113 protein-coding genes, 1 tRNA gene and 1 pseudogene (1 of these 115 running past the window's edge) are annotated in these 112406 nt (G+C 64.7%); 75 read left to right on the forward strand and 40 right to left on the reverse strand.

Annotated features, from left to right (window positions below):
* The 4 genes from EJC47_RS08595 to EJC47_RS08610 all read right to left on the reverse strand — a co-directional run.
* A partial coding sequence (locus EJC47_RS08595; protein ID WP_221885165.1) for a hypothetical protein occupies positions 1-188 on the reverse strand: 188 nt, incomplete at its 3' end.
* A gap of 132 nt (positions 189-320) precedes the next feature.
* Positions 321-397 (reverse strand) — tRNA-Trp (locus tag EJC47_RS08600).
* Between the two features lie 46 nt (positions 398-443).
* Entirely contained in the window at positions 444-2801 is a 2358-nt protein-coding gene (locus EJC47_RS08605) for a putative bifunctional diguanylate cyclase/phosphodiesterase (RefSeq protein WP_126846872.1), read from the reverse strand.
* 65 nt (positions 2802-2866) lie between these two features.
* Positions 2867-4657, reverse strand: a complete 1791-nt coding sequence (locus EJC47_RS08610; RefSeq protein WP_126846874.1) for a fatty acyl-AMP ligase — start codon at positions 4655-4657, stop codon at positions 2867-2869.
* A gap of 121 nt (positions 4658-4778) precedes the next feature.
* On the opposite strand from EJC47_RS08610, the gene EJC47_RS08615 reads away from it, so the two are divergent.
* The 5 genes and pseudogenes from EJC47_RS08615 to EJC47_RS08635 all read left to right on the forward strand — a co-directional run.
* Positions 4779-5339: a regulatory protein RecX gene (locus tag EJC47_RS08615; RefSeq protein ID WP_249340845.1), complete on the forward strand. Its 561-nt coding sequence runs from the start codon at positions 4779-4781 to the stop codon at positions 5337-5339.
* A gap of 95 nt (positions 5340-5434) precedes the next feature.
* On the forward strand, positions 5435-6028 hold the full coding sequence (locus EJC47_RS08620; RefSeq protein ID WP_126847149.1) for a cold-shock protein: 594 nt from the start codon (positions 5435-5437) through the stop codon (positions 6026-6028).
* Positions 6029-6038: 10 nt separating this feature from the next.
* Positions 6039-6536, forward strand: a complete 498-nt coding sequence (locus EJC47_RS08625; protein ID WP_126846876.1) for a DUF192 domain-containing protein — start codon at positions 6039-6041, stop codon at positions 6534-6536.
* A 41-nt stretch (positions 6537-6577) separates the two neighbouring features.
* The gene (locus tag EJC47_RS08630; RefSeq protein WP_126846878.1) at positions 6578-6970 is read left to right on the forward strand and encodes an NADH:ubiquinone oxidoreductase subunit NDUFA12; all 393 of its coding nucleotides are present in this window, start codon (positions 6578-6580) and stop codon (positions 6968-6970) included.
* 188 nt (positions 6971-7158) lie between these two features.
* Positions 7159-7392 (forward strand): annotated as a pseudogene (locus EJC47_RS08635) (DUF2155 domain-containing protein); the annotation flags it as partial.
* 35 nt (positions 7393-7427) lie between these two features.
* On the opposite strand, the gene aat reads toward EJC47_RS08635, so the two are convergent.
* From aat to EJC47_RS08650, 3 genes are all read right to left on the reverse strand, one after another.
* Positions 7428-8099 (reverse strand): leucyl/phenylalanyl-tRNA--protein transferase, encoded by a 672-nt coding sequence (aat, locus tag EJC47_RS08640; protein WP_409574482.1) that lies wholly within the window; start codon positions 8097-8099, stop codon positions 7428-7430.
* An 86-nt stretch (positions 8100-8185) separates the two neighbouring features.
* On the reverse strand, positions 8186-8911 hold the full coding sequence (locus tag EJC47_RS08645; RefSeq protein ID WP_010404029.1) for a ParA family protein: 726 nt from the start codon (positions 8909-8911) through the stop codon (positions 8186-8188).
* A 72-nt stretch (positions 8912-8983) separates the two neighbouring features.
* Positions 8984-9358, reverse strand: a complete 375-nt coding sequence (locus EJC47_RS08650; RefSeq protein WP_126846883.1) for a hypothetical protein — start codon at positions 9356-9358, stop codon at positions 8984-8986.
* Between the two features lie 239 nt (positions 9359-9597).
* On the opposite strand from EJC47_RS08650, the gene EJC47_RS08655 reads away from it, so the two are divergent.
* The 20 genes from EJC47_RS08655 to EJC47_RS08750 all read left to right on the forward strand — a co-directional run bounded on the left by EJC47_RS08655 (position 9598) and on the right by EJC47_RS08750 (position 33668).
* A complete protein-coding gene (locus tag EJC47_RS08655; RefSeq protein ID WP_126846885.1) occupies positions 9598-10587 on the forward strand; it encodes a cysteine synthase A in 990 nt (329 codons plus the stop codon).
* Between the two features lie 87 nt (positions 10588-10674).
* On the forward strand, positions 10675-10950 hold the full coding sequence (locus EJC47_RS08660; RefSeq protein ID WP_126846888.1) for a hypothetical protein: 276 nt from the start codon (positions 10675-10677) through the stop codon (positions 10948-10950).
* Positions 10951-11283: 333 nt separating this feature from the next.
* Positions 11284-11784, forward strand: coding sequence for a division/cell wall cluster transcriptional repressor MraZ (locus EJC47_RS08665; RefSeq protein WP_126846890.1), 501 nt, complete (start codon positions 11284-11286; stop codon positions 11782-11784).
* On the forward strand, positions 11745-12740 hold the full coding sequence (gene rsmH, locus EJC47_RS08670; protein WP_409574480.1) for a 16S rRNA (cytosine(1402)-N(4))-methyltransferase RsmH: 996 nt from the start codon (positions 11745-11747) through the stop codon (positions 12738-12740). Before EJC47_RS08665 ends, rsmH begins: the two co-directional genes overlap by 40 nt.
* A complete protein-coding gene (locus tag EJC47_RS08675) occupies positions 12740-13345 on the forward strand; it encodes a hypothetical protein (RefSeq protein ID WP_126846894.1) in 606 nt (201 codons plus the stop codon). The genes rsmH and EJC47_RS08675 overlap by 1 nt, the downstream gene beginning before the upstream one ends.
* On the forward strand, positions 13342-15081 hold the full coding sequence (locus tag EJC47_RS08680) for a peptidoglycan D,D-transpeptidase FtsI family protein (RefSeq protein ID WP_126846896.1): 1740 nt from the start codon (positions 13342-13344) through the stop codon (positions 15079-15081). Before EJC47_RS08675 ends, EJC47_RS08680 begins: the two co-directional genes overlap by 4 nt.
* Positions 15078-16493, forward strand: a complete 1416-nt coding sequence (locus EJC47_RS08685) for a UDP-N-acetylmuramoyl-L-alanyl-D-glutamate--2,6-diaminopimelate ligase (RefSeq protein ID WP_126846899.1) — start codon at positions 15078-15080, stop codon at positions 16491-16493. Before EJC47_RS08680 ends, EJC47_RS08685 begins: the two co-directional genes overlap by 4 nt.
* A gap of 115 nt (positions 16494-16608) precedes the next feature.
* Positions 16609-17988: a UDP-N-acetylmuramoyl-tripeptide--D-alanyl-D-alanine ligase gene (locus EJC47_RS08690; protein WP_126846901.1), complete on the forward strand. Its 1380-nt coding sequence runs from the start codon at positions 16609-16611 to the stop codon at positions 17986-17988.
* Complete coding sequence (gene mraY, locus EJC47_RS08695) at positions 17988-19058, forward strand: phospho-N-acetylmuramoyl-pentapeptide-transferase (RefSeq protein WP_126846903.1); 1071 nt, start codon at positions 17988-17990, stop codon at positions 19056-19058. The genes EJC47_RS08690 and mraY overlap by 1 nt, the downstream gene beginning before the upstream one ends.
* Positions 19055-20446, forward strand: a complete 1392-nt coding sequence (gene murD, locus EJC47_RS08700) for a UDP-N-acetylmuramoyl-L-alanine--D-glutamate ligase (RefSeq protein WP_260591521.1) — start codon at positions 19055-19057, stop codon at positions 20444-20446. The genes mraY and murD overlap by 4 nt, the downstream gene beginning before the upstream one ends.
* A gap of 38 nt (positions 20447-20484) precedes the next feature.
* Positions 20485-21681, forward strand: coding sequence for an FtsW/RodA/SpoVE family cell cycle protein (locus EJC47_RS08705; RefSeq protein WP_260591522.1), 1197 nt, complete (start codon positions 20485-20487; stop codon positions 21679-21681).
* Positions 21678-22838 carry an undecaprenyldiphospho-muramoylpentapeptide beta-N-acetylglucosaminyltransferase gene (gene murG / locus EJC47_RS08710; protein WP_126846907.1) on the forward strand — a complete coding sequence of 387 codons (1161 nt, stop codon included), beginning with the start codon at positions 21678-21680 and terminating at the stop codon, positions 22836-22838. The genes EJC47_RS08705 and murG overlap by 4 nt, the downstream gene beginning before the upstream one ends.
* Positions 22835-24238: a UDP-N-acetylmuramate--L-alanine ligase gene (gene murC, locus EJC47_RS08715; protein WP_126846909.1), complete on the forward strand. Its 1404-nt coding sequence runs from the start codon at positions 22835-22837 to the stop codon at positions 24236-24238. The genes murG and murC overlap by 4 nt, the downstream gene beginning before the upstream one ends.
* A gap of 149 nt (positions 24239-24387) precedes the next feature.
* A complete protein-coding gene (gene murB, locus EJC47_RS08720) occupies positions 24388-25293 on the forward strand; it encodes a UDP-N-acetylmuramate dehydrogenase (RefSeq protein ID WP_126846911.1) in 906 nt (301 codons plus the stop codon).
* A 166-nt stretch (positions 25294-25459) separates the two neighbouring features.
* Positions 25460-26389: a D-alanine--D-alanine ligase gene (locus tag EJC47_RS08725; protein WP_126846913.1), complete on the forward strand. Its 930-nt coding sequence runs from the start codon at positions 25460-25462 to the stop codon at positions 26387-26389.
* The gene (locus tag EJC47_RS08730) at positions 26386-27348 is read left to right on the forward strand and encodes a cell division protein FtsQ/DivIB (protein ID WP_126846915.1); all 963 of its coding nucleotides are present in this window, start codon (positions 26386-26388) and stop codon (positions 27346-27348) included. The genes EJC47_RS08725 and EJC47_RS08730 overlap by 4 nt, the downstream gene beginning before the upstream one ends.
* Positions 27349-27381: 33 nt before the next feature.
* Positions 27382-28644: a cell division protein FtsA gene (gene ftsA, locus EJC47_RS08735; RefSeq protein WP_126846917.1), complete on the forward strand. Its 1263-nt coding sequence runs from the start codon at positions 27382-27384 to the stop codon at positions 28642-28644.
* Between the two features lie 112 nt (positions 28645-28756).
* Complete coding sequence (ftsZ, locus tag EJC47_RS08740; protein WP_033966105.1) at positions 28757-30223, forward strand: cell division protein FtsZ; 1467 nt, start codon at positions 28757-28759, stop codon at positions 30221-30223.
* A 249-nt stretch (positions 30224-30472) separates the two neighbouring features.
* Entirely contained in the window at positions 30473-32482 is a 2010-nt protein-coding gene (locus EJC47_RS08745; RefSeq protein WP_126846919.1) for an SPOR domain-containing protein, read from the forward strand.
* A 16-nt stretch (positions 32483-32498) separates the two neighbouring features.
* Positions 32499-33668, forward strand: a complete 1170-nt coding sequence (locus EJC47_RS08750; RefSeq protein ID WP_126846922.1) for a deoxyguanosinetriphosphate triphosphohydrolase — start codon at positions 32499-32501, stop codon at positions 33666-33668.
* A 68-nt stretch (positions 33669-33736) separates the two neighbouring features.
* Here EJC47_RS08750 and EJC47_RS08755 read toward each other — a convergent pair whose 3' ends face one another.
* A complete protein-coding gene (locus EJC47_RS08755) occupies positions 33737-34024 on the reverse strand; it encodes a hypothetical protein (protein WP_033967042.1) in 288 nt (95 codons plus the stop codon).
* 213 nt (positions 34025-34237) lie between these two features.
* Between EJC47_RS08755 and EJC47_RS08760 the strand changes: the two genes are divergently transcribed.
* The 4 genes from EJC47_RS08760 to EJC47_RS08775 all read left to right on the forward strand — a co-directional run bounded on the left by EJC47_RS08760 (position 34238) and on the right by EJC47_RS08775 (position 38599).
* Complete coding sequence (locus EJC47_RS08760) at positions 34238-35776, forward strand: DUF1800 domain-containing protein (RefSeq protein WP_126846924.1); 1539 nt, start codon at positions 34238-34240, stop codon at positions 35774-35776.
* A gap of 4 nt (positions 35777-35780) precedes the next feature.
* Positions 35781-36929 (forward strand): DUF1501 domain-containing protein, encoded by a 1149-nt coding sequence (locus EJC47_RS08765; protein ID WP_126846926.1) that lies wholly within the window; start codon positions 35781-35783, stop codon positions 36927-36929.
* A 61-nt stretch (positions 36930-36990) separates the two neighbouring features.
* The gene (ubiM, locus tag EJC47_RS08770; RefSeq protein WP_126846928.1) at positions 36991-38172 is read left to right on the forward strand and encodes a 5-demethoxyubiquinol-8 5-hydroxylase UbiM; all 1182 of its coding nucleotides are present in this window, start codon (positions 36991-36993) and stop codon (positions 38170-38172) included.
* 28 nt (positions 38173-38200) lie between these two features.
* Entirely contained in the window at positions 38201-38599 is a 399-nt protein-coding gene (locus EJC47_RS08775; protein ID WP_126846931.1) for a group II truncated hemoglobin, read from the forward strand.
* A gap of 14 nt (positions 38600-38613) precedes the next feature.
* Here EJC47_RS08775 and EJC47_RS08780 read toward each other — a convergent pair whose 3' ends face one another.
* The gene (locus tag EJC47_RS08780) at positions 38614-40368 is read right to left on the reverse strand and encodes an aspartyl protease family protein (RefSeq protein ID WP_126846933.1); all 1755 of its coding nucleotides are present in this window, start codon (positions 40366-40368) and stop codon (positions 38614-38616) included.
* A gap of 228 nt (positions 40369-40596) precedes the next feature.
* Here EJC47_RS08780 and argS point away from each other — a divergent pair, with 228 nt between their 5' ends.
* The 8 genes from argS (at position 40597) to tatC (ending at position 46892) form a co-directional block, all read left to right on the forward strand.
* Positions 40597-42321, forward strand: a complete 1725-nt coding sequence (argS, locus tag EJC47_RS08785) for an arginine--tRNA ligase (protein ID WP_033965028.1) — start codon at positions 40597-40599, stop codon at positions 42319-42321.
* Entirely contained in the window at positions 42321-42998 is a 678-nt protein-coding gene (locus EJC47_RS08790) for an SPOR domain-containing protein (protein WP_033965030.1), read from the forward strand. Before argS ends, EJC47_RS08790 begins: the two co-directional genes overlap by 1 nt.
* A 78-nt stretch (positions 42999-43076) precedes the next feature.
* Positions 43077-44084, forward strand: a complete 1008-nt coding sequence (locus EJC47_RS08795; protein ID WP_033965032.1) for a glycoside hydrolase family 3 N-terminal domain-containing protein — start codon at positions 43077-43079, stop codon at positions 44082-44084.
* A 40-nt stretch (positions 44085-44124) separates the two neighbouring features.
* Positions 44125-44856 (forward strand): segregation and condensation protein A, encoded by a 732-nt coding sequence (locus EJC47_RS08800; protein WP_033965033.1) that lies wholly within the window; start codon positions 44125-44127, stop codon positions 44854-44856.
* Positions 44853-45440, forward strand: coding sequence for an SMC-Scp complex subunit ScpB (gene scpB, locus EJC47_RS08805; protein ID WP_033965035.1), 588 nt, complete (start codon positions 44853-44855; stop codon positions 45438-45440). The genes EJC47_RS08800 and scpB overlap by 4 nt, the downstream gene beginning before the upstream one ends.
* A 26-nt stretch (positions 45441-45466) precedes the next feature.
* Complete coding sequence (locus EJC47_RS08810) at positions 45467-45703, forward strand: twin-arginine translocase TatA/TatE family subunit (RefSeq protein ID WP_033965037.1); 237 nt, start codon at positions 45467-45469, stop codon at positions 45701-45703.
* A gap of 17 nt (positions 45704-45720) precedes the next feature.
* Positions 45721-46116, forward strand: a complete 396-nt coding sequence (tatB, locus tag EJC47_RS08815) for a Sec-independent protein translocase protein TatB (protein ID WP_126846935.1) — start codon at positions 45721-45723, stop codon at positions 46114-46116.
* Complete coding sequence (gene tatC, locus EJC47_RS08820) at positions 46113-46892, forward strand: twin-arginine translocase subunit TatC (RefSeq protein WP_126846937.1); 780 nt, start codon at positions 46113-46115, stop codon at positions 46890-46892. The genes tatB and tatC overlap by 4 nt, the downstream gene beginning before the upstream one ends.
* A 55-nt stretch (positions 46893-46947) precedes the next feature.
* On the opposite strand, the gene EJC47_RS08825 is transcribed toward tatC, so the two are convergent.
* The 3 genes from EJC47_RS08825 to EJC47_RS08835 form a co-directional block, all read right to left on the reverse strand.
* On the reverse strand, positions 46948-47082 hold the full coding sequence (locus EJC47_RS08825; RefSeq protein WP_010403958.1) for an entericidin A/B family lipoprotein: 135 nt from the start codon (positions 47080-47082) through the stop codon (positions 46948-46950).
* Positions 47083-47365: 283 nt separating this feature from the next.
* On the reverse strand, positions 47366-48952 hold the full coding sequence (locus EJC47_RS08830; RefSeq protein ID WP_126846939.1) for a sensor histidine kinase: 1587 nt from the start codon (positions 48950-48952) through the stop codon (positions 47366-47368).
* A 7-nt stretch (positions 48953-48959) separates the two neighbouring features.
* A complete protein-coding gene (locus tag EJC47_RS08835) occupies positions 48960-49316 on the reverse strand; it encodes a hypothetical protein (RefSeq protein WP_126846941.1) in 357 nt (118 codons plus the stop codon).
* Between the two features lie 82 nt (positions 49317-49398).
* Here EJC47_RS08835 and EJC47_RS08840 point away from each other — a divergent pair, with 82 nt between their 5' ends.
* The 10 genes from EJC47_RS08840 (at position 49399) to EJC47_RS08880 (ending at position 58452) form a co-directional block, all read left to right on the forward strand.
* The gene (locus EJC47_RS08840) at positions 49399-50205 is read left to right on the forward strand and encodes a response regulator (RefSeq protein ID WP_126846943.1); all 807 of its coding nucleotides are present in this window, start codon (positions 49399-49401) and stop codon (positions 50203-50205) included.
* 69 nt (positions 50206-50274) lie between these two features.
* Positions 50275-50415, forward strand: a complete 141-nt coding sequence (locus EJC47_RS21005; RefSeq protein WP_185867612.1) for a hypothetical protein — start codon at positions 50275-50277, stop codon at positions 50413-50415.
* A gap of 78 nt (positions 50416-50493) precedes the next feature.
* Positions 50494-51138 (forward strand): sigma-70 family RNA polymerase sigma factor, encoded by a 645-nt coding sequence (locus EJC47_RS08845; RefSeq protein ID WP_126846945.1) that lies wholly within the window; start codon positions 50494-50496, stop codon positions 51136-51138.
* A gap of 279 nt (positions 51139-51417) precedes the next feature.
* Positions 51418-54087 (forward strand): glutamine-synthetase adenylyltransferase, encoded by a 2670-nt coding sequence (locus tag EJC47_RS08850; protein WP_126846947.1) that lies wholly within the window; start codon positions 51418-51420, stop codon positions 54085-54087.
* Complete coding sequence (locus EJC47_RS08855; protein ID WP_126846949.1) at positions 54084-54554, forward strand: peroxiredoxin; 471 nt, start codon at positions 54084-54086, stop codon at positions 54552-54554. Before EJC47_RS08850 ends, EJC47_RS08855 begins: the two co-directional genes overlap by 4 nt.
* Positions 54555-54777: 223 nt before the next feature.
* Entirely contained in the window at positions 54778-55971 is a 1194-nt protein-coding gene (locus tag EJC47_RS08860) for a M23 family metallopeptidase (protein ID WP_010403942.1), read from the forward strand.
* Positions 55972-56030: 59 nt separating this feature from the next.
* Positions 56031-56372: an iron-sulfur cluster insertion protein ErpA gene (gene erpA / locus EJC47_RS08865; RefSeq protein WP_126846951.1), complete on the forward strand. Its 342-nt coding sequence runs from the start codon at positions 56031-56033 to the stop codon at positions 56370-56372.
* Between the two features lie 30 nt (positions 56373-56402).
* Positions 56403-57173 (forward strand): exodeoxyribonuclease III, encoded by a 771-nt coding sequence (gene xth, locus EJC47_RS08870; protein WP_010403940.1) that lies wholly within the window; start codon positions 56403-56405, stop codon positions 57171-57173.
* 41 nt (positions 57174-57214) lie between these two features.
* Positions 57215-58015, forward strand: a complete 801-nt coding sequence (locus tag EJC47_RS08875; protein ID WP_126846953.1) for a transporter — start codon at positions 57215-57217, stop codon at positions 58013-58015.
* 182 nt (positions 58016-58197) lie between these two features.
* A complete protein-coding gene (locus EJC47_RS08880; protein WP_033965045.1) occupies positions 58198-58452 on the forward strand; it encodes a hypothetical protein in 255 nt (84 codons plus the stop codon).
* A 63-nt stretch (positions 58453-58515) separates the two neighbouring features.
* Here EJC47_RS08880 and EJC47_RS08885 read toward each other — a convergent pair whose 3' ends face one another.
* A complete protein-coding gene (locus tag EJC47_RS08885; RefSeq protein ID WP_126846955.1) occupies positions 58516-59673 on the reverse strand; it encodes an N-acetyltransferase in 1158 nt (385 codons plus the stop codon).
* A 122-nt stretch (positions 59674-59795) separates the two neighbouring features.
* On the opposite strand from EJC47_RS08885, the gene EJC47_RS08890 reads away from it, so the two are divergent.
* Entirely contained in the window at positions 59796-60896 is a 1101-nt protein-coding gene (locus EJC47_RS08890) for a fatty acid desaturase family protein (RefSeq protein ID WP_126846957.1), read from the forward strand.
* A gap of 83 nt (positions 60897-60979) precedes the next feature.
* Here the strand turns inward: EJC47_RS08890 and EJC47_RS08895 are convergent, their stop codons facing one another.
* From EJC47_RS08895 to EJC47_RS08940, 10 genes are all read right to left on the reverse strand, one after another.
* Positions 60980-63064 carry a catalase gene (locus tag EJC47_RS08895; RefSeq protein WP_185867613.1) on the reverse strand — a complete coding sequence of 695 codons (2085 nt, stop codon included), beginning with the start codon at positions 63062-63064 and terminating at the stop codon, positions 60980-60982.
* A 90-nt stretch (positions 63065-63154) separates the two neighbouring features.
* The gene (gene lptG / locus EJC47_RS08900; RefSeq protein ID WP_126846961.1) at positions 63155-64252 is read right to left on the reverse strand and encodes an LPS export ABC transporter permease LptG; all 1098 of its coding nucleotides are present in this window, start codon (positions 64250-64252) and stop codon (positions 63155-63157) included.
* Entirely contained in the window at positions 64249-65460 is a 1212-nt protein-coding gene (gene lptF, locus EJC47_RS08905) for an LPS export ABC transporter permease LptF (protein ID WP_185867614.1), read from the reverse strand. The genes lptG and lptF overlap by 4 nt, the downstream gene beginning before the upstream one ends.
* Positions 65461-65550: 90 nt before the next feature.
* Positions 65551-67506 (reverse strand): ATP-binding protein, encoded by a 1956-nt coding sequence (locus EJC47_RS08910; protein ID WP_126846963.1) that lies wholly within the window; start codon positions 67504-67506, stop codon positions 65551-65553.
* A 51-nt stretch (positions 67507-67557) separates the two neighbouring features.
* A complete protein-coding gene (gene spt / locus EJC47_RS08915) occupies positions 67558-68820 on the reverse strand; it encodes a serine palmitoyltransferase (RefSeq protein WP_126846965.1) in 1263 nt (420 codons plus the stop codon).
* 4 nt (positions 68821-68824) lie between these two features.
* On the reverse strand, positions 68825-69067 hold the full coding sequence (locus EJC47_RS08920; protein ID WP_010185174.1) for an acyl carrier protein: 243 nt from the start codon (positions 69065-69067) through the stop codon (positions 68825-68827).
* A gap of 60 nt (positions 69068-69127) precedes the next feature.
* Positions 69128-70033 (reverse strand): NAD-dependent epimerase/dehydratase family protein, encoded by a 906-nt coding sequence (locus EJC47_RS08925; protein ID WP_126846967.1) that lies wholly within the window; start codon positions 70031-70033, stop codon positions 69128-69130.
* Positions 70034-70097: 64 nt separating this feature from the next.
* On the reverse strand, positions 70098-71210 hold the full coding sequence (gene proB, locus EJC47_RS08930) for a glutamate 5-kinase (protein WP_033965051.1): 1113 nt from the start codon (positions 71208-71210) through the stop codon (positions 70098-70100).
* 9 nt (positions 71211-71219) lie between these two features.
* Positions 71220-72263 carry a GTPase ObgE gene (obgE, locus tag EJC47_RS08935; protein WP_126846969.1) on the reverse strand — a complete coding sequence of 348 codons (1044 nt, stop codon included), beginning with the start codon at positions 72261-72263 and terminating at the stop codon, positions 71220-71222.
* A gap of 35 nt (positions 72264-72298) precedes the next feature.
* Positions 72299-72880 carry a TetR/AcrR family transcriptional regulator gene (locus EJC47_RS08940; protein ID WP_033965053.1) on the reverse strand — a complete coding sequence of 194 codons (582 nt, stop codon included), beginning with the start codon at positions 72878-72880 and terminating at the stop codon, positions 72299-72301.
* A gap of 56 nt (positions 72881-72936) precedes the next feature.
* Between EJC47_RS08940 and EJC47_RS08945 the strand changes: the two genes are divergently transcribed.
* A complete protein-coding gene (locus EJC47_RS08945) occupies positions 72937-73797 on the forward strand; it encodes a metal-dependent hydrolase (RefSeq protein ID WP_126846971.1) in 861 nt (286 codons plus the stop codon).
* Between the two features lie 214 nt (positions 73798-74011).
* Complete coding sequence (locus EJC47_RS08950; RefSeq protein WP_126846973.1) at positions 74012-74434, forward strand: lysozyme inhibitor LprI family protein; 423 nt, start codon at positions 74012-74014, stop codon at positions 74432-74434.
* Between the two features lie 144 nt (positions 74435-74578).
* Here the strand turns inward: EJC47_RS08950 and EJC47_RS08955 are convergent, their stop codons facing one another.
* The 8 genes from EJC47_RS08955 to EJC47_RS08990 form a co-directional block, all read right to left on the reverse strand.
* The gene (locus EJC47_RS08955; RefSeq protein WP_126846975.1) at positions 74579-75334 is read right to left on the reverse strand and encodes a phosphoadenylyl-sulfate reductase; all 756 of its coding nucleotides are present in this window, start codon (positions 75332-75334) and stop codon (positions 74579-74581) included.
* A complete protein-coding gene (locus EJC47_RS08960) occupies positions 75327-75824 on the reverse strand; it encodes a DUF934 domain-containing protein (protein WP_260591525.1) in 498 nt (165 codons plus the stop codon). The genes EJC47_RS08955 and EJC47_RS08960 overlap by 8 nt, the downstream gene beginning before the upstream one ends.
* Complete coding sequence (locus EJC47_RS08965) at positions 75817-77448, reverse strand: nitrite/sulfite reductase (RefSeq protein WP_126846977.1); 1632 nt, start codon at positions 77446-77448, stop codon at positions 75817-75819. Before EJC47_RS08965 ends, EJC47_RS08960 begins: the two co-directional genes overlap by 8 nt.
* Before the next feature lies 1 nt (position 77449).
* The gene (locus EJC47_RS08970; RefSeq protein ID WP_126846979.1) at positions 77450-77746 is read right to left on the reverse strand and encodes a DUF2849 domain-containing protein; all 297 of its coding nucleotides are present in this window, start codon (positions 77744-77746) and stop codon (positions 77450-77452) included.
* Positions 77743-78531 (reverse strand): uroporphyrinogen-III C-methyltransferase, encoded by a 789-nt coding sequence (gene cobA, locus EJC47_RS08975; RefSeq protein ID WP_126846981.1) that lies wholly within the window; start codon positions 78529-78531, stop codon positions 77743-77745. Before cobA ends, EJC47_RS08970 begins: the two co-directional genes overlap by 4 nt.
* Before the next feature lie 92 nt (positions 78532-78623).
* Positions 78624-78800 (reverse strand): hypothetical protein, encoded by a 177-nt coding sequence (locus tag EJC47_RS08980; RefSeq protein WP_231564988.1) that lies wholly within the window; start codon positions 78798-78800, stop codon positions 78624-78626.
* Positions 78801-78887: 87 nt separating this feature from the next.
* Positions 78888-80300, reverse strand: a complete 1413-nt coding sequence (gene astD, locus EJC47_RS08985) for a succinylglutamate-semialdehyde dehydrogenase (RefSeq protein WP_126846983.1) — start codon at positions 80298-80300, stop codon at positions 78888-78890.
* Positions 80301-80368: 68 nt separating this feature from the next.
* Positions 80369-81727: a protein adenylyltransferase SelO family protein gene (locus EJC47_RS08990; RefSeq protein ID WP_126846985.1), complete on the reverse strand. Its 1359-nt coding sequence runs from the start codon at positions 81725-81727 to the stop codon at positions 80369-80371.
* A gap of 50 nt (positions 81728-81777) precedes the next feature.
* Between EJC47_RS08990 and EJC47_RS08995 the strand changes: the two genes are divergently transcribed.
* Genes EJC47_RS08995 through EJC47_RS09005 form a run of 3 tightly spaced genes read left to right on the forward strand, consistent with a single transcriptional unit; the run spans position 81778 to position 84557 of the window.
* Positions 81778-82653: an alpha/beta fold hydrolase gene (locus EJC47_RS08995; protein ID WP_126846987.1), complete on the forward strand. Its 876-nt coding sequence runs from the start codon at positions 81778-81780 to the stop codon at positions 82651-82653.
* Between the two features lie 33 nt (positions 82654-82686).
* The gene (locus EJC47_RS09000; protein ID WP_126846990.1) at positions 82687-83445 is read left to right on the forward strand and encodes an SDR family oxidoreductase; all 759 of its coding nucleotides are present in this window, start codon (positions 82687-82689) and stop codon (positions 83443-83445) included.
* Entirely contained in the window at positions 83442-84557 is a 1116-nt protein-coding gene (locus EJC47_RS09005; RefSeq protein WP_126846992.1) for a glycosidase, read from the forward strand. The genes EJC47_RS09000 and EJC47_RS09005 overlap by 4 nt, the downstream gene beginning before the upstream one ends.
* Positions 84558-84595: 38 nt before the next feature.
* Here EJC47_RS09005 and EJC47_RS09010 read toward each other — a convergent pair whose 3' ends face one another.
* Positions 84596-85234 carry a Bax inhibitor-1/YccA family protein gene (locus tag EJC47_RS09010; protein ID WP_126847167.1) on the reverse strand — a complete coding sequence of 213 codons (639 nt, stop codon included), beginning with the start codon at positions 85232-85234 and terminating at the stop codon, positions 84596-84598.
* 82 nt (positions 85235-85316) lie between these two features.
* Positions 85317-85496, reverse strand: coding sequence for a YdcH family protein (locus EJC47_RS09015; protein WP_126846994.1), 180 nt, complete (start codon positions 85494-85496; stop codon positions 85317-85319).
* Between the two features lie 241 nt (positions 85497-85737).
* Here EJC47_RS09015 and EJC47_RS09020 point away from each other — a divergent pair, with 241 nt between their 5' ends.
* The 8 genes from EJC47_RS09020 to EJC47_RS09055 all read left to right on the forward strand — a co-directional run bounded on the left by EJC47_RS09020 (position 85738) and on the right by EJC47_RS09055 (position 93714).
* Positions 85738-86877, forward strand: coding sequence for a glycosyltransferase (locus tag EJC47_RS09020; protein WP_126846996.1), 1140 nt, complete (start codon positions 85738-85740; stop codon positions 86875-86877).
* 67 nt (positions 86878-86944) lie between these two features.
* Positions 86945-88348, forward strand: coding sequence for an NAD(P)H-dependent flavin oxidoreductase (locus EJC47_RS09025; RefSeq protein WP_126846998.1), 1404 nt, complete (start codon positions 86945-86947; stop codon positions 88346-88348).
* Positions 88349-88418: 70 nt separating this feature from the next.
* On the forward strand, positions 88419-89375 hold the full coding sequence (locus tag EJC47_RS09030; protein ID WP_126847000.1) for a polysaccharide deacetylase family protein: 957 nt from the start codon (positions 88419-88421) through the stop codon (positions 89373-89375).
* Positions 89372-90286, forward strand: a complete 915-nt coding sequence (locus EJC47_RS09035) for a GNAT family N-acetyltransferase (protein ID WP_185867616.1) — start codon at positions 89372-89374, stop codon at positions 90284-90286. Before EJC47_RS09030 ends, EJC47_RS09035 begins: the two co-directional genes overlap by 4 nt.
* A gap of 176 nt (positions 90287-90462) precedes the next feature.
* Positions 90463-90792 carry a hypothetical protein gene (locus EJC47_RS09040; protein WP_126847004.1) on the forward strand — a complete coding sequence of 110 codons (330 nt, stop codon included), beginning with the start codon at positions 90463-90465 and terminating at the stop codon, positions 90790-90792.
* Between the two features lie 98 nt (positions 90793-90890).
* On the forward strand, positions 90891-91517 hold the full coding sequence (recO, locus tag EJC47_RS09045) for a DNA repair protein RecO (RefSeq protein WP_033964315.1): 627 nt from the start codon (positions 90891-90893) through the stop codon (positions 91515-91517).
* 47 nt (positions 91518-91564) lie between these two features.
* Positions 91565-92617 carry a 3-isopropylmalate dehydrogenase gene (gene leuB / locus EJC47_RS09050; RefSeq protein ID WP_033964316.1) on the forward strand — a complete coding sequence of 351 codons (1053 nt, stop codon included), beginning with the start codon at positions 91565-91567 and terminating at the stop codon, positions 92615-92617.
* A complete protein-coding gene (locus tag EJC47_RS09055; RefSeq protein WP_126847006.1) occupies positions 92614-93714 on the forward strand; it encodes a glycosyltransferase in 1101 nt (366 codons plus the stop codon). The genes leuB and EJC47_RS09055 overlap by 4 nt, the downstream gene beginning before the upstream one ends.
* A 135-nt stretch (positions 93715-93849) precedes the next feature.
* On the opposite strand, the gene EJC47_RS09060 is transcribed toward EJC47_RS09055, so the two are convergent.
* Positions 93850-95145: a phospholipid carrier-dependent glycosyltransferase gene (locus tag EJC47_RS09060; protein WP_260591526.1), complete on the reverse strand. Its 1296-nt coding sequence runs from the start codon at positions 95143-95145 to the stop codon at positions 93850-93852.
* Between the two features lie 107 nt (positions 95146-95252).
* On the opposite strand from EJC47_RS09060, the gene EJC47_RS09065 reads away from it, so the two are divergent.
* From EJC47_RS09065 to EJC47_RS09085, 5 genes are read left to right on the forward strand one after another with little or no spacing between them, the layout of a single operon-like run.
* Positions 95253-96458: a trans-sulfuration enzyme family protein gene (locus EJC47_RS09065; RefSeq protein WP_126847010.1), complete on the forward strand. Its 1206-nt coding sequence runs from the start codon at positions 95253-95255 to the stop codon at positions 96456-96458.
* A 13-nt stretch (positions 96459-96471) separates the two neighbouring features.
* Positions 96472-96870, forward strand: a complete 399-nt coding sequence (gene apaG, locus EJC47_RS09070; protein WP_126847012.1) for a Co2+/Mg2+ efflux protein ApaG — start codon at positions 96472-96474, stop codon at positions 96868-96870.
* Positions 96867-97673: a LysR family transcriptional regulator gene (locus EJC47_RS09075; RefSeq protein ID WP_126847014.1), complete on the forward strand. Its 807-nt coding sequence runs from the start codon at positions 96867-96869 to the stop codon at positions 97671-97673. Before apaG ends, EJC47_RS09075 begins: the two co-directional genes overlap by 4 nt.
* Positions 97670-98197, forward strand: a complete 528-nt coding sequence (locus tag EJC47_RS09080; RefSeq protein WP_126847016.1) for a GNAT family N-acetyltransferase — start codon at positions 97670-97672, stop codon at positions 98195-98197. Before EJC47_RS09075 ends, EJC47_RS09080 begins: the two co-directional genes overlap by 4 nt.
* Positions 98194-98460: a hypothetical protein gene (locus tag EJC47_RS09085; protein ID WP_185867617.1), complete on the forward strand. Its 267-nt coding sequence runs from the start codon at positions 98194-98196 to the stop codon at positions 98458-98460. The genes EJC47_RS09080 and EJC47_RS09085 overlap by 4 nt, the downstream gene beginning before the upstream one ends.
* Before the next feature lie 4 nt (positions 98461-98464).
* Here the strand turns inward: EJC47_RS09085 and EJC47_RS09090 are convergent, their stop codons facing one another.
* From EJC47_RS09090 to EJC47_RS09100, 3 genes are all read right to left on the reverse strand, one after another.
* Positions 98465-99268 (reverse strand): tetratricopeptide repeat protein, encoded by an 804-nt coding sequence (locus EJC47_RS09090; protein WP_126847018.1) that lies wholly within the window; start codon positions 99266-99268, stop codon positions 98465-98467.
* Between the two features lie 428 nt (positions 99269-99696).
* Positions 99697-101676 (reverse strand): DNA topoisomerase IV subunit B, encoded by a 1980-nt coding sequence (parE, locus tag EJC47_RS09095; protein ID WP_126847020.1) that lies wholly within the window; start codon positions 101674-101676, stop codon positions 99697-99699.
* 255 nt (positions 101677-101931) lie between these two features.
* Positions 101932-102642, reverse strand: coding sequence for a GcrA family cell cycle regulator (locus EJC47_RS09100; RefSeq protein ID WP_126847022.1), 711 nt, complete (start codon positions 102640-102642; stop codon positions 101932-101934).
* Positions 102643-102719: 77 nt separating this feature from the next.
* Between EJC47_RS09100 and EJC47_RS09105 the strand changes: the two genes are divergently transcribed.
* The 8 genes from EJC47_RS09105 to queE all read left to right on the forward strand — a co-directional run bounded on the left by EJC47_RS09105 (position 102720) and on the right by queE (position 109610).
* Positions 102720-103568 carry an ABC transporter permease gene (locus tag EJC47_RS09105; RefSeq protein WP_126847024.1) on the forward strand — a complete coding sequence of 283 codons (849 nt, stop codon included), beginning with the start codon at positions 102720-102722 and terminating at the stop codon, positions 103566-103568.
* Complete coding sequence (locus EJC47_RS09110; RefSeq protein WP_033964452.1) at positions 103565-104263, forward strand: efflux RND transporter periplasmic adaptor subunit; 699 nt, start codon at positions 103565-103567, stop codon at positions 104261-104263. Before EJC47_RS09105 ends, EJC47_RS09110 begins: the two co-directional genes overlap by 4 nt.
* 109 nt (positions 104264-104372) lie before the next feature.
* A complete protein-coding gene (locus EJC47_RS09115; protein WP_126847026.1) occupies positions 104373-105566 on the forward strand; it encodes an aspartate aminotransferase family protein in 1194 nt (397 codons plus the stop codon).
* 48 nt (positions 105567-105614) lie between these two features.
* Entirely contained in the window at positions 105615-106532 is a 918-nt protein-coding gene (gene argF / locus EJC47_RS09120) for an ornithine carbamoyltransferase (RefSeq protein WP_126847028.1), read from the forward strand.
* 137 nt (positions 106533-106669) lie between these two features.
* Entirely contained in the window at positions 106670-107593 is a 924-nt protein-coding gene (locus EJC47_RS09125; protein ID WP_126847030.1) for an Hsp33 family molecular chaperone HslO, read from the forward strand.
* A 92-nt stretch (positions 107594-107685) separates the two neighbouring features.
* Positions 107686-108114, forward strand: a complete 429-nt coding sequence (locus EJC47_RS09130) for a DUF3617 domain-containing protein (RefSeq protein WP_033964457.1) — start codon at positions 107686-107688, stop codon at positions 108112-108114.
* 160 nt (positions 108115-108274) lie between these two features.
* On the forward strand, positions 108275-108973 hold the full coding sequence (queC, locus tag EJC47_RS09135) for a 7-cyano-7-deazaguanine synthase QueC (protein WP_033964458.1): 699 nt from the start codon (positions 108275-108277) through the stop codon (positions 108971-108973).
* 4 nt (positions 108974-108977) lie between these two features.
* Entirely contained in the window at positions 108978-109610 is a 633-nt protein-coding gene (gene queE / locus EJC47_RS09140; RefSeq protein ID WP_126847032.1) for a 7-carboxy-7-deazaguanine synthase, read from the forward strand.
* A gap of 19 nt (positions 109611-109629) precedes the next feature.
* Here the strand turns inward: queE and EJC47_RS09145 are convergent, their stop codons facing one another.
* From EJC47_RS09145 to lipB, 3 genes are all read right to left on the reverse strand, one after another.
* Positions 109630-110304, reverse strand: coding sequence for a hypothetical protein (locus EJC47_RS09145; protein WP_126847034.1), 675 nt, complete (start codon positions 110302-110304; stop codon positions 109630-109632).
* Between the two features lie 177 nt (positions 110305-110481).
* Positions 110482-110739, reverse strand: a complete 258-nt coding sequence (locus EJC47_RS09150) for a hypothetical protein (protein WP_126847036.1) — start codon at positions 110737-110739, stop codon at positions 110482-110484.
* An 89-nt stretch (positions 110740-110828) separates the two neighbouring features.
* The gene (gene lipB / locus EJC47_RS09155; protein WP_409574481.1) at positions 110829-111455 is read right to left on the reverse strand and encodes a lipoyl(octanoyl) transferase LipB; all 627 of its coding nucleotides are present in this window, start codon (positions 111453-111455) and stop codon (positions 110829-110831) included.
* A 188-nt stretch (positions 111456-111643) separates the two neighbouring features.
* Here lipB and EJC47_RS09160 point away from each other — a divergent pair, with 188 nt between their 5' ends.
* On the forward strand, positions 111644-112406 hold the 5' portion of the coding sequence (locus EJC47_RS09160; RefSeq protein WP_171010582.1) for a hypothetical protein. Its footprint extends 77 nt past the window's final position; only the first 763 of its 840 coding nucleotides appear in the window; the start codon lies at positions 111644-111646; its stop codon lies off the right edge, out of view.

Genomic DNA, 112406 nt, shown 5'->3' on the forward strand with positions numbered 1-112406 from the left:
CAATTTTCATCAAATTCGCTGTCTTTCTGATGGACGGCGTGACCCGATACGCCAAGATACAGTTGGCTGGCCTTTACATAGGCGAAATGGACCGTAACCGGTGCGTCCGGTTTCATCACCACATCCCATGAAACCTTGCCGTTCCAGTGGGAAACGTCAATTCCGAAAGTCCGGATGCCCGATGCCATAAGAACCTCCCCCGAAGTTGTGGGAGGCATAACACGATTCTATTGTAAAACCGAATCGCGATATCAGTCGCTTACCGCGCCGAAATTTCCAGGGATGTTGGGAATTGTCCAAAGCCGCGATGGCATGGACGGTGGCAGGGGAGCTCGGACTCGAACCGAGGGCCTTCGGTTTTGGAGACCGACGCTCTAACCAACTGAGCTACACCCCTATCAGACGGGCCGTTTAGCGAGCGGTTGCGTAGTCCGCAAGATGCCTCATGCAACGGCGCGTTCGTGGCCGTCACGATGGGCGAGCGCGCGGGCTTCGGCGACGGGCAGGGGGCGGCTGAAATAATAGCCCTGCACCTTGGTACAGCCCAGATCTTGAACCATGCGATGCTGGTCGGCCGTTTCTACGCCTTCCGCGGTGGTCGTCATGCCCAGGCTCTGCGCAAGCACCACGACCGCACGGATAATCGCGATCGGCTCGGCCACACCCTTGGCTGCACCGATAACAAAGCTCCGGTCGATCTTGATGGTCGAGAAGCGCGTGCGGCTGAGGTAACCGAGCGACGAATAGCCTGTCCCGAAATCGTCGAGGCTGAGCCGCACGCCGAGCGCCAAAATCCGTTCCAGCACCTTCACGGCACCGGTGTCGTCGCGCATGAAGACGCTTTCGGTGACTTCGAGTTCGAGGCGGTGGGCAGGCAGGCCGCTATTGGCCAAAGCCGAGGCGACAATCGACACGAAGCCGGGGTTGTGCAGTTGCTCGGGCGACACGTTGACCGCGACCCGCGTCTCGCCTGGCCAACCGGCGGCTTCGGCACAGGCGGTGCGCAAGACCCATTCCCCAATCGGGGCGATCAGGCGCGCATCTTCGGCGAGCGGGATGAATTTTGCGGGGGAAATGACGCCCAGTTCCGGGTGCGTCCAGCGTACGAGAGCTTCGAAGCCGGTCAGGAGCCCGGTGTCGGAGTTTACCACCGGCTGGTAGTTGAGATGGAGCTCGTTATTGCTCAGCGCCTTGCGCAACGCCTGTTCGAGCAAGCGGCGCTCTTCGGCCGCGACGTGCAATTGCGGTTCATAGCTGGTGAACTTGCCTCCGCCCGCGTCCTTGGAACGATACAGCGCCAGATCGGCGGAGCGGATCAACATTTCAGCGGTCCGCCCGTCGCGTGGTCCGGTCGCCAAGCCGACACTGGCCCCGGTGTAGAGCGTGTGCTGATCGATCTCATACGGGCGCGACAGCGTGTCCACGATCATCTGGGCAAGGCGTTCGAGGCGCAACGTGTCGCTGGCGTCGCGGACGACGACGGCGAATTCGTCGCCGCCCAGGCGGCCGATAATTTCGTTGTCGCTCATCAAACTTGCGAGTCGTTCCGAAACGCGACTGAGCAACCGGTCTCCGACCGGGTGGCCGAGCGTGTCGTTGACCGCCTTGAAGCGATCGAGATCGATCATCATGAAGGCGCAGCGGCTGCCCCATTTTTCCGCATCCGCCATGGCACGCACCAACGCTTCGTTGATGAGCAAGCGGTTGGGGAGGCCAGTCAAGGTGTCGAGCCGTGCCATCCGGTTGATCTTGTCGGCCGATGCCCGCTGTTCGGTGACGTCCGATCCAACGCCACGAAAGCCGATAAACGCCCCGCGTTCGTCATGGCGCGGATTGGCGGCGATCTCGAACCAGCGTTCGGTGTCGCCGACCAACACCGGCAGCAAAACGCCGCGAAACGGCTCACGTCCCTTCAGGTTGTCGGACAGTTGGCGCAGCCCAGCCGAGAAATTTCCTGCTTCCCAAGTCGGCCCGGCGAGCACCTGCAGCAGCGACTTGCCGTTGATAGAGACCGGATCGAGCCCGACCGAATGCGCAAAGCGGGACGATGCGCGGACCACCCGGCGACCGGCATCGGTTTCCCAAAGCCAGTCTGCGCCATGGTCTTCCGCTTCCCGCAGCAACAGGCTGACGGTTTCATCACGCTCCGCCAGCGAAATTTCGCCCGCGCGGATCAGCACCAGGGCGCGCGCGCGACTGAAACAGCCGATCATCAGCAAAGCGGTAAACAGCAGCACCGCTGCGGCAAAGAGCGGCCCCCCGACAAAAAACAGCATCGCCGCAATCGCCGAACCCAAAATACCGAGAAAGCTGAGCGTCGCCAGCGGCAGCGCAGCCATTGCGGTGGCGGACGCGGTCATCAACAGCGATAGAACGATCCACAATCCAAGCGCTGTCCCGGCATCGGCCCGCATGCCGAGTGCGAGTGGCGGCACCGACCAGACTGCGGCGAGCGCGATGCCTTCCAGCACGGTATCGCGTACATCGCGCAATCCCGCCGCGTTGCCCGCCCGCTGGCGCGCGGCGAGACGGCGAAAGGTAACCGCCACCGACACGGCGGCGACCACCGTCGCCCAACTTGCCAGTGCCCATAACGGGGCGATATCGGCGAGGATCAGCGTGACGAGCGCTGCACCGACGACATTCGCCCCAAGCAGGAACAGCGCCAATTGCCCACCGGCATGAAGCTGGGCCGCGCGAATCGGGCCCCAGTCGGTGGTGTCCGCCGGGTCGTAAAGGCCGAGCAATGCCCGGCCGTCGATCCGCGGCGTTGCGAATTGAGAGGTGCTGTCGGTGCTCACGACACCGACACTACCGCAAGCAGCGTTAGCGGATCGTTATAGCCGCCCGACTTTTTTGCGGGCCGTTACGCCGCCAGATCGTAGGGCTTGATATCGCCGTTCAGATACAGGTTGCGTGCCTTCGCCCGGCTGAGCTTGCCCGAGCTGGTGCGCGGCAATGTGCGCGGCGGGATCAGTTCGATCACGCAGTTCATCCCGGTAACCGAACGCACCCGTTCGCGGATCTCATCGCGCAGGCGCAGGCGCTCGGCATCGTCCGAGCTGCGGCACTGTACAAGAACGGCGGGGGTTTCTTCCCCACCGGGGGTGGTGATGGCGAAGGCCGCGATGTCGCCCGCCTTGAATCCGGGCAATTGCTCGACCGCCCATTCAATATCCTGCGGCCAGTGGTTGCGGCCGTTGATGATGATCATGTCCTTGGCGCGGCCGACGATGTAGACATAACCGTCGCTGAGATAGCCCATATCGCCGGTGTCGAGCCAGCCATCGACCAGGCAGGCATTGGTCGACGCCTCGTCGCGGAAATAGCCGACCATCACCGATGGGCCCGAGCACCACACCTTGCCAATCGCGCGTTCGGGCAGCGGCGTGCCGTCTTCTTCGCGAATCTCGACCTTCATGTCGCGCACGGGCTTGCCGCAATTGACGATCGCGCGGAAGCGCTGTGGTCGGTCCTGCCCGACGGGCACGCCCGACAATTGGGTTTCCTCGACCAGTTCGACGCGAATGCCCTCGGTCGGCGGCATGATCGACACGGCCAGCGTCGCCTCCGCCAAACCATAGCTCGGCAGGAAGGCGCTGGCCTTGAACCCGGCGTCGCTGAACGAATCGACGAAGCTCTGCATCACGTCGGGCCGGATCATGTCGGCACCATTGCCCGCGATGCGCCAGCGCGACAGGTCGAAGCGGTCGGACGCCTTGGTCTGGCTCGACATGCGGCGGGCGCAAATGTCGTAGCCGAAGGTTGGCGAATAGCTGACCGAAGTGCCGGGGTTACGGCTGATCATGTCCAGCCACGCGAGCGGACGGCGCGCGAAGTCCTCGGTCTTCAGATAATCGGTCGAAACCTGGTTGGCGACGGGCGACAGGAAACAGCCGACCAGGCCCATGTCGTGATACCAGGGCAGCCACGACACGCAGCGGTCACTCTCGATCAGCTGCATGCCATGGGCGTGCGCTGCGAGGTTGTTGAGCAGGGCGCGGTGCGTAATCGCCACGCCATGCGGGAAGCGTGTCGACCCGCTTGAATATTGCAGATAGGCGATGTCGTCGCCGCGCGGCTGGGGCAGGGCCACATCAGGCGCTGCACGGGTGGCAAAGGTGGACCAATCCATGCCTGCGACCCCGGCCAATCCCGCTGCATCGCCCGCCATTTGAGATAGTTCCGGGGGATAGATGAGCATCACCGGATCGCAGCTCGTCAATTGAACGCGCAGCTGCTCGATATAGGAATCGCGCCCGCCGAACGATGTCGGCAGCGGCAAAGGCACGGGCCAGGCCCCTGCATAGATAACGCCGAAGAACAGGGCGGCGAATTCCGGGCTGGTCTCGGCGACGATCGCGATCCGCTGGGCGGGCTCGATCCCTGCTGCGATCAGTCGGCGCGCCATCGCCAGCGCATCGTCGCGCAGCTCGGCGAACCGGTAGGGCCGCGTCAGCGACCCCCGCGCATCGTGAAAATTCAGCCCGCGTTGCCCGCTTGCCGCATAATCGAGCGCTTCGCCCAGCGTGTCGAAATCGGCGAACCGTCGCGCCAGTGTGTCCTCGGTCGGTGTCGCGATCGCCTTGGGTGTTTCCACTGCGGCGGTTCGCACTTCTGCATCGCCCAAAAGATCGCCCGAAACATCGATAGTCATGTGTCTTTGTGCCCTTGATCGCAACGGCACGCGGCCGCTGCGCCTCTAATTCCTTCGGCATGCACCCCTGCTTATGCCAAGCGTTCAAAATCCGGTTCGACTGTGGCACAATGATGGCGTCATGCGCGATCCCATCCGTAACCCGTCAAATCCCAAAGAGATACGCATTGCGCCCGCATTGGATGCAGCGGCATTGGAGCGCCTTGCGCTGCGCTATGTCGAACGTTTCGCGACGACGCGGGGCCGGTTGACCGCCTACCTTTTGCGGAAGGTTCGTGAGCGTGGATGGGAAGGCGAAGACGCTGACCCTGCCGCGCTGGCCCAAAAGCTGGCCGATCTTGGCTATATTGACGACCGTGCCTTTGGGGAGGCGCGGGCGGCGGCGATGGGGCGGCGCGGGCTGGGCATGCGCCGCGTGACGGGCGCGCTGCGCGAGGCTGGCCTCGCCGAGGAGGACCGCGCGGCGATTGTGCCGGACGTTGCCACGCGGGCAGTAGAGACCGCGCTGGCCTTTGCCCGCCGCCGTCGAATCGGGCCTTTCGCGCGCGTACAGGCGGATCGAACGGAGCGCGAAAAGCACATTGCGGCGATGATTCGCGGCGGCCACGATTTCACGCTCGCGCGTCGTATTGCCATGATGGCACCCGATGAGGATTGCGATCGATTGTTCGAAAACCGATAGATTCCGCTTCCTGTCTGTGGAGTTTCGCACAGAACTTGTCTGATTTTTCTCTAGCCTGCGGTCGGTGCTACGCCAGCGAGTGGGGGGGTATCGGCATGCTGAACGAAACGATTTTGTTGCCCGATAGATCGAAAAGCGCGGAACAGGCCAAGGCGGAGACGACTACGACCGGCGCGTTGACCCGCGTCTATTCGGGTGTTCTAAAATGGTTCGACATCACGCGCGGGTTCGGCTTCCTGGTCGCCGACGATCCGACCGTGGGCGATATCCTCATTCATTTTTCGGTGTTGCGCCCGCACGGGCGGCGCAGCCTTCCCGAAGGCGCGCGTCTGGAATGCGTGGCGGCTTTGCGAGATCGTGGACTGCAGGCCATCGAGATTCTTTCGATCGATTTGACCGATGCCGCCGAACCGCTCGACCGCCTGCGGCTGTCTGCCCCCATCGCGCAGGATCGCGACTGCGGTCTTGATAAAGCGGGCCCGTTCGAACCGGTGACGGTCAAGTGGTTCAATCGACTGAAAGGCTATGGCTTTCTGGTGCGCAATGACGATTCGGCGGATGTTTTTGTCCATGTCGAGACGTTGCGTCGGTCTGGACTGGCCGATGTGGAGCCGGGGCAGCTATTGCTTGCGCGGATGGTTGCAGGGGATAAAGGCCCCCTTGCAGTGGTCGTGCAACAGGAAGGCTGAATCCCGTATCATGCGCGTTCGATGGGTAACGCTGTTGGCCGTTGCGGCGCTGGGCGTGGCAAGTGGCTGCAGCGGCACGACTGCGGCATCCGATCCGGTCGAGGCATCGGCGCAGACGGTCACGGTGACCATCAAGAGCGCCAACGGCCAACATACCTTCCTCGTCGAGACGGCCCGCACCAAGGATGAGCAGGAGCGGGGGCTGATGTTCCGCACCGACATTCCGCAAAATGGCGGGATGCTGTTCGCCCCTTATCCGCCAGAGGGTGGCCCCCCGCGCGAGGCGAATTTCTGGATGAAGAACACGCCGAGCCCGCTCGACATTATTTTCATCCGTGCAGACGGCACGATCGCGCGGATCGCCGAAAATACCGCGCCGCAATCAGAAACGCAGATCCCCTCGGGCGAACCGGTCAGCGCGGTGCTGGAACTTCGCGGGGGCCGCGCGCTCGACCTTGGCATCGCCGAAGGCGATCCTGTTGCCTGGGCGGGGCAGAAGAGCCAGTGATCGCAGTTGAAGGCAGCACGGCGTCGCGCTAAGCGCATTTCATGGGCATCAATCTCAATCCTTTCACCTGGTGGACCGGCGCGAGCTGGGGCACTGCCTTTGGTCTGCGCGGCAAAGCGCGCGTAGGCGAAGACGCGCTTGGCAACGTCTATTATGAGGGCGGGCGCGATACCGCGGGCAACCCGCGCCGCTGGGTGATCTACAACGGCCCCAATGATTCGAGCCGAGTCGCGCCGGAGTGGTTCAGTTGGCTCCACCATCAAGTCGATGACGTGCCGTCGCGCGCGCTGCCTGCGCCGCGCGCCTGGCAAAAGCCGGCCGAGCCGAATTTGACTGGCACGGTAGCCGCCTATCGCCCGAGCGGCGCGCTGGAAAAGGGCGGTGTGCGTGCCCCCGCGACCGGCGATTACGAAGCGTGGACGCCCGACGCGTGATTCGTCTCGCGCCGGGCGGCGTGACGCTGGTACTTGCCGCAGTGCTGGCCGGGTGCGGCCCGTCGAAAACGGTTGCGCCGGAACCCAAGGAAACCCCTGAAACCGCGCTCGACGCCGACACCAGCGCCAGCAACATCGTCACGGTGGATGTCGGGGACGGAGTCGATCCGAGCTATGGTGCGACCCCGATGGCGGAACGCGTCGCGACCTTGGGACTGTTGAACAAGCGTAACGGCGTGTCGCGCGATATCGTGCTGAAACCCGGAAAGGCGGCGCGGATCGGCGATGTCGTCGTGCGGTTGCGCGCGTGCGAGCAAACCGCGCCGTGGGAGCAGGAACATTATACCGGGGCATTCGTCCAGGTTGATGTCGCGGGCAGCGACAAGAACTGGCGGCGCGTTTTTTCGGGGTGGCTGTTCAAGGAGCGACCCGCGCTCAACGTCGTGCAGCACCCGATTTATGATGTGTGGGTCAAGAGTTGCGCGATGACCTTCCCCGAAGGCGGGCCGAACTCCGTGGCGGGAACCGGTTTGTCCAACACCGGCGAGGCCGTTCGATCCAGCGCGAAGAAGTCGCCCACCCCCGACGCCGAGGCCCCCGAGCCGACCGCTCCCGCGATCGCGGCCGACAACGCCACCAGATAGTCGCTACGGCTGATCTCGATCGCGCCAAGCGAGGCGAGGTGATCGGTCATGAACTGGCAATCCAGCAGCGTGAAGCCGCCAACGCGCAGCCGCGCCACCAGCCAGGCTATCGCCACTTTCGACGCATCGCGGGCGCGGCTGACCATGCTTTCGCCGAAAAAGGCGCGCCCCAGTGCCAATCCGTAAAGCCCGCCAACCAGTGTCGCCCCGTCCCAGACCTCGACCGAATGTGCAAAGCCCATCGCGTGAAGCTGGATGAACACGCGTTCGATCCCGGGGTTGATCCAGGTGTCTGGCCGGTTCGGGACCGATTCCGCGCACAACCGCAGCGTTTGCGCAAAGGCGGTGTCCGCAGTGACGCGATAACGATCCGCGGCGAGGGTCTTGCGCAGCGAGTGCGAGAGATGAAAGCCATCGAGCGGCAGGATCGCGCGCTCTTGCGGTTCGACCCAGTAGACCTCTTCGGCGTCGCGACTGTCGGCCATCGGAAAGACGCCGACCGAATAGGCCCCCAGCACCAGTTGCGGGTCGAGCGTTTGGCGAGGGGAGGGCGAGTCGTCCGTGGCGCGGGTCACGCAGCCAAGCGGCGCTCGATCGCCTGCCACAAGTGCGCAAACGCCTGTGCTCCGGCTGATCGCGCGGCGAAGCTGCCGACGGGGGCCCGCCTGGCGGTGACTTGCTCGATGAGGCTGGCCATTGGCACGACGGGCCAATCGGGATGGCGGGCGAGTGCCTCGGCATGAAGTTTACGGCGACGATCGACCATCGAATGGACCGGCATGATCTGCGCCTTGGTGCCAAGGTGCTTGATGACCTCCGCCAGCGCCCGTTCGGACAGTGGCGACGGGATGACCGGGACGACGATCAGATCGGCCGCGCGCATCACCTGGTCGCTCGTCTCGGTCAGTCCTGGCGGACAGTCGAGCAGGATGCGGTCATAATCCTTGCGCAACCCGACCAGCAGTTTTTGCAGGCGCTTCTTCTTGTCGAGTTCGTGAAACAGCAGATCGAGCCCGCGCAACGAGGCATCGGCCCCGATCAGATCGAGCCGGGGCGTCGCGGTCTTTTCAATCAGTTTGTCGGGTTCGACATCCTTGGCGAAGACCGATTGCGCCTGATCCTTGAGCTTGCCGTTCTCGGCGCGTTGCGACAGCAAAAAGGTGCTGGCCGCTTGCGGATCGAGATCCCACAACAACGTGCGACGCGAGGACAATGTCGCCGACGCCCAGGAAAGGTTGACGGCGAGCGTGGTTTTGCCAACGCCACCCTTCAAACTGTAGATCGCAATCGTCGACACTGTTTTAAGCCCCTCGCTCAGGAACGGCCTATCGTGGCGAATGCCGACGATACGTGCAACCGGTGCCGAGGATCAGATATCGCAAAGCTGCTTGGGCTTGCCGGGCTGAGTCAGCGTGACCGCCTTTTCATTGCCGGTCATTTCATAGCCATCGGCCTTGAGGGGATCGCCCGGCTTTTCGGCGGTGAGCTTGGTCGGCGTGCCCTTCTCGGTCGCCTTGACCAGCGCCTGCTTGTCGCCCTGGAAGAAGGTGACGTAAACTAGGCTGTTATCCTTGCACCGGAAGGTCACTTCCTTCTTGATCGCCGGCGGCAGTTCCACCGGGGCCTTGTTGGCCAGCACCGCTGCCATCGGGTCGGGCGCGACGGTCGACACTTCGGTCGGCTTGTTTTCGCAAGCCGAGAGCATCAGGAAAAGGGCGGCGGCGGGGAGGATGCGCTTGGTCATGGCATTTTTCTTCGCGCACGCAGCACGGGGCGTCAAGAGTGGTGTTTCCCGTAAGGACCATCATTTTTGCGCTGCAATAATTGTGTAACGCAAGCTCCACATTTTCGCCGGTTTTCGGCCGGGATTTGGTGCCGATTGGGGTAATGGGCACCGCATCCCGTTCCGCTAAACGGCCAGGCTTGTGCGCGGCCAAGCAACGCTCGCTTGCCCCCGCAGCCAACACGCGGCATTTCGGGAGCATGCACACGACCCCAAATACGCTCGCCCTCATCGGCAATACCCCGCTTGTCTTGCTCAAAGGGCCAAGCGAGGCGGCTGGGGGCGAGATTTACGGCAAATGCGAATTTGCCAATCCCGGTGCCTCGGTAAAGGATCGTGCGGCGCTGGGTATCGTGGAGGATGCGGAGGCGCGCGGGCTGATCGAGCCCGGCGGGTGCTTTGTCGAGGGGACCGCCGGCAATACCGGCATTGGGCTGGCGCTGGTCGCCAATGCCAAAGGCTATCGCACGATCATCGTGATGCCCGAGACGCAAAGCCGCGAGAAAATGGACACGTTGCGCGCGCTCGGGGCCGAGCTCGTGCTGGTGCCGGCCGCGCCCTATTCGAACCCGGCACATTTCGTCCACACGTCGCGGCGGATCGCGGAGGAAACCGCGAACGCGGTTTGGGCCAACCAGTTCGACAACATCGCCAATCGCCGAGCGCATATCGTTGGCACCGCCGAGGAGATCTGGGCGCAGATGGACGGGCGAATCGATGGATTCACCTGCGCGGCTGGCACCGGCGGCACGATCGCTGGAGTCGGGATGGGGCTGAAGGCAAAGGACGAGGCTGTCTGTATCGCGCTCAGCGACCCGCACGGTGCTGCCCTCTATGAATATTATGCGCATGGCGAGTTGAAGGCCGAGGGCTCTTCGGTCGCCGAGGGAATCGGGCAAGGGCGAATCACCGCCAATCTGGAGGGCGCGCCGATCGATACGCAATTTCGCATTTCGGATGCGGAGGGAATGGAATGGGTGACGCGGCTGCTGGCGGAAGAAGGGCTGTGTCTTGGCCTGTCGTCGGGGATAAACGTGGCAGGGGCGGTACGACTGGCGCGGCAGCTTGGACCTGGCAGCCGCGTGGTGACGATCCTGTGCGACACCGGTTTTCGCTATCTCTCAACGCTCTACAATCGCGCCTGGCTGGAGGAGAAGGGCTTGGCGGTTCCGCCCTGGCTTAGGGGCTGAGAATCGTCGGCATCGACAAGCACGCGTTAACGCGTTACATTTATGCCACAGCCTATGAAAATTCTTGCTCAAGACCCAGCGCAGACGATGCAGCGTGCGAAAGTCGGGATGATCGGCCTCGCCGCGGTCCTGCTGCTCATCGGCCTCGCTGCCGCGATCTTCGCGACGGTCAGTCGCGATCGGCAAGTTGCCGCTATCGGTAGTGCGCGTCCCGACGTTGTCGCGACGATGGTTTCCGGAAATACCGCCGATTCGGCGAAGGAGCCGCTGGCCGAGCTCGGCGTCGCGCCCAGTGCCGTTACCCCCGCCAGCAATCAGAGCGATGCTGCTTCGTCAAAGGCTGCTGCTGCACCCGTTCGGTGACGCCCCCTTCACCGGGGATTTTCGGGGAAAACGCCCCGCCGGGACCGGTTTTGCCGGTTAATCCCCCGATTGTAACCCCTCGATCTGCGAACGCACCAAGAACAAGCTGATATGGCACGCCTAAAATCCCCGAAGAAACGCGACGATTGAGGCTCTCTCCCCTCAAATCCCCGTGTTTCCCCTTGTATCCCCGGCTCGCCCCGTGTTACTTCTGATCCATCAGGGGCAGACTCATCTCGCCTGCGCATCATGCGCTGACCATGCGGGCACCTAGCGTCGCGATCCCGCGATTCTGGGCACGGGAGGGGCTTGCCCGACGGGTGCGGGGTAAGCGTGGACGATCGGAGCGAATATCAGGGAGACGGCCTCGGTCTTGTCGATGACAAGGGCCGGGTCGCGATTCCTGCATCGCTGCGACAAGCGCTGGCGACCAACAGCCCGCGTGCCGACGGCAAGGATGGCGGCACCGTCATCGTCGGCGTCCATCCGCAACAAAAATGCCTGCGCGCCTATGACCCGGCCTATGTCAAAATCCTGAAGGCCGAGATCGAGGCGATCCAGGCGCGCCAGCTCAATGAACTGGGTGAGCCAAACTACAATTTGAAGCGCCGCGGCGCGAGCGGCGAGCCCGTGCCGTTTGATGGATCGGGCCGCTTCATCATGCCCGGCTTCCCGCGCGATTACGCCAATATCGGGGAAAACGCCTTCTTCTGGGGCACGTTCGATTGGATCGAAATTTGGGACCCGAAGACGTTGATCGACGCGGTCGATGTCGATCCGGCGATGCAGGCGGCATGCCGCTATCACTGCAAGGTGAAGGGGATCGCGTTGTGAGCGATGCCCCGCACATTCCGGTGCTGCTCGACGAAGTGGTCGACGCGCTCGCCATCGAAGCGGGCGAGGTGCATGTCGACGCGACGTTCGGCGCGGGCGGCTATACCCGCGCGATGCTGGCGCGCGGTGCCCGCGTATTCGCTTTCGATCGCGACCCGGATGCGATTGCCGCAGGCGAGGCGCTGGTGCGCGACGCCGATGGCGCGCTGACGCTGGTCCCTGCCACCTTCTCCGCGCTGGATGCCGAATTGACCGCGCGCGACGTCGTGCCGGTGCAGGGCGTGACGATGGACATCGGCGTGTCGTCGATGCAGCTCGATCAGGCCGAGCGCGGGTTCAGTTTCCAGTCGGACGGTCCGCTCGATATGCGGATGAGCCAGGAGGGCGAAAGTGCAGCCGACTTCGTCAACGAGGCTGACGAAGGCCGGATTGCCGATGTGCTCAAGACTTACGGCGAGGAGCCGCGCGCCAAGCGGGTCGCGCGCGCGATCGTCGCGGCGCGCCCGATCACGCGGACCAGCGAGCTGGCGCATGTCGTGCGACGTGCGCTTGGCTACAAACCGCATGACAAGAAGGACCCGGCGACGCGGACCTTTCAGGCGATCCGCATCCACATCAACCGCGAATTGGGCGAGCTGGCCGACGGGTTGGCGGCGGCCGAGCGTGTACTGGCTCCTGGCGGTCGCTTGGCGGTCGTGACCTTTCACAGCCTCGAAGACCGCATGGTCAAGCGCTTCCTGCGCGAGCGCTCGGGCGGGTTGCCATCGGGATCGCGGCATTTGCCCGAAGTGGCGGCGAAGCACGCGCCGAGCTTCGAACAGGTCGGGCGCGGCGTTCGCGCCACCGAAGACGAGATTGCGCGCAACCCGCGTGCGCGGTCGGCCACTTTGCGCACCGCACGGCGTACCGGTGCGGCGGCGTGGCCGGAAACACCTGGGACAGAGGGATTGCTATAATGCTGGGGCTGGCGTGGAAGAGTCTCGGATGGTTTCTGGCTGGCGTCGCGGTGGCGCTTGGCTTCCTGCTCGTGCCGCTACAGGTCGCGGCGGAGCGCAAGAAGCTCGACCGTACCGCGAGCGAGATCGAACGCGCGCGGCGGGATATCCGTGCGCTGGAAACCGAATTCGACACCCGCGCGAACCTCGCGCAGCTCGACAAATGGAATGCCGAGACGCTCGGGCTGGTCGCGCCGGCCGAGGGGCAGTTCGTTCAGGATGAGGCCGCGCTCGCGTCGATCGAACCGGGCAGCGCCCCCGCGCCCGGCACGCCCGCCGTGCAGATGGCCTCGTTCGTGCCTGCAGCACCCGTTACTGCGATGACCACCGAGCGGTCTCCGGCGACGCAACCTGTCCTGCACGCGGCCACTGCGGTGACACCTGCTCCGCGAGTCGAAGGGCCAGCGGTCCAGCGTGCCGCACCGCCTCCACGCACGGCGATGGCCGCGGCCGCGCCGCCCAGGCCGCGTGCTGCGGTCGCGATGCTCGACCGGGCCTTGCTCGACGATAGCATGATCGGGGATTTGCGCAGCGGCGCTCGAGCGGAAAGCCGGTCGGCGCGATGAGCACCCTCGTCGCGCGCCCCCTCCCAGCCAGGCGATCGAGCGATCAGCGCCATGCGCTGGTCGCGGTTGCGCATGTGCGGTTGATGATGCTGATGCTGCTGATCGGCGCGGGTTTCCTGCTGGTGATAGTGCGGATTGCGCTGCTGGGGCTGCTCGGCTCCCCCGCCGGGGCGGCGACGCTGACGGTCAATCCGGTGGTGCGCGCCGACATTCTGGATCGCAACGGCCAGCCGCTGGCGCGCACGATCGAAGCCTGGACGATCGGCGTGCGTCCGGCGGAATTGCTGGGCGATCGTCAAGGTCTGGCCGATCGCTTGGCGGCGGCGATGCCCGAGCATGACTCGGCCTGGTATCTGCAACGCCTGACGATGAAGGCCAAATTCACCTATCTCGACAAGCACGCCTCGCCCGCGATGGTGAACGAGATCCACGCGCTCGGCGAACCCGGTATCGTCTTTGCGCGCGAGCCCGAGCGTTTGTATCCACAATCGACGATGGCGGCGCATGCGCTTGGCTATATCGGGCCGACCGCGACCGACCCCAACATCATGGGCCGCGCCGGGATCGAGCGCGCCTTCGATACGCGGCTGACCGACCCGCGCCACCGTGGCGAGCCGATCGCGCTGTCGATCGACGCGCGCGTGCAGACGGCGATGGAAAGCGAACTCGGCCGGGCGATGGTCACCTTCCAGGCCAAGGCGGCGACCGGGCTGGTGTTGGACGTGCACACCGGGGAAGTGCTCGCGATGGTGTCGCTGCCGGTTTACAATCCCAACAAACTGACCGGCACGACCAGCGACGCGCTGCGCAACAACGTGACGCAATCGGTGTACGAACTCGGCTCGACCTTCAAGCCGATCACCATGGCGACCGCGATCCAGAGCGGCACGATCACCTCAATGGCGCGCCGCTTCGATGCGACCGCGCCGCTCAAGGTCGGTGGCTTCACGATTCACGACGAACGCGGCGACCCGAAGCGTTGGCTCAACATTCCCGAGACGCTGATCTATTCGTCCAACGTGGCGACCGCCCGGATCGCCGACGAGCTCGGCAAGGACAAGCTGTCCGCGATGTTCACCGGCATGGGCTTTGGCGAGCGCCCGTCGATCGAACTGCGCGAACGCGCCGGCCCGATCTGGCCGCGCTATTGGGGCCGCACCACGGTGATGACGACAGCTTACGGTCACGGCATCGCAGTGACCCCGCTGCACCTCGCCAATGCTTATGCGACGATGGTCAATGGTGGCATCTGGCGGCCCACGACCCTGCTCAAGGTCGCGCCCGGCCAGGCACCGGCCGGGCGGCGCGTGCTGTCCGAGGCGACCAGCGCGCGGATGCGCCAGCTCCTGCGGCTCGTCTGCCTTTACGGCACCGGGCGTAAGGGCGATGCGCCGGGCTACCGCGTCGGCGGCAAGACCGGCACCGCCGAAGCGGCGTCGAACGGCGGCTATGATCATCACCGCAACGTCGCGACCTTCGTTGCCGCTTTCCCGATGGACGCGCCGCGCTATGTCGTGTTGGCCATGCTCGATTCGCCCGGAGGTACCAGGGAAACATTCGGTTTGAAGACGGCGGCGTGGAACGCTGCGCCGGTGGTCGGGCGGGTGATCTCGCGGACCGGGGCGATCCTGGGCGTGATGCCCGACGCCCGGCGCGACGTCGACATTAGTGATCTCCGGCCGATGCTGACTCTCGTCGCCGGGGCAACGCCGCCGAGCGGCGCGGAGGAACAGTGAAGCTTTCAACGCTGGTCGGCGGTGCGCCGGATGCGACGGTCACGGGTTTTGCAATCGACCATCGCAAGGTTGCGCCAGGCGTCGTGTTCGGCGCGTTTCAGGGCGCGGTCGTCAATGGCGAGGACTATATCGCAGCCGCCGTCGCGGGTGGCGCGATTGCGGTGGTGGCGCGCCCCGAGGCGCACGTAGTCGGCGCGCTCCACATTGCGGATGCCAACCCGCGCCGCCGCTTCGCCCAACTCGCCGCGCAGTTCTTCGCGCCCTTCCCGGAGGTTGCGGTCGCGGTCACCGGCACAAACGGCAAGACCTCGACGGTCGAAATGGTGCGGCAGTTGTGGCGGATGGCGGGGTTTCACGCCGCCTCGATTGGCACGCTGGGCGTCACCACCGCCGATGACCGCGTCTCGACCGGGCTGACCACGCCCGACATCGTAACCTTCCTGTCCAACGTTGCCGGTTTGAAACGCGAAGGCGTCAGCCATGTCGCGTTCGAGGCATCGAGCCACGGCCTGTCGCAATATCGCACCGAAGGGCTGGCGGTGCGCGCGGCCGCCTTCACCAATCTCAGTCGCGATCATCTCGATTATCACGGCACGATGGAGGCGTATCTCGACGCCAAGCTGCGCCTGTTCAGTGAAGTGCTGGAAGCCGATGGTACGGCGGTGCTGTGGGCGGACGATCCCGCCTCGGCCCGCGTCGCTGAGGTCGCGCGCGCGCGCGGCATTCGCGTGCTCTCGGTCGGCACCACGGGCGAAACGCTCAAGCTGGTCGGGCGCGATCCGACCTTGCTGGGGCAGGGGCTGGTAATCGAGGCGGAGGGCAAGACCTATAAGGTCACGCTGCCGCTGATCGGTGCCTATCAGGCGGCCAATGCACTGACTTCGGCGGGCTTGGTGATGGCGTGCGGCGGCGATGTCGCCACGACGATCGCCGCGCTCGGCCGGTTGCAGCCGGTGCGCGGGCGGCTGGAGCGCGCGGTGATCGCGGCGCAGGGTGCGCCCGTTTATGTCGATTACGCGCATACCCCCGACGCGCTCGAAGCGGCGATTTCGGCGCTCAAGCCGCATGCGGCGGGGCGGCTGATCGTGGTGATCGGCGCGGGCGGCGATCGTGACCAGGGCAAGCGCATCGAAATGGGGCGCATCGCCGCGGCGATGGCCGACCATGTCATCGTCACCGACGACAATCCCCGCTCGGAAGACCCCGCCTCGATCCGCGCGATGGTGCTGGCAGGCGCGCCCGGTGCCACCGAAATCGGATCGCGCCGCGAGGCGATCGGCGCGGCGATCGCCATGGCCGGGCCACAGGACATCGTCCTGATCGCGGGCAAGGGGCATGAGCAGGGGCAGATCGTCGGCGATCTGGTGCTGCCGTTCGACGATGTCAGCGTCGCGCGGGAGATGGCGGCATGAGCGGGCATTTCTTATTCCCCTCCCGCTCGCGGGAGGGGTTAGGGGAGGGGACAGGCGCAAGCTGTCCCGCCCTTGCTTCCCTCCCCCAACCCCTCCCGCGAGCGGGAGGGGAGTTATGAGCCTGTGGACTTCCGCTGCGATCGCGGCTGCCACCGGCGGCACGGCATCGGGCGATTTCACCACCACCGGCGTGACCTTCGATTCGCGCGAAGTCGGCCCCGGCGACTTGTTCGTGGCGATGACCGGTGCTGCGACCGATGGCCATCGCTTCCTCGACCAGGCGTTTGCGCGCGGCGCGGCGGGGGCACTGGTGTCGCAGCCGAGCGTGCACCCGCATGTCCTCGTCCCCGATACGATGGCCGCGCTGGAGAACCTTGCCCGCGCCGCCCGCGCGCGCACGGCGGCAAAGATCATCGGCGTCACCGGGTCGGTCGGCAAGACCGGGACCAAGGAAGCTTTGTACGCTGCGCTGGAGCGGAGTGCGCGGGCGCGGGCGCGGGCGCACCGCTCGGTCAAGAGCTACAACAACCATACCGGCGTGCCGCTCAGTCTCGCCCGGATGCCCGCCGAAACGCGCTTCGGCGTGTTCGAAATGGGCATGAACCATGCGGGCGAACTGGCGCATTTGACCACGTTGGTGCGCCCGCATGTCGCGATCATCACCACGATTGCCCCGGCGCACACTGAATTCTTCCGCGACGAAGCGGCCATCGCCGATGCCAAGGGTGAAATTTTCCGGGGGCTTGAGCCGGGCGGCGTGGCGATCGTCCCTTATGACAGCCCGCATCGCGACCGCCTGATCGCCGCAGCCATGCCTTATGCGGCTCGGATTGTCACCTTTGGCCTCGACAAAGCGGCAGACGTCCGTGCGATCGAAACGATGCGCACCGAAAGCGGCGGCACCTTCGTTACCGCTGTGGTGGGCACGCGCGAGCTGAGCTTCACGATCAGTCAGCCGGGGCAGCATTGGGTGTCCAACAGCCTGGCCGTGCTGGCGGCGGTGGATGCGGTTGGCGGAGATTTGGCGCTGGCGGGGCTCGCGCTGGCCGAACTGGGCGGCCTGGCCGGGCGCGGCGCGCGTTTTACCGTCGCGGTCGGCGACGGGCAGGCGCTGGTGATCGACGAGAGCTACAATGCCAATCCGTCGTCGATGCGCGCGACGCTCGCGGTGCTTGCAGCGGAGCCTGCCGCACGCAAAATCGTCGTGCTGGGCGAAATGCGCGAGCTGGGTGCGGGCAGCGATGCTTATCATGCGGGCCTCGCCGAACCGGTGCTGGCCGCTGGCGTCGAAGCGGGCATTCTCGTCGGTGAACGGGCCCGCCCGCTGCTGAACGCGCTTGAGGGCAAGGGCGATTTCGTCCATGTCGCCGACGCCGCTGCGGCGCGCGCCAGCCTGTCCACGATGCTGGCACCGGGCGATGCGGTGCTCATCAAGGGATCGAACGGCGTGGGGTTGGCGGCACTTGTCGCTGGCCTGCGGAGCGGGGAACACTAATGCTCTATTTCATCGCCGCCTATCTCGGCTTCCCAAGCGTGTTGAACCTGTTTCGCTATCTGTCGTTCAGGACTGGCGGCGCGGTGGCGACGTCGCTGTTCCTGGGGCTGTTGATCGGCCCGCGCTTCATCGGCTGGTTGCGTGTACGCCAGGGCAAGGGCCAGCCGATCCGCACCGACGGGCCGCAATCCCACCTCGCCAAGCGTGGCACGCCGACCATGGGCGGGCTGATGATCCTGACCTCGATGGTGTTTTCGATCCTGTTGTGGATGGATTTGTCCAACCCGTTCGTCTGGGCGTGCACCTTCGTGACGCTGGGCTTTGGCGCGATCGGTTTTCTCGATGATTATGACAAGGTGCGCAAGGCGAGCACGGCGGGCGTTTCCGGGCGGCTGCGGCTGGTCTGCGAATTCGCCATCGCCGGGATCGCCGCGACGATGATCGTGCATGAAAACGGCACGCATCTGTATTTGCCGTTTTACAGCGGGCCGGTGATCGAGCTTGGCTATTTCTACATCGTGTTCGCTGCCTTCACCATCGTGGCGTTCGGCAATGCCGTGAATTTGACCGATGGGCTGGACGGTTTGGCGACGATGCCGGTGATCATCGCGGCGGTCGCGTTCATGCTGATCGTGTATCTGGCGGGCAACGCCAAGTTCGCGGCCTATCTCGGCATTCCGCATGTGCCGCACGCTGGCGACCTGGCCATCTTCTGCGGCGCGATCGTCGGGGCGGGGCTGGCGTTCCTGTGGTTCAACGCGCCGCCCGCTGCCGTGTTCATGGGCGATACCGGCAGTCTCGCGCTCGGCGGCGCGCTCGGCGCGATCGCGGTGGTGGCGCATCATGAAATCGTGCTGGGCATCATCGGCGGGCTGTTCGTGATCGAAGCGATGAGCGTGATCATCCAGGTGTTCTTCTACAAGCGCACTGGCCGCCGCGTGTTCAAGATGGCACCGATTCACCACCATTTCGAGCAACTCGGCTGGAGCGAGCCAACGGTCGTGATCCGGTTTTGGATCATCGCGCTGGTGCTCGCGCTGGCGGGGTTGGCAACGTTGAAGCTCCGGTGATCGTATCGCCCCTCTGGCGCGGCAAAAGCTACGCTGTGCTGGGGCTTGCGCGCTCTGGTGCCGCGACCGTGCGCGCGCTGCTGGCGGGCGGCGCGGCGGTGACGGCATGGGATTCGGATGCGGCTAAGCGTGAAGCGCTTTCTTCTCCCTCTCCCCGCTTACGGGGAGAGGGGGAGTCTGCAACAGGCGGCACGTTCGGCACTCCAGGACAGCCCCTCTCCCCGACCCTCTCCCCTAAAGGGGAGAGGGAGACTCTGGTGTTTGCCGACCCCGAAACGATCGATCTTTCCGGTTTCGACGCGCTTGTCGTGTCGCCGGGCGTGCCACTCAACCGCCATCCGGTCGCGGCCAAGGCGCGAGCGGCAGGGGTGCCGATCATCGGCGATATCGAGCTGTTCGCGCAGGCGCGGCCCGCTTTGCCGCCGCACAAGGTGGTGGGCGTCACCGGCACCAACGGTAAATCGACCACGGTCTCGTTGATCGATCACATCCTGCAAACGGCCGGCGTTCCGTCGCGCTTGGGCGGTAATATCGGTTTGCCGATCCTGGAGCAGGAGCCGTTGCTGGAAGGGGGCGTCTATGTGCTCGAGCTTTCCAGCTATCAGATCGACCTGACGCAAAGCCTCGACTGCGATATCGCGGTGCTGCTCAACATCACCCCCGACCATCTCGATCGCTATGACGGGTTCGATGCTTATGCCGCATCCAAGGCCCGCTTGTTCGCGATGCAGTCCCCAGCGCACGAAGCGATCATCGGCATTGGCGATACCCCCTCGGCGCTGATCGCGCGCAGCCTGTCGGCGCGGGCTGAGCATCTCACCAAGATCGCGCCCGGCGTGTGCATGGACCAATCGCGCTGGCCATCGTTGCAGGGGCCGCACAATGCCCAGAACGCGTTGGCCGCGATTGCGGTGGCGCAGGCGCTCGGCGTGCCCGAGGCTGCGATCGATGCCGCCCTGCAAAGCTTTGTCGGATTGGCCCACCGCATGGAACGCGTCCGCGTCCTGCGCGGCGTGACCTATATCAACGACAGCAAGGCGACCAATCCCGAATCGACCGCCCCCGCACTGGCCGCGTTCGGGCGGGTTCACTGGATTGTGGGCGGCAAGGCCAAGGCCGACGATCTCGATGCGTGCGCTCCGCACTTCGGGCATGTCGTGCGCGCGTACACCATCGGGCAGGCCGGCCCGCGCTTCGCCGAAATCCTGCAAGGCAGGGTGCCGGTCGAGCAAAGCGGCGATCTCGCCACCGCCGTTGCCGCCGCCGCGCGCAACGCACAGTCCGGCGACACCGTATTGCTGTCGCCCGCCTGCGCCTCCTTCGACCAGTTTCGCGATTTTGAGGATCGCGGCGAGCAGTTCCGCCGCGCCGTGGCGGCGCTGGCATGAGCGAGGGGCGTCAACCTACCCCGAAATTGTGGCGGAGCATGAAGGGGCGCGGCGGACGTGGCGACCGCTCGGCGCTGGGCATGTGGTTCTGGGATATCGACCGGATGCTGCTGTTGCTGACGCTGCTGCTGATCGCGGTCGGGCTGGTCGCGGTTGGCGCAGCCTCGCCAGCGGCGGCGACGCGCTATTCGGACGACAAGCACCATGTCCCGCCGCTTTATTATCTGTGGTGGCAGCTGGCCTGGGTTGGCGTGTCGTTGCCGGTGCTGCTGGTCGTCTCGATGCTGCCGGTGGCGATCGCCCGGCGGATGGCGTTGATCGGGACGATCGCCTGTCTGGTGCTGCTGATGCTGGTGCCGGTGGTCGGGGTGGAAAAAAATGGCGCGACGCGCTGGCTCAATTTTGGCGTATCGCTGCTCCAGCCATCGGAATTTCTGAAGCCGTTCTTCATCGTGACGGTCGCGTGGATCCTGTCGATGCGCGCGCAGGATGAAGCCTTGCCCGTCGTGTTCATCACCGGAGCGATGACCGCTTTGGTCGCGGTGCTGCTGATGCTGCAGCCCGATTTCGGGCAGACCGTGGTGTTCTGCGTGGTGTGGATGGCGCTGCTGATGATTTCGGGCACATCGCCCAAAGTGATCGTTGGATTGATCGCAGCGGTACCCGCCGGGCTGGTCGCCGCTTATCTGTTCTATGGTACGGCGCGCGCGCGCATCAACGCCTTCCTGTTCCCGGGGACGGAGGGGGTGGGGGCAGCCGACCATTTTCAGACCAATGCCGCGCATGACACGATCACCGCCGGCGGCTGGCGCGGCACCGGGCCGGGCGGCGGATCGATGAAGTTCCGTCTGCCCGAGGGGCATACCGATTACATCTTCTCGGTGATCGGCGAGGAGTTCGGGCTGCTCGCGTGCATGGTGATCGCTTTGCTGTTTCTGGCGATCGTGGTGCGGGTGTTCGTGAAGCTGCTCGACGAGGAAGATGAATTCCGCCTGTTCGCGGCCGCGGGGCTTGCTACGCAATTTGGTGTTCAGTCGCTGATTTCGATGGCGGTCAATACCGGCCTTGCGCCATCCAAGGGCATGACCTTGCCCTTTATCAGTTATGGCGGATCCTCGCTGATCGCTTTGTCGATCGGGATGGGCTTGCTGCTGGCGTTCACCCGGCGCAATCCCTTCGTAACGCGATCAAAATACATCGCCCAGCGGGGCAGCGGGCATCGGAGCGGGGTATGAGCACGGCACGGCATTTCGTTTTGGCGGCGGGCGGCACTGGCGGGCATATGGTCCCGGCGGCAGCACTGGCGGCGGAACTGATCAAGCGCGGGCATTATGTCGCGCTGATCAGCGATGAGCGCGGGGTGCGCTTTCCCGGCCTGTTCGAGGGCATTCAGACGCACATCCTGCCCGCCGGGCGACTGAGCGGCGGGCCGATCGGCTATATCAAGGCGGCGTCGGCAATGCTGAAGGGCCGCGCGATGGCGATCGAGCTCTACAAGAGCTTCCGGCCGGATGCGGTGATCGGTTTTGGTGGTTATCCGGCGTTGCCTGCGCTCCTGGCGGCGTTCAATCAGGGCATCCCGACGGCGGTGCATGAGCAGAATGCCGTGCTCGGTCGCGTCAACCGGCTGGTCGCGAACAAGGTGGATGCGATCGCCACCTCTTACGAAGACGTCGCGCGATTGGCCCCCAAGGTGCGCGCGAAGACGCATCTGGTCGGCAACCCGGTGCGCGATGCGGTGCTGGCGCTGCGTTCCAAGCCCTATCCGTTGTTGGAGGAAGACGGCATTTTCCGGGTGCTCGTCACCGGCGGCAGCCAGGGCGCGAGTGTGCTGAGCCAGGTGGTGCCCGATGGGCTGTCGCTGTTGCCCGTCGCGTTTCGTCGTCGCTTGCAAGTGACGCATCAGGCGCGGATCGAGGATATCGATGCGTGCCGCGCGAAATATGCCGAACTGTCGATTGCGGCGGATCTCGCGACCTATTTGCCCGACCTGCCCGAACAACTTGCCTGGGCGCATGTGGTGATTGCGCGCGCGGGGGCCTCGACGCTGGCGGAACTGACCTGTGCGGGCCGCCCGGCGATCCTGGTGCCGCTGCCGACGGCCACTGACGATCACCAGACCGCCAATGCGCGCGAAATGACGCAAGCGGGCGGCGCGCGCACGATCGACCAGCGCAATTTCACGCCCATTGAGCTGGCCAAGCAGATGCAGCGGCTCGGGCTCGACCCCGCAGCGTTGCAAAATGCGGCGGGGCGGGCGTGGTCGTGCGGGCGGCCCGATGCGGTGCGCGATCTCGCCGATCTGGTCGAAAGCCTGGGCGACACGCCCGGCGACATGCCGATTGGCGCGCCGCGCGCGGCTAGTCTGGGAAAACGGGAGGCTTTTGCGTGAAGGGTGTCGCAACCGACATCGGGACAATCCACTTCGTCGGCATCGGCGGCATCGGCATGTCGGGCATTGCCGAAGTGATGAAGAATCTCGGTTATGCCGTGCAGGGCTCCGACGTGGCCGAGGGCTATGTCGTGGAGGGCTTGCGCGCCAAGGGCATTCCCGTCGCGATCGGGCACAGCGCCGACAATCTGGGCGATGCGGCGGTGATCGTCACCTCGACCGCGATTAAGCGCGGCAATCCCGAAGTCGAAGCGGCGCTGGAGCGGCGCATTCCGGTCGTGCGCCGCGCGGAGATGCTCGCCGAGCTGATGCGCCTGAAATCGACCGTCGCGGTCGCGGGCACGCATGGCAAGACCACGACGACCAGCATGGTTGCGGCCTTGCTCGATGCGGGCGGGGTCGATCCCACCGTTATCAATGGCGGTATCATCAACAGCTATGGCTCCAACGCGCGTTTGGGCGCGAGCGACTGGATGGTGGTCGAAGCCGATGAAAGCGACGGCAGCTTCCTCCGGCTCGACGGCACGATCGCGGTCGTCACCAATATCGATCCCGAACATCTCGACCATTATGGCTCGTTCGATGCGGTGAAGGATGCGTTCGTCGAGTTCGTCGAGAATGTGCCTTTTTATGGCGCGGCGTTGCTCTGTCTCGATCACCCCGAGGTGCAGAACATCATCCCGCGCGTGCGCGACCGGCGCGTGGTGACCTATGGTTTCTCGGCGCAGTCGGACGTGCGCGGCGTCAACGTCACGCCCACGCCCGGCGGCAACCGCTTCGAGGTGATCATCCGCCACCGCGACGGCACGACGCGCTCGATCGAAGGCATCGATTTGCCGATGCCGGGCCGTCACAATGTCCAGAACGCGCTCGCCGCGATCGGCGTGGCGCTCGAACTCGGTATCGATGATGCGACGATCCAGCAGGGCTTCGCCAAGTTCGGCGGCGTGAAGCGGCGTTTTACCAAGGTTGGCGAAACCAATGGCGTGACGATCATCGACGATTACGGCCATCACCCGGTCGAGATCCGCGCCGTGTTGTCGGCGGCGCGCGAAGGCGTGCAGAACCGTGTGATCGCGGTGGTCCAGCCGCATCGCTATTCGCGGCTGGGCGATTTGATGGAGGAATTCCAGGGCGCGTTCAACGATGCCGACATGGTGTTCGTGGCGCCGGTTTATGCGGCCGGCGAGGCCCCGGTCGAGGGCGTCGATGCAGAGGCGCTGGTCGAGGGGCTGAAGCGGCGCGGACATCGCTCGGCCGCGACGATTGCCGATGCGGCAGCGCTGGCGGAGGCGCTGGCGAAGGTGGTGCAGCCCGGCGATATGGTGGTGTGCCTGGGGGCGGGCGATATTACGAAGTGGGCGGCTGGCTTGGCGGCTGGCATCGAGGCGGCGCGATGAGCAGCCTTGCCCCTTCTTCCCCCCTCCCGCTTGCGGGAGGGGCTGGGGGAGGGCCTGTCGGAGGCGTTCCGCACGCGTCCAGGTCATTCCCTCCCCTAACCCAGTCCGAGGTGAACGATGCCCCGCATCGTTCAGGTCATGCCGGGGGCATGGCCGACCTCGGACTCGCAAGCGGGAGGGGAATTGAGGGCCGCGTGACCGAAAACGCCCCGCTAGCACCCCTAGTCTGGTTCAAGTCCGGCGGCTCCGCGCAGTGGCTGTTCGAACCGAAGGATGTCGCCGACCTCAGCGCCTTCCTCGCAGCACTCGACCCGGCAACGCCGGTGATGGCGCTCGGCCTCGGCTCCAACATGATCGTGCGCGATGGCGGCGTTCCCGGCGTGGTCATCCGTCTCGGCAAACCCTTCGCCAAGGTCGAGCTGCTCGATGCCACCACGCTGCGCTGCGGCGGCGGGGCGAGCGGCATCCTCGTCTCCTCCACCGCGCGCGATGCTGGGATTGGCGGTGTGGAATTCCTGCGCTCGATCCCCGGCACTGTCGGCGGCTTTGTCCGCATGAATGGCGGCGCTTATGGCCGCGAGACCAAGGATATCCTCGTCGAATGCGAGGTCGTGCTGCGCTCGGGTGCGCGGCAGGTGCTGGCGGTAGAGCAGCTTGGCTATACCTATCGCCATTCGACCTTGCCGGAGGGTTGTGTCGTCGTCAGCGCCACGTTCCGGGGCCATGCCGAGGACCCCGCCGTCATCCAGGCCGAAATGGACCGCATCGCCGCCGCGCGCGAGGAATCGCAGCCGCTGCGCTCGAAGACCGGCGGATCGACCTTCAAGAACCCGCCCGGCGAAAAGGCATGGGCGCTGATCGATGCCGCCGGGTGCCGGGGCTTGCGCATCGGCGACGCGCAGGTCAGCGAGAAGCATTGCAATTTCCTGTTGAACCTCGGTTCGGCGACCAGCGCCGAGATCGAGGCGCTGGGCGAAGAAGTCCGCGCGCGCGTCAAGGCGCAGTCGGGCGTGACCCTGGAGTGGGAAATTCAGCGAGTAGGGGAAGTAAAGTGAAGGGCGTTTCTGCAATCCTCCCCGGCACGGGGAGGGGGACCATTCGCGTTCTTCACGCGAATGGTGGAGGGGGCTCTCCGCGAGCGCTCCGCCCGTTGCACGCCCCCTCCACCATTTTGCCGGAAGGGGCAAAACGGTCCCCCTCCCCGTGCCGGGGAGGATTCCAATGAGCCTCCACGTCGCAGTCCTGATGGGCGGCTGGTCGGCCGAGCGCGCAGTGTCGCTGATGACCGGCGCCGACGTCGCAAAGGCGCTGGAAACGCTCGGCCACCGCGTCACCGCGATCGACATGGGGCGTGACGTCGCCATCAAGCTCGCCGAAGCGAAGCCCGACATCGTGTTCAACGCTTTGCACGGCACGCCGGGCGAAGACGGATCGGTGCAGGGGATGCTCGACCTGATGGGGTTGCCCTACACCCATTCCGGCCTCGCCACCTCGGTCATCGCGATCGACAAGCAACTGACCAAGCTGCTGCTGGTCCCCGGCGGCATTCCGATGCCGGGCGGGCGGATCGTGAAGAGCGAGACGCTCTACGCGGGCGACCCGCTGTCGCGTCCTTATGTGCTCAAGCCCGTCAATGAAGGCTCCTCGGTCGGCGTGGCGATCGTCACTGATGAAGGCAATTACGGCAACCCGATCGCGCGCAGCACGCCGGGGCCATGGGCCGAGTTCGAGGAATTGCTCGCCGAGCCCTATATTCGCGGGCGCGAACTGACCACGGCGGTGCTGGGTGCGGAAGCGCTGGGCGTCACCGAACTGAAGCCCAAGAATGGCTGGTACGATTACGACGCCAAATATACCGACGGCCTGACCGAACATGTCTTCCCGGCGGACGTGCCCGATGAAATTGCGGCGGCGTGCAAGCGCATCGCGCTCGATGCGCATCGCTTGCTCGGCTGCAAGGGCGCGTCGCGCTCGGATTTCCGCTGGGATGACGAACAGGGTGTCGACGGGCTGTTCCTGCTCGAGGTCAACACCCAGCCGGGCATGACGCCGCTCAGCCTGCTGCCCGAACAGGCACGGCATTGTGGCATTTCCTATCCGGCGCTGGTGCAGACGCTGCTCGACGAAGCGGTGAAGGCGGTGGCGGCATGAGCGCCACGATCAAGCGCGGCACCGCGCGCCGCCCGGTGCAGCCCAAGCGGCGTCCGCCGCCCAAGGTCTCGACGATCGACCGGGTGATCGCGATGCTGCCGGTGAGCGAGGCGACGCTGCGCCGCATCGCGACCTGGACGATCATGGGCGTGGTCGGTGCAGGGGCACTGGCGACGGCCTCCTATTTTGGGGTGCCGGGTGCAGTTGGCTCGGCGCTGGGCGAGGCGATTGGCGAAGCGGGTTTCCGCGTCACCAATATCCAGATCACCGGGCTCAACCGGATGGACCATAATGTCATCTATAAGATTGCGGCCAACCAGCCGTCCATGGCGATGCCGTTGGTCAGTCTGGAGAAGATCCGCCAGGATCTGGTCGCGCATAGCGGCTGGATCGAGGATGCGCACGTCTCGCGGCGCTTGCCCGATACGCTGATCGTGCATGTCGTCGAGCGTGAACCGAGCGCGATCTGGCAAAAGGATGGCCAACTTGCGCTGATTGCGGCGAACGGCACCTGGCTGGAGCCGGTCGACCCGCAGGCGATGCCCGATTTGCCGCTCGTCATCGGCGCGCATGCCAATGAACAGGAAGCGGCCTATCGCCAGTTGCTCGACGTGGCACCGGCGCTGCGCGGGCAAGTGAAGGCGGCGACCTGGGTCGGCAACCGGCGCTGGACGCTGACCTTTGAGACCGGCGAAACGCTGGCGCTGCCCGAGGGCGATGTCGCGGCGGGCAAGGCTTTGGTCAAATTTGCCGAGCTTGACGGCGTCAAGCCGCTGCTCGGCAAGGGCTGGCTCGGCTTCGACATGCGCGACCCGACACGGCTGGTCGCGCGCAAGCCGGGGACGGTAACGAACCGCGCGATCACCGATCCCGCAGCGCCGCTTGCGGGGGCAACCGGGGCTGCAACGCAGCCAGTGCGAATCGAAGCGAAACAATCGGGGCCAGCCGGTGAGGGATAGGGTATCGAAGCCCGGCAATAGGGGTATGGCGTAATGGCGAAGACAGCACCGGAAGGTTTGATCACCGCACTCGACATCGGCTCCTCCAAGGTGTCGGCGATGATCGCGCAGAAGGGCGATGGCGGCGAGCTGATCGTGCTCGGCACCGGCCAGCGCGAGAGCAAGGGCGTCAAGCGCGGCTATATCGCCGATGCCGCCGCGACCGAAGTCGCGGTGCGCGAAGCGGTCGAACAGGCCGAACGCATCGCCGGCACCAATATCGAGAATGTCTGGGTCAGCTTTTCGGCGGGCGGGCTGGTGTCCGATGTCGCCTCGATCGAGTTTGAGCTAGGCGGCCACCGCGTCGAGCAATCCGATATCGACGCGCTGTTGCAGGCGGGGCGCGATTCGATCGATCCGGCGGGCCGCATGGTGCTGCATGCGCAGCCAGCGCTCTATACGCTCGATGGGCTGACGGGCGTGAAGCGACCGCTCGGGCTCCATGCCGACCGGCTCGGCGTGCATATCCACGTCGTCGCCGCCGATGGGTCGCCGGTGCGCAATCTCGGGCTGTGCGTCGCGAACGCGCATCTCGAAGTGAAGTCGATCATCGCCTCGCCAGTGGCGACGGGCATGGCGTGCCTGAGCGACGAAGAGCGTGAGCTTGGCGTGGCCCTGGTCGAACTGGGGGCAGGGATCACCAACGTTTCGCTGTTCGCGGGCGGAATGCTGGTCGGGCTGATGTCGATCCCGATCGGCGCGCAGGACATTACCGACGACATCGCGTCTGCTTTCGGCACGCGCCGCGCGCAGGCCGAGCGGATGAAGTGCGTTCACGGCTCCGCCAATGCAAGCCCACGCGACAATCACGAGATGATCGACGTCGCGCCGATATCGGCGGAGGAAGATGCCAGCGACGGCACGCGCATCACCAAGGCGCAATTGATCGCGGTCATTCGCCAGCGGCTCGACCATTTGATCGGTGAAGTCGGCAAGGCGCTGGCCGAGCTGAAATTCGAAGGGCCGGTCGGACGGCAAGTCGTGCTCACCGGCGGTGGTGCCGAACTGAAGGGCATCGCCGATTACGCACAGCAGGCGCTGGGGCGTTCGGTCAGGATCGGGCGGCCGCGCGGCCTCACCGGCCTGCCGGAAGCGCACGCGACGCCTGCGTTTACCACGCTTGCTGGGCTGGCGTTCTACGCGGCGGCGGACCCCGTCGACCTGCGGGCCTTGTCGAGCAAGCAGCAGTTGGTGCATCGCCCGAAGGGATTCGCGCTGTTCCGCCGTTTGCTGGCGGCGGCCCGGGCAAATTATTAAAGAATTACGACAGGATTTAGCTGTTCGCGCTGGAACGACCGCAAGCGATGGTGCAGAACAGGTTTAAGCAGATTTTTCGCGCCGGGGTGTGGGCGCACGGTGGAGACGAACTATGAGCATCGAATTTTTGCCACCCGAAGTTGACGAACTCAGCCCGCGCATCGCCGTGATCGGTGTCGGTGGTGCCGGCGGCAACGCCATCGCCAACATGATGCGCGCCGATGTGCAGGGCGTCGACTTCCTTGTCGCGAACACAGACTCGCAGGCGCTGAAGCAATCGACCGCCAGCCATAAGATCCAGCTTGGCGCGAAGATCACGCAAGGGCTCGGCGCAGGCAGTCGTCCCGAAATCGGCCGCGCGGCGGCAGAGGAAACGATCGAGCAAGTCACCAAGATGCTCGAGGGCGCGCATATGTGCTTCATCGCGGCTGGCATGGGCGGCGGCACCGGCACCGGTGCGGCACCGGTCATCGCCAAGGCGGCGCGCGACATGGGCATTCTGACCGTTGGCGTCGTCACCAAGCCGTTCGCCTTCGAAGGCACGCGCCGCGCGAAGAGCGCCGAAGCGGGCATCGAGGAACTGCAGAAGTATGTCGATACGCTGATCGTCATCCCCAACCAGAACCTGTTTCTGGTCGCGAACGCGAACACGACCTTCAAGGAAGCGTTCCAGATGGCGGACGAAGTCCTCCAGCAGGGCGTGCGCGGCATCACCGATCTGATGGTCATGCCCGGCCTCATCAACCTCGATTTCGCCGACGTGCGTTCGGTGATGCAGGAAATGGGCAAGGCGATGATGGGCACGGGCGAAGCCTCGGGCGACAATCGCGCGATCGAGGCGGCGTCGAAGGCGATCGCCAACCCGCTGCTCGACGGTGTGTCGATGAAGGGGGCCAAGGGCGTCATCGTCTCGATCACCGGTGGCGACGATATGCGCCTGCTCGAAGTCGATGAAGCCGCGAACCACATTCGCGAACTGGTCGATGAAGACGCGAACATCATCTGGGGTTCGGCGTTCAACCCCGAACTCGAGGGCAAGATCCGCGTCTCGGTCGTCGCGACCGGGATCGAGGCCGAGGCGCGCCCGGCGGTTGCTCCGGCCCCAACGTCGCGCGCGTTCAGCTTCACGGCTGCGAAAAAGACGGAGGAACCGGCACCCCTGGCGGCTCCCGAGGCCGACATCGCCCCGGCGGCACCTACGGTCTCGGCACCCGAGCCTGCTGCGACGCACGATGATGAACTGGTGCTCGGCAGCGAAGCTGCCGTCGCGCCGGAGCCGGTGGCGGCACCGGTCCGGACCTTCGGGGAAGACTTTGATGTCCCCGCAGCGGCGGCGGACGATACGCCGACCGAAGCTCCGACGCGTCGCCGTTGGCTGTCGCCGGGTGCCGCCGCGGTGGAGGACGCTCCCGCCCTCCCGCCCGAGCCAGTCGTGCCAGCCCCGCGCGTGAAATTGGGGGGCACGTTGTTCGAGCGGATGTCGAGCGTATCGCGCGGGGTCGCGCGCGACGACGAGCCTACCCCGGACAAGGATGCGCTGGACATTCCACGGTTCCTGCATCGCCAGAACAACCAGTAACCGATGCCCGCGCGGTGCCCGCCATGGCGGGCACCGCTTGCCGACGATGCGGGTCGGCCCGTCGCAGCCGATGGCTTGCCACATTGCCGGTTGCATCCCGAGCGGGTCTAGAGCGCAGCATGTTCGGGTTGATTCTTCCGGCGCGGGCAAGTCGGCGTCCGCAGGACATTTTGCGGCGCTCTTGTGGGTTCCTTCGTTTCACTCGAAAAGAACGGGTGGCGGTAGAGCCATCGTGATCTAGGAAACGGGATGCGCATTCGTCTTGCCAGTTCGATCATCGCACTGGCCACTTGCGGAACGGCTGCGCAGGCACAGACCGGGATCGCATCGCCTTATCCGCCCGCGCCCTATCCCTCGACCGTTCAGCCGTTGTCAGATGCCGATTTGCTTGCGAGCGAAATTCGCGCATTGGCGGTCGACCCCAACAATCTGTCGGCATTGGTCCGCGCGGGAGAATTGGCGCTAAAGCTGGATGACGATACCGCCGCCGCCGCTTTTTTTGCGCGCGCCGAGCGGATCGACCCCCGCAACGCGCGAGTCAAAGCCGGAGAGGGGTCGTTGCTGGTCGCGGCCGAGCGTCCTGGCGATGCGTTGCGGCATTTTGCCGAGGCGGAGACGCTCGGCGGTGACCCGCGAACCTTCGCGGCCGATCGCGGGCTGGCCTATGATCTCGTCGGCGAACAGGAACGCGCGCAACGGGAATATCGACTGGCGCTGAGGGCCGGGGCCAATGACGAAACCCAGCGACGCTACGCTTTGTCGCTTGGTATTTCCGGCAAGCGCGAGTTGGCGCTGGCCCAAATCGAACCGCTGTTGCGCAAAAGTGATCGTGGCGCGTGGCGTGCGCGGGCCTTCATCCTTGCGATGGCGGGCGACAAGGCGGGTGCGGAGAAGATCGCAACGAGCATGATGCCCGCCGGCATGGCGCAGGGGCTGCAGCCGTTCTTCGAAATTCTGCCGGCGCTGCGCGCGCCGGATCGCGCTTTTGCGGTGCATTTTGGCGAAGTCCGTCCCAGCCCGGAACGGTTGGCGGACGCGCGGATGGTGCCCCCGCTGGCTGCGCTCGGCCCCGACCCGACCGCGCCGGTCGCGGTCGCGGCGGTGGCGAAGCCGACCGTCGCCGTTGACGCCCGCGAAGAGCGCCGCAAGGCGCGCAAGACCCGGAAAGATCAGGAGCATGCCCAGGCGACAGCAGTGGCGGCGGTGGCAGCGCCGACGCCACAGCCGCAACTGGTTCCTCCGACCTATGCCGCCCCGCCCGCGTCTTCTGCCGTGGTTCTGGCGTCAAACTCGGTGCGCGTGCCCGTAACGCCGCCCGCGACCCCGCTTCCGCACGCAACGTTCAACGCTCCCGCCACAGTTGTCCCGCAAACCGGTGTGCCGGTCCGAACCGTCCCGCTGCAGCCGCAATCGCCGATGTCGAAAACGGGGGCATCGCCGGCCGTGTCGGCCAATCCGGTCGCCCCGGGCAATACACCCCCCATGCCGACGGCGTCGCTAGCGGGTGTGACGCGCTTCAGCGCGCCTCCAGCCGCGGTGCCGCAACGACCATCGCCTGCGGTGGTCGCGCCGGTCGTCGTACAGGCCCCGACGCAGACGATTACGCCAGCACCGGCCCGTCCGGCACCGACCCCGGTGCGCAGCGAGGAATCGATCCTCGCGGCGATCATTTCGGACATCAAGGTGCCCGGAGCGGAGACTCAGAGCGAGGCACCTGCACCGGCCGCCCAGCCAGTGGCTGTTCGTCAAGCGCCGGTTTCGCAACCCGTGGTCGAGGCGCAGCCCGCAGCCGACCGCGAACGGGAAATTGCCGCCGACAAACAGGCCGCCGACCGGCGGGCCGCCGATAAGAAAGCGGCCGCGGAGAAGAAGGCGCTTGCCGACAAGAAAGCCGCTGCGGACAAGAAAATCGCCGACGCAAAGAAGGCTGCCGCTGACAAAAAGGCGGCGGAAGAGAAGAAGAAAAAGGACCCCAAATTCCTGGAGCCGTCACGCGTCTGGGTGCAGGTGGCAGGGGGTGCGAATGTTGGGGATTTGCCCAAGCAATGGACCAAGATCCGGGCCAAGGCGACCAAGGCGTTTGGCGGCAAAAGTGCCTGGACCACGCCACTCCGCGCGACCAACCGGTTGTTGACCGGGCCCTTCAAATCGGAGGACGAGGCGCAGCGCTTCGTCAACGATCTTGCCAAGGACGATATTTCGGGCTTCGTCTTTGTGAGCGAAGCGGGCCAGAAGATCTCCAAACTTCCCGCGAAATGAGAAGGTGTTGGGTAGCATGACGATGCTTGCGCCATGGGCCTCGCACCCGGAGCGCAGTCGCGGTCGGCTCCACCCCGAGCCGAGCGGCGAGGGGCGGAGCGCGCGCGGCCCGCGCGACGCGTTCCAGCGCGATCGCGACCGGATCATCCATTCGATCAGCTTTCGGCGCTTGCGGCACAAGACGCAGGTGTTCCTGGCCCCCGATGGCGACCATTTCCGAGTCCGTCTGACCCATAGCCTGGAGGTCGCGCAGATAGCCCGCACGATTGCGCGCGCACTTGGGCTGAACGAAGACCTCACCGAAGCGCTCGCGCTGGCGCATGATATCGGCCACCCGCCGTTCGGCCATGCCGGGGAGGATGCGCTGCAAGCCGCGCTGGCAGGGCAGGGCGGGTTTGACCATAACGGCAATACGTTGCGCGCATTGATGACGATCGACAGCCCGTATCCGTGCTGGAACGGGCTTAACCTGACGTGGGAAACGCTGGAGGGGCTGGCCAAACACAATGGACCGATCGCCAATCCGGGTTGGGCGCTGGCCGAGTGCGATGCCGCCTTTCCGCTGGAGCTGACGCGCTGGCCGAGCCTGGAGGCGCAGGTCGCCGCGATCGCCGACGATATCGCCTACGACAATCACGATATCGATGACGGGTTGCGTGCCGGTCTGCTGACGCTTGAGCAATTGCTGGAGGTGCCGGTGGTGGCGCGCGGCTGGGCCGATGTCTGCGCCCGCTTTCCCGGCATTGCTCCGGCGCGGCTGGTGGGGGAATTGATCCGCTCGCAGATCGGCGCGATGGTCAACGATCTGATCGCGGAAACCCGATCGCGATTGACCGGGATTGGCGACCTTGCCGATGTGCGCGCGGCGGGGCGGTGTCTGGTCGGCTTCTCAGCCGAAATGCGCGAAGATGAGCGCGCGCTAAAGCGCTTCATGTACGCCAATCTCTACCACCATCCGCGCCAATTGGAGGCGGCGCGGGCGGCGGAGGGGATCGTGACGGGGCTGTTCGCCGCCTATCGCCTGGACCCGACGCAGATGCCGGGCGATTGGAGTGCGCGGATGCCGCAGGACGAACCGGGGCGCAGTCGGCATATCGCCGATTTCATCGCAGGCATGACCGACCGCTACGCGGTTGCCCGCTATCGTGCGGCAGTGGGGCCGATCGACTTGCCGGAGGTCTTTTAGCGCCCGCTGACAAGCGAAGCGCGTCCCCGGCCGATACCGGCGACGCGCCTCGCTATGCGATCCACCGCTTAGCGGAAGGCGATGTCGGTCTTGGTCAGCTTCGCCTGAGCGTTGGGAATGGTGAAGGACACCGGAACGCCGCGCGAATAGCCGGTGATATGGTCGCCGCGAACCTGGAGCTGGAACGTGCCGCCTGAGGCAGCGCGACCGCTGATTACGACATATTTGCCCTTGTTTACGGTGGTGTAGGTGTAGGTGTCACCATCGCGCGTAAAGGTGCGCTGCGCGGCATCGTTGGCAAAGGCAGGCGAAGCGGCGGCGAGCAAAGCCGTGGCGGCGAAGAGAGTCTTGAACATGATCGTTCCTTTCCTGGGGAGTTAAGGCCGATCGCGCATCCCCTCCCGGTGGATGTCCTGCTGTCGCGTGAATTTATATTGCAGTGCAGCAAAGTGCCCAAGCGCAAACGACGCGCGTGCAGTTGCAACAAACGAACGCCACGGCCGTTTCGGGCACAATTCTGCGACATATGCGGCCCATAGATTACGGGCCGATTCGCAAGGACGACGTTGATGACCAAGGCGAGTATTGCCCTAAACCGCTTCGGCCTGGGTGCGCGGGGTGACCAACCGGTGCCTGCTGACCCGCTTGGCTGGCTGACGGGCCAATTTGCGAAATATGATCCCGTACCGGATGTGATTGCCAGCGCGCCGACCAGCGCGGGGGTCTCCGCCGAACTGGCCGACTATTTTCGACAGCAACGCGCGCTGCGGGCGCAACAGGCGACCAAGCTCGGCGGCCCGGCCGCTCCGCCGCCCGTCGCCGCCATCGCGATGGCGGGTGCAGCCCCGGCCGGTCTCCAGATGGGGGCGCAGCCGGTGCAGCCGCGAACTCTGTCGCAAGGGGCCGTCCCGTCGCCGGGCAAGGACGATGCGATGCGCCAGGCGCGGCAATTTGCGCAGCGGACTGGCCGGGGCGACTATGCCGGGGCAGTGGGCGCGCGCGCGACCAATGCCCTGGTTACGGAAACGCCGTTTGTCGAACGGCTGGTGCATTTCTGGGCGAATCATTTCGCGGTCTCGGCCGATAAGCTCGAAGTGATCGGTCTATCGGGAACCTTGGAATTCGAGGCGATCCGGCCGCATGTGCTGGGCACCTTCCGGGATATGCTGATCGCGGTGGAGCAGCATCCGGCGATGTTGCTGTATCTCGATCAGGCGGTATCGGTCGGCCCGACATCGCCGCTTGGGTTGAAGATCGCCGCTCGTGGCAACCGCAAGGTTGGCCTGAACGAAAATCTCGCACGCGAAATTCTCGAACTGCACACACTTGGCGTGCGCACTGGCTATACGCAGGCCGACGTCACCGAATTCGCACGCGCGATGACCGGTTGGACGGTCGCCGGGATCGGGCGCGGGCCTGGGTCTGCGGCCGCCGGAACGGACGGGCTGCCCGGTGATTTCGTCTTTGTCGCCCCGCTGCACGAGCCGGGCGATCGCATGATCATGGGCAAGCGCTATCCGGCTGGCGGGGTGGAGCAGGCGCGGGCTGTGCTGTCCGACGTGGCCGTCGCCCCGGCGACCGCCACCCACATCGCGACCAAGCTCGCGCGGCACTTTGCGGGCGACACACCGCCGCCCGCGATGGTCGAGCGTTTGCAAGCGGCTTTCCTCACCTCCGGGGGGGATTTGCCCACGCTATACCGCGCACTGATCGCTTCGCCCGAGGCTTGGGTCGAACAACCGGTAAAGTTCAAGACGCCGTGGGAGTGGACGATCTCGTCCATGCGCGCGTTGAATGTGAAGACGGCGGACCCGCAAGCGGTGGTCGGGCTGCTCAATCAACTTGGGCAACCGACGTGGAAGCCGGGCCAGCCGATCGGCTTTGACGATATTGCGGGAAGCTGGGCTGGACCCGATGCCGTGTTGCGCAGGGTCGAAGCCGCCGAGCGCTTCGCCGCGCGGGCGGGCAATATCGATGCCCGCGCGCTGGCACCGAAAGTGTTGCCGGGCTCCGTCAGTGCAGCCACGCAAACCGCGCTCGCGAATTGCGAAAGTCCGGCACAGGCGGTGGCGTTGCTGCTCGTCGCCCCCGAATTCATGCGGAGATAAGAGCATGTACGATCGTCGTTCGTTTATCGGCGCGAGTGTCGCAGGCGCTTTGACGCTCGCCTTGTCGCCGCGCATGGCGTTTGCCAAGGCCGAGACCGACAAGCGTTTTGTCTTCATCATCCAGCGCGGTGCTGCCGATGGCCTTGGGATCGTTGCCCCGGTCGGCGATCCAGCCTTCGTCGGCGCACGCGGCGATCTCGCGGCGGATTTCGCGACGGCTGCCAAGCTCGATTCGATGTTTGCGCTGCATCCAGAATTGTCTGTGCTCGGGGGGCTTTATACCAAGAAGCAGGCGCTGTTCGCGCACGCGGTCGCCTCGCCCTATCGGGACCGGTCGCATTTCGACGGGCAGAACGTGCTCGAGAGCGGCGGGACCAGCGCCTACCAAGTCAAGGACGGCTGGCTTAACCGACTGCTCGGCGTGCTGCCGCCGACCGAGGCCAAGGCGATTGCGGTGTCGGCGACGGTGCCGCTGGCGCTGCGCGGACGCCATGACGTGTCCTCATATGCGCCATCCGGCCTGCCACAGGCCTCGGACGACCTGATGCAGCGCGTGACGATGTTGTATCAGGGCGACAGCCAGCTCCACGCTTTGTGGAGCGAAGCGATGAACACGCGGCAATTGACCAGCGATCTCGCAGGTGGCGGCGGGGCCAATGCCGCGGCGACGGGGGCGCTGGCCGCGCGCTTGCTCGCCCCCGCCGACGGCGCGCGCATCGCGATGATCGAAACTGGGGGGTGGGATACCCATACCCAGCAGCGCCAGCGCCTGGCGGGGCAGCTCAAGGGCCTCGACGCGATGATCGCCGCCCTGCAAACCGGGCTGGGGCCGCTGTGGAACGACACGATGGTGCTGGTGGCGACCGAATTCGGCCGGACGGTGGCGGTCAACGGCACTGGCGGCACCGATCACGGGACGGGCACCGCAGCAATGCTGATCGGCGGCGGGGTGCGCGGTGGCCGGGTGCTGGCGGATTGGCCGGGGCTGAGCCCCGCTGCCCTGTTCGAAGCGCGCGACTTGAAGCCGACGATGCAGCTCGACGCGTTTATCGGTGGCGCAGTCGCGGGGCATTTCGGGGTCGACCCGGCGCGGACGATGGCCGCGCTGTTCCCGGAAACCAAGCGGGTTGCGGCGGTGCGCGGGCTGGTGTGATTTTCGCGCGCGCTTGATCTCGCGCAAGGCGCGTCGGCTGCTGCCGGGCGAAAGCCGCACAATGACCATTCCGCAGCCTTATGATATCCTCATTGTCGGTGCCGGCCCTGCCGGGCTTGCGCTCGTGCGTGCACTGGCCGGTTCGCGCCTGCGGATCGGCATCCTTGATCAGGCTCCGGTCGCGACGCTGTCCGCTCCGCCGTGCGACGGCCGCGAGATTGCGTTGACCCACCGGTCGGTGGCGACGTTGCAGCGGCTCGGTGCATGGCAGCGCCTGGATCCGGCGCAAATCTCCCCGCTATGCGAGGCGCGGGTGCTCAACGGCGGGCGCTCCTTTGCTTTGTCCTTTGCGGGACCGAATGTCGGCGACCGGCTCGGCTCGCTCGTGTCCAACCATCATATCCGGCGCGCGCTTTATGACGCGATCGAAGGGCAGGACGGCCTGACCTTGCTGGCGGGTGCGTCGATCCGCAGCGTCCGGACCGACATGAATTGCGCGTCGGTGACGCTGGACGACGGGCGCACGCTGTCGGCGCAGTTGGTGGTCGGCGCGGATTCGCGATTTTCGTTCGTGCGGCGGCAATTGGAAATTGGCGCGCAGATCAATCCGCTCGGTCGATCGATGCTGGTCGCGCGTGTCGCCCACGCAGCGGTGCATCGCGGCGTCGCCACCGAATGGTTCGGGCATGGCCAGACGATCGCCATGCTGCCGCTTTCCGACGGTGGCTTGTCGTCGGCGGTGCTGACCCTGCCTTCGCCTGAGATCGATGTGCTGGCGGCGCTGGATCGTCCCGCGCTGAGTGCGGAATTGACGCGGCGTTTCTGGGCGCGGCTGGGGCCGATGCAGGTGCTTGACGGGCCGCATGTCTATCCGTTGACGACAACCTATGCGCACCGCTTCGTCACCCGACGTGCCGCCTTGGTCGGGGATGCGGCGGTCGGGATGCATCCGGTCACCGCGCATGGCTTCAATCTCGGGTTGCAGGGTGCTGCGAAACTCGCCGAGTTGATCGCGCAGGCCGCGCAGGGCGGACATGACATCGCCGGAAACATGCTGCTGCGGCGCTATGAGGCGGCCCATCGGCTGGCGAGCGCACCGCTCTATGCCTCTACCAACCTGTTGGTACGCCTCTATACGGACGATCGGCCGATCGCCCGGATGGCGCGTCCGCTTGCGCTGCGTGCGGCCGCACGGTTGCCGATGGTGCGGACGGCGATCACGCGGCGGCTGATGCAGCAGTGATACCCAAATGCCGACCGGAGACGCTAAGATGACCGCCACTGCCGAAACGACCGCCCCCTCGTTGTTCGCGCGGATTGGCGGGACCGAGGGCGTGCGCGCGGTCGTCGAGCGCTTCTACGATCTGATGCAGGACGATCCGCGCTACGCCGCCTTGCGGGCGATGCATGCAGAGGATCTGTTCCCGGTACGCGTGTCGCTGACACAGTTTCTCTCCGCCTGGCTTGGCGGGCCGCGCGACTGGTTCGAGGCGCGGCCGGGCACCTGCATCATGTCGATGCACCGCGCGATGGGAATCACCTCCGAAACCGCGGCGCAATGGGTGGAGGCGATGAGCCGGGCGATGGCGGAGGCCCGCGTCGAAAAAGCGCTCGGCACCCAGATGCAGCAAGCCTTCCTGCGTATGGCAGGCGCGATGATGCAGGTGTAGCGCGGGCGCTCCGCTTATTCCTCGAAGCCGATCTTGCGCGCCCGCTCTGCAACCTTCGGATTGATGTTGAGCGCGGCCGCGCGATCTGCTGCTGCCTGGGCGGCGTTGCCCATCCGCTTATGGGTCACCCCGCGCATGTAGAGCGACCAGGCGGTGCGTGGTGCGAGCGCCAGGGCTGCGTCATAATCCGCCAAGGCCTGACCCAGCTCGCCACGCCGCAGCCGCACCAGAGCGCGGCTGTCGAGAAAGGTCGAGCGCTTCGGATCGGCCTTGATCGCCGCATTGCAGTCGGACAGCGCCTTGTCGAGCTCGCGGTTGAGCAGTCCGCGGGCCCAGCAGCGGCCGTTGAAGGCGCTGCTGCGGGCGCTGTCTTCCGGATGGCTCTTTAGCCACAGATCGTAATTGCGCAGCGCGTCCTCAGGACGATCGAGATCGTTAGACAGACTGGCCACGGTGAGCCGTTTCTCCGACGATGGTGGAAGCGCAGCATCGGCGGCCTGGACATCGTCGGCGGCACCCGCGCGGTTGCCGCGCCGTATCCGCAGCGAAGCGCGTGTCAGACGGGCGTCTGCCATCGCCGGGTCGAGCGCGATCGTTTTGTCGAGATCGGCCATCCCCAGGTCGAAGTGCTGGCTCGCAAGATGCGCCAGCGCGCGCTGGTAAAAATACCGGGGCTCGGTCGGTGCCAATGCGCAGGCCTTGTCGAAATCCGCCAGCGCCTCGGGCAAATGTCGATTGGACGCGTAGACCGCACCGCGTCGACTATATCCTTCGGCGGTGGTCGGTTCGGCGGCCTTGTTGGTCAAGTCGAGGGCGGTGCCATCGGCGGAAAAGACGGTCTTGGGCGAGAGCCCGAAAACGGGGCCACCCTCATAGGTGATGAAGAGCTGACGCAGCGCGTTGGAAACGAACATGCGGTGGGTAAGGAAGAAGTCGACACCGATCAGCATGTCGGCATTGCCAAGCTCCAGTTGACCGATCCGGATTTGGGGATGACGGATCGCTTCGCCGCCAATATCGATCGTGTCGAACGTCGCCCGCCAGGTCGGAACGCGGTGTTGGCCGAGGCCGTGACTGGGCCCCACCGACACCACGCCGGGCGTTTCGGGGGTAATGCCGAGACGTTTCGCCATCGCGAGCGACAACATCGAACTTTGCGCACCGCTGTCGAACATCGCGCGCACTTTCACCCCATTGAGCAAAACGGTGCCGACCGTATGCGGCTTGAATCTGGTGTCTTGCCCTGCTTCCAGCGACACGATCGTTACCGGCTTGGTACCTGCCCAATAAGCGAGATTGCTGGCGCGGCATCCCTGCGTCTTGATCAGGCGGACCACGCCATGCGGCAAATCGTATTCGACATCGGCGAGGCCAAGAATGTTCTGCCCGATCAAGCCTGCCGTGCCGGTGTCGCTGCCGCCGACGACGAAGTCGATTTTTGGGATCGCGACGCCGGCAAGCGAAAAGTCCTTGGTGACGGCGACGCCGACCGAGGCATCCCCGCCAATGCCCTTGAGACGGAACCACGGGGGGGCGGGGGTGACGCGCAGACCGAACTCCGCCGCGCTGGCTGCGGAAATGGTGCTGTAGAAGGCTCCGCTGTCGAGAATGAAGCGCGCTTCTTTGCTACCGAACTTGGCCGCCAGTTGCGGCTCTGCCCCCGTCATGGTGACGGGGAATTCGACGATTTTGCTGGCCTGGCACTCCGCCATGGCGGGAACCGGCACCAACAACGCCAGCACCGGCGGGAGCAATCGGAACACTCGCATGGCAGGCCTCGGGGCAGAACTCGGGGGCGCTTATCATCGCGGAAATTGGAAGAAAAACACAACACCATTCCAAGACGAAAGCCAGCATAACGCCATGTGCTGCCTTGGGAAATCGAAATCACGAGGGTTGCCTTGCGCCGCGCGAATGCAGAGCGCCCGCCAGCCATGTTTTGCCCAGTGGGGCGAACTCGGCTAAGGGCCGCGCTCGCTTACATGACCGGACCTGCCATGACCCTGTACACCCGTTTCGCCGCGCATATCGATGCGGTGCTCGATGCCCTTGAAGCCAGCGGTGATCTGCCGAGCGGGCTCAGCCGCGCCAACGTGACGGTAGAGCCGCCGCGCGATGTTTCGCATGGCGATCTTGCGACCAACGCCGCGATGGTGCTGGCCAAGCCCGCCGCCACCAATCCGCGCGCGCTGGCCGAGAAGATCGCCGCGAAACTGGAGGGGCTCGACGAAGTGGCGAGCGTCGCCGTGGCGGGCCCTGGCTTCATCAACATGACGCTGACCGACGATACGTGGCGCGCCGAATTGTCCGCGATCCGCGATGCGGGCGACGATTACGGGCGTTCCTCGCGCGGTGCTGGCATCACGGTGAACGTCGAATATGTCTCGGCCAACCCAACCGGGCCAATGCATATGGGGCATTGCCGTGGCGCGGTGGTGGGCGATGCGCTGGCCAATCTGCTCGAATTTTCCGGGCACAAGGTAATCCGCGAATATTATGTCAACGATGCCGGTGGGCAGGTCGATGTGCTCGCGCGCTCGGTCCATATGCGGTATCTGGAGGCACTGGGCGAGACGATCGAGATCCCCGAGGGCCTGTATCCGGGCGATTATTTGATTCCGGTGGGGCAAGCGCTGGCTGCCGAATTTGGCGATGCGTATGTCGGCAAGCCCGAGGGCGAATGGCTGGTGCTGTTCCGCACGCGCGCCGTCGCGGCGATGCTGGAACTGATAAAGGCCGATCTGGCGCTGCTCGGCATCCATCACGACCTATTTTCGTCCGAGGCGGAATTGCAGGCCGAGGGCAAGCCCGAGGCGGCCGAGCACGATTTGCGCGCGCGTGGGTTGATCTATGACGGCCTGCTCGAAGCGCCCAAGGGCCAGGAATTGGAAGATTGGGAGCCGGTCGTGCTGCCGCTGTTCCGCTCGACGCAATTTGGCGACGATCAGGACCGGCCGATCAAGAAATCGAATGGGCAATGGACCTATTTCGGTGCCGATCTCGCTTACCATTATCAAAAGGCGCAGACCGCCGACGCGCTGATCGACATTTGGGGTGCCGACCATGCCGGTACGGTCAAGCGCATCGTCGCGGCCGTGCAGGCGCTGACCGGGGGCAAGACGCGCTTCGACGTCAAGCTCGTCCAGATGGTGCGACTGATGCGGAATGGCGAGCCGATCAAAATGTCCAAGCGCGCGGGCAATTTCGTCACGCTGGCCGATGTCGTGCGCGAAGTCGGCAAGGATGTCGTCCGCTTCACCATGCTGACGCGCAAGGCCGATGCGCAGATGGACTTCGATTTCGCCAAGGTGGTCGAGGCGTCGAAGGACAATCCGGTGTTCTACGTCAATTATGCGCACGCCCGTGTCGCGTCGCTGCACCGGCGGGCGGCGGAAGCAGGGATCGTGTGCGATTCGGTCGATCTGTCCCAACTTGATACGGAAGACCTGGCGCTGGTGAAGTTCGCCGCCCAGTTCCCGCGCATCGTCGACACCGCAGCGGCGGCGCGCGAACCGCACCGAATTGCCTTCTATCTCTATGACTTGGCGGCATCGCTTCACGCTTTGTGGAATGTCGGAAACGACCGGCCCGACCGCCGTTTCCTGTTGCCGGACAATCCCGCCATGACATGTGCACGGCTTTTCTTGGCCGACGCGATCGGGCAGATTATCCGCAATGGGTTGGGGATCATGGGGGTCCAGGCGGTCCAGGAGATGAACTGATGGCGACCGGCGAATTCGATGTCCGCGATGAGGATCGGCTCCCGTGGCTGGAGACGGTTGAAGACGCTTATGACGATGGTCCGTCGATCGGACGGATCATCGTGCTGGTCGTGATCGCGCTGGCGATCGTTGCGGCGGCCATCCTGGGCTACCAATATTACAAGAAGCACCAGAGCGTGGACGGCAATGGCGCGCTGATCACCGCCCAGGCGGGAGACTATAAGGTCAAGCCGGACGATCCCGGTGGCCTTAAGGTCGAAGGCGAGGGCGATACCGCGATCGCCACCAGCAATGGTGCCGGGACCGCCAATGCGTCGATCGACATGAAGGCGCTGCCGGAGAAGCCGGTCGAGGGCAAGAAGGTCGCGCCGACCCCGGTTGCTACCGGATCGGACAAGGCCGTGACGGCGATTCCAGGTGCCAAGGGCGCGCCATCGGGCGGCGCGCTGGTCCAGCTCGGCTCCTTCCCGGACGAAGCCGAGGCAAATTCGGCCTGGACCAAGATCTCCAAGACCTACGGCTATCTCGCGCCGCTTGGGAAATCGGTGCAGGCGGCACAGGTGAACGGCAAGACGGTGTACCGCTTGCGCGTGAATGCGGGCAGCGCGGGGCAGGCCAGCAGCCTGTGCGGCAAGCTGGCTGCGGCGGGACAGGCGTGCTTCGTACCGCACGATTGAGGCGCGCCGTTCGGCTTTTTGGTCGGTCGTCGGCGGTATAGACTACTCAGGCTGGCGTCGGGCTTGTAGGCAGCGGGTATGAAGCCCGTCATCTTCGGCCTTTCCGGCCTTGCCCTGACCCCCGCCGAGCGCGCCTTCTTCGCGAGTGCTAACCCCGCCGGGTATATTCTGTTCAAACGCAATATCGAGAGTCGCGCGCAAGTGCGGGCGCTGACCGATAGTCTGCGCGACCTGTCGGGGCGCGACGACGTACCGATCCTGATCGATCAGGAGGGCGGCCGCGTCGCACGGATGGGGCCGCCCGAATGGCCGAGCTTCCCGGCGGGCCCCGCGTTCGATGCGCTGTACGACATTGCGCCCATCTCCGCGATCGAGGCGGCAAGCGCCAATGCCGAGGCGATCGCTTTGATGCTGGCTGAAGTTGGCATCAACGTCGATTGCCTGCCGCTGCTCGACGTGGTGCAGCCCGACACGACCGAGGCGATCACGATCCGTGCGCTTGGGTCGGAACCGATGCGCGTTGCCGCTTTGGGCCGGGCGATCCTGCAGGGGTTGCAGCGTGGCGGCGTGGTCGGGGTGGTCAAGCATATGCCCGGGCATGGCCGCGCGAAGCTCGATACGCATTACCATCTGCCGACCGTCACCGCCTCCGATGCCGAATTGGAGGTCGATCTGGAGCCGTTCGCACGGCTCAACGACGCGCCGATGGGGATGACCTCGCATATCGTGTTCGAAGCCTGGGACGCCGCCCACCCGGCGACGCTTTCCCCGGTGGTGGTCGAGCAGATCATCCGGCAGCGGATCGGTTTTGACGGACTGTTGATGACCGATGACATCGATATGAAGGCGCTATCGGGCACGGCGGCCGACAAAGCGGCGGGGGCGATTGCCGCCGGGTGTGATCTGGTGCTCGATTGTTGGGGGCGGATGGACGAAATGGAGGCGATCGTCGACCGGCTGGACGAGATGTCGCCAGTGTCGAGCGCGCGGCTCGATCGCGCGATGGCGACGGTGGCGGGTGTGCGTGCCGAGGGCGATGTGGCAGCGTTGATCGCCAAACGCGACGCCCTCTTAGCGCTCACTTAAAATCCTCCCCGGCATGGGGAGGATTTGCTAGGCTTCGTTTGTGACCGACGAACCAGAAACGCTCACGCTGGATTTGGAGGGGTGGGAAGGCCCGCTCGACCTGCTGCTGGCGCTTGCGCGCAATCAGAAGGTGGATCTGAAGGCGATTTCGATCCTGGCGCTGGTCGACCAATATCTGCGCTTCGTCGAGGAGGCGCGCGCGATCAAGTTGGAGCTCGCCGCCGACTATCTGGTGATGGCGGCGTGGCTTGCCTATCTGAAATCGGGCCTGCTGCTGCCACGCGACCCCGAAATCGAGCCGTCGCCCGAGGAACTGGCGCTGCGGTTGCACCTGCGGCTCGAGCGCCTGAGCGCAATGCGCGAGGCCGGCGCTCGGCTGGTGGCGCGCGATCGGGTCGGGCGCGACGTGTTTTTGCGGGGCGCGCCGGAGGGCTTGCGGACGCAGCGCAAGGCGCTGTGGCAGGCCGAAATCTACGATCTGATCGCGGCGTATGGCGTCATCAGCGCGCGCACACGCCCGGTGCTGCATGTCGTGGCGCATCGCGCGGTGATGACGTTGGAGACGGCGCTGGAGCGGGTGTCGGCGCTGGTCGGCACGCAAATCGATTGGGCGACGATCGAAAGCTTTCTACCCGAGCAAGCGAATGGTGCCTTTCGCAAATCGGCGCTCGCCTCCAGCTTTCTCGCCGCGCTGGAACTGGCCAAGCAGGGCAGGATTGAACTGCGCCAGCAATCGCCCTTTGCGCCGCTCTACATCCGGGCCTTGGCATGAGCGCGCCCGATCCGCTGGTCCGCGCGGTGGAGGCGGTGCTGTTCGCAGCGACCGAGCCGATGACCGTCGATGCGATCCGTACGCATCTGGAGGGTGTGGAGGTGCGCGCCGCGCTCCGCACCCTTCAAGCTGATTATGCCGGGCGCGGCATCGAACTGGTGCAGCGCGGCGACCGCTGGCATTTCCAGACCGCCGCCGACATGGCGCATTTGCTGCGCCGCACGCATGAGGAACCGCGCAAGCTCAGCCGCGCGGGGATCGAGACGCTGGCGATCATCGCCTATCACGAGCCGACGACTCGCGCCGAGATCGAGGCCATTCGCGGGGTCGCGATTTCCAAGGGTACGCTGGACGTGTTGATGGAGGCGGGCTGGATTCGGCCCGCCGGGCGGCGCGAGGTGCCGGGGCGACCGTTGCTGTACGCAACCACACCGGGCTTCCTGGCGCATTTCGGTCTCGCCAGCAGGCGCGACTTGCCTGGGATCGACGATTTGCGCGCGGCGGGCCTGCTCGATCCGGTCGATCTCGCCTTCGAACGGGTCGATACCATGGGAGAGGTGGAAGTTTCCGACGAGGAGGACTAGATAGGAGGGAATTCAGGAGATCGATCATGGGTGGTTTGAGTTTTGTACACTGGCTAATCTTCGGCGGGATCGCGATCCTCGTCCTGGGTGGTGGCCGGTTCTCGAACATGATGGGCGACGTCGCCAAGGGCATCAAGTCGTTCAAGAAGGGTATGGCTGAAGACGACGAGCCTGTGCGCGAACCAAGCCGGATCGAAGCCAAGAAGGCGGCGGAACCGGTGTTCGACCGCGATGGCAATCGCATTCGCGAAACCGAAATCTGATTTAGCGCTCCGCTGCCATGTTCGATGTCGCATCCTCCGAGGTGATCCTGCTCGGGGTCGTGGCCTTGCTCGTCATCCCGCCCAAGGATTTGCCCAAGGCGATGCGGATTGCCGGGCAATGGGTCGGGCGTGTGCGCGGCGTCGCCAATCAGTTTCGCTCAGGCTTCGACAACATGGTGCGCGAGGCCGAGTTGCAGGAAATGGAAAAGAAATGGGCGGCCGAAAACGCGCGGATCATGCGCGAGCACCCGCCCGAGCCCGTCCAGATGCTACCGATGGCCGATACGCCCGCCGCCTTGCCGCACGACGCCCATGACGAAGATGCGCCGCCGGTGATGGTAGAGCCGCCAAATGTGCATGGTGCCCCGCCGGTCGCATTGCCGGGCGATGCCGAGCCCAAGGCGCATCCGTGAACGCTCCGATCGATGACCTCGAAGCGAGCCGGGCACCGCTGCTCGATCATTTGATCGAGCTGCGCCGTCGGCTGTTCTTCTGCATTGTATCGGTGCTGGTCGCGTTGATCGGCACCTATATCTACTCGCGCGAAATATTCACGGTGCTGGTGCATCCGCTGCTCGCGGCCGGGCAGAAACGGATCGTGACGATCGGCGTGTTCGACGGCTTTTTTGTGCAGTTGAAGGTGGCATTGTTCGCCGCGATCATGATCTCGTTCCCGGTCATTGCGAACCAACTGTGGGGTTTTGTCGCGCCGGGGCTCTACCGCAAGGAAAAGCGTGCGCTCCTGCCGTTTCTGTTCGCCACGCCGGTGCTGTTTATCATTGGTGCGTCGATGGCGTATTTTGTTGCCATCCCCTCGGCGCTGCATTTTTTCCTGAGCTTCCAGGGCAATCTGGGTGGCGTCGAGCAGGAGGCGCTGACCTCGGTTGCGTCCTATCTCGATTTCGTGATGCAGTTTCTGTTTGCCTTCGGGCTGGCTTTCCTGTTGCCGATCCTGCTGATGCTGGTCGAGCGCGCCGGGCTGGTGACGCGCAAGCAATTGGTCAGTGGGCGGCGCTACGCGATCGTCGGCTGCTTCGCGGTGGCGCTGGTGTTGGCCCCGCCCGATGCCGGTTCGATGATCATCCTCGCGATCCCGCTGGTCGCACTGTACGAGCTCGCGCTGATCGCGATCTGGTTTACCGAGCGGCGGCGCGGCAAAGAGGCGGCGACGGAATTGGTCGAAAGCTGACAAGCAAAAGGCCGCCCCGCATCATCGGGACGGCCTTCGATCGGTCGGTAAAGGCTTATTTGGCGCTGTCGGCCGTTTTGGCGACGGTGTCGCCTGCCGATTTCACATCCTTGCCGACGCCTTCGACGGTGTTGCACGCGCCCAGCAGCAACGCGGTAGCGGCGATAGCGATCGTGGTGATCTTGCGCATGATACTCTCCTGAAGACTGTCCGGGATAGCCCGGATGCCTCGCTCCCAATGTTTGGCGATACGCTTGGTTCCGCCTCGTCGAGATAACGCGCGCGGTCAGGCGCAACGGATGAAAAAGCTTGGGCCTGGACGCGCTACCGGGGGGGGAGGGGAAGCGCGGCCAGGCCCGTGTCTTGGATAGCGAGAGCGGGGGGGCATAAAGTCGCTATCCGAACCTGAAAACGGGCCTCGCGCGCTTCGGTTCCGAAAAAATTTGACCTCGGCGTTTTTTATGGCGCGAAATTCAATCGCGCCCGGTTACTGCAACGGCGATCTCATAAGCGCCGACCAGTGGATCGTAGTGAAGCTTCGACCGCAATTGGCGCGCGAGCCCTTCGATCACCCGGCCGTAACGTTCGGCGACCAATGCCCGCATTCTGTCATCGTCGACCAGAGCTGGAGAGTTGACCCTCAATATGGCGCGATCGTCGGTGGGGGCGGCACCGATGGAAATGCGAACTTGTGCCGTCGGGCTGACCGTCATCGCCAATTCGACGATCTCGGTCAGCAGGAAAGCGATCGCAATCGCGACATCCTGATTCGCCAGATAGGGCGCAATGTCGAGCGTAACGCCGATCGGCGAATCGTCCGGCGCGGTCGCGCGGATATTGGAGGCGAGTTCGCCAATGACCGAGCGTAGCGAAAGTCCGCGATTTTCCTCAAGCTCGGCAAAATGGTTGCGGTGGACCACGGCGAGCGCATCTACTCGACGCTGGATCGATGCGTAAGCCTGCGTTGCCTCTGCGCTCCGTGCTGCCCGGGCGTGGAAGTTTATCAGGCTGGAAATGACCTGAAGATTGTTTTTGACGCGATGATGGACTTCGCGGGTCAGCTTTGTCTGGCGCACCAGCCCTTCGGCCAGCCCGGCTTCATGTTCGGCAACCGTCCGGCTGATCGCCCGAAAGGTTTCCCCCAATTCACGAATTTCCTGTGCCGGGAGCGCGTGCATTGCGCCCGGATCGATTTCTTCGCCTGGCACAAAATTGGCTACGCGGGAACGCAACTGTCGCAGCGACCGGATCAGCAGGCGATCGACCACAAACCAGCCAATGCCGGCTGCGGCCGCCCACATGATGATGGGCAGGATGAGCGAGACCAGAACGGGCGAAGTGATCGGGGCGCTGCGCATGCGCGTGGTAAGCGCGATTTCTCCAAGCCCAATCCCCATGCTCAGGCCCGCGCGGCGTTCCAGGGGGGCTTGTCGTGGCAGGTCGGAGAGTATGAGCGCATCGGTGCCGAGCACCAGACGCGCTTCATAAGGCATGGCATAGCCGCTCGGGGCGGCGGTTGCCGCGAGAACATCGACGGGAAAAAAGGCGGCGGCGCGGGTTCGTCCTGACGCGCTCGTTGTGGCAAGCGTCAGCCCCCGACCCGGGTATATCCGTGCCGCGATGGTCTTTTCGGCACCGGCTGCGGTAGGCCAGGGTGCCACCGGCAGTTGCTCGCCGCAGATCAGGCGACTGCGGGCATCCATAATCATGAAACGCGTGCCCGCAGCGATTTGCGGCGCGAATACGCCCTGCGCCCGGGCGCAACTCGGAGCGTCTCCCGGATCTGCCTCCAATGCGTTGAGGGACACACGCAGCGCGGTCATATCCCCGACCAACTCGATGGCGAGCTTGCGGGCGCTTTCGGTTGTCGTGACGCGCAGCTGGGCCTGCGTTGCCTCATCGGCGAGTTCCGCCGTGCGCAATGTTGCAAAGAAGGCGATGATCGCCAGTGGCAGAAGCGCGGCGCTGAGAATCAGAAAAATTTTCGCACCTGTCGGGATGCGATCGACCAGACCGCTTCCCGGACGCGCGGGGGCGGGGTCCCCGGCGATATCCGTCATCGGGAAATCAGTCCAATTTTCCTAAAAGATCCAGCATTTCGGGCGGAATCGCTTCCTCCACCGTGCGCTGATAGACGGTGCGCAAGGCCGCGCCCATATCGCGGTCCTTGCTTTGAACCTTCGCGCCGGTATCGGCCGCGCGTGCCGCACCCGGCTTCTTTGAAGATTCGTCGCCCGAACGCAATGCCGTCCCCCTGAAAACCCGGACATGCCGGATAGTGTTAAAATGCGGCCGTAACAATCCGGCTTGAACCATATGATACGGTGAACCCGTAAAAACAGATTGCATCGCTCCGAGTTCCCCCATGAAACCAAATTGCGCGTCGTTGGTTCCATGCCCAACGCGAATTAACTCCGATGCCATCGGAGCAACAAAACGCGTTGCATATGCGGGGGGCCGCTTCCACAAGGCCCTTCGAGATTATCTCAGGGAGACTCCGACAGTCATGTCGCTAGGACAGCAACTTGCCCCCCATCTTCCGTTCCTGCGCCGCTACGCGCGCGCCCTGACGGGCAGCCAATCGCACGGCGATCGTTATGTGCGCGCCACGCTTGAGGCGATCGTCGCCGCACCCGAAGAGTTCCCGCGTGAGGTTGACCCGCGGCTGGGCCTGTATCGGATGTTCCACGCCATCTGGAACTCGACCAATTACGACGAGAGCCCCGAAAATATGAGCGCGGCGGACGGTGACGGTCAGGAAGCGATCGCGCGGGCACGCCTCGCCCGGATGACCCCGCTATCGCGCCAGGCCCTGTTGCTCACCGCGATGGAGGGCTTCACGCCCGAGGATGCAGCCTATCTGATCGATGTCGACACCAGCGAGGTTGAAGCGCTGGTCGCCGAGGCGCTGAGCGAGATCGAAAAGCAGACGCGCGCGCGGGTGCTGATCATCGAAGATGAGCCGATCATTGCGATGGATATCGAAACGATCGTTCGCGATCTCGGCCATGAAGTGACCGGTGTCGCAGTCACGCGCGACGAGGCCGTTGCACTGGCGATGGAGGACCGTCCCGGCTTGGTGCTGGCCGACATCCAGTTGGCCGACGACAGTTCCGGCATCGACGCGGTCAAGGATATCCTTGCCGAATTCGAAGTGCCGGTCATCTTCATCACGGCTTTCCCGGAACGGTTGTTGACGGGCGAGCGCCCCGAGCCGACCTTCCTGATCACCAAGCCCTTCCAGCGCTCGACCGTGAAAGCGGCGATTGCGCAAGCTCTGTTCTTCGACCAGGCAACCGTTCCCGCCGCTTAAGGGAACCGATTCGTGCCCCCGTGGGTTGGGTTCCATACGATACGGAGCCACAACGACACGGGGGCGCTTATGGCGGACGACGAGAAAATCGAACTGAGTGGCCAAGATGCACGTGCCGGGGCGACTCCGCACGTTACGCGCTACGTCCTCGCGATCTCGTTGACGCTGGTTGTGGTGGCGTTTGCTGCGCTGCTGTTTCTCTACCGCTGAATTTTTCGATGCCGCAGGCGTGATGGACTTCGGCGTCCGTCGGGCCCATCTGTGTTCCGCTACGCGAGACTATATTTCATGACCGACGCGATTGACCAGGAAGAAGACGAGGCAGCGCCCGAGGTCGTCGAGCACGTTTCGCTTTCCGACGCCGAGTTCAAAACTCAGTTGGCGCAGGTCATACCTCATCTGCGTGCTTTCGGGCGCTCGCTTTCCGGCAATCGCGATCTGGCAGATGATCTCGTCCAGGAAACGTTGATGAAGGCGTGGGCGGCGCGGTTGCGCTTTCAGGCCGGTACCAACATGCGGGCGTGGACCTTCATCATCCTGCGCAATCTTTATCTCAGCCAGATGCGCCGCGCGCGCTTCAAAGGCGAGTGGGACGATTTGGTGGCGGATCGTATCCTTGCCGCGCCGGCGAGCCAGGATAAGCATGTCGAGTTGGGCGATATGCAGCGTGCATTGCTGCATTTGCCGCAGCCACAGCGGGAAGCGCTGATTCTGGTTGGTGCGGGTGGCTTTGCCTATGAGGAGGCCGCCGAGATTTGCGGGGTCGCCGTCGGGACGATCAAGAGCCGCGTCGCGCGAGGCCGGGTCGCGCTGGAAGCCGTCATGAACGACAATACGCTGGCATCGCGCCGCACACACTCCAATGAGCCCGGCATGTCCGCCCTGGACACCATTATGGGCGAAGTCGACGATCTCAGCCGCGATCGCGGCTGAGATCGTTATCTCGCGATTTGCCTGGTAATCGGCACACGATCCAGCGCCTGTAGCAAGTCCGCAAAGGAGTCGTCTGCATCAGGCGTGGTGTATGCGGTGTGGAGGGTTACCCTCAGCGCGTCGGAGCGCGATGGTGCTGCAACGACGTAAAGCATATCGCTCGAGTTCCGCGTATAAGGGGCATCGCACATTGACATATGTCAATAACGGACGAAGACGCCTTTTGTTGCTCGCCCATTGTGCCATATCGGCCTGAAATCATCGCGATACGGGAAAGACATGCTTTTCGACCCGCGTATCATCGATGCCGTTGCCCGCGCGCGACAATGGTCGTCGTTTTTGAGCATGCTGTTGCAGCGCGAGCCGGAGATGGCGGCGATGCTGGAAAATGGCGTCCTGCCCGAGCTTCATCGCCTGGCGCGCGATCTCGCCGACATGCCGACGCCACGACGCCTACGGCTCGAGCGACGGCGGCTCGCGCTGCGCGTGGCGATCGGCGATCTCGCCGGATGCGACGATTTGACGGCGGTGACACACGCCCTGTCCGATTTTGCCGATCGAGCGCTCGATTCCGCGATCGTCACCGCGATTGCGGAGCGCACGCCGGACGCCCCCGTGCAGGGCTTCACCGCGATCGCATTGGGCAAGCAGGGCAGCCGGGAACTGAATTATTCGTCCGACATCGATCCGATCCTGCTGTTCGACCCGGCAACGCTGCCGTGCCGGCCCCGCGAAGCGCCGGAAGAAGCGGCCGTTCGGATCGGCAAGCGGGTGGTCGAGATCCTTCAGGCGCGGGACGGCGATGGCTATGTCCTGCGCGTCGATTTGCGCCTGCGCCCGTCGCCGGAGGTGACGCCGATCGCTTTGTCTGTCGATGCGGCGCTTTCCTATTACGAATCGTTGGCACTGCCGTGGGAGCGCGCGGCCTTTATCCGGGCGCGGGCGGCAGCAGGTGACATCGCACTGGGGACCCGTTTTCTCGAAGCGGTTAAGCCGTTCGTATGGCGGCGTGCGCTCGATTTCGGCGCGATCGGCGAAATCCGCGGCATTTCGCGCCGAATCCGCGATCATCATGCGCGCGGGCAAGCGTTCGGCCCAGGCTTTGACCTCAAGCGCGGACGCGGCGGTATTCGCGAGGTCGAATTCTTCGCGCAAATTCATCAATTGATCCACGGCGGGCGCGATCCGGCGCTGCGCGTTCCGGCAACACGGGATGCATTGGGGGCGCTGGCGGCGGCGGGCTGGGTGGATGCTGCGGAAGCGGCGGCGCTGGTGCGCGCCTACACGCTGTTTCGCACGATCGAACATCGCGTGCAAATGATCGACGATCGCCAGACGCACCATTTGCCGACGGGCGCAGCGCTCGATGGCGTCGCGAAGTTGCACGGACTCGAGGACGCGAACGCCCTTCTGGACCTGTTGCGGCCGCATGTTCTGGCGACTGCGGCAAGCTATGATGCGCTGGATCCCGAAGACGGCGATGCTTTGTCTTTCGACCGGGACCACCTTTTGGCGCAGCTCAGCCAGGCCGGTTTCGGTGATGGCGATGTGGCGAGGCAGCGCATCGAGCAGTGGCGAAGCGGCACGTACCCCGCTTTGCGCAGCCCGGCGGCGCGCACCGCGCTCGAGGCGGTTTTGCCGGCCCTCGTTGCCGCGCTGGGCAAGGCCCCCGACCCGCAAGGCGCGATCGTTCGGCTGGACCGGATGCTGGCGCGGCTGTCGAGCGCGGTCAATTTCTTCCGGTTGCTGGAGGCGCGGCCTGCACTGGCGCGGTTGCTGGGCCTCATTCTCAGCCATGCCGTAACGCTGGCCGAAGAATTGGCACGGCGGCCCGAATTGTTCGACGGGTTGATCGACGCAACCGCATTGGATCCGGTGGCCGATCTCGCGACGCTTGCCGCCGAAATGTCGGCCGGTGCGGATTATCAGGGACGGCTCGATCACGTGCGGCGCGTTGTTGGGGAGAAGCGCTTCGCCCTGGGCACGCAGATCGTGTCGGGTGTGTCGGATCCGCTCGCGGTTTCTGCGGGCTATGCGCGTGTGGCAGAAGCGGCGATCGGGGTCCTTGCCGAGGCGACGATCACCGAATTTTCGGGCACGCACGGCACGGTGCCGGGCAGCGAGCTGATCATCCTGGCGCTTGGGCGGATGGGCGGCGGCGCGCTGACCCACGCCTCTGACCTTGATCTCATCTATCTCTTCACCGGAGATCATCTCGCCGAGTCCGACGGACCCAAGCCACTCGGCGCGGTGCTCTATTACAACCGTCTGGCGCAGCGCATCAGCGCCGCGCTCTCGGTGCCGACCGCCTCGGGGCCGCTCTATGAGATCGATACCCGCTTGCGGCCATCGGGCACGCAGGGCCCGCTCAGCGTCTCGCTGGAAGGGTTTGCACGCTATCAACGCGAAAACGCGTGGACGTGGGAGCATATGGCGCTGGCGCGGGCGCGGCCGGTGTTCGGATCGCCCGCCGCGCGCGCCGCCGTCGAAACGGTGATCGGGGACGTGCTGCGCGGCGATCGTCCGGTGCGCAACGTCGTGGCTGACGCGATCGCGATGCGCGCGGAAATGGCGGCGCACAAGCCGCCGCTCGGGCCGCTCGATGCAAAGCTGCTGCCCGGCGGCTTGGTCGACCTCGAATTCGCGGTCCATATGGTGCAACTTGAGAGCGGCCTTGGCCTCGATCCCAATTTGCGCGTCGCGATTGCGGCGTTGATCGCGGCAGGGCGGGCCCCGTCTGAGATGCTCGCGGCACATGATTTCCTGACGCGGCTGCTCGTCACGCTGCGGCTGGTCGCGCCCGACGCCCAGCCGCCGCGGTCGGCTACCCAGGGCCTGGTCGCGCGCGCGCTGGGGCTGGCGGACTGGGCCGAGGTTCTTGCATCGCTCGAAACGACCCGGCAGGAGGTTGCCATCTGGCTGGCGGATGTGGAGGGTGTGGAACCGTGACGATCATCGAGGAAGGCGGGACGCTTCCTGCTATTGAGCTTGCCACTCCGAGCGGAGATCGCCTCAACCTGCGCGACTATGTCGGAAAGATCTTTGTCCTGTATTTTTACCCCAAGGACGACACTTCGGGCTGCACGCGCGAAGCGCAGGATTTCAGCAGCCATTATGCAGAATTTCAGGCGCTGGGGGCGGCCGTTCTCGGCGTTTCGCGGGATACGCCGGCCAAGCACCAGAAGTTCATCGACAAATACGATCTGACGGTGCCGCTGGCCACCGACGATAGCGATGCGGCGATGCAGGCGTTCGGCGTGTGGGTCGAAAAGAAGTTATACGGCAAGACCTATATGGGAATCGATCGCTCCACCTTCCTGTTCGATGCAGCAGGGATTCTGGTTCGCGATTGGCGCAAGGTGAAGGTGCCGGGGCATGTCGTCGACGTGCTCGAGGCGGTCCGCGCGCTCGGCTGATCGATTCGATTCGGGGGCTTTACGGATAGCCTTAGCGATTTGCGCAACGACTCGGCGCAACGATCAGCCGCTTCAACGTGACCCGTGGCGGAAGGCCTTGCCCGAGTGTCACAAACTCCGTCACACACTGCCCGTCCGGATACAGGGGGGCTGTATACGGGCGATAGAGGGGCGGGCGCTGGCGTTTTCCGGCATTCGCATAAAAATAGGTCGCCGGGGTCACATGAACTCAATTTCGATTGCGTCTGGCGTGCGGCTGGTGTCGCGCCTCAAGGCCTATTTCAAGACCCGCGACTTTATCTTTCATGATGGGCGCGACCTGAAGCGCTTCAGCCTCGGCGCGCGCGCACAGGCCACGATGGCGGGTGTTGCCGGCGTTACGCTGTGCTTCTCGGCCTATGGCGTGGCGCAAGCCGCCGTTGGTGCGGTCGCGATGACGGGCATCGTCGGTGCGCCGCTGTCGCCCGAAGCCAAGGTCGCCCAGATGCAGGTCCGCGTCCGCAAGATGCAGGCCGATGTCGCCTCGATCAAAGCTGCCGCGCAGGCACACGCCAAGCGCGTCGAACAGCGCCAGGCGCTGCTGGTTGCGGTCGTTTCCGGCAAGGGTGATGTCGCCGCGCTGTCGCAGCCAACGCCGACGATCGACCCCAAGGCGGATGCCCTGGCCGCTGACGTTGTCGCACCGCTCAAGAAGGTCGAGCAGCAGCAAGTTGCGGTCGCCGCGCGCGCGCAGCGTGTCGCCGAGCAGCGATTTGTCCGCGCCGTCGCGCATGTCCGCAGCCTTGGCCTGGCACCGGAGCGCCTGATGCCGCGCCAGCCCGCCATGGGCGGCCCGTTCGAAGCGGCGGATAGCGCTGCGGCAGAGGCCGATTTGCGCGCCGACACCCAGTTCCGGTCGCTGTTCATGACCTGGAAGAAGCTGGATACGCTGGAGCATGGCGTTATCGCCATTCCATCGGCGCAGCCGGTCGAGCATCTGGCATTCACCAGCAATTACGGCATCCGTTCCGATCCATTCCGCGGGACCGCCGCAATGCATGCCGGGGTCGATATCCCCGGGCCAGTTGGCACGCCGGTCTACGCGACTGCCGATGGCATGGTCGATCGCGCCGAGCGTTCGGGCGGTTACGGCAATTTGGTCGAGCTCGACCATGGCAAGGGTATCCAGACCCGGTACGGGCATCTGTCCAAGATCCTGGTGGAAGCGGGCACGCGCGTGCATCGTGGTCAGTTGATCGCGTTGATGGGCTCGACCGGGCGTTCGACCGGGCCGCATCTGCATTATGAAGTGCGGATCGATGGCCATGCGGTGAACCCGGTGCCGTTCCTGCAAACCGCCGATTATCTGCTGGCGGCGCAGGATCGCTCGATCCACACCATTCCGGTGGCGGTGGGCGGCCCGGCTGCGGCGGACTGATCGGGCGTAATAGGCCGCGTGCGGTTGCCGATCCTGGCGCGAGCGCCTATCTCTTGCGCATGGATGCTATCCTCGCCCCCGACATCATCTTGACTCCCTCCGCTGCGGCGCGCGTTGCGACGATTGCGGCGAAACAGGGCAAGCCCGCGATTTTGCGCCTTTCGGTGGATGGCGGCGGCTGTTCGGGGTTCCAGTATAAATTCGGTTTTGCCGAATCGGTCGAGGCCGATGATGCGATTGCCGAGCATGACGGCGTCCGCCTGGTGGTCGATTCGATCAGCCTCGATCTCGTGCGCGGGTCGGCTGTGGATTATGTCGAGGAACTCGGTGGTGCCGCTTTCAAGGTGACCAACCCCAACGCCGCGTCGGGTTGCGGTTGCGGTTCCAGCTTCTCGGTGTAACGTCCGCCCCGGACAAAGGGGCGCTGCCGCGTGAAGATCGTTACCTACAATATCAACGGCATCAAGGCGCGCTTGCCGCGCCTGCTGGAATATCTCGCCGAACAGCAGCCCGATGTGGTGTGCCTGCAGGAGCTCAAGACCAGCGACGAAACCTTCCCCGAGGCGGATATCCGCGCGGCGGGATATGGCGCGGTGTGGCACGGGCAGAAGAGCTGGAACGGCGTGGCGGTGCTGGCCAAGGGGCAGGACCCGATCGAGCGACAACGCGGCCTGGCGGGCGAAACCGAGGACGATCACAGCCGCTATCTCGAAACCGAGGTGAACGGTGTGACAATCGCTTCGCTCTATTTGCCGAATGGCAATCCGCAACCGGGGCCCAAATTCGACTATAAACTGCGCTGGATTGACCGCTTGGCGGCGCGCGCGCGCGACTTGCTGGCGGAGGAAACGCCGGTCGTGCTGGCGGGCGACTACAACGTCATTCCCAATGATGACGATACCTATTCGGTGCGGGCAATGCAGGACGATGCGTTGATGCAGCCCGAAAGCCGGGCGGGCTTCCGCGCATTGCTCGCGCAGGGCTGGACCGATGCATTGCGCACGCGGCATCCCGGCGGGGGCGTGTGGACCTTCTGGGACTATCAGGCGGGTGCGTGGCAGCGTGACGCCGGTTTCCGCATCGATCACCTCCTGCTGAGCCCGGTCGCGGCCGACCGTCTGATCGATGCGAGCGTCGACAAGGCCTATCGCGGGCGCGAAAAAGCAAGCGACCATGCACCCACTTGGGTAGAACTGCGTTAGATCCGCAACGACCCGCACGGAGGTCGTGCGGAGGATGCTGCATGAAGTTACGCTACGGGGGATTGGCGGCCATCGCGATGCTGGTGCCGGGTGTGGCACGCGCCGAGGACCGAAGCTATTGCCCGACCCGGCCAAGCCTGGGCACGACCGCATGCACGATCGCGCCGAAGCACGTCTCGGTCGAAACCGCGATCACCGACTGGACGCTCGACAATCAGCCCGATCGGCGCACCGATACGGTGTTGCTGGCGGACACGTTCGTGCGGGTGGGCGTCACCGATACGATTGAGGCGCAATTCGGCTGGACGCCCTATGGCCATGTCCGCACCCGCGACAAGGCGACCCAGGCTGTCGAAAATGCCGGGCGGGTTGGCGATGCGACGCTGGGGTTCAAGGCGAATCTGCTGCATCCCGACGGCAATGGGGCGTCGATTGCGGTGCAGCCCTTCGTCAGCATGCCGGTTGGCCGCACGCCGGTGGGGGCGGGCGATTGGGGCGCGGGCGTCATCGTCCCCGCGACCTTGGATCTGAGCAAAACGGTGAACTTGGTCACCACCAGCGAGGTCGATGCCGCCGTCAATCTCAGCGGCCATGGTCGCCATATCGCCTATTCGGAAGTTGTCGGTGTCGGGGTGAAACTGCCGCATCACCTGACCTTCACGCTGGATAGTCAGGTGCTACGGGACGAGGATCCCGAGGAAAAGACCACACAAGTGCTCGGATCCGCTTCACTCGCGTGGAAGGCGAGGAAGGATCTGCAATTCGACGTGGGCGCGGTCGCTGGCCTCAATCGCGCGGCACCGGACATGGAACTTTATGTCGGGATTTCGCGGCGCTTCTGACCCGTGCCCATCCCATCAAATCGGACGAGTTCCCGAAAGTTGGCGGGCTTTGCTATTCATTTCCGGTTCAATAATATCGATAAGTCTCTGAAAATACGTCCTTTCAGTGTTTGGCATGAGTAATGCACTAACACGGTTGCGGGCCGACCACCGGAACCCGCCGATCTAGCGGAGGACCGACCATGACCACCCTTTTCCTGATTGCCTCGAGCGCCTTGCTGAGCGTCACCGCATCGCCCGTCGTTGCACGCGATGCCAAGCCCGTTGCTGCCGAAAGCCAGCCAGTGGGATCGACCCAGCGTGCGCCGAGCGAAAAGGCCGCGCAGAAATACTGCGTGGTGGATACCGTTACCGGCTCGCACCTGTCCCATAAAATTTGCAAGACGCGGCAGGACTGGATCAGCCAAGACGGTTTCGATCCGCTCGCCAAGCGGTGAGCGCAACGGGGTTTCGGTGCCGCGATCCTGCGCGGCACCGCACCCCGGCGGCAGGCACGGGCGCTACAGCGTCTTGCCGTAGATCCAGTAGCGTTTGTTGATCGTGCATTCGATCGCTTCGGCGATCGAGCGCATGCCTTGATTGTCTTCCAGGATCCAGCCGATCTCGCCGCGCGTGGCTCCATAATTGGCGACCGACGCCTGCTTGATATATTCGATCATCATGAAGGCGAGCTGGCTTGCCAGGCGCGAGGATTGCAGCTCTTTCAGCACCCCCATCAGCGGCACGCGCATCGTTTTTACGCGCGGCCGACGCAGCCACAGCAGCAGCTTTGCCCAGCCGAACGGCAGCAAATTGCCCCTGAGCGGCATGATCGCCTCGTTGAGATCGGGCAGCGTGATCATGAAGGCGACCGGCTTGCCGTCGACTTCCGCAATGCGGATCAAGTCGTTGAACACGATCGGCTTCAGCTTGACGCCGACATCCTTGATCTCGGGCGGCGTCAACGGCACGAAGCCCCAATTGTCCGACCAGGCATCGTTCAGGATCGTCAGGATGATGGCGGCTTCTTCGTCGAACTTGGTCTTGTCGACGTTGCGGATACGGATGCGCGGGTTTTTCTCGCCCGAGGCGATGATTCGCTGCAGCAGCGGCGAAAACGGCTTGGTGATATCAAGCTCATAGGTCAGCAATTCCTTGACCTGGGTATAGCCTGCCGCCTCGATCCAGCCGCGATATTCGGGCTTGGCATGGCCCATCATGATCGTCGGCGGGTGATCGAACCCCTCGACCAGCAGGCCGGGCTCTTCCCAGATCGACATGCTGATCGGGCCCAGCACCCGCGTCATCCCCTGGTCGCGCAGCCATCCTTCGGCAGTGGCGATCAGCGCCTTTGCGATATCCCCATCCTCGGCGTCGAGCAGGCCGAACTGGCCGCAACCGGGGCCGAAGCCCTTGGCCGGATCCATCTCCAGCGCCAGCGTGTCGATATGCGCGGAAATGCGACCGACCACCTTGCCGTCGCGCTCGGCCAGGAACAGTTGTGCCTTGGCATGGCTGAACCAGCCGTTCTTGGCGGGGGTGATCAGCCCGAGCGCTTCGCCTTTCAGGGGCGGCACCCAGTTGGGATCGTTGGCGTATAAGCGGAAGGGCAGGTCGACGAAGCGCTTGCGATCGGCTTTGCTGTCGATCGGGCGAATGGAAAGCGGAGCGTTGGCCACGGGCAGGTCACCTCAAGGAAAGCGAGCGAGCAGTCTCGCGTGCAGCGGCTGGTGTCAAGCGTGCCACTAACCCCCTGTTGCTGCCACCATCTAGCCACTATCTTCCTGCAATGGCGCACTCCATGAACACTTCGCTTTCCCTGCAGCGCGACGCTGTGGTGCCCGCTGACATCGCACCGTGCGTGCGATTGTCGACGATTGCCGATGACAAGGCGATGCTGCGTACTGCGGCGGAACTGACTCGCGATTTGAACGCGCCCAACCCGGCGATCTATTGGACCGACCTGCTCGTCTCGTCCGCGATCGGCTATGGCGCGCTTGCGGTCGCGCTGAGCGTCGAATCGATCGGATGGGCGATCGTGGCGGGTGTGGTTGCGGTGCTGGCGCTGTATCGCGCGGGCAGCTTCATTCACGAAGTGACGCACATCCGGCATACCGCGCTGCCGGGCTTCCGCCTCGGCTGGAACCTCATTGCGGGCGTTCCGTTGCTGGTGCCCTCGTTCATGTATGAAGGCGTCCACAATCTGCATCACGCACGCACGCGCTATGGCACGAGCGAGGACCCGGAATATCTCCCGCTGGCATCGATGAAGCCGTGGACGTTGCCGGTGTTCATCCTGACCTCGATGCTCGCGCCGGTCGCGTTGCTGGTGCGCTATGCCGTGCTGACGCCGCTGTCGCTGGTTATCCCCGGCATGCGCCGCATTCTGATCGAGCGCTATTCGTCGCTGTCGATCAATCCGTCCTTCCGGCGTCGCATGCCAGAGGGCGCGGCGGCCGCGCAGTGGCGCTGGCTGGAGGCCGCGTGCAGCGCCTGGGCGATCACCTTGGTTGTACTTGTCGCGACCGGGGTATTTCCGCTCGGCAAGTTCGCGATTCTGCTGGCGATCACTTCGGGCGTCTATGTGCTCAACCAGGTGCGCACGCTGGTCGCGCATCTGTGGGACAATGACGGCGAGGTGATGACCGTCACCGCGCAATATCTCGATTCGGTCAATGTGCCGCCGCCCGCCACCTTGCCGCTGCTCTGGGCACCGGTCGGCTTGCGCTTTCACGCGCTGCACCATTTGCTGCCGGGCGTGCCCTATCATCACCTGCTTGAGGCGCATCGCCGCCTGAGCGCCGCTCTGGGCGTCGAATCGCCGTATCACAAAGCGAACTATGCCGGCTTGCCGGGCCTGGTTGCACGGCTGGTGCGCAGCACGATGGCGCGCCGGGCCTAGGCCCGGTGCCCTGATCCCTGCCACATGCGAAAACGGCTGCTGCAAGATCCCTTGCAGCAGCCGTTTTGCATTTCAGGCAACGTTTAAGCGAGGGTGCGCACCTTCGGCTCGCGGTCCCAATAGCGGCGCTTGGCGGCTTCGACGAAGCCGCCGAGATCGGTGATGCCTTCGTCCGCCTCGACCCCGGCCTTGTCCAGCAGCGGTTGTGCCGCAGCGGAGGCACCGATCGCCTTGAGGTGGCCAAAGGCGTCCATCACCCACTGGACCGCGGCGGCTTCCTTGAGCAGCATCGCGCAGCCCTCCTTGGACAGCACCACCGCGCAGGCGTCGACCGTCACCGAGGGCTGGCCGGCCAATTGCGCATCGGCCTTTACCGTGCTGCCGTCCGACAGTTTGACCGCGCCGACCTTCGGCGCGATGGTCAGCGGGTGACCGCCAGCGGCCTTTACTGCCTTGGTCACTTGGTCGAGCTCGCCCGCATCGCTGCCATCGGCGAACAGAATGCCGACCGTCCGCCCTTCGAGCGTCGCTTTCTCCAGCGGGCCGCGAATGATGCGGAGGGCAGGCGAGGTTTCCATATCGAGCACCGGTGCCGCCGTGGTGGACGCCTTGGGCAGTTTCATGCCCAAGCCGTCGGCGACTCGCTGCGCCAGATCCTCATCAACGTTGCGCAGATTCGCCATCATCGCGGTGCGGATATGCTCGATCGATACCTTCGACAGTTCGAACACGAAGGCCGAGGCAATATGCGCTTGCTCGGCCGGGTCCACCGAGCGGAAGAACAGCCGCGCCTGGCTGTAATGGTCGGCAAAGCTTTCCGGCCGGATCCGCAGCTTCTGCCCGTCTTCGTCCGCCGGGAAGGTCTTATACCCGTTTTCCGGGTCCTCGCGCGCGCCACCGGGTTCGCCCGCTTTGGCCAGGCTGTTGGGCTCGTAATTCGCCCGGCCCTTGGGCACTTGCATTTGCATGTGTCCATCGCGCTGCTGGTTCAGGAACGGGCAACCTTCGCGCCCCTTGGCCGCGTTGATCGGCAATTGGTGGAAATTGACCGAACCGAGCCGCGACAATTGCGTGTCGGTGTAGCTGAACAGGCGCCCCTGCAGCAGCGGATCGTTGGAGAAGCCGATGCCCGGGACGACATGGCTTGGTACAAAGGCGACTTGCTCGGTTTCGGCGAAGAAATTGTCGGGATAGCGGTCGAGCACCATCTTGCCGACGATGCGCACCGGCAGCACTTCCTCGGGGATGATCTTGGTCGCGTCGAGCACGTCATACGGCTGGCTGTTGGCGAAATCCTCGTCGAACAATTGCACGCCCAATTCCCATTCGGGATAATCGCCCCGGCCAATCCGCTCGAACAGGTCACGACGGTGGAAATCGGGGTCGGCACCGGCGATCTTCACAGTCTCATCCCAGATCGTCGAGGCAAGCCCGGCTTTGGGCTTCCAGTGGAATTTGACGAAGGTGCTCTTCCCCTCGGCGGAGATGAAGCGGAAGGTGTGGATGCCGAACCCCTCCATATTGGCGAGCGTGCGCGGCAAGGTGCGATCCGACATCGCCCACAGCGCCATGTGAGTGGCCTCGGGCATCAACGAGACGAAGTCCCAGAAGGTATCGTGCGCGGACGCCGCTTGTGGGTAACCGCGATCGGCTTCCATTTTCACCGAGTGGACAAAGTCAGGAAACTTGATCGCATCCTGGATGAAGAACACCGGGATGTTGTTGCCGACCAGATCCCAATTGCCCTCGCGGGTGTAGAATTTGACCGCAAAGCCGCGCACGTCGCGCGGCGTGTCGGGGGAGCCGGCACCTCCGGCCACGGTAGAAAAGCGCGCGAACACCTCGGTGCGCTGGCCCTTTTTCTGGAACAGGTCGGCGCAGGTGATGTCGGCCAGGCTGTCGGTGCATTCGAAATAGCCATGCGCGGCGCTGCCGCGGGCGTGGACGATGCGTTCGGGGATGCGCTCATGGTCGAAATGGTTGATTTTCTCGCGGAAAATCTCGTCTTCCAAAAGCACCGGGCCGCGTGCACCCGCCTTCAACTGATTCTGATTGTCGCTGATCGGGATGCCGTGGTTGGTGGTCAGTACCGGATGTTCGTCATCCGCCACCTGATGGGTTTCGCCGCCAGTGTCGGCGTTCAGGGCAGTGTCGTTGGTCATGATCATCCTCGCCTTGTGCGGGGATCTAACGGCCTGGAAGCGGAACGGGTTTCGGCGAGCGAGAATTAAATACGACGATCGCTCGTTTTATCGAGGCTATTCCTCGGTGCGGATCAGCACCGCTTCGCCGATCATGAAGAACAGCAGGAATGGTGCCCAGGCCGCGAGGAACGGGGGGTAGGCCCCAAGATTGCCCATCGCCAGCGCGAAATTGTCGGCGACGAAATAGAGGAAGCCGAGCATCATCCCGATCACCGCGCGGATGAACAGCTTGCCCGACCGCGCCAGGCCAAAGGCAGCGACCGCACCCAGCAGCGGCATCAGCACCGAGGACAACGGCCCCGCCAGCTTATGCCACATTGCACCCTCCAGCGCCTTGGTCGGGCGACCACCGGCCTTCAGATCGGCGATCGTATCGCGCAGCGCGCCGAACGACAGTCCATTGGCATCGATGTTCGACAGCGCAAATTGATCGGGCCGCACATCGCGGCCAATCACCACGGTTCCGACCTTCGCCAACTTCCCGCTCGCAACGTCAAACCGTGTTGCCGGGCCGATTTTCCAGCCGCCCGCGACCCGCACGCCGGTCTTGGCGGTAATGATGCCGACCAGATTGCCGCCGGTGCGATCAAACAGCGTAATGCCCGACAGGCGTGTCGCATCGCCGCGTCCCCGGACTTGGTCGACTTGCAGCAGGTCGTCGCCGTCGCGCACCCACACATTGGTGCGGTCGCCCCGGTCCACCGGCACCGGGCCATATTCGACCTTCTGCCATTGATCGAGCGTGGCGGTCGCGCGGCTGACGATACGGTCGTTGAAGGTGAAGGAGATGAAGGCAACGCCGAGACTGGCGATCAACAGCGGGGCCAGCACTTGATGCGCCGACATGCCCGATGCTTTCAGCGCGATCACTTCGCTATTCTGGTTGAGCGTCGACAGCGTGATGATCGTGCCCAGCAACACCGAGAAAGGCAGAAATTGCGCGATGATTTCAGGGATCCGCAGCGACAGATAGCGCAGGATCTCGGGCTGGCCATTGCCCGCATGCGCCAGAATGTGGCCCGATTCGGTCAGCAGGTCGAGCGCCTGCAACACCAGCACCAGCATCATCAGCACCGCGAAGGTGCGCGTGAGGAACATCTTGCCCATGTAGAGCGCGACGGTGCGCGAGGGGAAAAGGTCGAGTGCGGTCATGCCGCCGCTTCCTTGGATCGGTTTGCGTCGCGCCGCCCGGGCATCAATTTGCCAATCGCCTTGCCGAGCTTCGAGAAGACCCGCTCCAGCGCGCCGATCGGTTGCCCGCCGGGGACGAAGGCAATGGTGTAGAACATCCAGAGCGTCAGCCCAGTAAACACCGCGAACGGAATCCAGATCGCCAGCACTGGATCGATCTTGCCCAGGCCGCCCACCGCCTGCGCATATTCGTTCACCTTGTGATAGGCGACGATCATGATGATCGCGAGGAACACGCCAAGCGCCGAGGTCGAGCGTTTGGGTGGGATGCCGAGCGCGAGGGCAAGCAGCGGCAGCACCAGGATCGAGAGCACTTCGGCAGTGCGGAAATTGAACGCCGCACGGCTGGTGTCGCGTTCCTCCTTGGTCGCACCGTGATCGGTGCCCACGCGGACCAGTTCGGGCAAGGTCCGCTCAAGATTTTGGCCCCCGCGGATGCGGAAGTTTTCGGTCTTGGGCAGGGAGATCGGCAAGCTGAACGCGGTGAAGCGCAGGACGCGCGGCGACGCAACGCCCGCTTCGGTGCGGATCAGCGTTCCGTCGTTCAGGCGGAAAATGATCTCGTCGGGATTGTCGATCGCGAAGAATTGTCCGCTGGCGGCGGTGACGGCAATCGAGCCGCCCTTGCCGTCGTCGCGACGCAGGAAGATGCCCGAGAGCTTGCGGCCATTGTCATGGCTCTGCTCGATTCTGAGCGTCATGTTGTTGCCGAAATGGGTAAATTCGCCGACTTTGATCGACGCGCCCAACGCGCCGGTGCGCAATTCGAAGCGCAACTTTTCGTAATTGTAGCGCGCATCGGGCTGCACAAAGCCGACGATCGCAAAGTTGAGCAGGCCGAGCGTGATCGCATACATATAGGGCACGCGCAGCATCCGCGGATAGCTCATGCCAACGGCGCGCATCACGTCGAGCTCTGAGGATGTCGCCAGCTTGCGGAAGGCAAGCAGCGTTCCGAGCAGCAGCCCGACCGGAATGCCCAGCCCGACATATTCGGGCAGCAGATTGGCGAGCATCCGCCACACCACGCTGACTGGCCCGCCCTCGGTCGCCACGAAATCGAACAGGCGCAACATGCGGTCGAGCACCAGCAACATCGCGAAGATGACCAGTGTCGAGAACAGCGGCACCGCGATCAATCGGGCCATGTAGCGGTCGATGGACTTCATGATGGGAGGAAGCTGGCCTCTGGCCGGAGGGGAGGGGGAACCCGCATCATGCGGCTATATCGGTGTGTGTGCCGTCCGTCAGCTACGAAATCATTCCGCAGCGACGGCGGTGGGCGCGGCGCGTGCCGATCGCGCGTCCAGCGCTGCGGCAATCGCCCGTTCGAGCCCGGCGAGGGTAAATGGTTTGCGCAGGACGTGATGCCCGCCAAATTCGACCTCACCACCGGCTTCGCCCGCATAACCGGTGACGAACAGCACTGCCATATCGGTGTGGCGATGCTGGAGCGCCGCGACCATTTCGGGGCCGGTTTGCCCCGGCATCAGCACGTCGGACATCAGCAGGTCGACATGCGCGAGCTCATCGAGCGCTGCCGGAGCCGCAAGCGGATCGCTGCAGGCAACGGGGCGATGTCCGAGTTCGCGCAGGGCACCGATCGTTGCGGTCAGAACGCGCGGATCATCCTCCACGACAAGGATGTCCAGCGTCGGGGTGTCGGGCACGTCGATCGCCGCGTTTTCCGAATGCGGCTCAGCGACGGTGCCGTCCGCGTAGCGCGGGAGATAGATCGTAACCGTAGTACCCTGTCCGACTTCCGAGCGAAGTCCAACCTCGCCCTCGGCCTGTCGCACGAAGGCGAACACCTGGCTGAGGCCAAGGCCGGTGCCCTTGCCCGCGGGCTTGGTGGTGAAGAAGGGTTCGAACACACGTTCCAGCAGCTCGGGGGTCATCCCACAGCCGGTGTCGGCAACACTCAGCGCCACATATTCGCCGGCGCGGCAGGTGCCCACCGCACCTTCGGCAAGCGTCTCCGCGGCAGCGGTAATGGTCAACTGGCCACGCCCGTTCATTGCGTCGCGGGCATTGACGGCAAGGTTCAGCACCGCGTTTTCAAGCTGGTGCCGATCCGACCGCACCAGCCATGCCGCGTCATTGGCTGCATGGACCGTAACCTTGATGCCATCGCCGAGCGTGCGGTCGAGCAAGTCGGACATGCCCTTGACCAGCGCCACCGGTTCGATCGGCTCCGATCGCAACGCCTCTTCGCGCGAGAAAGCGAGCAACTGCCGGGTCAGCGCGGCGGCGCGATTGGCACCGTCGGCGGCATTGTCGATATGGCGGCGCGCGGCGGCGGGATCGCTATCGATCTGCCGCTTGGCGAGTTCGAGACCGCCCAGAACGACCGCCAGCATATTGTTGAAATCGTGCGCGATGCCGCCGGTCAACTGGCCGACTGCCTCCATTTTCTGGACCTGGCGCAGCTTGCTTTCCTGCGCCAGCAGCACGGCGGACGCGCGCGCGACCGCCGCTTCCAGTTCGACCGCGCGGTCGCGCTCGGCCTCGGCTTCGGCGCGGGCGGACGCGCGTTGGCCAAGTGCCGTGACCGTCAGCCAGCCAAGCGCAATCGCCCCGAGCACGAGCAATACGCCGAACACCGACAAGGCGCTGGCAATGGCGCTCGAGCGCGCGACCGAACTCATCGCGTCGCCCGTGCGACTGGCGAGCAGGGTGCGTTCCTGCGTTCCGATCTGGTCGAGCAAGGTGTCGATTTTGGTCAGCGACGGCGATTCGCGGGTCTTGTAGAACAGTGCGAGCGCCTGGGCGTTCTTGCCATACAGCGTGCTGCGTGCGGTGAGCGACAATTCCTCGCGCCGCGCTTCGAATGCCTGGCGCAACTGCTTGAGCAGCACCTGCTGTTCGCGATTGTCGTGCGTGATCTGGTCGAGCCGCGCCAATTGCTGCCCGGCCAATTGCCAGTCGGCCGAATATGCCTGGCCCAGCGTGGTATCGGCGCTGATGACATAGCGGCCCAGCGCCGCCTCGGCATGCGCCATCGTCCCGGCCAGATTGGCCGAGAGGATCATCACCTCATAACTGTGCGTCTGCAATTTCAGCGCGCGGTCGCGCTGCCGGTTCGCCTCGGCAAGCGTCAGGTTGAGCGCAACCAGCACCAGCGCCCCCAGCACCGCCACCACGACCAAGGTGACGGTGCGCCAAGCCGCGCCAGGCGGGTCCGCTTCTGTTGCCTCGGCCACTGTCCCGCTCATGTCAGCTTTTTAGCCCAAGCGAGCATTTTTGAACAGGCGGCGGACAGGCGGTCAGCCGATTGCACCGGTGGCGCGCCCTGCAGCGGCGAACATCGTCAGCACCGTGGCGATTTGCTCGGGCGTATGCTCCGCGCAGAGCGAGCAGCGCAGCAGATAAGTGCCAGCCGGGGTCGCCGGCGGGCGCGCCATGTTGACGTAAAGCCCGCCTTCGAGCAGCGCCTGCCACATTGCCACGGCCTGTTCCTGGTCGTTCAGGATGATCGCGATGATCGCGCTGTCGGGGTTTTCCGTGCCGAGCTTGAAGCCAAGCGCCTTCAGGCCGCCATGCAGCGACCGGGCATTCTCCCACAATTGCTGCCGTTTCTTGTGCGCGTGCTTGAGCTTGCGGATCGAGGCCGCAGCGGTGGCGACGACCGACGGCGGCAGCGAGGCGGTGAAGATATAGGGACGGCAGGCGAGGCGAATCGCCTCGAACTTCGGATGGTTGGAAATGCAGAAACCACCGACGGTGCCGACCGATTTGGAGAAGGTGCCGACGACGAAATCGACATCGCCCTCACAGCCTTGCTCCTCATACACGCCGCGGCCATTGGGGCCGTAAAAGCCCATCGAATGCGCTTCGTCGCTCAGCACCATCGCACCGTGCTTCTTGGCGACGGCGACCATTTCCTTGAGCGGCGCGATGTCGCCAAGCATCGAATAGACGCCCTCCAGCACGACGAGCTTGCCCGGCTCCTTGGGCAGGCGACCGAGCCGCTTGTCGAGATCCTCGACGCTGTTATGGCGGAAGCGGACGATCTCGGCATTGCCCTGCTGGCAGCCGTCATAGATCGAGGCGTGGCTGTCGGCATCGAGGATGACATATTCGCCCTTGCCCGCGAGCGTCGAGATCATGCCGAGATTGGCCATGTATCCGGTCGAAAAGACGATCGCGCCCGACACGCCGTAGAAATCGCGCAGCGCATCCTCGACCTCGATATGGTCGCGGAAGGTGCCGTTGAGCATCCGGCTGCCATTGGTGCCCGACCCGAACTGGTCGAGCGCGGCGTGGCCAGCGGCGATCACGTCGGGATCGAAGGTCATCCCCATATAATTGTAGGTGCCGAGCAGGATGGTGTCGCGCCCTGCGATGACGGCCTCGGTCGGGGATTTCACCTGCTCCATCACGATCGCGAACGGATCGGTCACGCCGGTGTCGATCAGCGCCTGGCGTTCGGCGATCAGCGCGTCGAACTTCGACATCAGGTCGCGCTCGGGCGCGATCGTCGCGGGATCGGCGGGGAGGCTTTCGGTCACAAGGCCGGCATCGCTCATCGGATCAGCCCTTCAGCTTCGCGACGGCATCGACCAATTGGCCGACGGTTTCGATTTCCGCCTGCATGTTCATGGTGATGATGATGTCGAACTCATCCTCGATCGCCGCGACGAAATCCATCACGGTCAGGCTGTCCCATTCGAGGTCGCCCTGAAAGGTCGTCGCGTCGCTCAGCGTTACGCCCTTTTTGTTGAAGGGTTCGATCTGCGCGGTGACGGTATCGTAAATGGCCTGGCGGTCGCTCATGGTCGGTCCTTGAAGTGTTGTATCGCTGTGCCGCCAAAATGCGGCGGCTTTATAGCACGCCTATAACAAGCCGTTCGCGCGATACCATGCCGCCGTTGCGGCAAGCCCTTGTGGCGTCGGCACCTGCGGCACCCAAAGCGCCGGGTCGGGGCGCTTGGAGGGGGAGGCAGTCCAGTCCGGATGGCAGAGATAGCCGACGCGGTCGGCGGTCAGCTTTGCGGCCTTGCCGCGGAATATCTGGTCGATATGGGCGGCAAGCGACAGAATCGCCTTGGGCAGCGCCACCGGCAGCACCTTGTGGCCGACCGCGACACCAACCGCGCGGGCCAATTCGGCGTAACTCCAGCCGCCCGGTTGGCCATCGTCGGGTTCGTAGATTTCGTGGGAGGGGCCTGCCTCGGCAAGCGCGAGCAGCAAGGCAGCGACATCGCCGACCTCGATCACCGATACGCGGCCCGCCGGGGGAAGCAGCGCGATCCCCATCCTCGCCATGCGGAACAGGTCGCGCATTTCCATGTCGCCGGGGCCATAGATGGCGGGTGGCCGCACCATCGCCCAATCGAGGCTGGACTTGGCGACGACTTGCTCGGCTTGATATTTGGACCAGCCATAGATGGACAGGTCCGGTTCGCGCGCAGCGAGCGAGGAGACGTGGACGAAGCGGCGGGCATCGGCGCGCTCGGCGGCATCGACGACCGCTTGCGTTCCCGCGATATTTCCTGCGGCAAATCCGGCTCGATCGGGTGCGTTGACGACACCGGCGACGTGAATCACCGTGTCTGCCTCGGTTACCAGCCGATCAAGCGCTGCGGGCGTGTCGAGTGCGCCCTCGATCCACATCACGCCAGCCCGTGCGGGTTGCGGGCGACGGGTGAGCGCCCGCACCTCATGCCCGGCGGCGAGCGCGAGATCGATCAGCCGCGATCCGACAAAGCCGGTGCCGCCGGTGATGGCGAGGATGGTCACAGCTTTTGTCCCCCAGGTCCTTCCCCGGCCTCCGCCAAGGAAGGGGTTACGGCCAGGCTCACTTTCACACCAGCGCCATATGGTTGCGGTGGATGAGTGCCGCGCGCGGGGCATAGCCGAGGATCGCGGCATGTTCGTCGCTACGCTTGCCGGTGATCGCGGCGGCGTCGGCGGCATCATATTCGCTGAGGCCGCGGGCCAGCGTCCGCCCGTCCGGCCCGACGACCGACAGCAAGTCCCCGCGCGCAAAGCTGCCCGAAACCTGCGTTGCCCCGGCGGCGAGCAAGCTCTTGCCGTCGGCCAGCGCGCGCGCCGCGCCTGCGTCGATCATGATCTCGCCTTTGGCAGTGAGTCCGCCCGCCAGCCAGGCCTTGCGCGCGGGTGCGGCACGTTCGGCGGCGAACACCGTACCACGCGCGGTTGCGTCGAACGTGGCGAGCGGATGCTCGGCATGGCCGGAAACGATCGCGAGCTGTGCGCCGGCAGCGGTGGCGATGCGCGCGGCGGCGATCTTCGACACCATCCCGCCCGATCCCATGCCCGATCCCGATCCGCCATCGGCCATCGCCTCGATCCGCGCATCGATTCGCTCGACGCGCGGGATCAGCGTGGCGTCGGGGTTGGTGTTGGGGTTGGCGTCGTACAGTCCGGCGACGTCGGACAACAGGATCACGCCCTGCGCGCCCGCCGCCTGCGCCACCCGCGCGGCGAGCCGGTCATTGTCGCCGAAGCGGATTTCCTCGGTGGCGACGCTGTCATTTTCGTTGATCACCGGCACCACACCCAGCGACAGCAGTCGCCCGAGCGTGGCGGCAGCGTTGAGATAGCGACGGCGGTCCTCAAGGTCATCGAGCGTCACCAGCATCTGCGCTGCGGTCAGCCCCTCTGCTGCTAGCAATTCGGCCCAGACGCCCGACAGTGCGATCTGCCCGGTAGCAGCGGCGGCTTGTGCATCTTCCAGGCTGGCGCGGCCGCCCTTGGGCAGCTTCAACCGCCGCGCCCCCAGCGCAATCGCGCCCGACGACACCACCGCAATTTCCTGGCCCAGGCGAGCGCGTGCGGCGATGTCGGCCACCAGGCTCGCCAGCCATGCCCGCCGCACCGTCCCATCGGGCGCGACGAGCAGCGACGAACCGACCTTGACGATCAGGCGTGGCGCGGAGGCGGGGGAGAACATGCCGCTATCTCAAACAGGCGACCATTCGCCAGGTGGCGTGTCGTCGTCGCGCGCGGGGGCACCTTCGGCCGGGCCGATCACCTCAATCAGCCGGTCGACAACTGCCTCAATGCCAGCGCCGCCCGCGCCCGACATCGGCAGCACGTCGGCCTTGCTCGCGCGCTTCAGCTTGGTGACGAGCTTCTTCACGTCGGCGGGATCGAGCGCGTCGATCTTGTTGAGGCCGATCACTTGCGGCTTGTCCACAAGCCCCGCGCCGTACGCGTCGAGTTCTGCACGGACGATCCGGTAGTTTTCCACAGGGTTATCCTCGGTCGCATCGACCAAATGGAGCAACACCTTGCAGCGTTCGATGTGCCCCAGGAAGCGGTCGCCGATCCCGGCCCCGTCCGCTGCGCCCTCGATCAAACCGGGAATATCGGCGACGACGAATTCGCGATTGTGGCGGCTGACCACGCCCAATTGCGGGCGCACCGTGGTGAAGGGGTAGGCACCGACCTTGGCCTGCGCATTGGTCACGGCGTTGATGAAGGTCGATTTGCCGGCATTGGGCAACCCCACCAGCCCCGCATCGGCGAGCAGCTTCAGCCGCAGCCACACCCACATTTCCTGATAGGGCCAGCCCGTGCCGTGCTGGCGCGGCGCGCGGTTGGTCGAGGTCTTGTAGGTGGCATTGCCGCGGCCGCCATCGCCACCGCGCAGGAACACGACGCGCTCGCCGGGAACGGTGAAATCCGCCAGCACCTCTTCCTTGTCCTCGCTCAGCACCTGCGTGCCGACCGGGACACGGATGATGAGGTCGTCGCCACCGGCACCGGTGCGGTTCGAGCCCGATCCGCCATGCCCGCGCGGCGCGCGGAAATGCTGCGTGTAGCGGAAGTCGATCAGCGTGTTGAGACCGGCGACGGCCTCGAACACGATGTCGCCGCCCTTGCCGCCATTGCCGCCGTCGGGGCCGCCATATTCGATGTACTTCTCCCGCCGGAAGCTGACGGCACCGGGGCCGCCCGCGCCCGACCGGACGAAGATCTTTGCTTGGTCAAGAAAATGCATGACCGCTCTTTAGCGGAAATTGCGATTTTAGCCAGTCAGGCTGGCAGCACGCTGCGCGAGGCGATCAAAGCGCGCGTCGCGATGGTCCGCGCGGCCTCCGGCGGCAAGCCCAAAGCGCTCGCCATCGCCTTGCCGAGCAGTGCATCGCCCATCGCCATCAGCACGAGCTGGAGCGTGTCCTCGTAGATCAGCTTTCCCGAATCCTCATCCTCGGCCAGTTCGTCGACCAGGCGGTGGATCGCGTTGAGCACGGGGTCGAGCGCATCGTGATTGCCGGACAGGATCATCCAGGTCGCCATCGCCCCCGCGCCGTGGGCAAAGGCGTCGAAGGTGAGATCGACCACTTCGCGCGGATCGGCCTCGCCCACACGCGCGCGCTTCGCCGCCGCGCCGATTTGTGCGGTGATCGAATCCGCCAGATGCGTGATCAGCGCCTTTTGCAGGTCCGCTGCCGAGCCGAAATGATGCAGCAGATTGGCGTGCGTCCGCCCAATCCGCGCCGCCACTGCCTTTAGCGTAACCGCTTGCGGACCCTGTTCGACCAGCAGCGCACGTGCCGCCTCGATCGCGGCGTCCCGTGACTCTTCCGGGGTAAGCCGTTTGCGCACTATTGACACGAGTGTAAGTAGCTCATAGTTTCAGACCTGTTCTTCCCTGCTGTACGGAGTTTCCCGTGGCGAAAGCAACAAGTCCTGCAGATCTGTCGATTACACCGCGTGATTTGCGCTTTGGGCGCGGCACGGCGATGCGGCGGTGGTGGCTCAACAATGATCCGTTTGCGACCGCCTTCTACAACGCGCTGTCGGTGACCTTCCCCAAGGGCGAGGGCTTTTTCATCGAAAGCGTGCGCAATTTCCGCGAGGGCACGCCGCCGCGCCTGCACGCGGAGATTCAGGCGTTTATCAAGCAGGAGGTGATCCACACGCGCGAACATGTGGCGTTCAACCGTCATGTCACCGATCAGGGCTATGACGTGACGCTGCTGGAGCGGCATATCGACGAGGCGCTGGCGCTGACCAAGGGGCGTCCGCCGATCGCGAGCCTGGCCGCGACGATGGCGCTGGAGCATTTCACTGCGATGCTCGCGCATCAATTGATCGCCGATCCGCGCCATTTGGCGGGCGGGGACGAACAGGCGGCGGCCTTGTGGCGCTGGCATGCGGCCGAGGAGATTGAGCATAAGGGCGTCGCCTATGACACCTGGCTCCACGCGACGCGCGACTGGTCGCGTTGGCAGCGCTGGAAGATCAAGGCCTTCGTGATGCTGGGCACGACGCACAAGTTCTTTGTCGGGCGGTACAAGGGTATGCTCGAACTGCTGCGGCAAGACGGGATTACCGGTGCCCGGGCGCATTTCGGGATTCTGTGGTATGCGCTCGGGCAGCCGGGGATGGCGCGGAAAATCCTGGGGGCGTGGCTCGCTTTCTTCCTGCCCGGCTTCCACCCGTGGAAGCATGACGATCGCGCGCTGATCGCGCTGGCCGAGAGCGATTATGCGGCGGCGGTGTTGCCGAGGGCGGTTGTTGCGGCTTGAGGCATTGGCGTCGGTTCTTTCAAGTGTTCGAGGCGAGAACGCTGAACGGCATGGCCTGGGTGGACCGCAGTATGGCGTCATTTTTTGGGGGCAGCTCGTTCGCCGCCGTCTCAACTTGCCTGGATTGAGTGGAAATCGGAGCGTCAGCGGATAACCCCTTCAAGCTGGCGGAAGTAACTGATATAGCTGGCGGACTTGCTTCGAGGTGTCCGTCATGTTGCCGCTGTTCGCCTTGGTTCTTGCCGCTGCCAGTCCTACGGGCAAGGAGCTATGTCCGGGCACGACTACACTCGAGGTGAACGCCTGTCAGAAAGCGAAGTTCGACCAAGCAGATGCAAATTTGAATCGCTACTATGAGGCCGCGCTGAAACGATTGCAGGGAGATGACGAGCCAAAAGTGAGGCAAGAGTTGGTCAAATCGCAACGGGATTGGATCATCTATCGTGACGCAGAATGTGGCGCAGTATTTGACAATTGGAGTGGAGGGACAATCCGAGTGAGTATGGAGATTGGGTGCAAAACGCAGCTAACCCAACTTCGAACTTACTCTATTTGGAAAAATTGGCTGACATACATGGATAGCACGCCGCCGGTTTTACCCCGTCCTGCGATCGAGCTTTCTGTCGCGGCTCGATAGATTGATCCCTAGAATCGAACGACCAGCGGGGAAGTGAGGGGGCGGGAACGATCTCTTCATTGCTTCTGGCAGAAAAGACCTGTTTGGGGATGCCGTGCCGATCTGCCAAACGGATGAGCGACCGCTCCCTTCCTAAACTTCCCCCTAAAACACCGGCTCCTCGCCCGGCTTTTCGGGCACGTGAATGCCGCATTCGACCTTTTCCCAGCCGCGCCAGCGGCCCGCGCGCGGGTCTTCGCCGGGAAGCACCTTGCTCGTGCACGGCGCGCAGCCGATCGAGGGATAGCCCTCGGCCTCGAGCGGGTGGCGCGGCAATTTGTGTTCGGCGAAATAGGCGTCGAGCCGCGCTTTGTCCCAATCCGCGAGCGGATTGAGTTTCAGGCGGCCTTCGTCTTCCTCAAAGCGCGGCATCGCCTTGCGCGTGCCCGCCTGGAAGCCCTTGCGGCCCGAAATCCAGGCGTCGAACGGGCTGAGCGCGCGGCGCAGCGGCTCGACCTTGCGCAGGTCGCAGCACCCGTCGGGATCGTAATTCCAGCGCAAGCCGGTGCCGTCCTTGGCCGCGAGCAAACGCGGATCGGGCCGGAACACCCGCAAGTCGGTGAAGCCGAGCTGCTCCGACAGTTGGTCGCGATAGGCCAGCGTTTCCCCGAAAATCTTCTGCGTGTTGAGGAAGATCACCGGAATATCGCGGTCGATCTGTGCAATCAGGTGGAGCAGCACCGCGCTTTCGGCACCGAACGACGATACCGCCGCGACGCGCCCTTTGAGTTCGCCGGTCAACAGTTCGCCCAGCATCTCGCTGGTGCCGACCCCGGCGAAACGCGCCTCCATTGCCGCTGCATCGGCGGCAGAAAAGGGCGCGACGTCGATCAGGTCGAGCTTGCGGGCAATACTAGCCATGCCGCAGCGCCCAGACCGGCACGCGCCCGTCAGCGGCCCTTTGATAGACATTCTCGTAGCGCGTAAGCGCGGCTTCGAGGGTTGCGGGATCGATCTCGGCTTGCGGCGCGAAGCTGTCAAAGCCGCAGCGCTTCATCAGCGGCATCTGGTCGACCAGCACATCGCCCTGCGCGCGCAATTCGCCGGTATAGCCCGCCTCGCGCAGCACGCGCGCGGCGGAGTAACCACGGCCATCGCGGAAGCTGGGGAAGCTCACTTCGACCAATGCGATCCGGTCGAGATAGGGCAGCAGCGCGCGCGCATCGTCGCCCGCTTCGAGCCGCACGGCGGTGGCGTTGGTTTGCGAGTCGAGGAACGCGTCGAGCGTGACGGCGGGCTCGTCTGAAATCGCGTCACCCCGGCGCGGGCCGGGGTCGGCTTGAGGGTGCTGGGGTGCGTCCAACGGGGCGGCTCCGGCCTGCGCCGGGGCGACGGTTTGGGCCTTATCCATACAGCGCCTCCTTGAAGGGTTCCATGCCGACTCGGCGATAGGTGTCGAGGAAGCGCTCGCCCTCCGCGCGTTTGGCGAGATAGACGTTGGTCACGGTTTCGACCGCGTCGACGATGCCGTCCTCGTCAAAGCCGGGTCCGGTGATTTTGGCGAGGCTGGTATCCTCCGCGCCCGATCCGCCGAGCAGCAACTGGTAATTTTCGGTGCCCTTCTTGTCGACGCCGAGGATGCCGATGTGCCCGGCATGGTGATGCCCGCAGGCATTGATGCAGCCGCTGATCTTGAGTTTCAGTTCGCCCAGATCGCGCTGGCGGTTCTGGTCGGCGAAGCGCGTGGCGATCTTCTGCGCGACCGGGATCGAGCGTGCATTGGCAAGGCTGCAATAATCGAGACCGGGGCAGGCGATGATGTCGCTGATCAGGTCGAGATTGGCAGGGGCGAGCCCGGCACCGTCGAGCGCCTGCCAAATGGCGTAAAGATCGGCCTTGCGGACGTGCGGCAGCACGATGTTCTGCGCGTGGGTCACGCGCAGTTCGTCGAAGCTGTAGCGCTCGGCGAGATCGGCCATCAGGTCGATCTGCTCGGCGGTGGCGTCGCCGGGGATGCCGCCGGTCGGCTTGAGACTGATCGTGACGATCGCATAGCCCGGTTGCTTGTGCGCGGCGGTGTTCTGATCGACCCAGACCGCGAAATCGGGATCTCTGCGGTCGATCGTTTCCGGTGCATCGGTAGAAAATGCCGGGGGCGCAAAGAAGGCGGTGATGCGGTCGAATTCGGCCTTGGGCGGATCGAGCCCGAGCGATTTGACGTGGGCGAACTCTTCCTCGACCTGGCGGCGATATTCGTCGGCACCCAGCTCATGGATCAGGATCTTGATCCGCGCCTTGTAGATATTGTCGCGGCGGCCGTAGCGATTGTAGACGCGCAGGCACGCCTCGACATAGCTCAGCAAATCGTCGGCGGTGACGAAATCCTTGATCTCGGGGGCGATCATCGGGGTGCGGCCCATGCCGCCGCCGACATAAATGCGCCCGCCGAGCACGCCATCCCGTTCCAGCAATTGAATGCCGATGTCGTGCAGCCGCATCGCCGCGCGATCTTCCTCGGCCCCGATCACCGCGATCTTGAACTTGCGTGGAAGGTAGCTGAATTCGGGGTGGAAGGTGCTCCACTGCCGCAGCAATTCCGCCCACACACGCGGATCGGCGACTTCGTCGGCGGCGGCCCCGGCATATTGGTCCGACGAGATATTGCGGATGCAATTGCCGCTGGTCTGGATCGCATGCATCTCGACCGTTGCCAGATCGGCGAGGATATCGGGTGCCTCGGACAGTTTGATCCAGTTATACTGGATGTTCTGGCGCGTGGTGAAATGGCCGTAGCCGCGATCGTACTTCCGCGCGATCGTCGCCAGCATCCGCATCTGGCGGCTGTCGAGCGTGCCATAGGGGATGGCGACGCGCAGCATATAGGCGTGGAGCTGCAGATACAGGCCATTCATCAGCCGCAGCGGCTTGAACTGGTCCTCGGTAATCTGTCCCGCCAGACGGCGCCTTACCTGATCGCGAAACTCCTCGACGCGGGCATCGACGATCTGCTGGTCATATTGGTCGTATTTATACATGTCAGATTACCCAGCTTCCGGCCGCAGGATCCGCAGGCTTCAAGGTCAGATCGGGCCGCACCGTCGGACCGAGCGCGCGGACGCGGTCCTTTATGTGTGCTGGGCGCGGGCCTTCCGGCGTGGCGGTGGCGTCGATCACATAGGCACCGTTGACCCGGCGCGCGCCTTCCTCGGCGCGGGCGATGCTTTCGCCCTGGTCGCCGACATCGGCGGCGTCCTCGACATGGCGGGACCAGCTTGAGCCCGTCCACCACAGCACATCACCCGTCGGCAAATCGTTTCCGGTCAGCAGTTTCAAGCAACAGACTCCGCAATTCTGGCCCAGCGACCGAGCTTATCCTCGGCGTCGGACAGATCGACAACTTCGCCGACGACGATGATCGCCGGGGACGCGACCTTTTCGCGCTCGACCATCGACCCGAGGTCGGCGAGCAGAGTGCGGATCGCGCGGTGCCCGTCGAGCGTGCCGCGCTCGAGCACCGCGACCGGCATTTCGGGGGCGACGCCGTCGCGCATCAATTTGTCGGCAATGTCGCTGGCGGTGGCGACGCCCATATAAATGACGAGCGTGCGGCCCTTGCCGGCCAGCCCGGACCAGTCCTGATCGGTCAGTCCCTTGCATTGCCCGGCAACGAAGCTGACCGCGCTGCTATGGTCGCGGTGGGTCAGCGGCAGCATCGCCTCCGCCGCGCAGCCCAACGCTGCCGACACGCCGGGGATTACCTCGACCGGCAGACCGGCGGCGCGCACCGCTTCAACCTCTTCGCCGCCACGCCCGAAGATGAACGGATCGCCGCCCTTCAGCCGCACCACGATCGCGCCGGTCTTCACATGCGCGATGATGAGGGTGTTGATCGCCTCCTGCGGCAAGGTGTGCCGGGCTCGCTGCTTCGCCACGGAGATTCGCTGTGCGGTCGCGGGGGCGATGTCGAGCACGCGCGGATCAATCAAACCGTCATGTACCACGACATCAGCGCTTTCGAGCGCCGCGACCGCGCGCACCGTCAGCAAGCCGGGGTCGCCCGGGCCCGCACCGACGAGAATGACGCGCCCGCGCGCGGTGGGATCGAGAAGCGTTGCCATCGTTATGCGATGGGCTGGACCTGCGCCCGGGGCAATTCACGGTTGCTTGGGGGCTGGGTAGACCAGCTTTTTCCCACTTACTTGATAGGGGATCAGTCCTTGTTCGCCAATTCCCTCGATCGCCGCGCCAATTTGGCGGCTTCGTCGATCAGCAAGGCAGCGACCTCGCTGTCGCGTTCGCGGATTGCAATGGCGAGGCAATTGTCCGATTCGGTTTTCAGCTTGCGGGCGCGGGGCGGTTCGCAATCGGCGGTGTCAGCGTTTTTCACGAACACGCAAAAGCCTGGAATGCGCGTAAGTTCCTGAATTCGCGGCCAGCGGTTGGCCGAAACCCGATAAGTCGACTGCCTACCGCGTTACGCGTCGCGCAAACCGACACCGATCGAAGCGCGCGCCTGGTCGGCCTCGCTTGAAACGACGGGATAGGCGCAATAGTCCGCCGCGTAATAGGCGCTTGGCCGATGATTGCCCGACCAGCCGATGCCGCCGAACGGGGCTCCGGAGGAGGCACCGTTGGTCGGCTTGTTCCAATTGACGATTCCGGCGCGCGCATTGGCCCAGAACTGGTCGTACAAAGCCGGGTTCTGGCTGAGCAACGATGCCGACAGGCCGTAGCGCGTGTTGTTCGCTTCGGTAATGGCATCTTCGAAGCTGGATTTGCGGATGACCTGCAGGATCGGGCCGAACAGCTCGATGTCGGGCCGGTCGTTCATTTCGGTGGTGTCGATCAAGGCGGGGCGCAGGAACGGGCGGTCCGCAATCGGGCGTTCGAGATGGCGGATCGGCCGCCCGCCACGCATCATCAGTTCGAGGAAGCTCTCGCTGAGCAAATCGGCGCTCTCATTGTCGATCACCGGCCCCATGAACGGCGACGGGGTGGCATGAGGTTCGTCGACGATGATGCGGTTGACCAGCTTGGTCACTTCCCCAAGCAGCGGCTCGAACAGCTTTTCGTCGACGATCAGGCGGCGCGCGGCGGTGCAGCGCTGACCGGCACTGGTGAAGGCCGATTGCACGATGACGATCGCGGCGGAATGCAAATCGGGCGAATCCCACACCACGATCGGGTTATTGCCGCCCATTTCGAGGGCAAGAATTTTCTCTGGTCGGCTCGCGAATGCGCGGTTGAGCGCGATGCCGGTGTGCGCCGATCCGGTGAACAGCAGACCATCAATGCCGTCATGCGCGGCGAGCGCCTTGCCCTCGGCGGCACCCCCGATCAACAGGCGGACGCACCCCTCGGGCACGCCGCCGGCATGGAAACATTCGACCAGAAAAGCGCCCGAGGCCGGGGTCTTTTCCGACGGCTTGAACACCACTGCGTTGCCTGCGAGCAAGGCGGGCACGATATGGCCGTTGGGCAAATGCGCCGGGAAGTTATAGGGGCCCAGCACCGCGAGCACGCCGTGCGGTTTGTGCCGCAAGGCCATCCGTCCGCCCATTTGCGAATCGAGCCGTCGCTGCGGTGTGCGTTCGGCATAGGCCGTCACGGAAATGTCGACCTTGGCGATCACGGTTTCGACTTCGGTGCGGGCTTCCCACAGCGGTTTTCCGGTTTCGCGCGCGATCAGATCGGCAAAGGCATCGGCACGCGCACGCACGACATTGGCGACGCGGCGCAGGGCCTCGATGCGATAGGCGAGGGGCTGTGCCGCCCAGCTCGCCCAGCTTGCCCGGGCAGTGGCCACCTCGGCGTCGACATCGCCAATCGAGCCACGCCACAAGGTGGCACCGGTCGCGGGTTCGAAGGAAAGAAGTTCGGAAGACATTTACAACGGTCTCTGCCTCAGAATCGTGCGCAAATCCACTCTGCTCGCGGCGGTTCGCTCACTATGGGTTACGTCATCGCCTCGCCCATCTCGCGGATGCGCGCGATTTTGGCATGAAAGGGCTGCCAATCGTCCTTCTGGTCGATCGCCGCCCAGATCGTCTCGACTTCGTCGATCAACATCGAACAGGGCGTGCCCTGCCAATAATGATGGTCGCGGGGCTTGCGGGCGACGTAAGGCGCAAGCGCAGCGCGCACCTCGGCGAAGGCCTCGCCTTCGGGCGCGACGCCGCCGAACGTGTCGAAGAAAAAACCATCAAGGCCGCTTTCGCTCGTCCGCAGCGCGCGTTCGACCGTCTGCACCAAGCCACGGTCCTGCTGCGGATCGCGTGGCGTGACGCCGAGTCGCCACAAGATCGCGTGGGACACCGCAAGCTGGTAGCGCTCTGCGAAGCTTTCCAGCACTGCGATCAGCGGTTCGGCCGCGCTGATCGTGCGCAGGCTGACCGCGAGCTGCATCACGTCCCAGTGAATCGCCTCGGGCTGGCGGCCGAAGGCATAGAGTCCGGCATGATCGAAATAGGCGGCGGTGAAACCTGGGTCCCAGGTCGGCGCGAATCGCCACGGGCCGTAATCGAAACTCTCGCCCGTCACGTTGATATTGTCCGAATTGAGCACGCCGTGGACGAACCCCGCTGCCATATAGCTGGCGGCGAGCGTCGCGGCGCGACCGACCACCAGATCGAGCAGACGCTCGGCGGCATTCTCGCCGGGCACCTCGTCATACAGGTTGCGCAGGACATATTCGACCAGCCGCGTCATGTTCTCGGCATCGCGCAGATAGGCGATGCGCTGGACGGTGCCGATGCGGATGTGGCCGTGGCTGAGCCGCACCAGCACCGCCGAACGGGTGGGGGAGGGCTCGTCGCCGCGCTCCAGCGCCTCGCCGGTTTCGATCAGCGAGAAGCTGCGCGAGGTTTCGACGCCCAGCGCTTCCAGCATTTCGGTGGCGAGCACTTCGCGCATGCCACCTTTCAGCGTCAGTCGCCCGTCGCCAAAGCGGCTCCAGGGTGTCGTGCCGGACCCCTTGGTGGCAAGGTCCATCAGCCGCCCGCGCGTGTCGCGCAATTGCGCGAACAGAAAGCCGCGCCCGTCGCCAATCTCGGGATTGTACACGCGGAACTGGTGGCCATGGTAGCGCAGTGCCAGCGGCTCCGCGAGACTGCCCGGCAGGCTCTCGAACCGCCCGAAATGCCGCAGCCATTCGTCGTCGCCCATCGTATCAAGTCCGACCTCCCGCGCCGCGCGATCGTTACGAAAGCGCAAGCGGGTTTCGGGAAAGTCGGCGGCGGCGACGGGATCGTAAAAGGCATCCCCCAGTTCGAGGATCGCGCTGTGCGGCGCATATGCTTGCGGGGTGATGCTCATGCGTGGATATGGAGGGTGCCGACCGCAGGACGCAACCCCAGGATCTGACCATGTCGCCTTATGAAAATCGATATTGGTGGTCGAATGACGGGGTGCGGCTGCACTATCGCGAGTATCCGGGCCCCGACGATCGCCCGCCGATCCTGTGCCTGCCCGGCCTGACGCGTAACGCGCGCGATTATGACGACCTCGCGCGGCGGCTGTCGCCACAGTGGCGCGTGATCGCAGTCGATCTGCGCGGGCGCGGCGAGAGCGGCTACGCCAAGGACCCGATGACCTATGTCCCGCTTACCTATGTGCAGGATATTGAGGGGCTGCTCGGCGAACTGGGCGTGGCGCGCTACGTCGCGATCGGCACCTCGCTTGGCGGAATCGTGACGATGTTGCTGGCGGGGACGGCGCGCGAAACGCTGGTGGGGGCCGTGCTCAACGACGTCGGCCCGGAGATCCGGCCCGAAGGGCTTTCGCGTATCCGCAGTTATGTCGGCAAATCCAGTAGCTGGCCCACCTGGATCCATGCCGCGCGCGCGGTGGCGGAGGCGAATGGCGACGTCTATCCCACCTATGGCCTCGAAGACTGGCTGGCGATGGCCAAGCGCTTGTATCGGCTCAACAGTGCGGGGCGGATCGTGCTCGACTACGATATGAAGATCGCGGAGCCGTTCCGCGTGCCGGGCAATGAGGCCGGCCCCGATATGTGGCGCGCGCTCGACCGCTTGAAGGACGTACGCACGCTGATCGTGCGCGGGGGCAAGTCCGATATCCTTGCCGCGAGTGTCGCCGAGCGGATGGTCGCCGGGCTCACCGTTGGCGAATTGGTTACGGTCCCCGGGATCGGTCATGCCCCGACGCTTGGCGAACCGGAGGCGCTCGCCGGGATCGATCGCCTGCTCGCGCGGATTGCGGCGGAACCGGCACCGGGCTGACGCGTCTCCCGGCAGTATAACCGGGAGCTTTGCATGACTGACCTTTCCGATGCGCATACCGCAATGCCCAGTTTGAAGGGCAAGCGCGTGATCATCACCGGCGGCACGACCGGGATCGGTCGTGCTATCGCCGTGCTGCTGGCGAGTGAGGGCGCGCGCGTGTTTATCTGCGGCCGCAGCGCGGCGCACCTGGCCGACGCGCTTACGCGCATTCGCGAGGTTGGCGAGGGCGACGGCATCACGCTCGACCTTGCCGAGCCTGCGAGCCCGAAAGCGTTCGTCGAGGCCGGCCGGGCGTATCTCGGCGGCGTCGACGTGTCGGTCATCAACGCCGCTGTCGCTGCCGAGGGGCTGAGCGACATGTCCGAGGAGGACGTGCGCTATGCCATCGCGACCGATTTTACCGGTTATCTGATGACTGCCCACGCCTCGATCGCGGCGCTTGGCGACGCGGGCGATATCGTGTTGATCGGCTCAATGAGCGCGCATGTGCTGGGCCCGAATTCGACCGTGTATGCCGGAATCAAATACGGCATTCAGGGTTTTGCCGAGGCGTTCCGTAGGGAAATGGGACCCAAGGGCATTCGCGTCGCTTTGGTCGAGCCGGGCCTGACCGGATCGACGATGCAGGAGCCAGAGATGCCGCCGGAAAAACAACGCGAGAAGATCCGCGACGAAACCGCACTGCGCGCCGAGGACATTGCGGTCGGCGTCCAGTATATCCTGACGCAACCGCGTCGCGCGGTCGTGCAACAATTGACCATCACGCCTCGAAACGAGAATTCGGAATGAGCTTTTCCCATGATGCGCTGATCTTCGGTCCCGCCGATGTCGACCTGGCGCGGTCGCCGCTTGCAGGCAAGGTGGATGCCGAAACCTATGTGCTGGGCGCGTTCAACCCCGGCATGACGCGGCTGGCGAATGGCAATCTGCTGCTGATGGTGCGCGTGGCGGAGGCGTTGCGGGCACCGATGACGGACCAGCATATCAACGCCCTGCGTTGGTTCGACGGGGGGTATTGCCTCGATGCCTGGCCGCTGGATTTTGTCGATACCTCCGATCCGCGCAAGTTCATGATGCGGGGCGGCGGATGGAAGGTGATGGCGCTGACCTCGCTGTCGTGGTTGCTGCCGGTCGAACTTACCGCCGACGGCACCCGCGTTGAGGCGGTGCATTACGACAAGGCCGTCACCCCGCGCGCCTCATATCAATGCTACGGCGTCGAGGATGCGCGGATCAGCAAGGTTGGCGATCGTTATCTGATGACGACGTGCTCGGTCAGCCCCGAGCGGCATTCGACCACACTCTACACCTCCGACGATGCGCTCGACTGGAGACTGGAGGGTATCGTGCTGGATCACCAGAACAAGGACATGCTGATCTTTGAGGGGCAGATCGGCGAGAAATACTGGGCGCAGACCCGGCCGCTCGGCGACCTGTATTTCGCTTATCCGCCGGGCAGCGAGTGGCGCGCGGGGCCGTCGATCAACCTCGCCAGTTCGCCCGATGCGCTGCATTGGAAGCCCTATGACAAGCCCGGCATCCGTCCCCACGCAGCGACGATGGCGACGGCGCGGATGGGTGGCGGTGCCCCGCCGATCGCGACGCCCGGAGGCTGGCTGACCTTGTGGCACGGCGTGGAGCCGTCGGGCGTGGTCGGGATTTACCGGACCTATTGGTCGATCCTTGATCGTGACGATCCCAGCATCGTCCTGCGGACCAGCCATGATCCGCTGATCGAGGCCAATCCGGCGCTGACCGATCCGATCAAGGAGCTGATGTACCTCGACAATGTTGTGTTCACGACGGGCATTGTCGACGCCGGCGACCACTATGTGGTGGCCAGCGGCGAGGCCGATCTCGCCTGTCGCATCACGCATATCCCGAAATCGGCCTTCGCCTGAACGAACCCCTCCCGCGTGGTAGCGGGAGGGGGAAGGGCTTATTCCTCGCGCTGGCCCATCAGGCCCAGCAGCAGCTGAAACAGGTTGATGACGTTCAGGTACAGCGACAGCGCGCCCATGATCGCGAGTTTTTCGGCAGCTTGGGTGCCGGCGTACGCGAAATATTCGCTCTTCAGGCGCTGCGTGTCCCAGGCGGTGAGTCCGGTGAACACGACGACACCGGCGACCGAGACGACCGTCTGCAGCACCGACGAGCCGATGAACAGATTGACCAGGCTGGCGCCGATCACGCCGATCAGGCCGACCATCAGGAAGGTCGACATCTTGGTCAAGTCGCGCCCGGTGGTGTAGCCCCACAGGCTCATGCCAGCGAACAGCGCGGCGGCGGTGAAGAACGCCTGCGCGATGCTGGTGCCGGTGAACACCAGGAAGATGCTCGCCATCGACACGCCCATTACGGCGGCGAAGGCGAAGAAGGCGGTGCGGGCACCCGACGTCGTCATCCGGTCGATGCGGAACGAGAAGAACATCACGAAGGCGAGCGGCGCGAACATCGCCACCCATTTGAGCGGGGTGCCGAAGATCAGCGCCACCAGCGCGGGCGTCGAGGCAACGCCCAGCGCGACCAGCCCGGTCAGCGCCAGGCCGATCCCCATGTTGCGATAAATGCCGAGCATGTAGCGGCGAAGCCCCTCGTCGCGCGCGGCGACGGTATTGGGGATGGTGCGATAGACATTGGGTTGCACGGGTGTGGGTCCTTTATGCGGTAGCGGTGGCGCGCCGGGTCAGCGCGCGGTGAAGATGGTCCTTGATCGCGAGGCGGCGCTTCTTCAGCGCGGCGATGTGCAGGGGATCGGGGGCCAGACGCGCGCGCTCGCGCGCCACGGCGGAGTCGATTGCGCGGTGGAGGGCGGTCAGGCGGTCGATCATTTTGGTCATGGCAGCAGCCTCTTCTTCGATGGTGAAATCGATCGGGCTGTTTCGGGGCGGGGACGGTGTCATGGGCCGTCCAGCACCGAGCGAGCTCGATGCGGTCCGACATCACGAGGGCTTGTTCAGCCCTCGCCAGAGGGGCCCGGTCCGCATCCCGAAAATATGGAGCGTTGCGCGCGCTTTCAAGAGGCGGGCGAGATGACTGGGGAGATGACGTGGCATTCATTTGCCGCTAACGCCCGGCCAAATGGCGCGCCCGGTCAACATTCTGCATCTGCACTCCACCTTCTCGCTGGGCGGAAAGGAGGCGCGCGCGGTACGCCTGATGAACGCCTTTGGCGACCGTGCGCGGCACACGATCGTGTCGAGCATGGACGGCCAGTATGGCGCGCGCGATGCGATCGCCAAGGGCATCGATTACGAGATCGCGCAGAACCCGCCGCCGCTGACCGGCGGCCCTTCGGTCAAGCGTTACGAAGCGATCGCGGCCTATATGCGCCGCTTCGATTTGGTGCTGACCTATAATTGGGGCGCGATCGACGGGGCGATGGCGCGGCGCGTGTCGTCCGCCGGGGTGCCGCCGCTGGTGCATCATGAGGACGGTTTCAACGCCGATGAAGCCGATGGGCTGAAGCCGACGCGCAACCTCTATCGCCGCTTCGCGCTGACCAAGGCGGCGGCGTTGGTGGTGCCGTCCGAGACGCTGGAAGACATTGCGCTGAAAACGTGGAAGCAGCCGCGCGCGCGCGTCCACCGGATCGCCAATGGCATCGACACTGCGCTGTATGCGCAAAAACCCAAGCCCGATGCGATCCCCGGCTTCAAGCGCAAGCCGGGCGAGATTGTGATCGGCACCGTGGCCGGGCTGCGCGAGGTCAAGGACTTGCCGATGCTGGTGCGCGCGGTGGGCGGCATGTCGTCGCGCGTGCGGCTGGTGATCGTGGGGGAAGGCCCGGAGCGGCAGAAAATCCTCGATACTGCCGAGCGGATGGGGATGCAGGACCAGTTGGTGCTGCCCGGTTTCCTGCCGCGCCCGCATGAATATATGGGGCATTTCGACATTCTCGCTTTGTCGTCCAAATCCGAACAATTCCCGATCTGCGTGATCGAGGGGATGGCGGCTGGCTTGCCGATTGTCTCGACCCCGGTCGGCGACGTGCTGCGGATGGTGGTGCCCGACAATGCGAGCTTCATCGAGAAGCGCGGGCATGAGGTGTTGATCCGCGATGCGCTGGAGGCGCTGGCCAAATCGGATCCGGAGGGGCGGCGCTGGCTCGGCGAGCTCAACCGACGCAAGGCGGTGGCGGAGTATGACGAGGCCACCATGATCGCCCGCTACGCCGCCTTATATGGCGCGGTGATCGGGCGGCCGGAGGCCTTCGTCTAATTGACGATTTGCCCGTCAGTGCATCCAAAGCGTATATCGAACGTAGTTTAAGTCGGAGGCCGTTACGTTGTTCAAAGGTTTGAAGCCCATCGTCTATGGCGGCCGCGAGGTCTGGCCCCTGGTCGAGGGTGGCAAGGGCGTCGCCGCGACCAACCACGCGAGTGCGGGGGCCTGGGCGGCGGCGGGCGGCATCGGCACGGTCTCGGCCGTCAATGCCGACAGTTACGATCCCGACGGCAAGATCATCCCGCAAGTCTATAAGGCGCTCACCCGCCGCGACCGGCATGAGGAGCTGATCGAATACGCGATCGAGGGCGCGGTGCAGCAAGTGCGTCGTGCGTTCGACATTGCCGGTGGCAAGGGCGCGATCAACATCAACGTGCTGTGGGAAATGGGCGGGGCGCAGCGCATCCTGCACGGCGTGCTGGAACGCACGCGCGGGATGGTCGCCGGGGTCACTTGTGGCGCGGGCATGCCTTACAAATTGAGCGAGATCGCGGCGTCCTACGAAGTCAGCTATCTGCCGATCGTCAGTTCCGGCCGGGCCTTTCGCGCGCTGTGGAAGCGGGCCTATTCGAAGGCGGCGGAATGGCTGTCGGCGGTGGTGTATGAGGATCCGTGGCTGGCGGGTGGCCATAACGGCCTGTCCAATGCCGAGGACCCGCTCGTCCCGCAGGACCCCTATCCGCGCGTGAAGGCGCTGCGCGAGACGATGCGCGAAGGCGGCATTGCCGACAGCGTGCCGATCGTGATGGCGGGTGGCGTTTGGTACTTACGCGACTGGTCCGACTGGATCGACAATCCCGAACTGGGCACGATCGCCTTCCAGTTCGGCACGCGGCCGTTGCTGACACAGGAAAGCCCGATCCCCGATGCGTGGAAGGCACGCCTCACCAATATCGAGGAAGGCGAAGTGCTGCTGCACCGCTTCTCGCCGACCGGTTTCTATTCGAGCGCGGTGCTCAACCCGTTTCTGCGGCATTTGCAGGCGCGTTCGGAACGGCAGATCGCCTTTTCGACGCAAAGTGCCGGCGACCATGTCTTCCAGCTCGACGTGGGCGTGAAGGGCAAGAACTTCTGGGTGACGCGCAATGACCTGCTGCGTGCGCGGCAGTGGTTCGGCGAGGGCTTTACCGATGCGCTGAAGACGCCTGACAACACGCTCGTCTTCGTCACGCCGATCGAGAAGGGCGTGATCCGCAAGGATCAGGCCGATTGCATGGGCTGCCTCAGCCAGTGCGCTTTCTCGTCCTGGTCGGACACCGAAACCAATTCCACCGGACGCCTGGCCGATCCGCGCAGCTTCTGCATCCAGAAGACACTGCAGGACATCGCGCATGGCGGCGACGTCGAACAGAATCTCATGTTTGCGGGCCACGGTGCGTATCAGTTCAAGCGCGATCCGTTTTATTCCAACGGTTTTGTGCCGACGGTGAAACAATTGGTCGACCGTATCCTGACGGGAGACTGACGTCTTAGCGCTGTCGCAATGTTTGTTGGGTTGGTGAAATCTTCATCCCGTCGCTTTAGGTGCCGACGGGATGACCTCTCCCGTTTTCCTGACCGTCGACACGGAATTGATGTGGCGCCACCACAGCGATGGTCTGGCCGGGGCCGAGATTTTCGCGCGGTCGCTGGAACCGGCGGGCGTTGGGGTGTCGTATCAGCTTGAGGTGCTTGCGCGGTACGGATTGAAGGCGTGTTTCTTCGTCGATCCAATGCCGGCACTGACCTTTGGCCTCGCGCCCGTCCGGGCGATCGTGGAAACCATCCTCGCGGCCGGGCAGGAGGTGCAGTTGCATCTGCATCCGAACTGGACCGCCGCGGTGGCGGGCGACAAGGGCGCGCGGGCGGCGCGATTCGAGCTGGTCGAATATAGCCTTGCCGAACAATGCGACCTGATTCGCGGGGCGACCGAGTTGCTCGTCGCGACCGGCGCACCGCCTCCGATCGCGTTTCGCGGCGGGTCGTATAGCGCCAATGCCGATACGCTGACCGCGCTCGCCGAACTTGGTTTCGTCTATGATTCGAGCCACAATGGCAGCGAACACCCCTGGCCGAGCGCGATCGACCTGCCGAGCGCGCAAATCGCGCCGCTCGCGCATCGCGGGATGATCGAGGTGCCGGTGACGCTGATCGAGGAGAAAGCGGGAGCTTTCCGCAACTTCCAGATCTGCGCGCTGTCGGCGGGCGAGATGCGCGCCGCGCTCGACCATGCGCGCGACCAGCACCATGCGGCGGTGACGATCGTTAGCCACGGCTTCGAGCTCGCCAACCGCGCGGGCACGCGGCCCAATGCGGTGCATGTCCGCCGCTTCGAAGCATTGTGCGCGTTGCTCGCCGAACGCGCCACCGAAATGCCGACGGTGCATTTCGCCGACTGCCCGGCGTTGCGGCTCGGGCAATATGACGTTCCGCTCGGCCCCGATCCGCTGCGCACGCGCTGGCGTCAGGCCGAGCAATTATGGTCCAACATGGTCGCGGAACGGGCCGCATGAACAGGGCGGAGCCGCTACCCTTGCGGTTCCAGATCGGCGCGCGGACCTTGGCCGCCGTGGAGCGGCAGTTGGTACGCGTGCCCTTGTCGCTGGGGCAGGTGCTGGACGGGGAAGCGCCCACATTGCCGCCGCTTTCCGCGCGGGCGCATGGCTATCTCGTCACCTCCTTGCCTGCCGCGCAGCTCGAGGCCGTAGTGGCTGCGGCACCGGGCATGATCGCGCAGGTGCGGCAACGCTATACGCGGCATTATGCCGATCTCGGCATCGGGTTCGACGCCTATCAGGCCGCGCTGTCGGGCAACACGCGCTCCGGCCTGAAGCGCAAGACGCGGCGGGTGATGGAGGTGTCGGGCGGCCTGCTCGACGTGCGGCGGTTCCGCACGCCCGAGGAGATGCAGCGCTTCCACGACATTGCGCGCGGCATTTCGCGGCGCACGTATCAGGAGCGCTTGCTCGGCGGCGGCCTGCCCGAGGATGCGGCGTTTCTGCACAGCCTGCACGCGCTGGCGGCGGCGGATTCGGTGCGCGGCTGGCTGCTCTCTATCGCCGGGGAGCCTGCCGCCTATCTCTATTGCCCGGTCGCGGGAGGGATCGTGCGCTATGACCATGTCGGGCACGATCCGGCGTTCAACGATCTGTCGCCGGGCGCGGTGCTGATGCTGGAGGCGATGCGCGATCTTTATACCGAGCCGGGCCTCACGCAGTTCGATTTCACCGAGGGCGAGGGGCAGCACAAGCGCAGCTTCGCCACGCACGGGGTCGCCTGTCTCGACTTGCTGCTGCTGCGCCCCTCACTTGCCAATCGCGCGACGATGGTAGCGCTCGATCTGTTCGACCGCAGCGCGGCGTGGGGCAAGCGCGCGGTCGCGCGGCTGGGGCTGGAGGCGCTGGCGAAGCGGGTGCGGCGGTAGGGGGTGGTGTGCAGCGATTGAGGGACGGGATGAGCCGACAGAATATGGCATGTAGGGGTGATGCCGGACTGCGGAATTTCTGGTTCCGTCCAATAGCGGACGTGCGACGTATGTGCTCCAAGGCTCTCATGCGCAGATCAACATATGTAACAGTCACGTCCGCGACGTTAGTGATAATGTCGCTGATTGGTGGCTGTAACCGGCCCATTTCAGATGCAGAGAAGCTCAGAGCGATCCGAGCTGAGGCTTATGGGTTGATGAAAACGGACCCGCCCGAAAAGCCGAGAAGCTGGAAAAAAGTCCCGAAAGAACAATGGCCGCTGGCTATTGCAGGTCTTCACCCGGCCGATGTCACGGTTCACACGTGGGGCGTCGATATTATGACCAACGCATATTTTGATGGCGGCTACGGCTATCAGGTGCCGCTCAGCAAGGCCGACCTCCCAATGCCTCCAGCCTGCTATTCGGAGCCTGCGCGAGGTGTGTTCTGGCATAATCCGTGCTGACGGCAGCTAACCACCAATCTAAGCCAAATCCCCAATCACCAATCCCCCATTGCCACACCAAAGCTGGCGAAAACCCGCCCCCGCGTTACACCGCCGCCATGCATCTCCGCGTCGAAGCCCTGATCCTCACCATCCGCCATCATGGCGAGCATGGCGCGATTGTGCGGGCGCTGACCGCCGAGCATGGCTTGCAGGCGGGCTATGTGCGGGGTGGGCGCTCCAGTCGTAATCGGCCGATTCTGCAACCGGCCAATCGCGTGATCGGCGAATGGCGCGCGCGCACCGATGACCAGCTTGCCAGCCTGAGCGTGGAACTCGTCACCAGCCGCGCGCCGCTTTATGCCGAGCCGCTGCCCGCCGCCGCGCTCGATTGGGTGACGACGCTGACCGCCGCCGCCTTGCCCGAGGCGCAACCCTATCCACGGCTCTATGCAGCGCTCGACGGGACGATCGTGGCGGTCGAATCCGCGCCCGCCGCGCGCGGCTGGGCGCTGGCGCTGGCGCGGTATGAACTGCTGCTGCTGGCGGAGCTTGGCTATGGGCTGGAGCGCGATATGCTGCCGACCGCGCTGACCACGGGTGTTGCGCCCGATTGGGACGATATTCTTGCCGCACTGGCGCTCACTGGCGACGCGCTGGAGCGGCAAATCCTGGTCGATCGGCGCGCCGCGACGCTCGATGCGCGGGCGCGGCTGGTCGATCGGTTGAAAAGGGCGGTTGCGTGAGGCGCTTCGCCTCGGCATTGCCCTGCGCAGCATAAGGGAGCACGCCTGTGGCACTGATCGCACTTCTCGCCGGAGACGGCATCGGCCCCGAAGTCACGCATGAGGCGCGCCGCGTGCTCGAAGCGCTCGACCTCGGCCATGAATTCGAGAGCGCGCCGATCGGTGGTGCGGCCTATCGCCAGACCAGCCACCCGCTACCGCCCGAAACGCTCGCGCTGGCCAAACGCGCCGACGCGATCCTGTTCGGCGCGGTCGGCGATCCCGAGATGGACGGGCTGGAGCGCGCGCTTCGGCCCGAACAGGCGATCCTGGGCCTGCGCAAGGCGCTCGGCCTGTTCGCCAATTTGCGCCCGGCCAAGATGTTTCCGGGGCTGGAGGACGCCTCTGCACTCCGCCCGGAAGTGGCGCGTGCGATCGATCTGGTGATTGTGCGCGAGCTGACCGGCGACGTCTATTTCGGCGATAAGGGCCGCAGCATCACGCATACCGGCCTGCGCGAAGGCCATGACCTGATGCGCTATGACGAGGTCGAGGTCGCCCGCATCGTCCGCGTCGGTTTCGAGATGGCGCAGCGCCGCAAGCGCATCCTCACTTCGGTCGACAAGGCCAATGTGCTGGAAACTTCGCAACTGTGGCGCGAAGTCGTCAATGAGATCGCGCTCGATTATCCCGATGTGAAGCTGACGCACATGTATGTCGACAATGCCGCGATGCAGCTGGTGCGCAATCCCGGCGCGTTCGACGTGATCGTGACGGGCAATCTGTTCGGCGACATCCTGTCCGACCAGGCGAGCATGTGCGTCGGCTCGATCGGGATGCTGCCCTCGGCCTCGCTCAATGAGTGGCAGGGGACGTGCGGGCTGTATGAGCCGATCCACGGCTCGGCGCCCGACATTGCGGGGCAGGGCAAGGCCAATCCGTGCGCGGCGATCCTGTCGGCGGCGATGCTGCTGCGGCACTCGCTGGCGGATGAAGCCTCGGCGCAGCGGATCGAGGCGGCGGTGATCGCGGCGATCGCGGACGGTGCGCGCACGCCCGATCTGGGCGGAACGCATTCGACAGCGGCGATGGGCGACGCAGTACTGGCTGCGCTCAAATGAGCGAAGCGCTGGAACTCGCAGTGGTCATCCCGACCTTCAATGAACTGCGCAACGTTCCAGTGTTGATCGCCAAGCTCGACGCGGCGCTGGCCGGTCGACGCTGGGAAGCGATCTTCGTCGATGACGACAGCCCCGACGGCACCGCGCAGGCAGCGCGCGATCTTGCCCTGCGCGATGCGCGGGTGCGCGTGATCCAGCGGATCGGGCGGCGTGGGCTGTCTTCTGCGTGCATCGAGGGGATCTGCGCGACTGCGGCGCCGGCGGTCGCGGTGATCGATGGCGATTTGCAGCATGACGAGACGCTGCTGCCGCAGATGCTCGACGCCTTGCAGGCGAATGGCGCGCTCGATCTGGTGATTGGATCGCGCTTCGTCGCGGGCGGGGGTACGGGCGATTGGGATCAGGATCGCGTGGCCAAATCGGCGCTGGCGACGCGGCTGTCCCGCTATGTGCTGAAGGCCGATCTCAGCGACCCGATGAGCGGCTTCTTCATGATCCGCACCGATGTGGCGCGCGCGCTGGTGCCGGGGCTGTCGGCGATCGGCTTCAAGATCCTGCTCGACATCATGACCGCGAGCCCGCGTCCGCTGAAATTCCTCGAATTGCCTTATACTTTCCGCCTGCGCAGCGAGGGGGAGAGCAAGCTCGACCATGTCGTGGCGATGGAGTTTCTGATCGCTTTGTACGATCGGCTGTTCGGGCGGATCGTGCCGGTGCGGTTCGTGATGTTTTCAGGGATTGGAGCGCTGGGCGCGCTGGTCCACCTGACGGTGTTATGGGCGCTGTTCCGCGCGGAGGGGCTGAACTTCCTGGCCGCGACGATCGTCGCGACGGGCGTTGCGATGACCTTCAACTTCTTCCTCAACAACGCGCTGACCTATCGCGAGCGGCGGCTGAAGGGAGCGCGGCAATTGTTCGATGGCTGGGTGTCGTTCTGCCTGGTCTGCGCGGTTGGCGCGGCGGCCAATGTCGGGGTCGCGGCGTTCCTGTTCAGCGTGCAGCATGGAGCGTGGGCGGCCCCTGCGCTGGCGGGAATCGTGGTGGCGGCGGTGTGGAATTATGCGCTGTCGTCGCGCTTCGTGTGGGGGCGGTATTAAAGTCGTTTTCGCCCAAGCACGATCATCCATGGTCCGTTCGGGCTGAGCTCGTCGAAGCCCCGCCGCACAAGCAACGGTGCCCCTGCGGAGGCGGCCCTTCGACAGGCTCAGGGCGAACGGGGAAAGGGACAGCCTCTAAACCCAGCTCGGAAACCACGTCCAGAAATGGAAGGCGTTGGGCCCCCATAACGGCATTGCCGATAACACCGGATAGAAGAGCGCGAACAGCGCGACGACCAGCAGCAGGAAGCGCGCATCCCAGCGCTTGCCGCGCGCGAAATGATCGAGTGACACCGCCAGCGCGACGCACAGGAAGATGCTCGGCAGATAGTAATAATAGAAGAAGCCAAGCGATTTCGGGATGATCGCCCAGATCACATAGCTGCCCAGCCATAGCCCCGTCGCCGCCAGTAGCGCGGGCGCGCGTGTCCGCCACCAGCCGTACAGGCACGCCGCGACCGCAACCAGCCCGCCCCACAGCACCGCCGGATTGCCGACCAGCAGCACCCCGCGTTGCGCACCGTCGACGCGTTCGTACAGATACCAGATCGGTCGGACCATCACTGGCCACGTCCACCACGCCGATTGATAGGGGTGGTGCGGTAGGACTTGCGTTTGCTGGCCGTACATTTGCATTTGAAAGGGCAGCAGCTTGGCGACCGTCATCGGCTGCACCGTGTAGAAAAAGGCAGGGGCGAAGGTCGCGAAATAGGTCGCGATGCTGACCGTTCCCAGCACCAGAATCGCCGGGATCGCCGCCATCCCCGGCCAGTGTCGATGGACGCCGCCGATCGGGCGGGCGTTGAGCGCGGCATAAACCGATCGCCCCCCACGCCGCGCATCGCTCAGCCGCACCATAACAAAGGCAATCGCGGCATAAGCAACGAACGGTGCGGCGATCCATTTCGCGGCAACGGCGAGACCGAGCAGCACGCTCCCCAAGATCCAGCGCGACCATGCCGTCCCGCTCGACTCGGCGCGCATCGCCCACAGCAAGGCGGCGATGCCGAGCACGGTGAACGCGGCCATATAGCCATCGAGCATCGCGATCCGCGCCTGGATGAACACCGTGCCGTTGAACAGGACGAACAACGCGCCGAACAGTGCCGGGCGCACCCGCCCAAGCATCAGCCACAGAATCGCGAACACGCCGAGCACCGTCGCTGTGCCCGCCAGCGTCGAGAAGAAGCGCCATCCCAGACTATTGTCGCCGAACAGCAAAATACCGCTCGCGATGATCTCCTTGGCGAGCAGGGGGTGTTCGATATTCACTGGCCCGCTCAGCGCGATCAATTGCCGTGCGGCGGGCACGTAATGCACCTCGTCGAACATCACTTTGGTCGGCACGGTCAGGCGAAAGCAGAACAGCGCTTGCGACAGAACCGCCAGCAACGCGGCGGCACGATAGGGACTGGGTTGGGTGGCGTTCACGCGCGCCTCTATCCGTCTTCGCTACGGTGCTTTCAAGGGAGTGCGGATTGCTCCCACGCGAATCGCCCCATTGACGCGCGCCCCCCGCGCCCGGCAAAGCGTGCCGCATGAAACGTCGCACCGGCCAGGACCAAAGCATCACGCGCCAGTGGCGCCCCGCAACGCAAGCCGTGCGTGGCGGCACCGCGCGCAGCGAATGGGGGGAAACCTCCGAGGCGCTGTTCCTCACCTCGGGCTATGCCTATGATTGCGCGGCCGACGCGGCGGCGCGTTTCGCGGGCGACCAGATCGGCATGACCTATTCGCGGTTGCAGAACCCGACGGTCGAGATGCTCGAAGCGCGCATCGCCTTACTCGAAGGGGCCGAGGCATGCCGCACGATGGCCACCGGCATGGCGGCGATGACGGCGGTGTTGCTATGCCAGCTCCAGACCGGCGACCATGTCGTGGCCGGGCGTGCGGCGTTCGGGTCGTGCCGCTGGCTGGTCGACACCCTGCTGCCCAAATTCGGGATCGAGACGACCGTGGTCGACGCGCGCGACCCGCAGGCGTTTGAGGATGCGGCCAAGGCCAACACCAAGGTGTTCTTCTTCGAAACCCCTGCCAACCCGACGATGGACATTGCCGATCTGAGCGCGATTTGCGGCATCGCCCGCGCGCGCGGCATCACCAGTGTGGTCGACAATGCCTTCGCCACGCCCGCGCTGCAGCGGCCGATGGAGTTCGGCGCCGACGTCACCGCTTACAGCGCGACCAAGATGATGGACGGGCAGGGGCGTGTGCTGGCAGGCGCGGTGTGCGGCACCGAGGATTTTATCACCAACACGCTGCTGCCCTTTACCCGCAATACCGGCCCGACGCTCAGCGCGTTCAATGCCTGGGTGGTTTTGAAGGGGCTGGAGACGCTAGACCTGCGCATCCGCCGCCAGTCGGAGAATGCGCTGAAGGTCGGTCGCTTCCTCGAGCCGCGCGTGCCGCGTATCCTGCATCCGGGCTTGCCGAGCCACCCGCAGCACAATCTGGCGATGCGCCAGATGGATGCGTGTGGGCCGATCTTCGCGTTCGAGGTCGAAGGGCGCCAGCAGGCGCATGGCCTGCTTGATGCGCTGCAACTGGTCGACATCTCCAACAATATTGGCGATTCGCGCTCGCTGATGACACACCCGTCCTCCACCACGCATTCCGGCGTCGCCGAAGATAAAAGGCTGGAAATGGGCGTGACCGAGGGGATGCTGCGGCTGAACGTTGGTCTCGAGGACGCCGACGACGTGATCGAGGATCTCGATCGCGCGCTGACGGCAGTCGGCCTATGACGGGGCGGCGGTCGTGAAGGCGCTGTTCCCGTACGTCGCGGAGACGCGCGGGGTGATCGTGCGCGTCGCGGTCAGCTTCCTGCCCGAACAGTCCGAGCCCGAGCGTGGCCGGTGGTTCTGGGCTTATCATATCCGGCTGGAAAATGCCGGCCCGCAAGCGGTGCAATTGCTGACGCGGCACTGGGTCATCACCGATGGTCGCGGTGCGCGTCATTCGGTCGAGGGTGAGGGCGTGATCGGCGAACAGCCCTTGCTCGCCCCCGGCGAAAGCTTCGATTACGTCTCGGGCTGCCCGCTCTCGACCTCGACCGGGTCGATGTTGGGGAGCTATCACATGATGGGCGAGGACGGCTCGGGCTTCGATGTCGAAATCCCCAAATTCGCGCTGATCGCGCCGGCGGTGGGGGCATGAAGCGCACGCATCTCCCGCTCAACGGCATGCGCGTGCTCGATGCCGCCGCGCGGCACCTGAGCTTTACGCGCGCCGCCGACGAACTGGCGGTGACGCCGGCTGCCGTGGGCCAGCAGATCCGCGCGCTGGAGGATACGCTGGGCGTGGTGCTGTTCCGCCGCACCACCAAGGGGCTTGAGCTGACCCCCGAAGGCGAGGGCGGGCTGGCCGCGCTGCGCGAGGGCTTCCTGCAATTCGAGGAAGCCGTGCGCGCGATGCAGGCCGGGCAGACCAGCAAGTCGCTGACCATCGCCGCACCGCGCGATTTGACAGAGAAGTGGCTGATGCCGCGTTTGGCCGACATTGCGCGCAGCGACGGCGAAATGCGCTTCGTGCTGATCTCGTCGGATTCGTTCGGCACCAGTGGCGCGATCGATTTCACCGAGGCCAATCTCGATCTGGCGATTCGCTGGGGCGATGGCCCGGGCGAGCATGAGGGTGAGCCGATCGCCTCGGCGGGGATGATCACGGTCGAGCGTGCGGGCGGCGGGATCGATACGCGCATCGCTTGGCCCGGCTGTGTCGACGATGCCGCCGAATCGCTGGTGCATGTCGGCGATGCCGGACTGGCGCTCGATGCGGCGGCGCAGGGGCTGGGGCGGGCGACCGTGCCCGAATTGCTGGCCGCTGCCGATCTGGCGTTGGGCCGCGTGGTCGCGCTGGGCGAGGCTCGCCCGTATCGCCTGGGCTATTGGCTGGTCGCGCCGCTGCCGCAATGGCGGCAGAAGAAGGTCAAGACGCTGGTCGAGGCGCTGACGGCATGAGGCCGATCCCGGTGCTCGACACCGGTCGGTTGCGCCTGCGCGAACGGACTGTGGAGGACGCGGAGGCGCTGTTCCCGAGCTATGCCGATGTGGAGGCGATGACCTATTGGTCGCACGCGCCGCACACTTCGGTCGAGCAGACCCGCGCGAGAATCGCGGAGCCGCCTGGCGAGTGGCGCGCCTGGGCGATCACGCTGGCGGGCGATGATCGCGCGATCGGTTTCGTCGCAGTCGGCGAGAAGCGGCCCGGCGTTTCCGAGATCGGCTATATGGTCGCGCGCGCGCATTGGGGCAGCGGTATCGCACGCGAAGCGGTGAGCGCGGTGCTCGATCAACTGCTCCGCGTCGAAGGGCAGCGCCGCGTCTTTGCCGATACCGACCCGGAGAACGTCGCGTCGAACGGCTTGCTGAAGGCGCTTGGCTTCACGCTGGAAGGGCGGCTGCGCGAAGAGTGGGAAACGCATCTCGGCGTGCGCGACACCTTTTTGTGGGGCTTGCTGGCCAGCGAATGGAATGCGCGATGACCCCCGCTTTGCCACCCCCCAATCTCAACGACCCCGCCGAGCGCGCCGCCTATCAAAAGGAACTGCGCATGGTCACGCGACCGATCCGCTGGATGGGTGTCGCGCTGGCGATCGCCGGCGCGGTGCTGGCGGGCCTGCGCGCGCGCTACTGGCCGCAAATGCCGATGATCCTGCCGCTGTTCCTGATCGGCATGGCCGTGCTGCATGTGCTGGCGGGGGTTGTGGTTCGGATGAAATACCACCAGGCGCGGATGCGCGGGTAGGGCATCAGCCGCCGACCGCCTGATCGCCCGACAGATCGACCATTTCGATTTTGGGGACGGGCGAGCGCACCCGCATGCGCGAGCCGGTTTGTGTGGTCCAGGCCGCCGTGAAGGAATATCGTTCCACTCGGAAGAAGCCCTGATTGTCGGGCGCGAGCGGGGCATAACGTCGTCCGGCTATCGCGGTGAGGATCGGCTTGACCCAATCGCCCGAGAGTGTCGCAGACTTGCGCAGTACCTCTGTCTCGCTCACTTTCCCGTCGGCACCGATCAGGAAACTTACGTCAACCCACTGATTATCGAAGTCATCCACGGCGAGTTGGTTAAGCGTGGTCCCGCTTGCGCCCTCGCGTCCGGAGAGCTGACGCTGTTCGATCTTTGGCGCATAGAGCAAGACGGGGACGGCGGTCCCTTTGGCAGCGTCGCGATATTCTGCGACAAGGCGATCAACCGCTCCTGTATCGCCATGCTGGACCGCCATATTTGCCTTGAGCAGCTTTGCGGCTCGCACGAAGGGGGCAAGCTCGGGCTCGGTTCGCGCGATCAGGCGATTGGCGGCGTTTACCGCATCTGTATAGTAAGGGCTTGATTTTCCTTTTGAAAACGCTGCGTACAGGTGGGCAATTCTGAGGAGCGCAAATCCCTCGCTGCTTGATTGATGAGCGGCATGGGCGTGTTTGGCAACGTCCTGATAGAGGTCGATGGCGTCATTGGTATCGCCAGTCTTGGCGTAGCTGTCGCCTAATTCGAGCTGCGCGCTCAACACGCGCGGATCGGACGGAGCCAGCCCCGCTTTCAGCGCGATCACGACTTCGATCGCGCCGCTGCGATATGCGGTTTGCTCGCCTAGGTGCGCCGCCACTCGGGAATTGGCGCGCAACAGGTCCGATACGGGGACCGGATATTGCTTGGCGAAACGGCGGTTGCGGCCGATCGATGAGAGCATCGTTGCGCGGGACGATTTGTAGTCCCCGGCGACGAACTCCGTCTCCGCCAGTGCCAAGGTTGCCGCAATATCCTTGTCCGGCGGGCAATGCTGGTCAAGGCAGGCGCGCAGGGCCGCTTTCGCATCGCTCAGCGAAACACCGGTCACGACAATGTCGGGTCCCGTGGTGTTCGCTGTCGCTGCGTCCTTTGTCTGCGCGAAGGCAGGGGTGCCTATTACGGCCAATAGCAGGCACAGCGTATTTAGACGGGGCATGAAAAACTCCGACGCAAACCATAGGCCGATGAATCTTAGGCGTCGATCGCGTCTTCGTCCATCCGCGCGGCATTTTCCTGAATGAAGGCAAAGCGGTGCGCGGGATTGGTGCCCATCAGCCGGTCGACCAGATCCTTCACCACCGCGCGTTCTTCATATTCCTGCGGCAAGGTGATGCGCAGCATCGCGCGGGACTTCGGGTCCATCGTCGTTTCGCGCAACTGCATCGGGTTCATCTCGCCGAGACCCTTGAAGCGCCCGATCTCGACCTTCTTGCCCTTGAACTCGGTCGCTTCCAGATGCGCGCGGTGGGCGTCGTCCATCGCGTACAGGCTCTTGGTGCCTGCCGTTAGGCGGTAGAGCGGCGGTTGCGCCAGGTAAACGTGGCCCGCACGCACGATCTCGGGCATTTCCTGGAAGAAGAAGGTCATCAGCAGCGTGGCGATATGCGCGCCGTCCACGTCTGCGTCGGTCATGATGACGACGCGTTCGTAGCGCAGATGCTCCGCCACACAGTCCTTGCGCGTGCCGCAGCCGAGCGCCTGGATCAGATCGGCGATTTCCTGGTTGGCATGGATCTTGGCCGAGGTGGCCGAGGCGACGTTGAGGATCTTGCCGCGAATCGGCAGGATCGCCTGCGTCTTGCGGTCGCGCGCCTGCTTGGCCGAGCCGCCGGCCGAATCGCCCTCGACGATGAAGATTTCGGTGCCCTCGGGGCCGTTGGACGAACAATCGGTCAGCTTGCCGGGCAAGCGCAGCTTGCGTGCGCTGGTCGCGGTTTTGCGCTTCACTTCGCGCTCGGCCTTGCGCGCAAGGCGTTCGTCCATGCGCTCGATGACATAAGACAGCAGCGCCTTGCCGCGCTCCATATTGTCGCTGAGGAAATGGTCGAAATGGTCGCGCACCGCGCGCTCGACCAGCGTGGCGGCCTCGGGCGAGGTCAGGCGGTCCTTGGTCTGGCTCTGGAATTGCGGGTCGCGGATGAACACCGAGAGCATCAACTCGCTGCCGGTCATGATGTCCTCGGGCGAAATGTCCTTGGCCTTTTTCTGGCCGACCAGATCGCCGAAAGCGCGGATGCCCTTCACCAGCGCCGCGCGCAGCCCCGCTTCGTGCGTGCCGCCATCGGGCGTGGGGATGGTGTTGCAATACCAGCTATACGACCCGTCGCTCCACAGCGGCCAGGCGACGGCGCATTCGACGCGGCCTGCTTCGCCGGGGAAATCCTGGCGGGTGACGAAGAAATCGGTGGTGGCGCATTCGCGCCCCGCAATCTGTTCGCGCAGATGATCGGCCAGGCCGCCGGGGAATTGGAACACCGCTTCGGGCGGCGTGTCGTCGGTGATGATGCCGGGCGCGCATTTCCAGCGGATTTCGACGCCGGCGAACAGATACGCCTTGGAACGGGCGAGCTTGTAGAGGCGTGCGGGCTTGAAGTGCATGTCCGCGCCGAAAATCTCGGCATCGGGCACGAAGCTGACCGAGGTGCCGCGCCGGTTGGGGGCGGCACCGACATGCTCCAGCGGCCCGAGGGTTTCGCCGCGCGCGAAACGCTGGCGATAGAGTTCGCGGTTGCGCGCGACTTCGACGATCGTGTCGGACGACAGCGCATTGACCACGCTGACGCCGACGCCGTGCAACCCGCCCGAGGTCGCATAGGCCTTGCCGTCGAACTTGCCGCCCGAGTGCAGCGTCGAGAGGATCACTTCCAGCGCCGATTTGCCGGGGAATTTCGGGTGCGGATCGACCGGGATGCCGCGGCCATTGTCGATGATCACCAGCCGGTCGCCGGGGTGCAGCTCGATCTCGATCCGCGTAGCATGGCCGGCGACCGCCTCGTCCATCGCGTTGTCGAGCACTTCGGCGGCGAGGTGGTGATAAGCGCGCTCGTCAGTGCCGCCGATATACATGCCCGGCCGCCGCCGGACGGGCTCCAGCCCCTCCAGCACCTCGATCGACGAGGCATCGTAATCGGTCATCGGCTTGGGTGAGGCGGCGAACAGGTCTTCTGGCATGAGGCGGCTATACGGCGCGGGCGGGGATACTGCCAAGCACCATCGCGGATGGCTCTGTTAGGATTGGTTCAGCATCCGGAGGGGCAGGGCGGCTTTCCCTCACCCCGTTCGTTTCGAGCGAAGTCGAGAAACCGCAAAATACGCTGTGCCAGGTTTCTCGACTACGCTCGAAACGAACGGAATGGGTACGCATACCAAAAAAAGGGGCCGCCGATGGCGTGTCGGCGACCCCTTTTCTTTGTCCTGTCGCGCAGATCAGCGGGCGCGGGGGCCGCCGAACGGGAGCGGCGGGGCCGGGCGACGATCGCGGCGCGGCAGCTGTGCCTGATAGGCGTGGCCGCAATGGCCGACGCAATACGGGAAACCGGGGTTCACCTTCTCGCCGCAGAAATGGAAATCGGGTTCGCCCGGATGGCCGATCGGCCATTTGCAGATCTTGTCGCTGAGATCGAGCAGCGTGGTCTTGCCGACCATGTCTGCCGATGGCTTGGCAGGGACCAAGCGGCGCGGCGGCGCGGGCGTGATCGGTGCCTGTTGCTCGCCGGGGGCCTGACGCAGGAAGCCGCCGGGGCCGACCGAGCGCAGGATCGGCGGGGCCGGGCGCACGACGGCGACGGGTGCCTCGATCTCGTCCTCTGCATCCGCTTCGGCATCGAGTTCGATGTCTTCGACGACTTCGGGTTCGGGCTTGGCGACGGGCGCGGCGATGACCGGGGGCGCGACTCGCTCGACCGGCGGGCGCGGCGCGGGCGGCGTCGGCTTGGGCGCGGCGGCCTTTTGTGCGGCCGCAGCGGCGGGCTCGTTGGGCTTTACCGGCGACGGGCGCGACTGCAGCCCCAGGCGATGCGCCTTGCCGATCACGGCATTGCGGCTGACGCCGCCCAGTTCCTCGGCGATCTGGCTAGCGGTCTGCCCCGCTTCCCACATCTTGCGCAGCGTATCGATGCGTTCGTCGGTCCAGCTCATTCAATCTTCCCAATTGTCATGCCGACCGTTTCCATAACGGGTTGCGGGCGGCGGCGGCAGTCTTTAGCGACAGCACCATGAGCAGCCAGCCCCCAATCGGCGAAATTTCCACAATGATGAACGCTCCGGGCGTTCCGGTCTTCCGGAACGTCAATTGGGGCGGCCTTCGAACGCTCTATATCAAGGAGGTGCGCCGTTTCTTCAAGGTGCAGCTGCAGACGATCTGGGCGCCCGCGATCCAAACCTTGCTGTTTCTGGTGGTTTTCACGGTCGCAACGGGCGCAAAGCGGCCGGTCGCGGTTGGCGGAATCGATATTCCCTTCGGCGACTTTATCGCGCCGGGACTGATCATTAGCCAGGGCATGATGGGCCCGGCCTTCGCCAATGCGAGCTTTTCGCTGATGGTCGGGAAGATTCAGGGTACGATCGTCGATTATCTGCAGCCGCCGCTGTCGACGCTGGAATTGCTGACCGGGCTGGTCGCGGGCGCGATGACGCGCGGGCTGCTGGTTGGGGTCGGGGTGTGGCTGGCGATGCTGCTCTATGGCATCCACCTGATTCCGGTGCATTTCTGGGCGGTTGCCTGGTTCGGGTTGCTCGGCACGATGTTCCTGGCCTTGCTTGGCGTGTTGACTTCGATCTGGGCCGACAAGTTCGACAATGCAGCCGCAGTGTCCAATTTCATCGTGACCCCGCTCGGCCTGTTGTCGGGCACCTTCTATTCGGTCGACAAGCTGGCACCCGCCTTCCGCGCGGTCAGCCATGCCAACCCGTTCTTCTACATCATCTCGGGCTTCCGCTACGGCTTCCTCGGCACTGCCGATTCGCCGATCCTGATTGGCAGCATCGTGGTGCTGGCGATCGACGTGGTGCTGGCGGTGGCGTGCTACGCGTTGCTGCGTTCGGGCTGGAAGATCAAGAATTGACCCGCCGGTGGGCGGTGCTGGCGCTGGGACTGGCGCTGGCGGCCTGCAGCAAACCCGCGTCGCAACCCGTTGCTGCCCGTCAGGCACCCCAGGAGCCCTCCGTCCGGATCGCACAGGCGGGAAGTACGATCGTCGTGCCGACCGTGACCGGCAAGGGCACGGTCGCGCTGCGCGAACGCCAGCCGGTTTCGCCCGGCACGCGCGTGCGGGCGGGCGCAGCAAGCCATTATCTTCGCCTCGCTTTGCCTGCCGCCGATGCCGCGCGCGTGACGCTGGGCGCGAACGCGAAGATGACTTTCGCCGCGTTCCGCGAGGATATTGTCGTCGGTCGCGTGATTGCGATCGCGGCGCATCCCGATCCGGCGGGCGCGGTAGCGGTCGAGATCGCGCTGCCCGATGATGCGCGGTTGAAGGTGGGCCAGGCTGGCACCGCCAGCATCATCGCGAGCGGGACGAGCACGCGGTTGCTCGCCGTGCCGCCCAGCGCGGTATTCGCGCGGCAGGGAACGATGGCGCAGGTCTATGTCGTCGATCTTGCCACATCACGCGTGCATCTGCGGCGGATCACGCTCGGGGATGAGACGCCCGCAGGGATCGGCGTGCTCAGCGGATTGGCGCTGGGCGAGTGGGTGGCGCTGTCGCGCGCAGACACGCTCAAGGACGGCATGAAGATCGCGCCGATCGGCCCGCAATAAACTGTGCCCGCAACCCGAGTCGCGCGGTGTTGCACTCGGGCGTTCAGCACCGTAAAACGCGTTTCGGGCGACCGTGTGGGTCGCCTTTTGCTTTTTAAGGAGAGCGCCTGTGTCGACCCCCGCTTTGATGCCCGTGTACCCGCGTTGCGGCGTGCGCCCGGTGCGCGGCGAGGGCTGCTACCTGATTGGCGAGCAGGGCGAACGCTATCTCGATTTCGCGGCGGGGATCGCGGTCAACGCGCTCGGCCACGGCCATCCCAAATTGGTCCAGGCGATTGCCGACCAGGCGGCGACGCTGATGCACGTGTCGAACCTGTATGGCAGCCCGCAGGGCGAGCATCTGGCGCAGCGCATCGTCGACAGCTCGTTTGCCGACACGGTGTTCTTCACCAATTCGGGCACCGAGGCGGTGGAATGCGCGATCAAGACCGCGCGGCGCTATCATTATGCCAATGGCAATCCGCAGCGCACGACGCTGATCACCTTCAACAACGCCTTTCACGGGCGGACGATGGGGGCGATCTCGGCAACCAACCAGCCCAAGATGCGCGACGGGTTCGAGCCGCTTTTGCCCGGCTTCAAATATGCGCCGTTCAACGATCTCGACGCGGCGCTCGCGCTGATCGACGATACGACTGCGGGTTTCATGGTCGAGACGATCCAGGGCGAGGGCGGCGTGTCCGCTGGCACGCAGGCGTTCATCCAGGGTCTGCGCAAGGCGTGCGACGAACACGGCCTGTTGCTGGTGCTGGACGAGGTCCAGTGCGGCTATGGCCGCACTGGCAAGATGTGGGCGTATGAGCATTACGGCATCACGCCTGACATCCTTTCGTCGGCCAAGGGCATTGGCGGAGGCTTCCCGCTGGGCGCGTGCCTGGCGACGGCGGAAGCGGCCAAGGGCATGGTATTCGGCACGCACGGATCGACCTATGGCGGAAACCCGCTGGCCATGGCGGCGGGCGAGGCGGTGCTCGACGTGATGCTCGAACCCGGTTTTTTCGATCACGTAACCGCGATGGGCGACCGGTTGCGCGCCTCGATCGAGCAGATGATCCCCAATCACGACCATCTGTTCGACAGCATTCGCGGCATGGGCCTGATGCTGGGGATCAAGCTGAAGGATGCGGCGGTCGCACGCGATTTCGTCGGGCATCTGCGTGACCATCACGGCCTGCTGACGGTCGCGGCGGGCGAGAATGTGGTACGCGTGCTGCCCCCGCTGGTGATCGAGGAAAGCCACATCGCCGAGTTCGTGCAGAAGTTGAGCGACGGCGCACGCGACTATGCGGTGGCGACGGCATGAGCGGGGTAAATGGGGTGAAGATCCTCCCCGGAACGGGGAGGATCTGAGATGCGCCACTTCCTCTCGCTCTCCGATGCTGGCCCGGATGGTATCGCGGCGATGCTGGCCGATGCGCTCGATCGCAAGGCGGCGCGTGCGGGTTGGCCCAAGGGCAAGCCCGATGCCGATGCCCCGCTCGCCGGGCACACGCTGGCGATGGTGTTCGAAAAGAATTCTACCCGCACACGCGTGTCGTTCGACATGGCGATTCGTCAGCTTGGCGGGTCCAGCGTCGTGCTCGACTCGGGCACGACCCAGCTTGGGCGGGGTGAGACCGTCGCCGACACCGCACGCGTTCTGTCGGGCTATTGCGATGCGATCATGCTGCGCACCGACGACCATGCCAAGGTCGAGGAGATGGCGCAGTATGCGACCGTGCCGGTCATCAACGGCCTGACCGACAATTCGCATCCCTGTCAGATCATGGCGGATCTGCTGACGATCATCGAAGCGGGCAAGCCGTTGCCGGGGCTGAAGGTGGCGTGGCTGGGCGACGGCAATAACGTGCTTGCCTCGATCATGGAGGCGGCCGGACTGATGCAGTTCGATGTGGTCGCGGCGTGCCCGCAAGGCTTTATGCCACCCGAGAGCGATGTCGCGCGGGGCAAGGGCCGCGCGCGCGTGGTCGGCACTGCGCGCGAAGCGGTGGAGGGTGCCGATATCATCGTCACCGATACCTGGATTTCGATGGGGCAGGCGCATGCCGAGACCAAGTTGCAGGCGATGCTGCCCTATCAGGTCGATGCCGCGCTGATGGCGACCGCCAAGCCCGACGCGAAGTTCCTCCACTGCCTGCCCGCGCATCGCGGCGAGGAAGTGACGGCAGAGGTGATCGACGGCCCGCAATCGCTGATCTGGCCGGAGGCGGAGAACCGGCTGCACGCGCAAAAGTCGGTGCTGCGCTGGTGCTTTGGCCAGATCGGTTGATCGCGGCCGGTTGAGCCTTATGTAAGGCGCTGACACGCAAGTCCGTTCGCCCTGAGCTTGTCGAAGGGCCCTCCTTATCCACGATGGTCGTGCGGGGAGAGCAGGGCTTTGATAGGCTCAGCCCGAACGGATTTTATATGGACGACCTTCGCACCACCGACTCCGACCGCGCCCTCGGCTTCACCATCCCGGCGCGCCACGCGCGCGGTCGGGTCGTGCGACTCGGCCCGGTGCTCGACACGATTCTCGACGCCCACGCTTATCCCACACCGATCGAGGCGTTGCTGGCGGAGGCGCTGACGCTGGCCGCATTGATTGGCTCGACGCTCAAGGATGCGGAAGGCCAGCTCACCATGCAGGCGCAAACCCAGTCGGGAATCGTAACCCTGCTGGTGTGCGACTACAAAGGCGGCGAACTGCGCGGCTATGTTCAATATGATGCCGAACGGCTGGCATCCGCCCCGGAGAACCCAAGCCTGTTCGCGCTGTTTGGCGCTGGCTATCTCGCGATCACTTTCGATCAGGCGACGACGGGCGAACGCTATCAAGGCATCGTCCCGCTCGACGGCGATTCGCTGAGCGCGGCCGCCGAGCATTATTTCCTGCAGTCCGAACAGATCCCAACGCTCGTCCGCGTCGGCATCGATTGTGGAGGCAAGGGGAAGGACGGCAAGCGATTCGCCGGCGGCCTGCTGCTCCAGCATCTGCCGGAGGGCGAGGTCGGACGGGACCGGCTGCACACCCGGCTCGACCATCCCGAATGGGAGCATGTCGCGATCCTCGGGCAGACCATTCAGGCGGACGAGCTCTCCGACCCCGCAATTCGGCTTGAGACGCTGGTATGGCGGCTGTTCAACGAGGAGGAGACAGTGCGGCTCTATGGCGACACCGCCATCGTTCGCGGTTGCCGCTGCTCGCCCGAATATATCGCGCAGGTGCTCGGCAAGTTTCCGCCCGAGGAACAGCGCGCGATGGCGGACGAAACTGGCACGATCTTTGTCGATTGTGCCTTTTGCGCCCGTAAGTTCCCGGTGCAGGCGGCAGCGGAAATCGTTCCGTAGCCGCATTGAAACTTGCGCGCGGAACCCCAATTACGTGACGATAGCGGCGAACCTGGGTAGGCTCTGCCCGGGGCCGAGCGGGGTTGGATCGAATGGCGATATCGAAGGTCGCGCGCGCAGTGGTTGCGGCGTTGATGGTTGGCGGGCTGATCGCGGCGGCCCCGACCGCCGGGCCAACTCTGACGGCGGTTGCCCGGATCGAGCCCGGCCAATGGCAGATCAAGGAACTGGGAACCGATTCGGCCGCTCGAACCCTGTGCATTGCCGATCCGACGGTTCTGATCCAATATGGACACAGTGCGGGGCAGTGTCAGCGCTTCATCATTGATAACGAGCCGGATCTGGCCACCGTGCATTATACCTGCCCGGGCAACGGTCACGGCCGCACCACGTTCAAGATTTCGACGCCGCGCGCCTTCAATTTGGACACGCAAGGGATCGTCAGCGGCGCGCCATTCGATTATCATTACGAGGCACGCCGCATCGGGGCGTGCCCGCCCGGTGCCAGCACGGCGCGTTAAGCCGGTCTTTAGAGTCTCCCGATATACATCACGCGTGCATTTTATGGCACGCGTTTCTCCCAATTCGCCCCCTTAGGGGAACCCCTGGGTCGCTTTCGGGCGGCCCGTTTTTTATGCGCTGCTTGCGCAATGCGGGGTTGGTGACTAACTCCCTTGCATCATGACATTGGAACAGACCTCTTCGGTCGCCCCGCTGGCAGTCGTGCTGGTGTCGGGTGGCCTCGATTCGATGGTGGCCGCAGCGCTGGCGCGCGAGCAGGGCTATCGTTTGCTCGCGCTTTCGGTTGATTATAATCAGCGCCACCGAATGGAATTGGCATCGGCCCGACGCATCGCCAATGCACTCGGCGCGGTGCGCCATGTGGTGCTGCCGCTCGATCTCGCGGCATTTGGCGGCTCGGCGCTGACCGACGATATCGCGGTCCCGAAGGACGGCGTGCAGCCGGGCATTCCGATCACCTATGTGCCGGCGCGCAATACGATCTTCCTCAGCCTTGCGCTCGGATGGGCGGAGGCGGCGGGCGCGCGCGACCTGTTCATCGGGGTCAATGCGCTGGATTATTCGGGCTACCCCGATTGCCGTCCGGAATTTATTGCCGCGTTCGAAGGCTTGGCCGAACTGGCAACCAAGGCCGGGGTCGAGGGCAGTCCCTTTCGCATTCATGCGCCGCTGCAGCACATGACCAAGGCCGACATCGCGCGCGAGGCGGCGCGGCTCGGGTTGGACGCGGGGATAAGCTGGTCCTGCTATGATCCCGCCCCAGGTGGCCTGCACTGCGGCACCTGCGACAGCTGCCGACTGCGCAAAAAGGGATTTGAGGAAGCCGGCCTGCCGGATCCGACCGGCTACGCGGTCTGACGCGATGTCCTATGCCGTCAAGGAGATGTTCCTGACGCTCCAGGGGGAGGGCGTACAGGCTGGGCGTCGCGCCGTCTTCGTCCGTTTTGCCGGGTGCAATTTGTGGTCGGGACGCGAGCAGGATCGCGCGACCGCAGTGTGCCGCTTTTGTGATACCGATTTCGTCGGAACCGATGGCGCTGGCGGTGGCAAGTTCGCCGATGCCGCGGCCTTGGCGGAGGCGGTGCAGCGTTTTTGGGGCCACGGTGCCGACAGCCGCTTCGTCGTGCTGACCGGGGGCGAGCCGATGCTCCAGATCGACGATGCGCTGGTCGAGGCGTTGCACGGTGCCGCGTTCGAGATCGCGATCGAGAGCAATGGCACCCTGCCAGTCCATCCGGGAATCGACTGGGTGTGCATCAGCCCCAAGGCGGACAGCATCGTCGTCCAGCAAAGCGGCGATGAGTTGAAGCTGGTCTGGCCCCAGCCAGGAACCGATGTCGCCGCGCTGGAGCAATGGGCGTTTGCGCATCACCTGGTGCAGCCGCTTGATAGCGTCGACGCAGCGTCCAATCACGCCGCCGCGATCGACCTTGTCATGGCGCGGCCCAAATGGCGGCTGACGCTGCAAGCGCACAAGACGCTGGGCCTACGCTGACCCAGCGTCGAAGGCCGCCTTAGCGGTAGGTCAGTTCGAACGGGCCGCACTTCTTGGCAACCCATTCGTTCCGCTTCGACCAGCAAATCGAGTCCAGGCGCGGCATTGCCAGGCGGGTGTCGACGCGCACGCGGCGGGAGAAACGCTCCTCGCCCCACGGCACCAACGCGTTGCGCAACGCGTTCATCTCGGCGATCGCCACTTTGTACAGCGTGCCGCGCGGGGCGTAGGCGGCGTGCGTGGCAATCGCGCTGGCGGTTTGGCAAAAGCCATATTGCGCGGCGACCGTGGTAAAGGCGGAATAGGTGCGGGTGCCGTAACGGTCCATCGCGGAGATGCCGACCTTCGCGCCCTTGTTCGTGCGAACAAAATACTTGTTCACCGTTTCATATGCTTTTTTCAGCTCGTCCTTGTGATTTTCAAGGATGATATTGTAATTTTGGAGCGTCAGCAGTGACGGCTCGAACTTGCACTGCAACGCGGCGACGTTGAGCGCGGAGCGCAGGTTCCAAACCAGATTGGCGCGGACTTCGTCTTCTGTAGCGCCTGGCAACGATGGCAGGCCGGGCTCGTCGCCGCGCGCCGGCGGGCCGCTCATGTCATGCGACTGGAAGAAGAATTGGGCCGAGGCGGGGCCAGCAAGTGCGGCACTCGCGACAGCGGCCAGCACGGCAAGGGTACGCAACACAGTCATTCGAAGCCTCTCGTTCACACACTTTGCAATTACGGCGTTTTTTCGCGCGCCCCAACCCTAATCGCGCATCCTGCAGCGCGAGGCTACCCGCAAATGCGGTGTACCGAATGGCGGAATCGAAAAGGCCGCCCGGTCGCCCGGACGGCCTTCGATACAATCTTTCCCGAAAGGGAAGAATTACATCTTGTTCGTGGTCGTGGTCGACGTGGTGTTGGTGGTCATGGTGTCGTTCGAAACCATCGCACCGTCGTTTGCCATCGCGCCGTCGGTCGACGTCATCGTGTCGTTGGTGGTCATCGTGTCGGTCGAGTTCAGATCGGTGACCATCGTGTTGTCGGTCGTCGTCGTTTCGGTCTTCGGGGTGCATGCCGAAATGGCGATCGCAGCAACAGCGATCATCGAACCAGCAGCGATCTTGGAAATGAGTGCACGCATTGGAAAGCTCCCTAGATAATGGATTTGGTTGGCCTCGAGACCTTTAATACCCAAACCGTGGTGGACATTAGTCCGGATCGGCGCGCCCCTCAAGCCCAGTTTTCTGCCGTAGAAGAATGAGTTTGCAGAAACGCTGCGAATCGCAACGCAAGCGCCGCGTCAAAAGTTTCAAAATCGGTCGGAAGTCCCAGCATTTCCATGCTCGTCACCGCATAGTCGGCCAAGCCACAGGGCACAATTCCACTGAAATGTGAAAGGTTTGGCGAAAGGTTGACGGAAAACCCGTGCAGCGTCACCCAGCGCCGCACGCGCACGCCGATCGCACCGATCTTGGCCTCGGCCATACCGCCATCGTTGGCCAGATCGGGGATGTTGGTCCAGATGCCCACGCGTCCTGGTGCGCGAAACGCCGCAACCCCCAGATCTCCCAACGCCGCGATCACCCAGCCTTCCAGAGCGTGGACAAACTGCCGAACGTCGCGTCCGCGCCGGTTGAGGTCGAGCATAACATAGCCGATGCGTTGACCGGGCCCGTGATAGGTGTAGCGGCCGCCGCGCCCGGTCTGCACAACCGGAAAATGCGGGTCGCGCAGCTCGGCCGGGTCGGCGCTGGTGCCGCCGGTGTAGATCGGGGGATGTTCCAGCAACCACACCATTTCGCGCGCTGTGCCCGCAGCGATCGCTGCGGCGCGCGCTTCCATTTCGGCGACCGCCACCTCATAGGGAACCGGGTCTGGCGTTATGCGCCATTCGATGTCGTCAGTCCTGAAAGTCACGCCCCGGAAATGGCGTAGCTGGGCCCGCCGCGCAAGGGAGGGTTTGCAGGGAGTGGCGGGCGGCAGAGCATTGCGCTACCGCCCGATCGCGGCAATATCATGTCGTTGGATCCGGGGAGACTAGAGACGTGATCGCGACGATGAGCACCGTGTGGGACCGTACGGCCGAATTTCTCAGCGACAATCTGGCCGCGCTCACGCCGCTCGTGCTGTTCGGCATTTTCGTGCCGCTCACGCTGATCGGCAGCCTGATGCCGCTGATGGGGACTGGCGGGCAGCCTGCTGATCTTGCGCTTGGCCTGATGGTGTTGGCACTGTCGCTGGTGTCGAGCTGGGCGGGGGTGGCGATCACCGCGCTCGCGTTCGATCCGGCGGCGGGGCGTGGCGGGGCGGTGCGCGTGGCCAATCGACGGTTGTTGCCGGTGATCGGAGTTGGGCTTGTCACCTTGCTCGTCGTGCTGCTGCTCGCCGCGCCGATTTTCATCGCGTTTGCGCTGAGCGGCGTCGACATGGCCGCCTTGGCGGCAGGAAAGCCCCCGTCAGGCGAGGTCAATCAGGGCGCGTTGACCTTCGGCTCGCTCTACACCCTGTTGCTGTGCCTGATCTTGTTCTGGGGCTATGCCCGCTTTGTTGTGCTGGCCACGCCGATCATCGTGATGGAGCGGCGCGGGCTCGGCGTTTACGCGCGCTCTTTCGTGCTCACGCGCCGGATCACTTGGAAGGTCATGGGGGTGGTGTTGCTGTATGGCTGCGTATCATGGGTTGCTTCCGCTGCGGCCAAGCTGGTGTTCGGCACGGTCTTCGGGCTGCTGATCGGCGGTGAGGGGCAGTTGAGCGTTGCGACCGTGTTGACCCAAATCGCTGTGGCCGCCGTGTCGACGATCTTTTCGC

The organism is Sphingomonas sp. TF3 (assembly GCF_003985085.1).
Lineage (GTDB): Bacteria > Pseudomonadota > Alphaproteobacteria > Sphingomonadales > Sphingomonadaceae > Sphingomonas.

Excerpts from the sequence above, each read along its gene's own strand:
- ftsZ (WP_033966105.1), top strand. The coding sequence starts at position 28,757 with ATGAGCATCGAATTTTTGCCACCCGAAGTTGACGAACTCAGCCCGCGC.
- murG (WP_126846907.1), top strand. The coding sequence starts at position 21,678 with ATGAGCACGGCACGGCATTTCGTTTTGGCGGCGGGCGGCACTGGCGGG.
- rsmH (WP_409574480.1), top strand. The coding sequence starts at position 11,745 with ATGCCGCTATCACTGCAAGGTGAAGGGGATCGCGTTGTGAGCGATGCC.
- EJC47_RS08630 (WP_126846878.1), top strand. The coding sequence starts at position 6,578 with ATGGGCATCAATCTCAATCCTTTCACCTGGTGGACCGGCGCGAGCTGG.
- aat (WP_409574482.1), bottom strand. The coding sequence starts at position 8,099 with ATGGCCGACAGTCGCGACGCCGAAGAGGTCTACTGGGTCGAACCGCAA.
- EJC47_RS08795 (WP_033965032.1), top strand. The coding sequence starts at position 43,077 with ATGAAGCCCGTCATCTTCGGCCTTTCCGGCCTTGCCCTGACCCCCGCC.
- EJC47_RS08845 (WP_126846945.1), top strand. The coding sequence starts at position 50,494 with ATGACCGACGCGATTGACCAGGAAGAAGACGAGGCAGCGCCCGAGGTC.
- EJC47_RS08730 (WP_126846915.1), top strand. The coding sequence starts at position 26,386 with ATGAGCGCCACGATCAAGCGCGGCACCGCGCGCCGCCCGGTGCAGCCC.
- EJC47_RS08775 (WP_126846931.1), top strand. The coding sequence starts at position 38,201 with ATGACCGCCACTGCCGAAACGACCGCCCCCTCGTTGTTCGCGCGGATT.
- obgE (WP_126846969.1), bottom strand. The coding sequence starts at position 72,263 with ATGCATTTTCTTGACCAAGCAAAGATCTTCGTCCGGTCGGGCGCGGGC.
- EJC47_RS08920 (WP_010185174.1), bottom strand. The coding sequence starts at position 69,067 with ATGAGCGACCGCCAGGCCATTTACGATACCGTCACCGCGCAGATCGAA.
- lptG (WP_126846961.1), bottom strand. The coding sequence starts at position 64,252 with ATGACCGCACTCGACCTTTTCCCCTCGCGCACCGTCGCGCTCTACATG.
- EJC47_RS08610 (WP_126846874.1), bottom strand. The coding sequence starts at position 4,657 with ATGACTATCGATGTTTCGGGCGATCTTTTGGGCGATGCAGAAGTGCGA.
- EJC47_RS08835 (WP_126846941.1), bottom strand. The coding sequence starts at position 49,316 with ATGGCATCGGAGTTAATTCGCGTTGGGCATGGAACCAACGACGCGCAA.
- EJC47_RS09085 (WP_185867617.1), top strand. The coding sequence starts at position 98,194 with ATGACCCCCGCTTTGCCACCCCCCAATCTCAACGACCCCGCCGAGCGC.
- EJC47_RS08755 (WP_033967042.1), bottom strand. The coding sequence starts at position 34,024 with ATGTTCAAGACTCTCTTCGCCGCCACGGCTTTGCTCGCCGCCGCTTCG.
- EJC47_RS08675 (WP_126846894.1), top strand. The coding sequence starts at position 12,740 with ATGCTGGGGCTGGCGTGGAAGAGTCTCGGATGGTTTCTGGCTGGCGTC.
- ubiM (WP_126846928.1), top strand. The coding sequence starts at position 36,991 with ATGACCATTCCGCAGCCTTATGATATCCTCATTGTCGGTGCCGGCCCT.
- EJC47_RS08750 (WP_126846922.1), top strand. The coding sequence starts at position 32,499 with ATGACGATGCTTGCGCCATGGGCCTCGCACCCGGAGCGCAGTCGCGGT.
- parE (WP_126847020.1), bottom strand. The coding sequence starts at position 101,676 with ATGCCAGAAGACCTGTTCGCCGCCTCACCCAAGCCGATGACCGATTAC.
- EJC47_RS09100 (WP_126847022.1), bottom strand. The coding sequence starts at position 102,642 with ATGAGCTGGACCGACGAACGCATCGATACGCTGCGCAAGATGTGGGAA.
- scpB (WP_033965035.1), top strand. The coding sequence starts at position 44,853 with ATGAGCGCGCCCGATCCGCTGGTCCGCGCGGTGGAGGCGGTGCTGTTC.
- EJC47_RS09040 (WP_126847004.1), top strand. The coding sequence starts at position 90,463 with ATGTCGCTGATTGGTGGCTGTAACCGGCCCATTTCAGATGCAGAGAAG.
- tatB (WP_126846935.1), top strand. The coding sequence starts at position 45,721 with ATGTTCGATGTCGCATCCTCCGAGGTGATCCTGCTCGGGGTCGTGGCC.
- EJC47_RS09055 (WP_126847006.1), top strand. The coding sequence starts at position 92,614 with ATGAGCGAAGCGCTGGAACTCGCAGTGGTCATCCCGACCTTCAATGAA.
- spt (WP_126846965.1), bottom strand. The coding sequence starts at position 68,820 with ATGAGCGATGCCGGCCTTGTGACCGAAAGCCTCCCCGCCGATCCCGCG.
- EJC47_RS08830 (WP_126846939.1), bottom strand. The coding sequence starts at position 48,952 with ATGACGGATATCGCCGGGGACCCCGCCCCCGCGCGTCCGGGAAGCGGT.
- EJC47_RS08950 (WP_126846973.1), top strand. The coding sequence starts at position 74,012 with ATGTTGCCGCTGTTCGCCTTGGTTCTTGCCGCTGCCAGTCCTACGGGC.
- EJC47_RS08660 (WP_126846888.1), top strand. The coding sequence starts at position 10,675 with ATGCAGCGTGCGAAAGTCGGGATGATCGGCCTCGCCGCGGTCCTGCTG.
- EJC47_RS09145 (WP_126847034.1), bottom strand. The coding sequence starts at position 110,304 with ATGACTGTGTTGCGTACCCTTGCCGTGCTGGCCGCTGTCGCGAGTGCC.
- EJC47_RS08705 (WP_260591522.1), top strand. The coding sequence starts at position 20,485 with ATGAAGGGGCGCGGCGGACGTGGCGACCGCTCGGCGCTGGGCATGTGG.
- EJC47_RS08650 (WP_126846883.1), bottom strand. The coding sequence starts at position 9,358 with ATGACCAAGCGCATCCTCCCCGCCGCCGCCCTTTTCCTGATGCTCTCG.
- EJC47_RS08850 (WP_126846947.1), top strand. The coding sequence starts at position 51,418 with ATGCTTTTCGACCCGCGTATCATCGATGCCGTTGCCCGCGCGCGACAA.
- ftsA (WP_126846917.1), top strand. The coding sequence starts at position 27,382 with ATGGCGAAGACAGCACCGGAAGGTTTGATCACCGCACTCGACATCGGC.
- EJC47_RS08825 (WP_010403958.1), bottom strand. The coding sequence starts at position 47,082 with ATGCGCAAGATCACCACGATCGCTATCGCCGCTACCGCGTTGCTGCTG.
- EJC47_RS08960 (WP_260591525.1), bottom strand. The coding sequence starts at position 75,824 with ATGGATAAGGCCCAAACCGTCGCCCCGGCGCAGGCCGGAGCCGCCCCG.
- EJC47_RS09105 (WP_126847024.1), top strand. The coding sequence starts at position 102,720 with ATGAGCAGCCAGCCCCCAATCGGCGAAATTTCCACAATGATGAACGCT.
- EJC47_RS08995 (WP_126846987.1), top strand. The coding sequence starts at position 81,778 with ATGTCGCCTTATGAAAATCGATATTGGTGGTCGAATGACGGGGTGCGG.
- astD (WP_126846983.1), bottom strand. The coding sequence starts at position 80,300 with ATGTCTTCCGAACTTCTTTCCTTCGAACCCGCGACCGGTGCCACCTTG.
- EJC47_RS21005 (WP_185867612.1), top strand. The coding sequence starts at position 50,275 with ATGGCGGACGACGAGAAAATCGAACTGAGTGGCCAAGATGCACGTGCC.
- EJC47_RS08955 (WP_126846975.1), bottom strand. The coding sequence starts at position 75,334 with ATGGCTAGTATTGCCCGCAAGCTCGACCTGATCGACGTCGCGCCCTTT.
- recO (WP_033964315.1), top strand. The coding sequence starts at position 90,891 with ATGCATCTCCGCGTCGAAGCCCTGATCCTCACCATCCGCCATCATGGC.
- EJC47_RS08860 (WP_010403942.1), top strand. The coding sequence starts at position 54,778 with ATGAACTCAATTTCGATTGCGTCTGGCGTGCGGCTGGTGTCGCGCCTC.
- EJC47_RS08625 (WP_126846876.1), top strand. The coding sequence starts at position 6,039 with ATGCGCGTTCGATGGGTAACGCTGTTGGCCGTTGCGGCGCTGGGCGTG.
- murB (WP_126846911.1), top strand. The coding sequence starts at position 24,388 with ATGGCCGACCTCGGACTCGCAAGCGGGAGGGGAATTGAGGGCCGCGTG.
- EJC47_RS09005 (WP_126846992.1), top strand. The coding sequence starts at position 83,442 with ATGAGCTTTTCCCATGATGCGCTGATCTTCGGTCCCGCCGATGTCGAC.
- EJC47_RS09080 (WP_126847016.1), top strand. The coding sequence starts at position 97,670 with ATGAGGCCGATCCCGGTGCTCGACACCGGTCGGTTGCGCCTGCGCGAA.
- EJC47_RS09010 (WP_126847167.1), bottom strand. The coding sequence starts at position 85,234 with ATGCTCGGCATTTATCGCAACATGGGGATCGGCCTGGCGCTGACCGGG.
- EJC47_RS08615 (WP_249340845.1), top strand. The coding sequence starts at position 4,779 with ATGCGCGATCCCATCCGTAACCCGTCAAATCCCAAAGAGATACGCATT.
- EJC47_RS08990 (WP_126846985.1), bottom strand. The coding sequence starts at position 81,727 with ATGAGCATCACCCCGCAAGCATATGCGCCGCACAGCGCGATCCTCGAA.
- EJC47_RS09015 (WP_126846994.1), bottom strand. The coding sequence starts at position 85,496 with ATGACCAAAATGATCGACCGCCTGACCGCCCTCCACCGCGCAATCGAC.
- EJC47_RS09000 (WP_126846990.1), top strand. The coding sequence starts at position 82,687 with ATGACTGACCTTTCCGATGCGCATACCGCAATGCCCAGTTTGAAGGGC.
- mraY (WP_126846903.1), top strand. The coding sequence starts at position 17,988 with ATGCTCTATTTCATCGCCGCCTATCTCGGCTTCCCAAGCGTGTTGAAC.
- EJC47_RS08875 (WP_126846953.1), top strand. The coding sequence starts at position 57,215 with ATGAAGTTACGCTACGGGGGATTGGCGGCCATCGCGATGCTGGTGCCG.
- EJC47_RS08895 (WP_185867613.1), bottom strand. The coding sequence starts at position 63,064 with ATGATCATGACCAACGACACTGCCCTGAACGCCGACACTGGCGGCGAA.
- EJC47_RS08690 (WP_126846901.1), top strand. The coding sequence starts at position 16,609 with ATGAGCCTGTGGACTTCCGCTGCGATCGCGGCTGCCACCGGCGGCACG.
- proB (WP_033965051.1), bottom strand. The coding sequence starts at position 71,210 with ATGTTCTCCCCCGCCTCCGCGCCACGCCTGATCGTCAAGGTCGGTTCG.
- argS (WP_033965028.1), top strand. The coding sequence starts at position 40,597 with ATGACCCTGTACACCCGTTTCGCCGCGCATATCGATGCGGTGCTCGAT.
- EJC47_RS08680 (WP_126846896.1), top strand. The coding sequence starts at position 13,342 with ATGAGCACCCTCGTCGCGCGCCCCCTCCCAGCCAGGCGATCGAGCGAT.
- EJC47_RS09030 (WP_126847000.1), top strand. The coding sequence starts at position 88,419 with ATGACCTCTCCCGTTTTCCTGACCGTCGACACGGAATTGATGTGGCGC.
- erpA (WP_126846951.1), top strand. The coding sequence starts at position 56,031 with ATGGATGCTATCCTCGCCCCCGACATCATCTTGACTCCCTCCGCTGCG.
- argF (WP_126847028.1), top strand. The coding sequence starts at position 105,615 with ATGCGCCACTTCCTCTCGCTCTCCGATGCTGGCCCGGATGGTATCGCG.
- EJC47_RS08810 (WP_033965037.1), top strand. The coding sequence starts at position 45,467 with ATGGGTGGTTTGAGTTTTGTACACTGGCTAATCTTCGGCGGGATCGCG.
- EJC47_RS08620 (WP_126847149.1), top strand. The coding sequence starts at position 5,435 with ATGCTGAACGAAACGATTTTGTTGCCCGATAGATCGAAAAGCGCGGAA.
- cobA (WP_126846981.1), bottom strand. The coding sequence starts at position 78,531 with ATGGCAACGCTTCTCGATCCCACCGCGCGCGGGCGCGTCATTCTCGTC.
- EJC47_RS09075 (WP_126847014.1), top strand. The coding sequence starts at position 96,867 with ATGAAGCGCACGCATCTCCCGCTCAACGGCATGCGCGTGCTCGATGCC.
- EJC47_RS08840 (WP_126846943.1), top strand. The coding sequence starts at position 49,399 with ATGTCGCTAGGACAGCAACTTGCCCCCCATCTTCCGTTCCTGCGCCGC.
- EJC47_RS09035 (WP_185867616.1), top strand. The coding sequence starts at position 89,372 with ATGAACAGGGCGGAGCCGCTACCCTTGCGGTTCCAGATCGGCGCGCGG.
- EJC47_RS09125 (WP_126847030.1), top strand. The coding sequence starts at position 106,670 with ATGGACGACCTTCGCACCACCGACTCCGACCGCGCCCTCGGCTTCACC.
- EJC47_RS08745 (WP_126846919.1), top strand. The coding sequence starts at position 30,473 with ATGCGCATTCGTCTTGCCAGTTCGATCATCGCACTGGCCACTTGCGGA.
- EJC47_RS08880 (WP_033965045.1), top strand. The coding sequence starts at position 58,198 with ATGACCACCCTTTTCCTGATTGCCTCGAGCGCCTTGCTGAGCGTCACC.
- queE (WP_126847032.1), top strand. The coding sequence starts at position 108,978 with ATGTCCTATGCCGTCAAGGAGATGTTCCTGACGCTCCAGGGGGAGGGC.
- EJC47_RS09150 (WP_126847036.1), bottom strand. The coding sequence starts at position 110,739 with ATGCGTGCACTCATTTCCAAGATCGCTGCTGGTTCGATGATCGCTGTT.
- EJC47_RS08790 (WP_033965030.1), top strand. The coding sequence starts at position 42,321 with ATGGCGACCGGCGAATTCGATGTCCGCGATGAGGATCGGCTCCCGTGG.
- EJC47_RS08655 (WP_126846885.1), top strand. The coding sequence starts at position 9,598 with ATGCACACGACCCCAAATACGCTCGCCCTCATCGGCAATACCCCGCTT.
- EJC47_RS09065 (WP_126847010.1), top strand. The coding sequence starts at position 95,253 with ATGAAACGTCGCACCGGCCAGGACCAAAGCATCACGCGCCAGTGGCGC.
- EJC47_RS08725 (WP_126846913.1), top strand. The coding sequence starts at position 25,460 with ATGAGCCTCCACGTCGCAGTCCTGATGGGCGGCTGGTCGGCCGAGCGC.
- EJC47_RS09130 (WP_033964457.1), top strand. The coding sequence starts at position 107,686 with ATGGCGATATCGAAGGTCGCGCGCGCAGTGGTTGCGGCGTTGATGGTT.
- EJC47_RS08965 (WP_126846977.1), bottom strand. The coding sequence starts at position 77,448 with ATGTATAAATACGACCAATATGACCAGCAGATCGTCGATGCCCGCGTC.
- EJC47_RS08765 (WP_126846926.1), top strand. The coding sequence starts at position 35,781 with ATGTACGATCGTCGTTCGTTTATCGGCGCGAGTGTCGCAGGCGCTTTG.
- EJC47_RS08910 (WP_126846963.1), bottom strand. The coding sequence starts at position 67,506 with ATGAGCGGGACAGTGGCCGAGGCAACAGAAGCGGACCCGCCTGGCGCG.
- EJC47_RS08890 (WP_126846957.1), top strand. The coding sequence starts at position 59,796 with ATGAACACTTCGCTTTCCCTGCAGCGCGACGCTGTGGTGCCCGCTGAC.
- EJC47_RS09020 (WP_126846996.1), top strand. The coding sequence starts at position 85,738 with ATGGCGCGCCCGGTCAACATTCTGCATCTGCACTCCACCTTCTCGCTG.
- EJC47_RS08760 (WP_126846924.1), top strand. The coding sequence starts at position 34,238 with ATGACCAAGGCGAGTATTGCCCTAAACCGCTTCGGCCTGGGTGCGCGG.
- queC (WP_033964458.1), top strand. The coding sequence starts at position 108,275 with ATGACATTGGAACAGACCTCTTCGGTCGCCCCGCTGGCAGTCGTGCTG.
- EJC47_RS08780 (WP_126846933.1), bottom strand. The coding sequence starts at position 40,368 with ATGCGAGTGTTCCGATTGCTCCCGCCGGTGCTGGCGTTGTTGGTGCCG.
- lptF (WP_185867614.1), bottom strand. The coding sequence starts at position 65,460 with ATGAAGTCCATCGACCGCTACATGGCCCGATTGATCGCGGTGCCGCTG.